General features: G+C 64.5%; 94 protein-coding genes (1 of these 94 cut by a window edge). 58 read left to right on the top strand and 36 right to left on the bottom strand.

The genetic code is table 11. The features are described 5' to 3' along the window. Both AX729_RS02360 and AX729_RS02355 read left to right on the top strand, forming a co-directional pair. Positions 1-1684: diflavin oxidoreductase (locus AX729_RS02360; RefSeq protein WP_197433516.1), on the top strand; the 1684-nt coding region annotated here is incomplete at its 5' end. A 154-nt stretch (positions 1685-1838) separates the two neighbouring features. Continuing rightward, entirely contained in the window at positions 1839-2513 is a 675-nt protein-coding gene (locus tag AX729_RS02355; RefSeq protein WP_061020278.1) for a spermine/spermidine synthase domain-containing protein, read from the top strand. A gap of 30 nt (positions 2514-2543) precedes the next feature. Here the strand turns inward: AX729_RS02355 and AX729_RS02350 are convergent, their stop codons facing one another. Both AX729_RS02350 and AX729_RS02345 read right to left on the bottom strand, forming a co-directional pair. Continuing rightward, a complete protein-coding gene (locus AX729_RS02350; RefSeq protein WP_061020277.1) occupies positions 2544-2993 on the bottom strand; it encodes an Imm63 family immunity protein in 450 nt (149 codons plus the stop codon). A gap of 17 nt (positions 2994-3010) precedes the next feature. Further along, a complete protein-coding gene (locus AX729_RS02345) occupies positions 3011-3925 on the bottom strand; it encodes an alpha/beta fold hydrolase (RefSeq protein ID WP_061020276.1) in 915 nt (304 codons plus the stop codon). Positions 3926-4080: 155 nt separating this feature from the next. Between AX729_RS02345 and AX729_RS02340 the strand changes: the two genes are divergently transcribed. The 16 genes from AX729_RS02340 to AX729_RS02265 all read left to right on the top strand — a co-directional run bounded on the left by AX729_RS02340 (position 4081) and on the right by AX729_RS02265 (position 18304). Then, on the top strand, positions 4081-4461 hold the full coding sequence (locus AX729_RS02340; RefSeq protein ID WP_061020275.1) for a hypothetical protein: 381 nt from the start codon (positions 4081-4083) through the stop codon (positions 4459-4461). Beyond that, positions 4458-5540 carry a PHA/PHB synthase family protein gene (locus AX729_RS02335; protein ID WP_061020274.1) on the top strand — a complete coding sequence of 361 codons (1083 nt, stop codon included), beginning with the start codon at positions 4458-4460 and terminating at the stop codon, positions 5538-5540. The genes AX729_RS02340 and AX729_RS02335 overlap by 4 nt, the downstream gene beginning before the upstream one ends. After that, positions 5537-6130, top strand: a complete 594-nt coding sequence (locus AX729_RS02330) for a GNAT family N-acetyltransferase (RefSeq protein WP_061020273.1) — start codon at positions 5537-5539, stop codon at positions 6128-6130. The genes AX729_RS02335 and AX729_RS02330 overlap by 4 nt, the downstream gene beginning before the upstream one ends. Positions 6131-6323: 193 nt before the next feature. Beyond that, positions 6324-6779, top strand: a complete 456-nt coding sequence (locus tag AX729_RS02325; protein ID WP_061020272.1) for a phasin — start codon at positions 6324-6326, stop codon at positions 6777-6779. Positions 6780-6946: 167 nt separating this feature from the next. Then, complete coding sequence (locus AX729_RS02320; protein WP_061020271.1) at positions 6947-8233, top strand: DUF445 domain-containing protein; 1287 nt, start codon at positions 6947-6949, stop codon at positions 8231-8233. A 198-nt stretch (positions 8234-8431) separates the two neighbouring features. Then, positions 8432-9202, top strand: coding sequence for an esterase/lipase family protein (locus tag AX729_RS02315; protein ID WP_061020270.1), 771 nt, complete (start codon positions 8432-8434; stop codon positions 9200-9202). Between the two features lie 213 nt (positions 9203-9415). After that, a complete protein-coding gene (gene paaX / locus AX729_RS02310; RefSeq protein WP_061020303.1) occupies positions 9416-10282 on the top strand; it encodes a phenylacetic acid degradation operon negative regulatory protein PaaX in 867 nt (288 codons plus the stop codon). A gap of 76 nt (positions 10283-10358) precedes the next feature. After that, on the top strand, positions 10359-11351 hold the full coding sequence (gene paaA / locus AX729_RS02305; RefSeq protein WP_061020302.1) for a 1,2-phenylacetyl-CoA epoxidase subunit PaaA: 993 nt from the start codon (positions 10359-10361) through the stop codon (positions 11349-11351). Between the two features lie 10 nt (positions 11352-11361). Continuing rightward, on the top strand, positions 11362-11649 hold the full coding sequence (gene paaB / locus AX729_RS02300; protein WP_015687593.1) for a 1,2-phenylacetyl-CoA epoxidase subunit PaaB: 288 nt from the start codon (positions 11362-11364) through the stop codon (positions 11647-11649). A gap of 136 nt (positions 11650-11785) precedes the next feature. Continuing rightward, positions 11786-12562 carry a 1,2-phenylacetyl-CoA epoxidase subunit PaaC gene (gene paaC, locus AX729_RS02295; RefSeq protein WP_061020269.1) on the top strand — a complete coding sequence of 259 codons (777 nt, stop codon included), beginning with the start codon at positions 11786-11788 and terminating at the stop codon, positions 12560-12562. Next, on the top strand, positions 12556-13059 hold the full coding sequence (paaD, locus tag AX729_RS02290; RefSeq protein ID WP_061020268.1) for a 1,2-phenylacetyl-CoA epoxidase subunit PaaD: 504 nt from the start codon (positions 12556-12558) through the stop codon (positions 13057-13059). The genes paaC and paaD overlap by 7 nt, the downstream gene beginning before the upstream one ends. Before the next feature lie 2 nt (positions 13060-13061). After that, the gene (gene paaE, locus AX729_RS02285; protein ID WP_061020267.1) at positions 13062-14144 is read left to right on the top strand and encodes a 1,2-phenylacetyl-CoA epoxidase subunit PaaE; all 1083 of its coding nucleotides are present in this window, start codon (positions 13062-13064) and stop codon (positions 14142-14144) included. A 101-nt stretch (positions 14145-14245) separates the two neighbouring features. Further along, entirely contained in the window at positions 14246-14695 is a 450-nt protein-coding gene (gene paaI, locus AX729_RS02280) for a hydroxyphenylacetyl-CoA thioesterase PaaI (protein ID WP_061020266.1), read from the top strand. Between the two features lie 44 nt (positions 14696-14739). Continuing rightward, positions 14740-16071 (top strand): phenylacetate--CoA ligase PaaK, encoded by a 1332-nt coding sequence (gene paaK / locus AX729_RS02275; protein WP_061020265.1) that lies wholly within the window; start codon positions 14740-14742, stop codon positions 16069-16071. A gap of 51 nt (positions 16072-16122) precedes the next feature. Further along, a complete protein-coding gene (locus AX729_RS02270; protein WP_061020264.1) occupies positions 16123-17127 on the top strand; it encodes a quinone oxidoreductase family protein in 1005 nt (334 codons plus the stop codon). 121 nt (positions 17128-17248) lie between these two features. Then, the gene (locus AX729_RS02265) at positions 17249-18304 is read left to right on the top strand and encodes a YeeE/YedE family protein (RefSeq protein WP_061020263.1); all 1056 of its coding nucleotides are present in this window, start codon (positions 17249-17251) and stop codon (positions 18302-18304) included. Here the strand turns inward: AX729_RS02265 and AX729_RS02260 are convergent. Next, entirely contained in the window at positions 18283-19197 is a 915-nt protein-coding gene (locus tag AX729_RS02260) for a DMT family transporter (RefSeq protein WP_061020262.1), read from the bottom strand. The two genes, AX729_RS02265 and AX729_RS02260, sit on opposite strands and share 22 nt — an antisense overlap. A gap of 80 nt (positions 19198-19277) precedes the next feature. Between AX729_RS02260 and pdxR the strand changes: the two genes are divergently transcribed. Beyond that, a complete protein-coding gene (gene pdxR / locus AX729_RS02255; RefSeq protein ID WP_061020261.1) occupies positions 19278-20726 on the top strand; it encodes a MocR-like pyridoxine biosynthesis transcription factor PdxR in 1449 nt (482 codons plus the stop codon). 9 nt (positions 20727-20735) lie between these two features. Here the strand turns inward: pdxR and AX729_RS02250 are convergent, their stop codons facing one another. The 4 genes from AX729_RS02250 to AX729_RS02235 are packed head-to-tail and all read right to left on the bottom strand — an operon-like array spanning position 20736 to position 24169. Further along, complete coding sequence (locus tag AX729_RS02250) at positions 20736-21959, bottom strand: bifunctional alpha/beta hydrolase/OsmC family protein (protein ID WP_061020260.1); 1224 nt, start codon at positions 21957-21959, stop codon at positions 20736-20738. 24 nt (positions 21960-21983) lie between these two features. Continuing rightward, positions 21984-22646 carry a sulfite oxidase-like oxidoreductase gene (locus tag AX729_RS02245; protein ID WP_061020259.1) on the bottom strand — a complete coding sequence of 221 codons (663 nt, stop codon included), beginning with the start codon at positions 22644-22646 and terminating at the stop codon, positions 21984-21986. Positions 22647-22681: 35 nt separating this feature from the next. Further along, positions 22682-23902: a cytochrome P450 gene (locus AX729_RS02240; protein ID WP_061020258.1), complete on the bottom strand. Its 1221-nt coding sequence runs from the start codon at positions 23900-23902 to the stop codon at positions 22682-22684. Between the two features lie 57 nt (positions 23903-23959). Further along, positions 23960-24169 (bottom strand): ferredoxin, encoded by a 210-nt coding sequence (locus AX729_RS02235; RefSeq protein ID WP_061020257.1) that lies wholly within the window; start codon positions 24167-24169, stop codon positions 23960-23962. 137 nt (positions 24170-24306) lie between these two features. Here AX729_RS02235 and AX729_RS02230 point away from each other — a divergent pair, with 137 nt between their 5' ends. Then, a complete protein-coding gene (locus tag AX729_RS02230) occupies positions 24307-24954 on the top strand; it encodes a TetR/AcrR family transcriptional regulator (RefSeq protein ID WP_061020256.1) in 648 nt (215 codons plus the stop codon). Here the strand turns inward: AX729_RS02230 and AX729_RS02225 are convergent. From AX729_RS02225 to AX729_RS02215, 3 genes are all read right to left on the bottom strand, one after another. Next, positions 24951-25601, bottom strand: a complete 651-nt coding sequence (locus AX729_RS02225; RefSeq protein WP_061020255.1) for an aspartate/glutamate racemase family protein — start codon at positions 25599-25601, stop codon at positions 24951-24953. The two genes, AX729_RS02230 and AX729_RS02225, sit on opposite strands and share 4 nt — an antisense overlap. 10 nt (positions 25602-25611) lie before the next feature. Beyond that, positions 25612-27030 carry an amidase gene (locus tag AX729_RS02220; RefSeq protein WP_061020254.1) on the bottom strand — a complete coding sequence of 473 codons (1419 nt, stop codon included), beginning with the start codon at positions 27028-27030 and terminating at the stop codon, positions 25612-25614. Positions 27031-27150: 120 nt separating this feature from the next. Beyond that, positions 27151-27927 carry an SDR family oxidoreductase gene (locus AX729_RS02215; RefSeq protein ID WP_061020253.1) on the bottom strand — a complete coding sequence of 259 codons (777 nt, stop codon included), beginning with the start codon at positions 27925-27927 and terminating at the stop codon, positions 27151-27153. A gap of 154 nt (positions 27928-28081) precedes the next feature. On the opposite strand from AX729_RS02215, the gene AX729_RS02210 reads away from it, so the two are divergent. Further along, positions 28082-29155: a tartrate dehydrogenase gene (locus AX729_RS02210; RefSeq protein WP_061020252.1), complete on the top strand. Its 1074-nt coding sequence runs from the start codon at positions 28082-28084 to the stop codon at positions 29153-29155. Positions 29156-29279: 124 nt separating this feature from the next. On the opposite strand, the gene AX729_RS02205 is transcribed toward AX729_RS02210, so the two are convergent. The 5 genes from AX729_RS02205 to AX729_RS02185 form a co-directional block, all read right to left on the bottom strand. Next, positions 29280-29921, bottom strand: coding sequence for a suppressor of fused domain protein (locus AX729_RS02205; RefSeq protein WP_061020251.1), 642 nt, complete (start codon positions 29919-29921; stop codon positions 29280-29282). Positions 29922-30090: 169 nt separating this feature from the next. Next, entirely contained in the window at positions 30091-31164 is a 1074-nt protein-coding gene (locus AX729_RS02200; protein ID WP_061020250.1) for a malate/lactate/ureidoglycolate dehydrogenase, read from the bottom strand. Between the two features lie 150 nt (positions 31165-31314). Then, entirely contained in the window at positions 31315-32226 is a 912-nt protein-coding gene (locus tag AX729_RS02195; RefSeq protein WP_061020249.1) for an NAD(P)-dependent oxidoreductase, read from the bottom strand. Positions 32227-32240: 14 nt separating this feature from the next. Continuing rightward, positions 32241-33491, bottom strand: coding sequence for a Zn-dependent hydrolase (locus AX729_RS02190; RefSeq protein WP_061020248.1), 1251 nt, complete (start codon positions 33489-33491; stop codon positions 32241-32243). A gap of 123 nt (positions 33492-33614) precedes the next feature. Next, complete coding sequence (locus tag AX729_RS02185; protein ID WP_061020247.1) at positions 33615-34532, bottom strand: LysR family transcriptional regulator; 918 nt, start codon at positions 34530-34532, stop codon at positions 33615-33617. Between the two features lie 119 nt (positions 34533-34651). Here AX729_RS02185 and AX729_RS02180 point away from each other — a divergent pair, with 119 nt between their 5' ends. From AX729_RS02180 to AX729_RS02155, 6 genes are all read left to right on the top strand, one after another. Next, positions 34652-35467, top strand: coding sequence for a putative hydro-lyase (locus AX729_RS02180; RefSeq protein WP_061020246.1), 816 nt, complete (start codon positions 34652-34654; stop codon positions 35465-35467). 89 nt (positions 35468-35556) lie between these two features. Then, positions 35557-36801, top strand: coding sequence for an ABC transporter substrate-binding protein (locus tag AX729_RS02175; protein WP_061020245.1), 1245 nt, complete (start codon positions 35557-35559; stop codon positions 36799-36801). A gap of 167 nt (positions 36802-36968) precedes the next feature. Beyond that, positions 36969-37847 carry a branched-chain amino acid ABC transporter permease gene (locus tag AX729_RS02170; RefSeq protein WP_061020244.1) on the top strand — a complete coding sequence of 293 codons (879 nt, stop codon included), beginning with the start codon at positions 36969-36971 and terminating at the stop codon, positions 37845-37847. Next, on the top strand, positions 37847-38830 hold the full coding sequence (locus tag AX729_RS02165; RefSeq protein WP_061020243.1) for a branched-chain amino acid ABC transporter permease: 984 nt from the start codon (positions 37847-37849) through the stop codon (positions 38828-38830). Before AX729_RS02170 ends, AX729_RS02165 begins: the two co-directional genes overlap by 1 nt. Next, positions 38827-39558 (top strand): ABC transporter ATP-binding protein, encoded by a 732-nt coding sequence (locus AX729_RS02160; protein ID WP_061020242.1) that lies wholly within the window; start codon positions 38827-38829, stop codon positions 39556-39558. Before AX729_RS02165 ends, AX729_RS02160 begins: the two co-directional genes overlap by 4 nt. Further along, positions 39542-40246, top strand: coding sequence for an ABC transporter ATP-binding protein (locus AX729_RS02155; RefSeq protein WP_061020241.1), 705 nt, complete (start codon positions 39542-39544; stop codon positions 40244-40246). Before AX729_RS02160 ends, AX729_RS02155 begins: the two co-directional genes overlap by 17 nt. 181 nt (positions 40247-40427) lie before the next feature. Here the strand turns inward: AX729_RS02155 and otnC are convergent, their stop codons facing one another. Further along, positions 40428-41102, bottom strand: a complete 675-nt coding sequence (gene otnC, locus AX729_RS02150) for a 3-oxo-tetronate 4-phosphate decarboxylase (RefSeq protein WP_061020240.1) — start codon at positions 41100-41102, stop codon at positions 40428-40430. Positions 41103-41207: 105 nt separating this feature from the next. Here otnC and ltnD point away from each other — a divergent pair, with 105 nt between their 5' ends. The 7 genes from ltnD (at position 41208) to AX729_RS02115 (ending at position 52606) form a co-directional block, all read left to right on the top strand. After that, the gene (ltnD, locus tag AX729_RS02145) at positions 41208-42125 is read left to right on the top strand and encodes an L-threonate dehydrogenase (protein ID WP_061020239.1); all 918 of its coding nucleotides are present in this window, start codon (positions 41208-41210) and stop codon (positions 42123-42125) included. A 15-nt stretch (positions 42126-42140) separates the two neighbouring features. Next, positions 42141-42923 (top strand): 2-oxo-tetronate isomerase, encoded by a 783-nt coding sequence (gene otnI, locus AX729_RS02140; protein WP_061020238.1) that lies wholly within the window; start codon positions 42141-42143, stop codon positions 42921-42923. Beyond that, on the top strand, positions 42920-44191 hold the full coding sequence (otnK, locus tag AX729_RS02135) for a 3-oxo-tetronate kinase (RefSeq protein WP_061020237.1): 1272 nt from the start codon (positions 42920-42922) through the stop codon (positions 44189-44191). Before otnI ends, otnK begins: the two co-directional genes overlap by 4 nt. A 275-nt stretch (positions 44192-44466) precedes the next feature. Further along, positions 44467-46155, top strand: coding sequence for a methyl-accepting chemotaxis protein (locus AX729_RS02130; RefSeq protein ID WP_156456655.1), 1689 nt, complete (start codon positions 44467-44469; stop codon positions 46153-46155). Between the two features lie 225 nt (positions 46156-46380). Further along, positions 46381-48075 carry a methyl-accepting chemotaxis protein gene (locus AX729_RS02125; RefSeq protein ID WP_061020236.1) on the top strand — a complete coding sequence of 565 codons (1695 nt, stop codon included), beginning with the start codon at positions 46381-46383 and terminating at the stop codon, positions 48073-48075. A gap of 168 nt (positions 48076-48243) precedes the next feature. Beyond that, positions 48244-51423, top strand: coding sequence for an efflux RND transporter permease subunit (locus AX729_RS02120; protein WP_061020235.1), 3180 nt, complete (start codon positions 48244-48246; stop codon positions 51421-51423). Continuing rightward, entirely contained in the window at positions 51410-52606 is a 1197-nt protein-coding gene (locus AX729_RS02115; RefSeq protein ID WP_061020234.1) for an efflux RND transporter periplasmic adaptor subunit, read from the top strand. The genes AX729_RS02120 and AX729_RS02115 overlap by 14 nt, the downstream gene beginning before the upstream one ends. Positions 52607-52735: 129 nt before the next feature. Here the strand turns inward: AX729_RS02115 and AX729_RS02110 are convergent, their stop codons facing one another. Then, complete coding sequence (locus tag AX729_RS02110; RefSeq protein ID WP_061020233.1) at positions 52736-54244, bottom strand: acetyl-CoA acetyltransferase; 1509 nt, start codon at positions 54242-54244, stop codon at positions 52736-52738. Positions 54245-54358: 114 nt separating this feature from the next. Further along, positions 54359-55492 (bottom strand): nitronate monooxygenase, encoded by a 1134-nt coding sequence (locus AX729_RS02105; RefSeq protein WP_061020232.1) that lies wholly within the window; start codon positions 55490-55492, stop codon positions 54359-54361. A 272-nt stretch (positions 55493-55764) separates the two neighbouring features. Here AX729_RS02105 and yghU point away from each other — a divergent pair, with 272 nt between their 5' ends. Further along, entirely contained in the window at positions 55765-56640 is an 876-nt protein-coding gene (gene yghU, locus AX729_RS02100; RefSeq protein WP_061020300.1) for a glutathione-dependent disulfide-bond oxidoreductase, read from the top strand. Between the two features lie 212 nt (positions 56641-56852). On the opposite strand, the gene AX729_RS41625 is transcribed toward yghU, so the two are convergent. The 5 genes from AX729_RS41625 to AX729_RS02070 all read right to left on the bottom strand — a co-directional run bounded on the left by AX729_RS41625 (position 56853) and on the right by AX729_RS02070 (position 61173). Further along, positions 56853-57578: an N-acetyltransferase gene (locus AX729_RS41625; RefSeq protein WP_349643746.1), complete on the bottom strand. Its 726-nt coding sequence runs from the start codon at positions 57576-57578 to the stop codon at positions 56853-56855. A gap of 20 nt (positions 57579-57598) precedes the next feature. Then, positions 57599-58216 carry a flavin reductase family protein gene (locus tag AX729_RS02085; protein ID WP_061020231.1) on the bottom strand — a complete coding sequence of 206 codons (618 nt, stop codon included), beginning with the start codon at positions 58214-58216 and terminating at the stop codon, positions 57599-57601. 112 nt (positions 58217-58328) lie between these two features. Further along, a complete protein-coding gene (locus AX729_RS02080; protein WP_061020230.1) occupies positions 58329-59606 on the bottom strand; it encodes an acyl-CoA dehydrogenase family protein in 1278 nt (425 codons plus the stop codon). Between the two features lie 296 nt (positions 59607-59902). Then, positions 59903-60283 (bottom strand): VOC family protein, encoded by a 381-nt coding sequence (locus AX729_RS02075; protein ID WP_061020229.1) that lies wholly within the window; start codon positions 60281-60283, stop codon positions 59903-59905. A gap of 110 nt (positions 60284-60393) precedes the next feature. Further along, positions 60394-61173 carry an SDR family NAD(P)-dependent oxidoreductase gene (locus AX729_RS02070; RefSeq protein ID WP_061020228.1) on the bottom strand — a complete coding sequence of 260 codons (780 nt, stop codon included), beginning with the start codon at positions 61171-61173 and terminating at the stop codon, positions 60394-60396. A 190-nt stretch (positions 61174-61363) separates the two neighbouring features. On the opposite strand from AX729_RS02070, the gene AX729_RS02065 reads away from it, so the two are divergent. From AX729_RS02065 to AX729_RS02055, 3 genes are read left to right on the top strand one after another with little or no spacing between them, the layout of a single operon-like run. Beyond that, positions 61364-62152: an enoyl-CoA hydratase/isomerase gene (locus tag AX729_RS02065; RefSeq protein WP_061020227.1), complete on the top strand. Its 789-nt coding sequence runs from the start codon at positions 61364-61366 to the stop codon at positions 62150-62152. After that, a complete protein-coding gene (locus AX729_RS02060; RefSeq protein WP_061020226.1) occupies positions 62149-63135 on the top strand; it encodes a phosphotransferase family protein in 987 nt (328 codons plus the stop codon). Before AX729_RS02065 ends, AX729_RS02060 begins: the two co-directional genes overlap by 4 nt. 3 nt (positions 63136-63138) lie before the next feature. Further along, the gene (locus AX729_RS02055) at positions 63139-63516 is read left to right on the top strand and encodes a DUF6285 domain-containing protein (protein ID WP_061020225.1); all 378 of its coding nucleotides are present in this window, start codon (positions 63139-63141) and stop codon (positions 63514-63516) included. 145 nt (positions 63517-63661) lie between these two features. On the opposite strand, the gene AX729_RS02050 is transcribed toward AX729_RS02055, so the two are convergent. Beyond that, entirely contained in the window at positions 63662-64441 is a 780-nt protein-coding gene (locus AX729_RS02050; RefSeq protein ID WP_061020299.1) for an enoyl-CoA hydratase-related protein, read from the bottom strand. Between the two features lie 213 nt (positions 64442-64654). Between AX729_RS02050 and AX729_RS02045 the strand changes: the two genes are divergently transcribed. Beyond that, positions 64655-65929, top strand: coding sequence for an acyl-CoA dehydrogenase family protein (locus AX729_RS02045; RefSeq protein WP_061020224.1), 1275 nt, complete (start codon positions 64655-64657; stop codon positions 65927-65929). Between the two features lie 141 nt (positions 65930-66070). Here AX729_RS02045 and AX729_RS02040 read toward each other — a convergent pair whose 3' ends face one another. After that, positions 66071-67648, bottom strand: a complete 1578-nt coding sequence (locus AX729_RS02040; RefSeq protein ID WP_061020223.1) for a fatty acid--CoA ligase — start codon at positions 67646-67648, stop codon at positions 66071-66073. Positions 67649-67784: 136 nt separating this feature from the next. After that, positions 67785-68657, bottom strand: coding sequence for an SDR family oxidoreductase (locus AX729_RS02035; RefSeq protein WP_061020222.1), 873 nt, complete (start codon positions 68655-68657; stop codon positions 67785-67787). Positions 68658-68762: 105 nt separating this feature from the next. Here AX729_RS02035 and AX729_RS02030 point away from each other — a divergent pair, with 105 nt between their 5' ends. The 4 genes from AX729_RS02030 to AX729_RS02015 all read left to right on the top strand — a co-directional run bounded on the left by AX729_RS02030 (position 68763) and on the right by AX729_RS02015 (position 72759). Continuing rightward, positions 68763-69572 (top strand): crotonase/enoyl-CoA hydratase family protein, encoded by an 810-nt coding sequence (locus tag AX729_RS02030; protein ID WP_061020221.1) that lies wholly within the window; start codon positions 68763-68765, stop codon positions 69570-69572. Between the two features lie 161 nt (positions 69573-69733). Then, a complete protein-coding gene (locus tag AX729_RS02025) occupies positions 69734-71278 on the top strand; it encodes an acyl-CoA synthetase (protein WP_061020220.1) in 1545 nt (514 codons plus the stop codon). Between the two features lie 107 nt (positions 71279-71385). Continuing rightward, a complete protein-coding gene (locus tag AX729_RS02020) occupies positions 71386-72189 on the top strand; it encodes an enoyl-CoA hydratase/isomerase family protein (protein WP_061020219.1) in 804 nt (267 codons plus the stop codon). Positions 72190-72354: 165 nt separating this feature from the next. Next, the gene (locus AX729_RS02015) at positions 72355-72759 is read left to right on the top strand and encodes a YccF domain-containing protein (RefSeq protein ID WP_061020218.1); all 405 of its coding nucleotides are present in this window, start codon (positions 72355-72357) and stop codon (positions 72757-72759) included. A 100-nt stretch (positions 72760-72859) separates the two neighbouring features. On the opposite strand, the gene AX729_RS02010 is transcribed toward AX729_RS02015, so the two are convergent. After that, positions 72860-73861 carry a helix-turn-helix transcriptional regulator gene (locus AX729_RS02010; RefSeq protein ID WP_061020217.1) on the bottom strand — a complete coding sequence of 334 codons (1002 nt, stop codon included), beginning with the start codon at positions 73859-73861 and terminating at the stop codon, positions 72860-72862. 130 nt (positions 73862-73991) lie between these two features. Here AX729_RS02010 and AX729_RS02005 point away from each other — a divergent pair, with 130 nt between their 5' ends. The 6 genes from AX729_RS02005 to ppc all read left to right on the top strand — a co-directional run bounded on the left by AX729_RS02005 (position 73992) and on the right by ppc (position 83606). Further along, positions 73992-74519: a helix-turn-helix domain-containing protein gene (locus tag AX729_RS02005; protein ID WP_245325012.1), complete on the top strand. Its 528-nt coding sequence runs from the start codon at positions 73992-73994 to the stop codon at positions 74517-74519. A gap of 458 nt (positions 74520-74977) precedes the next feature. Then, positions 74978-75637, top strand: a complete 660-nt coding sequence (locus AX729_RS02000; protein WP_197433514.1) for a hypothetical protein — start codon at positions 74978-74980, stop codon at positions 75635-75637. Between the two features lie 95 nt (positions 75638-75732). Next, on the top strand, positions 75733-77163 hold the full coding sequence (locus tag AX729_RS01995) for a DUF1254 domain-containing protein (protein ID WP_061020216.1): 1431 nt from the start codon (positions 75733-75735) through the stop codon (positions 77161-77163). Between the two features lie 146 nt (positions 77164-77309). Next, on the top strand, positions 77310-78749 hold the full coding sequence (locus tag AX729_RS01990) for a DUF1254 domain-containing protein (protein WP_061020215.1): 1440 nt from the start codon (positions 77310-77312) through the stop codon (positions 78747-78749). A gap of 195 nt (positions 78750-78944) precedes the next feature. After that, positions 78945-79952: a SphA family protein gene (locus AX729_RS01985; protein ID WP_245325014.1), complete on the top strand. Its 1008-nt coding sequence runs from the start codon at positions 78945-78947 to the stop codon at positions 79950-79952. A gap of 855 nt (positions 79953-80807) precedes the next feature. Further along, positions 80808-83606: a phosphoenolpyruvate carboxylase gene (gene ppc, locus AX729_RS01980; RefSeq protein WP_061020213.1), complete on the top strand. Its 2799-nt coding sequence runs from the start codon at positions 80808-80810 to the stop codon at positions 83604-83606. A gap of 70 nt (positions 83607-83676) precedes the next feature. On the opposite strand, the gene AX729_RS01975 is transcribed toward ppc, so the two are convergent. The 3 genes from AX729_RS01975 to AX729_RS01965 form a co-directional block, all read right to left on the bottom strand. Beyond that, positions 83677-84591: an SDR family NAD(P)-dependent oxidoreductase gene (locus AX729_RS01975; protein WP_061020296.1), complete on the bottom strand. Its 915-nt coding sequence runs from the start codon at positions 84589-84591 to the stop codon at positions 83677-83679. A gap of 138 nt (positions 84592-84729) precedes the next feature. Further along, positions 84730-85869: a thiolase C-terminal domain-containing protein gene (locus AX729_RS01970; protein ID WP_061020212.1), complete on the bottom strand. Its 1140-nt coding sequence runs from the start codon at positions 85867-85869 to the stop codon at positions 84730-84732. Positions 85870-85872: 3 nt separating this feature from the next. After that, the gene (locus AX729_RS01965; RefSeq protein WP_061020211.1) at positions 85873-86286 is read right to left on the bottom strand and encodes a Zn-ribbon domain-containing OB-fold protein; all 414 of its coding nucleotides are present in this window, start codon (positions 86284-86286) and stop codon (positions 85873-85875) included. Between the two features lie 178 nt (positions 86287-86464). Between AX729_RS01965 and AX729_RS01960 the strand changes: the two genes are divergently transcribed. The 5 genes from AX729_RS01960 (at position 86465) to AX729_RS01940 (ending at position 91502) form a co-directional block, all read left to right on the top strand. Next, on the top strand, positions 86465-87814 hold the full coding sequence (locus AX729_RS01960; RefSeq protein ID WP_061020210.1) for an amidase: 1350 nt from the start codon (positions 86465-86467) through the stop codon (positions 87812-87814). Further along, a complete protein-coding gene (locus tag AX729_RS01955; protein ID WP_061020209.1) occupies positions 87807-88493 on the top strand; it encodes a DUF2848 domain-containing protein in 687 nt (228 codons plus the stop codon). Before AX729_RS01960 ends, AX729_RS01955 begins: the two co-directional genes overlap by 8 nt. A gap of 280 nt (positions 88494-88773) precedes the next feature. Continuing rightward, positions 88774-89520 carry a 2OG-Fe(II) oxygenase gene (locus AX729_RS01950; RefSeq protein WP_061020208.1) on the top strand — a complete coding sequence of 249 codons (747 nt, stop codon included), beginning with the start codon at positions 88774-88776 and terminating at the stop codon, positions 89518-89520. Positions 89521-89529: 9 nt separating this feature from the next. Then, positions 89530-90183, top strand: coding sequence for a DNA oxidative demethylase AlkB (gene alkB, locus AX729_RS01945; RefSeq protein ID WP_061020207.1), 654 nt, complete (start codon positions 89530-89532; stop codon positions 90181-90183). 74 nt (positions 90184-90257) lie between these two features. Further along, the gene (locus AX729_RS01940; RefSeq protein WP_061020206.1) at positions 90258-91502 is read left to right on the top strand and encodes an MFS transporter; all 1245 of its coding nucleotides are present in this window, start codon (positions 90258-90260) and stop codon (positions 91500-91502) included. On the opposite strand, the gene AX729_RS01935 is transcribed toward AX729_RS01940, so the two are convergent. The 6 genes from AX729_RS01935 to hpaH form a co-directional block, all read right to left on the bottom strand. Further along, on the bottom strand, positions 91480-93108 hold the full coding sequence (locus AX729_RS01935) for a thiamine pyrophosphate-dependent enzyme (RefSeq protein WP_061020205.1): 1629 nt from the start codon (positions 93106-93108) through the stop codon (positions 91480-91482). The genes AX729_RS01940 and AX729_RS01935 overlap by 23 nt on opposite strands. 22 nt (positions 93109-93130) lie before the next feature. Continuing rightward, positions 93131-94000, bottom strand: coding sequence for a fumarylacetoacetate hydrolase family protein (locus AX729_RS01930; RefSeq protein WP_061020204.1), 870 nt, complete (start codon positions 93998-94000; stop codon positions 93131-93133). Then, entirely contained in the window at positions 94000-94983 is a 984-nt protein-coding gene (hpaD, locus tag AX729_RS01925) for a 3,4-dihydroxyphenylacetate 2,3-dioxygenase (RefSeq protein WP_061020203.1), read from the bottom strand. The genes AX729_RS01930 and hpaD overlap by 1 nt, the downstream gene beginning before the upstream one ends. A gap of 112 nt (positions 94984-95095) precedes the next feature. Continuing rightward, a complete protein-coding gene (gene hpaE / locus AX729_RS01920; protein WP_061020202.1) occupies positions 95096-96634 on the bottom strand; it encodes a 5-carboxymethyl-2-hydroxymuconate semialdehyde dehydrogenase in 1539 nt (512 codons plus the stop codon). After that, positions 96627-97025 carry a 5-carboxymethyl-2-hydroxymuconate Delta-isomerase gene (locus tag AX729_RS01915; RefSeq protein ID WP_061020201.1) on the bottom strand — a complete coding sequence of 133 codons (399 nt, stop codon included), beginning with the start codon at positions 97023-97025 and terminating at the stop codon, positions 96627-96629. The genes hpaE and AX729_RS01915 overlap by 8 nt, the downstream gene beginning before the upstream one ends. 29 nt (positions 97026-97054) lie before the next feature. Continuing rightward, on the bottom strand, positions 97055-97861 hold the full coding sequence (gene hpaH, locus AX729_RS01910) for a 2-oxo-hept-4-ene-1,7-dioate hydratase (protein ID WP_061020200.1): 807 nt from the start codon (positions 97859-97861) through the stop codon (positions 97055-97057). 111 nt (positions 97862-97972) lie between these two features. Here hpaH and hpaR point away from each other — a divergent pair, with 111 nt between their 5' ends. The 4 genes from hpaR to AX729_RS01890 all read left to right on the top strand — a co-directional run. Continuing rightward, positions 97973-98503 (top strand): homoprotocatechuate degradation operon regulator HpaR, encoded by a 531-nt coding sequence (hpaR, locus tag AX729_RS01905; RefSeq protein ID WP_061020199.1) that lies wholly within the window; start codon positions 97973-97975, stop codon positions 98501-98503. A gap of 117 nt (positions 98504-98620) precedes the next feature. After that, positions 98621-99706 carry a malate/lactate/ureidoglycolate dehydrogenase gene (locus AX729_RS01900; protein ID WP_061020198.1) on the top strand — a complete coding sequence of 362 codons (1086 nt, stop codon included), beginning with the start codon at positions 98621-98623 and terminating at the stop codon, positions 99704-99706. Positions 99707-99869: 163 nt separating this feature from the next. Next, positions 99870-100646, top strand: a complete 777-nt coding sequence (locus tag AX729_RS01895; protein ID WP_061020197.1) for an HpcH/HpaI aldolase family protein — start codon at positions 99870-99872, stop codon at positions 100644-100646. 95 nt (positions 100647-100741) lie between these two features. Continuing rightward, on the top strand, positions 100742-101801 hold the 5' portion of the coding sequence (locus tag AX729_RS01890; protein WP_061020196.1) for a UxaA family hydrolase. It continues 464 nt past the right edge of the window; 1060 of the gene's 1524 nt are visible here — the first part of the coding sequence; its start codon is at positions 100742-100744; the stop codon falls past the right edge of the window.

Here is a 101801-nt window from a genome sequence, read left to right as displayed (position 1 = left end):
CGACCTTGCCGAAATCAACGGCTTTGGAGTGCATCTCGGGCCGCTCGACGATTATGTCGGCAAGCTGCCGCAGGAGGGCGGCGTGCTGATCATCTGCGCCTCCTACAATGGCGCGCCGCCGGACAATGCGACGCAGTTCGTCAAATGGCTTGGCAGCGACTTGCCGAACGATGCCTTCGCTGGCGTGCGCTACGCCGTGTTCGGCTGCGGTAACAGCGATTGGGCGGCGACCTATCAATCCGTGCCGCGCTTCATCGACGAGCAATTGTCGGCGCATGGCGCACGTGCCGTCTATCCGCGCGGCGAGGGCGATGCGCGCGGCGATCTCGACGGGCAGTTCCAGAAGTGGTTCCCGGCGGCGGCCCAGGTCGCGACCAGGGAGTTCGGCATCGACTGGAATTTCACCCGCACCGCCGAAGAGGATCCGCTCTATGCGATCGAGCCGGTGGCGGTGACCGCCGTCAACACCATCGTCGCCCAGGGCGGCGCGGTCGCGATGAAGGTGCTGGTGAATGACGAACTCCAGAACAAGAATGGCCCTAATCCGTCGGAGCGTTCGACCCGTCATATCGAGGTGCAGCTGCCGTCCAACGTTGCCTATCGCGTCGGCGATCACCTCAGCGTCGTTCCGCGCAACGACCCGACGCTGGTGGACTCGGTCGCGCGCCGCTTCGGCTTCCTCCCGGCCGACCAGATCAGGTTGCAGGTCGCCGAAGGCCGGCGTGCACAATTGCCGGTCGGCGAGGCCGTGTCGGTCGGCCGTCTGCTCAGCGAGTTCGTGGAGCTTCAGCAGGTGGCGACGCGCAAGCAGATCCAGATCATGGCCGAGCACACCCGTTGCCCCGTGACCAAGCCGAAGCTGCTGGGCTTCGTCGGCGAGGAACCTGAAACGCTCGAGCGCTATCGCAACGAGATATTGGCCAGGCGCAAATCGGTGTTCGACCTGCTGCTCGAATATCCCGCCTGCGAACTGCCATTCCACGTCTATCTGGAGATGCTCTCGCTGCTGGCCCCGCGCTATTACTCGATCTCGTCATCGCCATCGGTCGATTCGGCGCGTTGCACCATCACTGTCGGCGTGGTCGAAGGTCCGGCAGCCTCCGGCCGCGGCACCTACAAGGGCATCTGCTCGAACTATCTCGCCAACCGTCGTGTGGGCGACGTGATCTACGCCACCGTGCGTGAGACCAAGGCAGGTTTCCGGCTTCCCGATGATCCCTCCGTGCCTATCATCATGATCGGCCCGGGCACGGGGCTTGCGCCGTTCCGAGGCTTCCTCCAGGAGCGCGCCGCGCGGAAGGCGAAGGGCGCCGCGCTTGGTCCTGCCATGCTGTTCTTTGGCTGCCGTCACCCGGACCAGGATTTTCTATATGCGGATGAGCTGAAGGCGATGGCGGCAAGCGGCATCACCGAGCTCTTCACCGCGTTCTCGCGCGCCGATGGACCGAAAACCTATGTGCAGCACGTTCTCGCCGCGCAGAAGGACAAGGTCTGGCCTCTGATCGAGCAGGGCGCGGTCATCTATGTCTGCGGCGACGGCGGCAAGATGGAGCCCGACGTGAAGGCCGCACTGGTCGCGATCCAGCGCGAGAAGACTGGCAGCGATGCCGCCACGGCTACGCGCTGGATCGAGGAGATGGGCGCGAAGAACCGCTATGTGCTGGACGTCTGGGCGGGTGGGTAATATTCGGATCGTAGGGTGGGTTAGTCGAGCGGGTTGCGCGAAGCGCGAGCCACTCGGCGTAACCCACCATGCTTCAGCATGTGCGGGACGAAGTTGGTGGGTTACGCCTGCGGCTAACCCACCCTACGAAATCGGATCGTGCTAAACGTCTGGCATGATTCCCTGGGAAAAAATCGACACCGCCAAAATCCCCGGCTCCGACGAGGAACTCCGCCTGATGCGGCGGGGCAAGGAGTTCTCAATCAAGCTCGGTAGCAACGAGCTGATGAACAATCGCCTGTCGGGCTCGGAAGCCGCGCTCGCGACGCTCGCGGCCAAGCAGATCGAGAAGGTTGCAAAGCCGGTCGTCCTCATCGGTGGCCTCGGCATGGGCTTCACCCTGCGCGCGGCGCTGGCCGTGCTCGGAAGCAAGGCGAAGATCGTGGTCTCCGAGCTGGTCCCGTCTGTCGTCGCCTGGGCACGAGGCCCGATGGCGGAGGTCTTCGGCAACAGTCTCGATGACGCCAGGGTGAGTATCCGGGAAACCGATGTCGGCGAAATCATCCGGGCAAAGCGGTCGGCTTTCGACGCCATCCTCCTCGACGTCGACAACGGGCCGGAAGGACTGACCCGCAAGGGCAATGATGCGCTCTACAGTGCGAGCGGGTTGACGGCAGCCAGGACAGCGCTGCGGCCGGGTGGCGTGCTCGCCGTGTGGTCGTCAGGGCCGAACCTCGCCTTCACCAAGCGCCTCGGCCGCGCCGGCTTCGATGTCAATGAAGTCGCTGTCCGGGCCACCGGCAGAGGCGGCGGCGCGCGCCATGTGATCTGGATGGCCAGGAAGAGATAGGCCCCGTGCCTCCGCCCAGTTCAGCCTGTTCTAGATGCGCTCGCCGTCTCGCCGCATCCGATTGACGGCTTTGGCCGGCTCGTCATCGTAAGGCCAACGTTCGAGGATGCCGGCAATCTCCCGTTCGAGGCGCTTTGCCATGTCGGCGTCGATGCGCCGTATTAGTTCGATCTGTCTTGGAAAGGCGATGCGGCGACAGTCCTGGTTCTCGATGCGGTGCATCATCTCGTAGGCGAATGCGAGGCCATGGGTGACGTCCCTGAATATCCAATAGAGCAGATCATTGTAATCGGCGCTGGGCCGGCGGTCGATCTCCGTTCCCCGTTCGACGATCACATAATGATAGCGATCGGCGTCGATCTCGACATGGGGATAGCCGAAGTCGCGCGAACGACCATAGGTGGGCAGCTCGTCCCGTTTGGCGCCGATCCGGGTCGCCCGCGCGGCAACGTCTGCTTCGATATCCTGCAAGGTTTTCATGTGAGGGGGGCTCGGACTCAAGCCGCCTGCGCTGCCGCGCCGTGCGCATGCGTGTCGATGGCCCCGATGATCTCGGGCCAGAATCGCATCGGCAGGGCGTGACCCATGCCTTCGATCATCAACAGCTTGGCATTCGGGATTGACACCGCCGTGTCCTTGCCGCCTTCGGGGCGGACCAGGGGATCGACCGTGCCGTGGATGACGAGCGTCGGCGTCTTCACGCTATGCAGCCGTTCCTTGCGGCTGCCGGAGGCAAGCACGGCGCGGAGCTGCCGTCCGACGCCGGCCGGATTGAGCCCGCGCGCGAACACGCGCTCGGCACGTTCGAGGTCGAGCGCTTCCTCTTCCGGAAAGGACCCGGCGCGCAACACTTTCCATGTCTGTCCGTAGCGGACGATGAACTCCTCCTTGCTGCGCGGCGGCGGCGCCATCAGCATCGCCGCGGCCTCGCGTGTCGGCGGCGGCACCCGCGGATTGCCCGTGGTCGACATGATCGATGTCAGCGAACGCACGCGGTGGGGAAACGACAACGCCACCTCCTGTGCGATCATGCCGCCCATGGAGGCGCCGACCAGATGCGCCGACTTGATGCCGAGCGCATCCATCAGGCCGACCGTGTCCTTGGCCATGTCGATCAGCTTGTAGGTTGCGGCAACGGGAATCCTGAGAAAACGCAGCTTCAGCAGTTCGAGCGGCGTCAGGCGCTTGCCGCCCGTGAGGTGGCTCGACTTGCCGATGTCGCGGTTGTCGAAGCGGATCACGCGGAAGCCGCGCGCGGCGAGCTGCTCGCAGAACGCATCGTCCCAATGGATCATCTGCGCCCCGAGCCCCATGATCAGCAGCAACGGCTCTGCATTGTCGTTGCCGAAAATCTCGTAGCAGATGTCGATGCCGTTGGCGCGGACGGTCTGGGGTGGCTGATGGGCGGTCACGGGTTCCTCCTGCTGATCGTGATGTATCGCACGGTTTCGTTCGGCGAAGAAGCCGCGTGCGCGACGCCGCTGCTTGCCGGTTGACCGGCACCTCGCAACGGTGTGGTATGGCGAGAAAAGAAGGGTGCAAAGCCCTCCACATCGGGAGGACGCTAATGACCGACAAGATCACCGATCCGGTCGCCCTGTGGCAGAAGATGGTCGGCGAGATGGAGAAGGGTTTCAACTCCTTCGCGACGAAGGCGATGGAGACGCCTGAATTCTCGCAAGCCGTGAACCGCGCCGGCGGCGTTGCTGCAGGTGCTCAGAAGCAGTTCGGCGATCTCATGGAGAAATATCTACTTTCCATGAACCTGCCGAGCCGCGAGCAGATCACCGGTATCGCGGAGAGGCTTCAGTCGATTGAAGGTCAACTCGGCGAGATCAAGGCGATGCTGAGCCAGATGTCTGCCAATTCGGGTGCGTATCAGGCCGGCGCCGCTCCGCGTCCGCCACGCACGAAACGTCCGCCGTCCGAAGGCGGAGACGAGAAATGAACGCGCCGACGGGACTTGATTTCGCCGGGATCCCGGAGCGGATCCAGTCCGAGGTGCAGCGCGCCATCATGCGCAGCATCAAGGGCGTCGAATATCTCTCGACCTCGGGCCCGTCGCTCGGCTCGACGCCCAAGGACGTGCTGCATTCGCGCGGCACCATGAACCTCTATCACTATCGGCCGATGTCGGACGAGATCTATCGCGTGCCGGTGCTGATCGTGATGGCGACCACCAACCGCGGCTACATCCTCGACCTCGTGCCCGGCCAGAGCTTCATCGAGTTCCTGCTGAGGCGCGGCTACGACGTCTACATGCTGGACTGGACCGCGCCGCGGCCGGAAGAGAAGAGCCTGAGCATGGAGGACTATGTCCTCGATTTCATCCCGGATTGCGTCCGCCGCGTGCAAGCCGATTGCGGCGAGCAGGATGTCTCCATCATCGGCTATTGCTTCGGCGGCGTGCTGTCGTTGCTCTACGGCTCGATCCACAAGGATGGGCCGATGAAGAATCTGATCTGCTTCACCACGCCGGTCGACTTCCGCGAGATGAAGCTGTTCTCGAATTTCTCCGACCGCCGCTATTTCGACGTCGATCGTCTCGTCGACAGCGTCGGCAACGTGCCGCCGGAGATGATCCTGTCCTCCTTCGAGATGCTGCGCCCGGCCTCGCGCACGGTGAGCCAGATCCAGCTCTGGGAGAACATCTGGAACGACGAATTCGTCAAGTCCTACCGCATGTTCGACCGCTGGGCGACGGATACGCTGCCGCTGGCAGGCGAATATTTCCGCACCATCACCAAGGACCTGATGTGGGACAACAAGCTGTTCAACGACACCATGTCGGTCGGCGGCCGCGCGGCGAAGCTGGAAGACATCAAGGTGCCGATCCTGCATGCGGTCGCCGAGCATGACCACATCGTGCCGTATGAGGCCGCCAAGCACCTGATCGCCAAGGTCGGCTCGGCGGACAAGGAGGAGGTGATCCTGAAAGGCGGGCACGTCTCTCTGGTCGCCGGCGCCAACGCAGTGAAACGGCTTTGGCCGAAACTGGACTCCTGGCTGGGGAAGAGGTCGACATGAGCGAGCAGCGTTCCTATCCGCGTCAGGTCAAGACCGACGCCGGCGATATCGAGATCCGGCTGATGTCGCCGGCGGACGAAGCTGCGGTGCTCACCTTCGGCAAGGGCCTGCCGACGCACGATCTCCTTTTCCTGCCACGCAACATCAGCGAACCCAAGGTGCTGTCGGCCTGGGTGAAGGAGATCGAGCGAGGCGCGATCCAGAGCCTGCTCGCGGTGAGAGAGGGCAGGGTCGTCGGCTGCGGCACGCTGGTGCGCGATCCACACTCCTGGTCGCCCCATGTCGGCGAGATCCGCATGGTGGTCTCGCCCGAAGTTCGCGGGAAGGGAGTGGGCAAGGCGCTGTCGCAGGAGACCTTTGCGCTCGCGCTTGGCGCCGGTCTGGAGAAGCTCTCGGTCCAGATGACCGTCGACCAGCAGGCGGCGATCGCCCTGTTCGAGAGCCTTGGCTTCAAGGCCGAGGCGCTCCTGCGCGACCATGTCCGGGACATCGACGGCAAGACCCACGACATCGTCGTGCTCGGGCACAACGTCGCGCAGGTCCGGGCGCAGATGGAAGCCTATGGACTGCCGGGCGCCGTCCAGCACTGAGCCGGTGATCGGGTCAATTCAGCCTATCGAGCCGGCACGGCGCCTCGCAGGGCGGAAGTTCACGATTTCGTGATATCGCATCGCAACATTTATGTTGCGGTGCACAATTAACCATGCCATATAGGCCATGCCCCGGGCCAATGCGGACGGGGTGAGCCCATAGCTCAAATCAATTGAGGATGGAGAGAACCCCATGACCACCGAAACCAATACTGCCTTCGAGGGCTTCAAGGACGCTTTCAAGAACATCCAGAACCTGGAAGTTCCCGAGGCTGCCCGCGAATTCGTCAAGAAGACTGCCAGCACTGCCAAGGACCGCGCTGCCGAGGTGTTCGCCGGCTCCGAGCGGGTGACCGCTGCCGTCGAAAACGCGGTGACCGAGACTGTCACCGAGGCCGGCAAGATCAGCCGCAACATCCAGCAGGCGATCTACGAGGATGCCGAGGCGTTCTTCTCGGGCATCGACAAGCTCGCGTCCGCGAAGTCGATCAGCGAGGCCGTCGAAATCCAGTCGAGCCTGCTCCGCGCCCGCGGCGAAGTGTTCGTCTCGCGTGCCAAGGCGACCGCCGACTATTTCGGCAAGCTCGCCGCCAACGGCGCGAAGTCCGCTCAGGACAATTTCGCCAAGGTCTACAGCAAGACCGCCTGATCCGGCGCCTGAGTAGAAACTGAATTTGAGGCCCGCTTCGGCGGGCCTTTTGTTTGTGGCTCTGTGTCGCCGTCGTTTCGAGGGAAGCGCAGTAATCCGGATTGCTTCCACGGACAGATTCTGGATTGCTTCGCTTCGCTCGCAATGACGAGTAGTGTGATGCAGCGATGACTCCACCCACTACCTTCTCCTTCGATACCCCCGGCGATGCCGAGCGCGCGGCCGAGCTGCGCCGCGTGAAAGCGCTGGCGACTCTGGTGCTGGCCGCGACGCTTCTGCTCTTCATCATCGCGAAATGGCTGCTGCCCGTCCATCCCGTGTTCGGCTTCGTCGCGGCCTTCGCCGAGGCTGCGACGATCGGCGGGCTCGCCGATTGGTATGCGGTGGTGGCGCTGTTCAAGCGGCCGCTCAGCCTGCCGATCCCGCACACGGCGATCATCCAGAGCAATCAGGCCCGCATCGCCGACAAGCTCGGCGAGTTCATCCAGGTGCATTTCCTCGAAGCCGGTCCCGTCGAGGCCAAGCTGAAGGAGATCGATTTCGGCTCCTTCGTTGCGGACTGGCTGCGTGACCGCAAGCGCAGTGACGACCTCGCACGCTTTGCGCTGCGTCTGCTGCCGGAAGCCGTCTCCTCGACCGAGACCTCCGGCCTGATGACCTTCATCGTCCGCCGCATGTCCACGCAGCTCCAGGCGATCGACCTCGCGCCGCTCGTGGCCGGTACGCTGCGCGGCTTCGTCGCGGAGGGGCGGCACCAGATCCTGTTCGACGATCTCTTGCTCGTGATGCACGAGACGCTGAACCAGAAGGAAACGATGGCGATGATCCGCGAGAAGGTGCGTGCGGAGCTGCCAACCCTGCTCAGGCTCTATCGCGCCGACAAGTTTCTGGTGAACAAGATCGTTGCCTCCGCCACCGCGTTCTTCAATGAGGTGAGCAGCGATTCCAAGCATCCGTTCCGCGGCGAGTTCGATCGCATGGTGCTGAGCTTCGTCGATCGGCTCGGTACCGACCAGGCCTATATCGACCGCATCGCCGGTCTGAAGCGCGATCTGCTCGCGCGTCCAGAGCTTGCCGATCTGGCCCGCACCCTCTGGGCCAACATGCGCTCCTTCATCGAGCGCAGTGCGAGCGGTGAGACGCAGGTGCTCCAGCATCATCTCGCCGGCATGTTCGTCGCGGCCGGCGAGGCGCTCGCCGGGGATGCCGAGCTGCGCGGCGAGATCAACAAGGGCCTTGTCGCGGTGCTGCGCAGCTTTGTCGCCGACCAGAAGAGCGGCGTCTCCACCTTCATCTCCGACCAGGTCAAGGCGTGGAATATGACGCAGCTGATCTCGCTGATCGAAATCAACATCGGCCGGGACCTGCAATACATCCGCTTCAACGGTTCGCTGATCGGCGGTCTCGCCGGTCTCGCGCTCTATTCCGTAGAATTCCTGCTTCGATTGCTGTGATATTTGCGTCACGGCCGTTAGCATTAACGTGCGGGCCTATTGTCGCCCCGCGCCTCTCCGGCTTGAATGTCGGGAACCGGCCGCCTAGCTGATTCATGTTGCGCTGCGGAACGATCGAGAAGCCGGTGCATTGAATTCGTGCCCATTTGCCGGCCTCGCAGCCGGCGGCCTTTCCAGGAATCTCCCAGGGGAACATCGATGACCGCAACTGCCCAGACGCTGCGTCCGCCGTCCCGCACCTTGATGTTTCTCGAGGGACGCGCGATCCACGAGTTCGGCGCTTTCCTCGGCGCGCTGCCGCTCCTCAGCCTCGCGCCACGCGGCGATGGGCATCCGGTGCTGGTGCTGCCCGGCCTCGTGGCCTCCGATGTATCCACCCGTGCGCTGCGCACGTTTCTGACCAGCAAGGGCTATGCGGTGAGCGGCTGGCGCCAAGGTCGCAATTATGGCCTGCGCGAGGGCGTGCAGGACGCCATGGTCGATCTGGTCCAGGAGCTCAGCGACAAGCACGCGCGCAAGATCAGCCTGGTCGGCTGGAGCCTCGGCGGTCTCTATGCCCGCCAGCTCGCCAAGATGATGCCGGAGCGCGTGCGCCAGGTGATCACGCTCGGCAGTCCCTTCGCCGGCGATCCGCGATCGACCAACGCCTGGCGCGTCTACGAATGGGCGAGCGGGCGCAAGGCCGATGAGGTCGATCCGCATTTCGGCGGAGAGCTTGCCGTGCCGCCGCCGGTGCCGACCACCTCCATCTTCAGCCGCACCGACGGTGTCTGCGCCTGGCAGGGCTGCATGGAGAAAGCGGGCGCACAGACCGAAAGCATCGAGGTGGAGAGCAGCCATTGCGGCATGGGCCATCATCCCGCCGTGGTCTATGCGGTGGCCGAGCGGCTTGCGCAGAAGGAGGGCCAGTGGAGCCCATTCGATCGCAGCGGTTGGCGCGGCGTGGTTTATCCCGACCCGCACAGGTAGCGCTTTTCTTCACCTCGCCCCGCTTGCGGGGAAAGGTCGGATCGCATCGGAGATGCGATCCGGGTGAGGGGCACTCTCCGCGAATCCAACTCTCATCGACTCTGCGGAGACTCCCCCTCATCCCAACCTTCTCCCCGCAAGCGGGAGAAGGAGTAGAGGCATTGTCGTTACCGTCCATTGTCGCGCCCGTATCAAACGCGCTATGCCTCGCGCATGGCGCATCCGCTCTCCCGCATCATCGACCAGCTCAAGCGCGAGCCGTCGCGCACCGGCTCCATCGTCATCACCGTGTTCGGCGACGCCATCGTGCCGCGCGGCGGCTCGGTGTGGCTGGGGACGCTGCTGGAATTCTTCGAAAGTCTGGATATCGATAGCGGCGTGGTCCGCACCGCGATGTCGCGGCTTGCTGCCGACGGCTGGCTGACGCGCGAAAAAGTCGGGCGAAACAGTTTCTATCGTCTGGCCGACAAGGGCAGGCAGACCTTTGAAGCTGCCACGCGCCACATCTACGATCCGCCGCCATCGGACTGGACCGGCCGCTTCGAGTTGCTCCTGATCGGCAATGGCGAGGATCGCGACGCCTCGCGTGAGGCGCTGCGCAATGCCGGCTTCGGCAGTCCTCTGCCGGGCGTCTGGGTCGCGCCGTCGGGCGTGCCGGTCCCGGACGAGGCTGCGGGCGCCATCCGTCTCGAAGTCTCGGCAGAGGATGACAGCGGGCGTCGTCTGCTGAGCGCGAGCTGGCCGCTCGATCGCACCGCGGACGCCTATCTGAAATTCATGAAGACGTTCGAGCCGCTCCGCGCCGCGATCGCGCGCGGCACGGATTTGTCCGAGGCCGATGCCTTCACCGCGCGGATCCTGCTGATCCACTACTATCGCCGTGTCGTGCTGCGCGACCCGCTGCTGCCCGAGAGCCTGCTGCCGCCCGATTGGCCGGGCCACGCCGCTCGGGAACTCTGTGGCGAGATCTATCGCGCGCTCCTCGCTCCATCGGAACAATGGCTCGACGGCCATGGAATCAACGAGAAGGGGGCGTTGCCGGCGGCCCGGAAGCTCCTGGAACGGAGGTTCGGCGCTTGATTTTTATGTTACAGAAATATCTTGCATGAGGTGATTTCTGTTATATATTCCCTCCCAATAAATCGGGAGGATGCGCATGTATACCCAGGCGCTGAATACGGCCGAGACCGACGACCGCGGTCTCGAGGACGCGGCAAAGGCTGCCCAGTTTCAGGCCCGCATCGACGCCGAAGAGCGCATCGAGCCGAACGACTGGATGCCGGCGGCCTACCGCAAGACGCTCACCCGCCAGATCTCCCAGCACGCCCATTCTGAAATCGTCGGCATGCTGCCCGAGGGCAACTGGATCACCCGCGCGCCGACATTGCGCCGCAAGGCCGCGCTGCTTGCCAAGGTGCAGGACGAGTGCGGTCATGGCCTCTATCTCTACGCTGCCGCCGAGACGCTCGGCGCCTCGCGCGAAGAGCTGGTCGACGCGATGCTTGCGGGCAAAGCCAAATATTCCTCTATCTTCAACTATCCGACGCTGACCTGGGCCGACATCGGCACGATCGGTTGGCTGGTCGACGGCGCCGCGATCATGAACCAGATCCCGCTGTGCCGCTGCTCCTATGGTCCCTATGCGCGCGCGATGATCCGCGTCTGCAAGGAGGAGTCGTTCCATCAGCGCCAGGGCTACGAAATCATGGTGACGCTGTGCCGCGGCTCGGACGAGCAGAAGGCGATGGCGCAGGACGCGCTGAACCGCTGGTGGTGGCCGGTGCTGATGATGTTCGGCCCGCCGGATGTCGCGAGCCAGCATAGCGACACCTCGACGAGGTGGAAGATCAAGCGCTTCTCCAATGACGAGCTGCGCCAGAAATTCGTCGATGCCACCGTACCGCAGGCGCAATATCTCGGTCTCACCATTCCCGATCCCGGCATGACGCAGGATGCCGACGGACACTGGCGCTACAGCGAGATCGACTGGACCGAATTCAAGCAGGTGCTCGCCGGCAACGGCCCGTGCAACCGCGACCGCATGGCCGCGCGCCGCAAGGCGCACGAGGAGGGCGCCTGGGTGCGTGAGGCGGCGGCCGCCTATGCCGCCAAGCGCGCGCAGCGTCAGACTGCCCAAGCTGCCGAATAGGGAGATCAAGATGGCCACGCCGAACACCCCGCTGTGGGAGGTCTTCATTCGCAGCCGCAACGGGCTCGCGCACAAGCATGTGGGATCGCTGCATGCCAGCGACGCGACGATGGCTCTGCAAGCCGCCCGCGACATCTACACCCGCCGCGGCGAGGGCCTGTCGATCTGGGTCGTGCCATCGAGCGCGATCACCGCGAGCGATCCTGCGGAAAAGGGCATGATGTTCGAGCCGGCGGAGTCGAAGATCTATCGGCATCCGACGTTCTACGAGGTGCCGGAAGAAGTGGGGCACATGTAGCGCTCTCCCCTCATGGTGAGGAGCGCGAAGCGCGTCTCGAACCATGAAGGCCCGTGAACCTGCGGCCATCCTGCGAGACGGCGCTTCGCGCCTCCTCAGGATGAGGTCGGAACAAGTGGCAAGATGGATAGGACAGATGGCCGTCGCCAACATCCAGGTCTCCGAAACACCGCTGGTGCTCTATACGCTGCGCCGCGCCGACGATGCGTTGATCCTCGGTCACAGGTTGTCGGAATGGTGCGGGCACGCGCCGATGCTGGAGGAGGACATGGCGCTCTCCAACGTCGCGCTCGACCTGATCGGCCAGGCGCGGGAGTTGTACGGCTACGCCGCGAAGGTCGAAGGCAAGGATAACGACGAGGACAAGTTCGCGTACTTGCGCGACGTCAGGCAGTACCGCAATCTGCTGCTGGTCGAGCAGCCGAATGGCGACTTCGCCCAGACGCTGGTGCGGCAGTTCTTCTATTCCGCCTTCGCCGACCTTTACTGGCGTGCCATGATGAGCTCGCGCGATATGACGCTTGCCGCCATTGCCGCCAAGTCGGAGAAGGAGAGCGCATATCACCTGCGCCACGCCTCGGAATGGATCATCAGGCTCGGAGACGGCACGGACGAAAGCCATCGACGGGCGCAAGCCGCGATTGATCATCTCTGGGCCTTCACCGGCGAGATGTTCTCGGTCGATGACGGCGAGCGTGACTTGATCCAGGCCGGCATCGCCATTGATCCGGCGAGCTTGCGCGATCGTTGGTTGACGACGCTGTCAGACGTCGTCGGCGAGGCGACGCTTGAGCTGCCCAAGAACGACTGGATGCAGCAGGGTGGTCGGTCCGGCCGGCACAGCGAGCATCTCGGCCACCTCCTGTCCGAACTGCAATCGATGCAACGCACCTTTCCGGGGCTGACATGGTGAGCGTGTCGGAGCGCGACAGCGAGCTGCGCCGGCGGGCCTGGGACGCTGCGGCAAGCGTGGTCGATCCCGAGATTCCGGTGCTGACCATCGCCGATCTCGGCGTGCTCCGCGAGGTTGCGCTCGACGGCGATCATGTCGAGGTCGCGATCACGCCTACTTATTCCGGCTGTCCCGCCATGAACATGATCGCGCTCGAAATCGAGATCGCGCTGGAGCGCGCCGGCTTTCATCATCCCAAGGTGCGCACCGTGCTGTCACCGGCCTGGACGACGGACTGGATGAGCGAGGAGGGGCGCCGCAAGCTCCGCGCCTACGGCATTGCGCCGCCGCAGTCATCAAACTCGCGCCGCACGTTGTTCGGCGAGCAGGCCGTCGCGTGCCCGCAATGCGGTTCTGACAAGACAGAATTGTTGTCCGAATTCGGCTCCACGTCTTGCAAGGCGCTGTGGCGCTGCAAGGCCTGCCGCGAACCCTTCGATTATTTCAAGTGTCATTGACCATGTCCGCAGCCGCACCGCGTTTCCATCGCCTTGCCGTCAACGACCTCCGCCGCGAGGCGTCCGACGCCATCTCGATGACCTTCGCCATTCCCGGCGAACTCGCCGGCGATTACGCCTTCACGCCTGGCCAGTACCTCACGCTGCGCACCACGCTTGACGGCGAGGAGGTACGCCGCTCCTATTCGATCTGCTCAGGCCCCGACGACGGCGAGATCCGCATCGCGGTGAAGAAGGTCGATGGCGGCGCGTTTTCGAGCTGGGCGGCGGATGAACTGAAGTGTGGCGACGAGCTCGACGTGATGACGCCGACCGGACGCTTCGGCGCGGTGCCGCCGGCCGATAGCGGGCGCATCCATGTCGGCTTTGCCGCCGGCTCCGGCATCACGCCGATCCTGTCGATCGTGAAGGGCGTGCTTGCCCGCGAGCCGGACAGCCGCTTCTTCCTGTTCTACGGCAACCGCACCACCGACAACATCATGTTCCTCGAGGCGCTCGAGGAGCTAAAGAATCGCTTCATCGATCGTCTCTCGCTCTTCCACGTCATCTCTGGCGAGGAGCAGGATATCCCGATCCTGCACGGCCGGCTCGATGGCGACAAGGTGAGGGTGCTGCTCCGCTCTCTGGTGCCGGCCGGGAGCGTCGATCACGTCTTCATCTGCGGCCCCCTTGGCATGAGCGAGCAGATCGAGGCGACCTGCCGCGATCTCGGCATCGCGGACGAACGCATCCACGTCGAGCGCTTCGTCTCCGAATTCGGCGGTAAGCCGCGGCCCAGGAAGACCGTTGCGCCCGACGCGCCGCCGAAGGCGATTGCGTCGCTGATCATCGACGGTAAGCGTCGCGACGTGCCGGTCGCCGAGGATGAGGCGATCCTCGATGCCGCGCTGCGTGCCGGGGTCGATCTGCCCTTCGCCTGCAAGGGCGGGATGTGCTCGACTTGCCGCGCCAAGCTGGTCGAGGGTGAGGCGCCGATGGACATCAACTATTCGCTGGAACCGTGGGAGTTGAAGGCCGGCTTCGTCCTGACCTGCCAGGCAAAGCCATCGTCGGAACGTGTCGTGGTCGATTATGACCATGTCTGATCGGCCAGATCAGACCCCATGAATGCAAATGCGTCGCATTATTTGACAGCTCGAGCCAACCAGCAGAACATCATGTGCAAGCATCTGGCCCGGAGAAGCGCGTGAACGTCAAAGCCGCCCTGTCGCCTGAGGATATTGCCCGCGCCTGCGCTGACGCGATGTGGGCGGAGGACGATGCGTCCAAGGGTCTCGGGATGGAGATCGTCGAGATCGGCCCCGGCTTCGCAACGCTTGCGATGACGGTGCGGCCGGACATGGTCAACGGCCAGCGCATCGCCCATGGCGGCTTCATCTTCACCCTCGCCGATTCCGCCTTCGCGTTCGCCTGCAACTCGCACAATGAGCGCGTGGTCGCGGCGCAGGGGCAGATCACCTTCATCAAGCCGGGCAAGCTCGGCGACCGCCTCATTGCGAAGGCGCGGGAGATCACCCGTGGCGGCCGCTCCGGCATCTACGATGTGCGTGTGACCGCGGGCGACACCGTCATCGCGGAATTCCGCGGGCACTCGCGCGTCATTCCCGGCGCGTGGCTGCCGGCGCAAGATCAATAAAAGACCAACAAAACAAAAGAACAGATCAATGTGGGGAAACGAGGATGGCTCTGACGAGGCTCAAGGAAGGTGCCAGTAGCTACAGCGCCGAGATGGACGCACATGAGCGCGCCTCGCGCGACGAGATCATGGCGCTGCAGAAGCAGCGGCTGGCCTGGTCGCTGAAGCACGCCTACGACAACGTCGCGCATTATCGCAAGGCCTTCGACAAGGCTGGCGTGCATCCGTCCGACTTTCGCGAGCTGTCCGACCTCGCAAAGTTTCCGTTCACGGTGAAGACCGATCTGCGCGACAACTATCCCTTCAACATGTTCGCCGTGCCGCGCGAAAAGCTGGTGCGCGTGCATGCCTCGTCCGGCACCACGGGCAAGCCGATCGTCGTCGGTTACACCCAGCGCGATATCGACACATGGTCGGAAGTGATGGCGCGGTCGATCCGTGCCGCTGGCGGGCGAACCGGCATGATCATCCACAATGCCTATGGCTACGGGCTCTTCACCGGCGGGCTGGGAGTGCATTACGGCGCCGAGAAGCTCGGCTGCACCGTGGTGCCGATCTCCGGCGGCATGACCGAGCGGCAGGTGCAGCTCATCAACGACTTCCGCCCCGACATCATCACGGTGACCCCGAGCTACATGCTGGCGATCCTCGACGAGTTCAAGCGCCAGAAGCTCGACCCGCGCCAGAGCTCGCTCAAGGTCGGCATCTTCGGAGCCGAGCCCTGGACCAATGCGATGCGCGGCGAGATCGAGGACGCCTTCGACATGGACGCGACCGATATCTACGGTCTCTCCGAGGTGATCGGTCCCGGCGTCGCGCAGGAATGTATCGAGACCAAGGACGGTCTGCACATCTGGGAGGATCACTTCTACCCCGAAGTGATCGACCCCCAGACCGGCGCAGTGCTGCCGGACGGTGAGAAGGGCGAACTCGTCTTCACCTCGCTCACCAAGGAAGCCTTTCCGGTGATCCGCTATCGCACCCGTGACTTGACGCGGCTTTTGCCGGGCACGGCACGGCCGGGCATGCGGCGGATGGAGAAGGTGACCGGCCGCTCTGACGACATGATCATCCTGCGCGGCGTCAACCTGTTTCCGACCCAGATCGAGGAAGTGCTGCTCGCGACCGACTGGTGCGGCGGGCACTTCATCCTGGAGCTCACCCGCGAAGGCCGCATGGACGAGCTGACCATCATCGCGGAGGCGCGCTCGGAGAGCTGGGACGGCCGGGGGCTCGTCGACCACGCCGACCGGGTTTCGACCCACATCAAGAACACGATCGGGATCAGCTCGAAGGTTCAGATCGTTCCCCCCGACACGCTGGAGCGCTCGCTCGGCAAGGCCAGGCGGCTCTACGACAAGCGGCCCAAGGATTGACTTGACCGCGCCCAGAGGCGACAAGGCCCGCGAGAAATCGCGGGTCTTTTCATGTCGACAGCCGATGCCAAAACCGTCGAAGCGCGCTGTGTGCGCCTTGCCTCAAAGGCTGAAAACGCTGCCGCGCTTGCGCCAGTCGTGGAGCGCCTGACACTCAAGCGCGGTCCGAACGATCTGCTGATCGAGGTGAAAGCCGCGGCCGTCAATCCATCCGACGTCAAGGCTGCGACCGGGCTGATGCCGTACGCCGTGTTTCCCCGGACCCCCGGCCGCGACTACGCAGGCGTGGTGATCGACGGGCCAGCTGATACGGTCGGACGCGAAGTGTTCGGCTCCTCCGGCGATCTCGGAATCCGTCGTGACGGCACCCATGCCTCCCATCTCGTGGTCGAGGCTGATGCCGTCGTGGAGAAGCCGAAGACGGTGTCCTGGGAGGAGGCCGCCGGTATCGGCGTGCCCTTCGTTACCGCGATGGAAGGCTTTCGCCGCGCAGGCCTGCCGAAGAGCGGCGAGACCGTGCTGGTGTTCGGCGTCAATGGCAAGGTCGGACAGGCCGCGGTTCAGATCGCGACCTGGCAGGGCGCGCGCGTCATCGGCGTGGTGCGCAAGACGGAAGCCTATGAGGGGCATAGCAGCGCGCCGGTCGAGGTGATCGACGCATCGGCCACTGACGTTGCCACGCGCGTGCGAGAGTTGACCGGCGGGAAGGGCGCCGACATCGTCTTCAACACCGTCGGCGATCCCTATTTCCAGGCCGCGCACAAATCGCTTGCGCTGCGTGGCCGCCAAATCCTGATCGCCGCGATCGACCGCATCGTGCAGTTCAACATCCTCGAATTCTATCGTGGCCAGCACACCTATGTCGGCATCGACACGCTCGGCCTGTCGTCAGCGGCCACAGGCGCGGTGCTGCGCGATCTTGCTCCGGGCTTTGCGAGCGGACATCTGAAGCCGTTCCCGATCCAGTCGAATGCCGTCTATCCGCTCGAGCGCGCCAAGGAAGCCTATGTCGCCGTCGCTGGATCGTCGCGCGACCGAGTCATCCTGAAGCCGTAACAAGCCGTCATTGCGAGCGCAGCGAAGCAAATCCGGAAGTGTATCGTGGAGACAGTCTGGATTGCTTCGTCGCATCGCTCCTCGCAATGAGGGAGAATGGCGAGAGTTCTGAGAACAATCGATGGAATCTGCGCAACTCGTCATCCTCGCCGGTCTCGTCATCGGGCTGGTCTACGGCGCCGTCGGCTTGCTCAGCGGTTTCTGCCTGATGAGCAGCATGCGCGGCTTTCTGGCGGAAGGAGACGGTCGGCTGGTGCGGAGCTATGCGCTGGCGATCGCCGTCGCGATCGCGGCGAGCCAGCTCCTTGCCGGCAGCGGCATGGTCGATCTCGGCAAGTCGATCTACCTGCAGCAGTCATTCTCGGTGCCTGTGCTCTTCCTCGGCGGCCTGCTGTTTGGCTACGGCATGGTGCTATCGAACGGCTGCGGCTCGCGGGCGCTGGTACTGCTCGGCCGCGGCAATCTCCGTTCCTTCGTCGTCGTGATCGTGCTCGCCATTGCCGCGCAGATGACGCTGAAGGGCCTGATCGCGCCGGCACGCATCGCGCTGGTTCAGGCGTCGCAAACGACTGTCAGCGCAAATTCGCTGCCGTCCTTGCTGGTGTTGCTCGGTCTCACGGAATCGCTTTCGCGCGCGTTTGCCGCAGCCGCGATCGTTTTGGCGCTGGTCCTGTTCGCTTTTGCTCACCCGGCGTTTCGTCGTTCGCCGGGTCAGATCGCGGCAGGTGTCATTGTGGGCGTGATCGTTGCCGCCGGCTGGTTCGTCACCGGCTATCTCGGCGCCGACGACTTCAATCCCGTCCCGGTGACCTCGCTCACTTTCGTCGCGCCGATCGCGGACGCGCTGCAATACGCCATGTTGTCGACCGGGCTGACACTCAACTTCGGCGTCGCGACGGTAGCCGGCGTCTTTGCCGGCAGCCTTGCGGCGGCGATCGCGACGGGCCGCTTCAAGCTTGAAGGCTATTCCTCACCGCGCCACATGCTGCGCTCGGGCAGCGGCGCGGCGCTGATGGGCGTTGGCGGCGTAATGGCGTTCGGCTGTTCGATCGGGCAGGGGCTGACCGGCGTATCGACGCTTGCGTTGGGCTCGTTCGTGGCGCTCGCCGGCATCCTGCTCGGCACCACGGCAGGTCTGCGCGGTGCGCTGCGGGTTCAGCCGCTCACAGTGGCCTGACCGCGCAGCAGTCGATCGCCGAGCGTCGCTAGGCCTATGCCGGTAACGATCAGTCCGGCCGCGATGACAAGGCTCGTGTCGATTGGCTCGCCCAGCAGAATCGCAGCGCTGGCGATGCCGACGAGGGGCGTCGCGGTGGTCCCGAGTGACGTGGTCAGCGCCGAGATGCTCTTGTTGACCATCGACATCGCCCAATAGGCCAGCACCGTCCCGATCAGGCCCGAATACAGGAATAGCGACACAAGCCTCCATGACCACTCGACGTGCGGCAGCCCGTCGATGATCATCGCCAGTGTCGAAAGCACGGCCGTGGCCACGAGCACCTGCCAGAGCAGAAGCTGAAGCGGAGACGCGATCCAGCGATGCGCGCGAAGATAGATGATGTTCGCGGCCCAGCAGATCGCGGCGAGGATGACCATGCCGGCGCCGAGCAAGATTCCTGCATTGGTCCAGTCGATCGAGGACGGATTCAGGATGACGGCAAGCCCGATCAGTCCGAGCAGGGCGCCGGCAAGCTTCGGCGCGGTCGGCGTGTCCTTTCCGAGGATGAGCGCGGCGAGTGCGACCCAGAGCGGCGTGGTGTAACCGAGCACGACGCCCTTGCTCGCGGGCAGGAAGCGCAGGCCCGCGGCGACGAGGATCGAGAACAGCGTCATGTGCAGCAGCGCGACGCTGAAGATGACCGGAACGTCGCGTCGTTCCGGGATCACCAAATTCTTGTTCAGTCCGAGGATCAGCGCGAGTCCGACCAGAGCGATCCAACTTCTGATCGCTGCGGTCCACAGCGGTGGAACGAATTGCACGAGTTGCTTCGTCACCGACCAGTTCACGCCCCAGGCCAGCACGACGATGAGGAACAGGCCGAAGGCCGCGCGGGGTGAAAGTGAGTTCATCGGAGTCCTTGAAGCAGTCCAGTTCGCCGGATAGCATCGCTGCTGGCACCTGAAAAAGTGCCAGATCGGAGAATAGTAAGATGCCAGTTTCGGGAGAGGTGATCTCCGCTCTGATCGACCTGAAACGGACGGCCGACGCAGGGCTGGTGACGCAGTTGACGAGCCAGCTTAGAGACCTGATCGCGATCGGCCGTCTCGGGAAAGGCCATGCGCTGCCCTCGAGCCGTCGGCTCGCGGACGATCTCGGCGTCTCCCGCAACACCGTCACTCATGCGTACGAGCAGCTTGCCGCCGAGGGATATCTCGAGGCCTCGCAGGGTCGCCGACCGGTGATCGCGGTCGATGGCCGCGCGCGTATCGAACGGACGGGCGCCGTCGTATCGAGCGTGCGCTCCGCAGGGCCGCAGCTCTCCCCCTGGGCTTCCAGCCTCAAGCAGACCGACTGGCCGATGTCCTATCAGGGAGAGCTGAAGCCGTTACGCCCGGGGCACGGCGATTTCAGGGAGTTTCCGAACGAGGTCTGGGCGCGCTGTCTGCGCCGTAACGCCGTAGGTGCGGCCAAGCGTGAGCTCGGACCAGTGAACCGAGCGCGCCTACGCGAGGCGTTGGCGTATTATCTCGCCACCAGCAGGGGCGTTCGCGCCGCGGCGGAGCAGATCATGATCCTGCCGAGCGCGCAGGCGGCGCTGACCCTGATCGCGACCGTCCTGATTTCGCCTGGCGACGACGTCTGGGTCGAAGATCCCGGTTACCCCGGCGCTGTGGCTGCCTTCCGGGCCTCCGGCGCACGCGTGACCGGTATCGGACTGGACGAGCAGGGCATGCAACGGATGCCCGGCCTTGCGGCGCCGAAGCTCATCTTCATGACGCCCTCGCATCAGCATCCGACCGGGCGGCTGATGTCGCTCGCCCGCCGCAGCGAGTTTCTCAGCCTAAGCAGACCGGGCAAGACCTTGATCGTGGAGGACGATTACGACGGCGAGTTCCACTATGACAGCCGGCCGGTGCCGGCTTTGCAGGGGCTCGATGCCCATGGCCGCGTGTTCTATGTCGGCACCTTCTCGAAGGCGATGACATCGGACATCCGGCTCGGCTATCTCGTCGCCCCGCCGACGCTGGTCAGGACTCTGGAGGTCGCGCAGCGGCATGTCGGGCTGATCGCTGCCAGCCACGTTCAGGAGGCGCTCGCCGAGTTCATTGCGGACGGCCATTTCCTCGCGCATCTGCGCCGGATGCGCCGCCTCTATCGTGCGCGGCGCGATCACCTCGTCGAGGAACTGGAGCGACGACTGGGCGGAATTCTCTCGGTCGAAGTGCCTCCGGGCGGCATCCAGCTCGTCGCCCGCCTCAACCGTGGCCGCACTGATCGGGTGGCGGCAAAGCGATTGGTTGCGGCGGGCGTCGAAACGCGCGCCTTGTCGAGCCTGGCGGTTGGCCGGCCCCGCGATCACGGCCTGCTGCTCGGCTTTGCGGCGTGGCGCGAGAGCGAGATCAGCGCGGCCGTGCGGACGATGGCATCATGCTTCTAGTGCAAGTGCCTACTCCACGGCCTTCGTCACGATGCGTATCTCCGACGTCAGCGTCCGGTGCACCGGGCACTTGTCGGCGATCTCCATCAGCTTCTTGCGTTGCTCGGCATCGAGGACGCCGTCCATCGTGATGTCGCGCTCGATCTGGTCGAGCATGCCCTCGCGCGTCTCGCATTCTTCGCAGTCTTTTGCGTAGATCTTGGAATGCTTCAACGAGACGGTCACGCGCTCGAGCGGCAGTGACTTGCGGTCGGCGTAGAGGCGCATGGTCATGGAGGTGCAGGCGCCGAGGCCGGCGAGCAGGAGATCATACGGGCCTGGCCCGGCATCTGCGCCGCCCGCCGCAACGGGTTCGTCTGCCACCAGATGGTGTGGGCCGACGGTGATGGTCTGGTTGAACTTGCTTTTGCGGGTCTCCTGTACCACGACCTTTCGCGGAGCCTCGGGTAGATCCATCGCCTTTGCGGGCTTTGCTGCGTCAATGTAACGGCTCGCCCAGGCCGCGATCACGTCGGCCGCGTAAAGCGCGTCGGTGGGCTTCGTCAGCAGGTGATCGGCATGATCGAGCGAGACGAAGCTCTTGGGATGCTTCGCCGCAACGAAAATCTTCGTCGCGTTGTCGATGCCGACGGTGTCGTCGACCGGCGAATGCATCACCAGCAGCGCCTTGTGCAGGCCGGCGACGTCCTTGATCAGCTCGTGCTCGGCGACGTCGTCGAGGAATTCACGCCTGATCCGGAACGGGCGTCCCGCGAGCGAGACTTCGACCTCGCCCTGGGTGCGGATATTGTCGATATGCTCCTTGAACAGACCGGCGACGTGGGCGGGATCGGACGGCGCCGCGATGGCCACGACCGCCCTGGCCTCGGGGATCTGCCCTGCTGCCGCCAGGATCGCGGCACCTCCGAGGCTGTGGCCGATCAGGATGGACGGCGCCTTGCGGGCGTTGCGCAGATGGTCGGCCGCGCGCACGAGATCGGCGACGTTGGAGGAGAACGTCGAATTGGCGAAGTCGCCCTCGCTGGAGCCGAGCCCGGTGAAGTCGAATCGCAGCACCGCGATGCCTCTGGCCGCCAGTGCCACGGAAATCCGCTTAGCCGCCAGCGTATCCTTGCCGCATGTGAAGCAGTGCGCGAACAGCGCATAGGCGGCGGGCTCCCCGTCCGGCAGCTCCAGCACGGCCGAGAGCTGATGGCCGCCTTCTCCGGTGAATTGAAAGCGTTCCGTCGGCATGGGATTCCCCGTCCTTGCTTGAACCTAATCGCCCGAATAGCGCTGTTCGGCCCAGGGATCGCCGCGGTTATGATAGCCGCGGACTTCCCAGAAGCCCGGCGCATCCTCCGTCAGGAATTCGATGGCCTGGAGCCATTTGGCACTCTTCCAGAAATACAGATGCGGCACGACCAGCCGCACCGGGCCGCCATGTTCCTCGCTCAGCGGCTGGCCCGACCAGCTATGGGCGAGCAGAGCGTCCTCGGCGGCAAAGTCTTGCAACGCGAGATTCGTGGTGTAGCCATCGTAGGAATGCAGCACCACGAACCGCGCATCGTCGCGCGGCCGGCAGGCCGCGAGCAGCTCACGCGTCGCAAGCCCTTCCCACTCGTTGTCATAGCGCGACCAGGTCGTCACGCAATGGATGTCGGAGGTGAACCGCTCCTGCTTCTGTGCGGTGAATTCGGCGAAGGTCCAGAACACGGGCGTCTCGACTGCACCATAGACGTCGAGCCGCCAGCGCTCCCGCGACACCGGCGGGACGACCCCGAGATCGAGCACAGGCCAATCCTTGGTGAGGTGCTGGCCGGGGGGAAGCCTTTGATCCTCCGGCCGCGTGATCTTCCCTGTGAGGAAGCGGCCCTCGCGCGCCCACTTCTCCTTGGTACGCGTCAGCTTGCTGTCGGATGGCTCGTTGTCGTCAGCCATGGCCGTCCGGCGTCTCCGTACTCGTGTCGGAAGGCCTACATCGCCTTTCCCAGCAAAAATGGCAACTGCCGGGGGCCTCTCACCGTGCCCTGCGACCAGGTCACTGTGCCCGCCGGATCGAGGCGGAAATCCGGAATCCGCTTCAGCCATTCCTCCAGCGCAACCTGCATCTCCATTCGCGCCAGGTTGGAACCGACGCAGCGATGGATACCGAGGCCGAAGGCGGCATGGCGGTTCTCGCGTCGGTCGATCACGACTTTGTCAGCGTCCGGAAACATCCTGGGGTCGCGGTTGGCGGCTGGGAAGGACAACAGCACCATGTTGCCCGGCTTGACAGGACATCCCGAAACCGTCGTCTCCTTGACCACCTCGCGTGCCATCGTCACCGGCGAATAGGCGCGCAGCAGTTCCTCCACCGCGGTCGGCATCAGCCCGGGCTCGGCGATCAGCCGCGCGCGGTCGGCCGGCGTCCTGGCAAGATGCCAGAGAGAGGAGCCGATCGCGCTCCAGGTGGTGTCGATGCCGGCGATCAGCAGCAGGCGCAGCGAACCCAGCACGTGGGAGTCCTCGAGCGGATTGCCTTGCTTGTCCCTGGCGTTCATCAGATAGGAGATCAGGTCGTCGCTGGGCTTGTTCTTGCGCGCTTCGATGTGGCCGCTGAAATAGGCGGTCATCTCCTGCACGGCCTGGAGCAGCTTGCTCTCGTCCTTGATGCCGAGCTCGAGGATCATGTGAATCCAGTTGATGAAGAGATCGCTGTCGCTCTCGGGGATGCCGAGCATGTGCGCGATCGCCCGAACCGGGATGTATTTGCTGTAGCGTGCGGCAGCATCGACCTTGCCGTCGGCGATGAACTCGTCGATCAGCTCGTTGCAGATGGCGCGGACCCGCGGCTCGAGCTTCTTCATCGCATCCGGCGTGAAGGGCGGCAGCAGCAATTGCTTGGCCGGCTTGTGCTCGGGCGGATCGGAGGTGATCGGCGGCGCCGCGTTCCTGGCGACCTCGGGGCGCACGTCGCGAACGATGATGCGGCGTGATGAGAAGTGCTCGGTGTCGTTGGCGATCTCGCGCACGGCTTCATAGGTCGTCGGCAGGTAGCAGCCGAGAAACCGTTTCGAGTGGACCACGGGACTTGCGGCGCGCAGCTCGTCCCAGATCGGGAAGGGGTCCTCCGTCCATTGCGGATCGGTGTGGTCGAAATCATGAACCCAGTCGGTCACGGGCGGATGGGCGGTGGGCTGATTGACGTCGGACATGGCAGGGAATCCCTTGGCTCGTGTTCGCTGAAAGCATGGGGGGCGGAAACGGCCGCGCTATTCCTCGATCACGTCGATCGCGATTTCCGGGCAGTTGGATTTCGCAAGCCAGGCCTTGTCCTCGAGCCCCGGCGGGACGGTGCCGTCGCCGGCTACGTGCGCGTTGCCATATTCGTCGAGCTCGAAAAGTTCCGGTGCGAGTGCCTTGCAGCGGGCATGGCCCTGGCACTTGTCCGGATCGACGTGAACCTTCAGTCGCTCTGACATTGCGGCTTCCTTGGTCGTGTGCGCGCAGGGCCCGAAAGGGCGGCGCGTTCCTCGTCTGGGATTGTTCTAAGTTATATCCTATTACATTCGTGGCGGGCTTCCCCTGTCAAGCGCAAACTTATAGGCTTCTCCCCGACATGCGTTCACAACTCGCTCGCAAGCCCGAGAAGACCTATCACCATGGCGATCTCCGCGACGCGTTGATCAAGGCCGCATTGCGCGAGGCGGAGCGGGGCGGCGCCGAGGCGATCAGCATCAAGGCGCTTGCCAGGCAGCTCGGTGTTTCGCAGCCGGCGCCATACCGGCATTTCGCCGACCGCGAGGCGCTGCTCGCGGCGGTCACGGCGGAGGCATTCCGGCAACTCACAGCGATTCTGCGCGAGGCGATGGCGAAGCCGTCGAAGCAGTCGAAGCTCTCGCGGCTCGCGCAGGCGACGCTCGATTTCGGTCTGCGCCGTAATGGCATCTACCGCTTGATGTTCGCTTCGCGCACCGTGTCCTGCGCGGCCAAGGGCAGCGAGCTGCACGAGGCGACGCGCGAAACCTTTGCGCTCGTGATCGAAGCGCTGGAGGCCCCGGCGGTCGGCTACCTGCGCGAGCGGCAGGCGCTCAAGATCTGGGCCGCGCTGCACGGGGTGGTGATGCTGGCCGAGCAGGGCCTGTTCACCGGCGAGGTGGCGCATGCCACGCGTGAGGAATTGGTCGAGGACTTCGTGAACGAGACGAAGGCTGCGCTCGCGGTCGCGATCAAGGATGCGCGGCGCCGGACAAAGGCCGGCGCTTAAGCCTTCGCCTTAAGAAGCCGCATCAGCTTGTCGACGGCGCTGTCCGGCGTGGTGACGACGGGGCGGCCGGTGGCCTCGGCGACGAGCGGCGCGGTCGCGGCAATGCTGAACTGCGCCAGCGCAATGACGTCGCAGTCGCGCAGATCGCGAGATGCTTCCGCGATCAGCCGATCATGCATGGCACGGTCGCCGCGGTCGAGCGCGGCCAGCGCGCCCTCGGCAAGCTTCGGTACGACCTCGACGGCGGTAGGAAACTCGGGCGGCATCGAGGCCAAGGTCGGCGGGAAAGTCGAGAGCAGGCCGATGCGCTGCCCCATGGTCACCGCACGTTCGATCATGGCCTCGTTCGGCTTCAGCACCGGCATCGACGCGTGCGCCTGCGCGACGGCTTCGATGCAGGGACCGAAGGCCGAACAGGTGAACAAGATCCCGTCCGCGCCCGTCGCCGCTGCGTAATCGCCCAGCGCCAGGAAGCGCTGGGTCATGGCGTCGGTGAGCGCGCCGTCGCGCGCCAAATCCGCAGACAGGCTGTCGTCGAGCAGGTTCATCAGCCGAGCCTCAGGCCACGCCGTCGCGAACGCCGCCTCGATCGGGGCGATGGAGTGCTTGAGGGCGTGGATGAGGGCGATGCGAGGCGGCGTTGTCATGACGGAGACGTCAGTTCTTCACCTTCGGCTCGATCGGCGTCGTGCCGCGCAGGCCCAGAATATCCTCCAGCACCTTCGCGCCGGCGATCACCTGCGCGTCGGCACGCGGTGCGCCGACGACCTGCACGCCGATCGGCAGGCCCGATGCCGTGAAGCCGCACGGCAGCGAAAGCGACGGGCAGCAGGCGAGCGTGATGGCGTAGACGATGCCGAGCCATTCGACGTAATTGTCGAACCTCTTGCCGGCGCATTCTGCGACATAGCGGTGTTCGATCGGGAAGGGCGGCACGATCGTCGTCGGCACCAGCAGGAGATCGTAGCTCTTGAAGAACTCGACGGCCCGCGCGGTCATGCCGACGCGCTGCGCCTCGGCGCGCGCGAGCTGCTCGACCGTGAGCTTGAGACCTTCCTCGATGTTCCAGATCACCTCGGGCTTGAGCAGGTCGCGCTTGGTACGCAACAAGTTGGCCTTGGTGATCGCGAAGTCGAACGCGCGCAGCACGTGGAAGCATTCATGCGCCTCGCGCCAGTCCGGATGCGCCTCCTCCACGATCGCTCCGGCCTCCGCGAAACGTTCGGCGGCCTTGCGCGTGATGGCCTTCACTTCGGGATCGACCGGCGTGATGCCGAGATCGGGTGAATAAGCGATGCGCTTGGGCTTCTTGCCGGCCTGTGCCGCCGAAAGGAACGAGGTTGCAGGGGCGGGCAGCGACAGCGGATCGTCCGCATAGTCGCCGCTCATGGCATCGAGCAGCAGCGCGAGATCCTCGACGTTGCGCGCCATCGGGCCGACCACGCCGAGATTGCGATCGATACCTGATTTAGGGGTATGCGCGACACGGCCGATGCTCGGGCGCATGCCGACGACGCCGCAGAATGCCGCGGGGCTGCGCAGGCTGCCGCCCATGTCCGAGCCCTGGGCGAGCCAGGCCATGCCGGTTGCGAGCGCCACGGCCGCACCGCCGGAGGAGCCCGCTGCCGATTTCGTCGTGTCCCAGGGATTGAGCGTCGCGCCGAACACCTCGTTGAAAGTGTTGGCGCCGGCGCCGAATTCCGGCGTGTTCGACTTGGCGTAGACGACCGCGCCGTTGGCCTCGAGGTTCTCGACCATGAGGTCGGACTTCGCGGGGATGTTGTCCTTGAAGATTGGCGAGCCCTGCGTGTTCAACACGCCTGCAACATCGGTCAGATCCTTGATGGGGACCGGCAAGCCGGCGAGCAGCCCGCGCGCACCGGCCGGCTTCCGCATCAGCGCCTTGGCGCTATCCCGTGCCCGGTCGAAGCACAGTGTCGGCAGCGCGTTGACCTTGCCGTCGACCTCCTTGATGCGCTTCTCCAGCACATCCAGAAGCTCGAGCGGCGAGACGTCACCGGACCGCAGCTTGTCGACCACGGCGCATGCGGTTTCGCGGATCAGGTCTTGAGACAATTGTTTTACTCCTATGCCCATTCTTGCTTTCGTCATTGCGAGCGCAGCGAAGCAATCCAGACTCCCACCGGGGATGCATTCCAGGATTGCTTTGCTGCGCTCGCAACGACGAGGATCGAGTTAACCCCATCCCGCGCTGATGCCGCCGTCCACCGTGTAGATCACGCCGGACGTATAGCCGGAGCGATCCGATGCCAGGAACGCCATGAGATCACCGATCTCGCGTGCGTGCGCAGGCCTGCCGAGCGGCAGGCTCTTCTGGAATTCCTTGTAGCGGCTCTCGTCGCCGAACTGGTGTTTTGCGCGCGTCTTGAGCAGGGTGACGTGGCGATCGGTGCCGACGGGACCGGGATTGATGCCGATCACGCGGATGTTGTCGGCGAGACTCTTGCCGCCGAGCGCACGCGTGAACGCCATCAACGCGGCATTGCCGGCGCTGCCGCAGATGTAGTTGGCGTCGAACTTTTCGCCGGCCGCGCCGATGTCGTTGACGATGACGCCACCGCCCTTCGCTTTCATCTGTGCGTAGACGTGCCGCGTCAGGTTGATGTAGCCGAACACTTTCAGTTCCCAAGCGTGGCGCCAGGTCGCCTCGTCGATCTTGTCGATCGAGCCACCGGGGATGTCGCCGGCATTGTTGACGAGCACGTCGATGTCGGCGGCTTCTTTCGCCAGCCGCGCCACGTCTTCTTCCTTGCGCAGATCGACGATGCTCGTTGCGGCGTCGATCTGGTGGGCGGAGCGCAGGCGGTCGGCCAGCGCCTTGAGCGCCTCGCCGCTGCGGGCGGCGAGCAGGAGATGCGCGCCTTCCTCGGCAAACGCCTCGGCAGCGGCTGCGCCAATGCCCTTGGACGCGCCGGTGATCAGGACGCGCTTGCCGCGCAGATGCAGATCCATGGGGTACTCGCAGGATGGGAACAGGATCAAATCAGTAGGCGCTCGGCCGCGCCATGGTCAACATTGCAGTGCAGCGTTGCACCGTCCGCGACTTTGGTCCATTGCAGTGCGGTCAAAACGCGGCGACTGCCGGACCAAACCAAGGACGTTCTCGATGAGCAAGAAACAGTACCGGATCGCGGTCATTCCCGGCGACGGCATCGGCAAGGAGGTCATGCCGGAGGGGCTGCGCGTTCTGGAGGCGGCGGCGAAGAAGCACGGCGTCTCCGTGCATTTCGACCATTTCGACTTCTCGTCCTGGGACTATTACGAGAAGCACGGCCAGATGATGCCTGACGACTGGAAGGAGAAGATCGGCAAGCACGATGCGATCTATTTCGGCGCGGTCGGCTGGCCGGCCAAGATCCCGGATCACGTCTCGCTGTGGGGCTCGTTGATCAAATTCCGTCGCGAGTTCGACCAGTATGTGAACCTGCGCCCGGTGCGGCTGATGCCCGGCGTGCCGTCGCCCTTGGTGGGCCGCAAGCCCGGCGACATCGATTTCTGGGTGGTGCGCGAAAACACGGAAGGTGAATATTCCTCCGTCGGCGGGCGCATGTTCCCGGACACGGAGCGCGAGTTCGTGACGCAGCAGACGGTGATGACCCGCACCGGCGTCGACCGCATCCTGAAATTCGCCTTCGAGCTCGCCCAGTCGCGGCCGAAGAAGCACCTGACCTCGGCGACTAAGTCCAATGGCATCTCCATCACCATGCCCTATTGGGACGAGCGCGTGGAGGCGATGGCCAGGAAGTTTCCGGGCGTGAAGTGGGACAAGTACCACATCGACATCCTGACCGCGAACTTCGTGCTGCATCCGGATTGGTTCGACGTCGTCGTCGGCTCCAATCTGTTCGGCGACATCCTCTCCGATCTCGGCCCGGCCTGTACCGGCACGATCGGCATCGCTCCATCAGGCAACATCAATCCCGAGGGCGATTTCCCCTCGGTGTTCGAGCCGGTGCACGGCTCGGCGCCCGACATCGCGGGGCAGGGCATCGCCAATCCGATCGGCATGATCTGGTCGGGCGCAATGATGTTCGAGCATCTCGGCGAGAAGGAAGCAGGCAGATCGATCGTCGAGGCAATCGAGCGCACATTGGCCGAGCGCACGCTGCGCACAAAGGATCTCGGCGGCAATGCCGACACCACGGCCTGCGGCAAGGCCGTCGCAGATATGGTGGATTGAGGCGGGGGACCTGCGTAGGGTGGGTTCGCCGAAGGTGTAACCCACCGCTATTCATATCCGCAGAAGCAGAAGAGGTGGTTACGCCGAGCCGATGCGCTTTGCGCATCCGCTCAGCTAACCCACCCTACACGTACGACTTCCTCATCGGATCGAAGATCGGCGGGTAGTTGTTCTCGTCGAGCAGGTCGAGAAACGGATCGAGCCCCCTGGACTTGATGAGCCCGAGTTCCTGATGCGAGATCAGGTTTACGGTCAGGATCTCCACGGGATCGCCCGCGATCTCCAGCGCCTCGGCGATCCGCTGATCGGGGCCGATGATCGGCGTGAGAAACAGGAACGTCTCGAAGTCCGTTCCTGCAACCGGCGGCCGCGGCAGCGCGACACGATGGCCGAAGCCGAACCAGGTCGTGTCGATGAACGGCAGGTTGGCAAGCCAGCGCAGATTGGCGCAAACCTCCTCCGTCGGTTCGCGGACATACCACATCAGCTCGGCACGCGGCTTTGCGTCCCCAAGCACCCCCGGCATCCGTTGCTGGCTCATGCCGTTGGTCAGAAGCACGTAGCCCTCGTCAGAGCCCTCCTGGCACACCGGTACGAAATCGCGGCCGAAGGCGTGGATGTCGATGCGGCGCTCCGCGCTGTCCGTGAAACTGTATTCGGGTTCGCCCAGCTCGCTCTCATAGATGGCGAGCCGTTGCCGGTAGAGGTCGGCGGCGTGTGACGGCTGACTTGTGCCGGACATGAGCTTTGCGAGACGGGAGAGCATGTGAACCTCGGAGGCGGATGAGGGCCGGGACATCCGCGTTGTCGCAAGACCACGCGGGCCGGTTCAAATCCGCTCCGCGGGCCGCGGCGACCTTTCGCCGTTGTCCAGCCTCACATGCGCGATCGTCCATGAGGTCGGAACGAAGCGGAGCGATGCGCTTCGTTCCCGATCAGCCCACGATCTGCTCGATCGCCGCCTGATCCAGCCCGAACTTCTTCCCAGCCTCAAGAATCTCCTGCCAGGTGGTCGGATCGACCGGAATGCCTTCGGCGAGGCGCTTTGTCTTGGTCTCGCGCTCAGGTTCGCCGGCGATCCTCACCTTGTCGATCCCGGGGCCAGGCGGCGACGCGGTGTGCCAGGCGACGAAACTTTCGACTTCACGTGCGAGGTTCTCGCCGGTGCCGAGCTTGCCCGGGTCGATGACGATCGAGAGCATGCCGTTGAGAACGTTATGCTTGCCGTCGGACGGGCCCTTGACCACCTGCCCGCCTGAGAGCGCACCGCCGAGGATTTCGCACACCAGCGCGAGCCCCGAGCCCTTATGCTCGCCGAACGGCAGGATCGCGCCGTGCGGCGGGATCACGGTGTAGCGCGGATTGACGGTGGGTTTGCCTTCATTGTCGATGATGGTGCCGGGCTCCAGCTCGACGCCCTTGTTGTGGGCGACACGGGTCTTGCCTTGTGCGATCCTGCTGGTGGCAAAATCGAGCACGATCGGGTCCTTGCCCCTGCGCGGGATGCCGACGCAGAACGGGTTGGTGCCGTGGCGGGCATCGCTGCCGCCCCAGGGCGCCACGATCGGCCGAGAGATCACGTTGACGAAATGGATCGAGACCAGTCCATGGTCGATGCACTGCTCGGCCCAGTGACCGATGCGGCCGATGTGGTGCGAGTTGGAAAGGCCGACGAGGCACACGCCATTGCGCTTGGCGCGCTCGGCGGCCAGCTCCATCGCTTCATAGCCGATCACCTGGCCGTAGCCCGTGAGGCCGTCGAGGGTGAGAAGCGGACCGGTGTCGAGCACGATCTTGACGTGCTGGTTCACGGCGAGGCCGCCCGTCGTGACGCTCTGGATGTAGCGCGGGATCATGCCGACGCCGTGCGAGTCGTGGCCTTTGAGATTGGCCTCGACGAGATTGGTGGACACGAGCTCGGCCTCTCGGTCCGAGGAGCCGCCGGCCTTGACGATGGCGCGGACGACGTTGGTGAGCGCTTCGGCCTTGATGGTGCGATAGTCAGCCATGTGTTGTCGCTCTTGTCCCTTCACAATATGGCGGGGAGTGTAGGGTGGGTTAGCCGAAGGCGTAACCCACCGCTTCTGCGTCCGCGGAAATATACAGTGGTGGGTTACGCCCTGCAGATGCGCTTCGCGCAACTGCAGGGCTAACCCACCCTACGAATTCACGATCCGGCGGCAGTGCTCCCACGCCGCGCCAATCAGGTTCTCGCTCGCCTCCGGCGTCCGGAAGGCCGAATGCGCCGACAGCGTCACGTTCGGCAGCTTCGTCAGCGGATGATCGCCGGGGAGCGGCTCCGTATTGAAGACGTCGAGGCCGGCATGACGGATGTGGCCGGACTTCAGCGCCTCGATCATGGCGGCCTCGTCGACGATCGCGGCGCGGGCGGTGTTGACGAGAATGACACCGCGCTTCATCGCGAAGATCCTGTCGCGCGTGATCATGCCGCGCGTTTCGTCGTTGAGCAGAAGATGCAGTGACACGACGTCGCTCTTCGCCAGCACCGTATCGAGATCGGTGAACTCGACACCGGGATAGCTCTTCGGCGAGCGATTCCAGGCGATCACCTTCATGCCCGAGCCGGTCGCGATGCGCGCGACCTCGGCGGCAATGCCGCCGAACCCGATCAGGCCGAGCGTCTTGCCGGTGAGCTGCATGCCGTCCTCGCGCAGCCAGTTCCCGGCCCGCATCTCGCGGTCCATCATCGCGATGACGCGGGCCGAGGCCCACATCAGCGCGATCGCGCACTCGGCCACTGCCGTGTCGCCATAGCCCTTGATCAGATGCACGGAAATGCCGAGCTCGGCGAGCTCCTCCGGGTTCATGTAGCTGCGCGCGCCGGTGCCGAGGAACACGACGTGCTTCAGCCCCGTGCATTTCCTCGCCACGTCGGTGGGAAGCGCGGTGTGGTCGACGATCGCGATCTCGGCGCCGTCGAGGATTTCGGGATATTGCTCCGGCTTGATGTCGGGATCCCTGTGGATCCGCACCTTTGGGTCGCCGGGTTTCTCCAGCCGCTCCATGATCACGGCGAGGGCTTCATTGGCGTCGACGAAAACTCCGCGCATGGCTTCTTCTCCAGTCAGGACGCGACGCCGGCGATCGCCAGCACGGTGTGCATGAGCACGTTGGTGCCCGCGGCGCAGTCCGCTTGCGTCGCGTCCTCCAGCTCGTTGTGGCTGATGCCGTCCTTGCAGGGCACGAAGACCATCGCCGCAGGCATGACGGTGTTGAGATTGCAGGCATCGTGGCCGGCGCCGGAGGTGATGCGGCGGGAGGCATAGCCGAGCGTCTTCGCCGCATTTTCGACCGCCGCGATCAACTTCGGATCGAAATGCGTCGGCGGCTTGCGCCAGACCAGATCGATCTTGACCTCGACCTTGCGTCGCGCGGCGATCTCGGCAATGGCCGCTCGAAGATCGCGATCGAGCGCATCCATGATGGCGCCGTCGGCGCTGCGGCAGTCCATGGTGAAGGCGATCTCGCCGGGAATGACGTTGCGCGAGGGATTTGCGATCACGGCCTCGCCGATGGTGCCGACCGCATTGGGCCCATGCTTCCTGGCAATCGCTTCCATCGCCAGCACGATCTCCGACAGTGTCGCCAGCGCATCGCGTCGCAGTGGCATCGGCGTCGAACCCGCATGGCTCTCGAAGCCGGAAATCTTGCCGTCGTACCACAATACGCCCTGACCGGAATCGACCACGCCGATGGTCTTGCCTTCCGCTTCCAGAATTGGACCCTGTTCGATGTGCAGCTCGACGAAGCAGCCGAGCTTCTGGAAGCCGACCGGCTTGTCGCCGCGATAGCCGATGCCGTCGAGCGCCTGGCCCACTGTCACGCCTTCTGCGTCCTTGCGCGACAGAATGTCGTCGGTGGTGAAGTCGCCGACATAGGCGGCGGAGGCCATCATCGCAGGCGCGAAGCGAGAGCCTTCCTCGTTGGTCCAGTTGACGACGCAGATCGGCGCCTCGGTCTCGATGCCGGCATCGTTCAGCGTCCGGATCACCTCCAGTGCGCCGAGCGTCCCCAGGATGCCGTCATACTTGCCGCCGGTCGGCTGTGTATCGAGATGCGAGCCGATGCCGACGGGCGGCTTCGACATGTCGCGGCCCTTGCGCAGGCCGAACATGGAGCCGAGCGCGTCGATGTGGACTTCCAGTCCGGCCTCCTCGCAGGCCTTGCGGAACCAGTCGCGCACCTGCTTGTCTTCCGCGCTCAGCGTCAGCCGCCGTACGCCGCCCTTGGCCGTCGCGCCGAACTTTGCGGTCTCGTGGATGGAGCCCCAGAGACGGGCGGAATCGATTTGCAGATTGGTGGCGGCTCGGCTCATGCGGTCAGTCTCTCAGTTTGTCATTCCGGAGCGGCTCAAACAGCCGGCCCCGGAATCTCGAGATTCCGGGTTCGATGCTGTCGCATCGCCCCGGAACGACGTTGAAGGTTGTCCGGCGCTTTTTCAATGACGCGCCTGCGCGGGCGCGTCAACCGCGAGGCTGCTCTGCGCTATCTGCCGTGCAAGCTCGGCGACGCGCTCCACGGCGACGACGTCGGGCGAGGCGAGCCAGCTCGCGGTGAAGGTCAGCGGCGCGATCGAAAGATCGGTGTCGAGCAGTTGCAGTCGCCCGTCGGCGAGCTCGTTCTCGACGATGGCGTCGGGAATAACGGCGATGCCGAGGCCCTCGATCGCCATGTGGATGACCGTCGCGAGCGAAGCGGAGGCGTGCAGCCGGATCGGCGGCAGCTCCGGCCGGTCGAACACCTCTCGTACGACCTCGTAGGGCTTGGTCTTGCGCGGGAAGGTGATGATCGGAAACCGCGCGAGCTGCGCCGGCGTCAACGGGCCTTTGCCGAGCCCGAGCGAGGGACTGGCGAGGAAGCCGATCGGATAATCGGCGAGCACGCGGTTGTGCACGCCGGAGGCGGATAGCGGTCCGACCACGAAAGCAAGCTCGATCTCCTGCGCGAGGAGGCGCGCGGTGAGGTTCGGCGTGATGTCGACCTCGATCTCCAGCGAGAGGTTCGGGTAGACCTCGTTCACGCTCTTCACGAGCCGCGGCAGCCAAGTGTGCACGATGGTTTCGGCGACACCGAGGCGCATCACGCCGCGCATCGCCGAGCGGTCGCCGATCTCCGCCATCATCGCGGCCCGCAGACCGATCAGCTTCTCGGCATAGACCATCATCTGCCGGCCGCTCGGTGTCGGCGAGGCGATGCGATGATCGCGATTCAGGAGCTTGACGCCCATCTCGCGCTCGAGCTGCGCGATGCGTTGGGAGATCGCGGGCTGGGTCGTGTTGAGCCGTTGCGCGGCGCCACGAAAGCTGCCGAGCTTCACGACCCACAGGAAAGTCTCGATCGACCTGAAGTCCAGCATTGGAAGGATTTCCCGATCGATAAATCAGATTTATCGATATTGATTAGAAACGACGATTAGACTTTATAGCACGCTTGGTGTTGGCTTGTCTTTGTCGAGTTTATAGGCAGGTCGATCACATGACTGTTTTGGTGGCAGCGCAGCAAACTGAAACAACCGACTCCCTTCCGAGCCGCAGGGCCCGGCTCGCCTATCGCGAGGGGCTGGTCGCCTCCACCGCCGGCGTCGCTCCGGGTTTCGTCCAGGGCAATCTGGCGATCCTGCCTGCCGAATATGCCAGCGCCTTCCACCGCTTCTGCCAGCTCAATCCGAAGCCGTGCCCGATCATCGGCATGTCCGATGTCGGCAGTCCTCACATCCCCTCGCTCGGCGCCGATCTCGACATCCGCACCGACGTGCCGCGCTACCGCGTCTGGCGCGACGGCGAGGTCGTGGACGAGCCGACCGACGTGACCAAGTATTGGCGCGACGACCTCGTGACCTTCGTGCTCGGCTGCTCCTTCTCGTTCGAAGAGGCCCTGCTCGAAGAGGGCATGCCGATCCGCCACATCGAGAAGAACGTGCGCGTGCCGATGTATCGCACCAACATTCCTTGCGGCGAGGCCGGGCCGTTCGCCGGTCCCATGGTCGTGTCGATGCGTCCCTTCAAGCCGGCTGACGCAATTCGGGCGGTGCAGATCACCTCGCGCTATCCCGCCGTGCACGGCGCGCCCGTGCATCTCGGCCATCCGCATCTGATCGGCATCAAGGACATCGCCAAGCCCGACTATGGCGATCCGGTGCCGGTCGCCGACGACGAGATTCCGGTGTTCTGGGCCTGCGGGGTGACGCCGCAATCGGTGATCAATGCCGCAAAACTCCCGTTCGCCATCACGCATTCGCCCGGCCTCATGCTGGTGACGGATCTGAAGAACAGAAACATGGCCGTGATTTAGTGGGCAGCGTCTGCTGCTTCTTCAGGCTTTACCGCATCCATCAATCGCTTCATTCGATCAACCGCAATTCAGTAACAGGGGACTTTGCCATGACGATCACTCGCCGCGACGTGTTGTTGGGAGCCACCGCCACTGCCGCTCTCGTGCCGCTGGCAGCGCGCGCACAGACCTCGGAAGTCGTGATCGGCGTGATCTATCCGTTCTCCGGCGGCAGCGCGCAGCAGGGCGTCGACGCGCAGAAGGCCTATGAGACCGCGCTCGAAGTCATCAACAAGAACACCGATTTCGACCTGCCGCTGGCGAAGGGCGAAGGCCTGCCGGGACTCGGCGGCGCGAAGATCCGTCTCGTGTTCGCCGACCACCAGGCCGACCCGCAGAAGGGCCGCGCCGAAGCCGAGCGCCTGATCACGCAGGAGAAGGTCTGCGCCGTCATCGGCACCTATCAGAGCGCGGTCGCCGTCACCGTCAGCCAGATCTGCGAACGCTACCAGGTCCCGTTCGTTTCCGCCGACAATTCCTCGCCCAGCCTGCATCGCCGCGGCCTGAAATATTACTTCCGCGCGGCGCCCCATGACGAGATGTACTCGGCCGCGATGTTCGACTTCTTCGATGCCATGAAGAAGAAGGGCACCAAGATCGAGACGCTGTCTCTGTTCCATGAAGACACCATCTTCGGTACCGACTCCGGCAACGCCCAGACCAAGATCGCCGGCGAGCGCGGCTACAAGATCGTCACCGACATCAAGTACCGCGCCAACTCGCCCTCGCTCTCGGCCGAGGTGCAGCAGCTCAAGACCGCCAATGCCGACGTGCTGATGCCGTCGAGCTACACCACCGATGGCATCCTTCTGGTCAAGACCATGGCCGAGCTCGGCTACAAGCCGAACGCGATCGTGGCGCAGGACGCCGGCTTCTCCGAGAAGGCGCTCTATGATGCCGTCGGCGACAAGCTCGAAGGCGTGATCTCGCGCGGCACGTTCTCGCTCGACCTCGCGCAGAAGCGCCCGATGGTCGGCAAGATCAACGACATGTTCAAGGCGAAGTCGGGCAAGGATTTCAACGATCTCACCTCGCGCCAGTTCATGGGCCTGATCATCCTCGCCGACGCCATCAACCGTGCCAAGTCGACCGACGGCGAGAAGATCCGAGACGCGCTGGCGGCGACCGACATCCCGGGCGATCAGACCATCATGCCCTGGAAGCGCGTCAAGTTCGACGAGATGGGTCAGAACAACGACGCCGACCCGGTGCTGTTGCAATATGTCGGCGGCAAGTTCGTCACCATCTTCCCGCCGCAGGCCGCGATCGCCGAGGCGATCTGGCCGATGAAATAGGGTGCTGCGGGAGCAGTGGAGCACATCGCGATCGTCGCGCGAGCCTCGTCGTTGCGAGGGGCGAAGCGACAAAGCAATCCAGACTGTCTCCGTGGTGGGATGCTGGATTGCTTCGCTTTGCTCGCAATGACGGAGCAGACGGTGACTTTTCGAACGGGGGACGAGAGTTGACAGCCCAAGCCATTATCCAGAGTCTCGCGAGCGGCCTTCTCATGGGCCTGCTCTACGGACTGATCGCGGTCGGCCTCGCGCTGATCTTCGGCCTGATGGACGTCACGAACTTCGCCCATGGCGAGTTCCTGATGCTCGCGATGTACCTGTCCTTCTTTCTGTTCGCCTTCTTCGCGATCGATCCCCTGCTGTCGGCGCCGTTGGTCGCTGCAGCGTTGTTTGTATTCGGAGCGGTCGTCTACCTGCTCCTTGTACGTTTCGCCATGCGGGCGAAGGCCAACGCCGGCATGGTGCAGATCTTCACCACGTTCGGCCTTGCCATCGTGATGCGCGGTCTTGCGCAGTTCTTCTTCACGCCCGACTATCGCAGCATCCCGCAGTCCTGGCTCGGCGGCAAAACCATCTCGGTTGCCGGCATCTTCCTGCCGGAGCCGCAGCTGGTCGGCGCGCTGGTCTCAATTCTCGCCTTTGCCGGTCTCTACTTCTTCATCCATCGCACTGATTTCGGCCGTGCGATCGAGGCCACTCGCGAAGATCCCGGCGCGGTCGCACTTGTGGGCATCGACAAGAATCGCGTGTTTGCGTTCGGCTGGGGGCTGGGTGCCGCGCTGGTCGGTCTCGCCGGCGCGATCATGGCGATCTTCTTCTATATCTACCCCGATGTCGGCGCGTCCTTTGCCCTGATCGCCTATGTCACTGTGGCGCTCGGCGGCTTCGGCAGCGTGTTCGGCGCGTTTGCGGGCGGCATCATCGTCGGCCTCGTCGAGGCGATCACTGCGCTGGTGCTGCCGCCCTCGCTGAAATCGGTCGGCATCTACTCCGTCTACCTCCTCGTTGTCTTCATCCGGCCGCGTGGCTTGTTCGGATCGATCTGATGGACAAGGATTTTACAGCGCGGCGCCGCCGCGACCTCATCATCGCCGCGCTGCTCGCCCTCATCGCGGCGCTGACGCCATTGTTCGTGAAGGACGTCGTCGTCCAGAACATCCTGATCCTGACGCTGATGTACGCGGGCCTGTCGCAGAGCTGGAACATCCTGTCCGGCTATTGCGGGCAGATTTCGCTCGGCCACGCCCTGTATTTCGGCCTGGGTGCCTACACCACCGAGCTGCTCTTCACCAAGTTCGGCGTGCTGCCCTGGTTCGGCATGCTGGCGGGTGGGGTGGTCTCGGCGCTGATCGCGATGGGGCTCGGCTATCCCTTCTTCCGTCTGCGCGGCCATTACTTCGTGATCGCTACAATCGTCATCGCCGAGATCGGCTTGCTTCTGTTCCACAACTGGGAGTGGGCAGGCGCCGCGATGGGGATCACGATTCCGATCCGCGGCGACAGCTGGCTGAAATTTCAGTTCCTGCGCACCAAGCTGCCGTACTTCTATTTCGCGCTGGCGCTGTGCTGCCTTGCCTGGTTCGTGACTTGGTGGCTGGAAAACTCCAAATGGGGATTCTGGTGGCGCGCGGTCAAGGACAACCCGGAGGCGGCCGAGAGCCTCGGTGTCGACGTGTTCAATTCCAAGATGGGCGCGGCCGCGGTCTCCGCCTTCCTGGTCGCCGTCGGCGGCAGCTTCTACGCCCAGTTCGTCTCCTACATCGATCCCGAAAGCGTCATGGGCTTCCAGTTTTCGCTGCTGATGGCGCTGCCCGCCGTGCTCGGCGGCATCGGCACCCTGTGGGGGCCGGTGTTGGGGGCGGCCATCCTGATCCCGCTGACCGAGCTGACGCGCTTCAAGTTCGGCGGTTCGGGGCGGGGTGTCGACCTCATCGTCTACGGCACGTTGATCGTCCTGATCTCGCTGGCCCTGCCGCGGGGGCTGCTGAGCCTGTTCTCCCGTTCGAAAGCAAAGGGAGCCACGCGATGAGCGCGCTCCTGGAAACCCGCGGCGTCTGGCAGCGCTTCGGCGGCCTCGTCGCCAACAGCGACGTGTCGATCTCCGTCGGCCGCGGCGAGATCGTCGGCCTGATCGGCCCGAACGGCGCCGGCAAGTCGACCCTGTTCAATCTGATCGCCGGCGTGCTGCCGCCGACGCAAGGCTCGATTCTATTCGACGGCGAGGACGTCACCCACATGCCGGCGGCCGAGCGCTGTCAGCGCGGGATCGGCCGGACCTTCCAGGTGGTCAAGAGCTTCGAGACCATGACGGTGATCGATAACGTGATCGTCGGAGCGCTCGTGCGCAACACCGTGATGCGCGAGGCGCGCCGCAAGGCGCATGAGGTGCTGGAGTTCACCGGCCTTGCCGCGCGCGCCGACGTGCTCGCGAGCGATCTCGTGCCGGCCGAGAAGCGCCGTCTCGAAGTTGCTCGTGCGCTGGCGACCGAACCGAAGCTGCTGTTGCTCGATGAAGTCCTCACCGGCCTGACCCCGACCGAGGCGCAGACCGGCGTGGCGCTGGTGCGCAAGGTGCGCGATGCCGGCATCACCGTCTTGATGGTCGAGCATGTCATGGAGATCGTGATGCCGCTGGTCGACCGCGCCATCGTGCTTGATCTCGGCAAGGTGCTGGTCGAGGGCAAGCCTTCCGACGTCGTCCGCGATCCCAAGGTGATCAGCGCATATCTGGGAGATCGTCATGCTGTCGGTGCGTGAAGTCACGACCTCCTATCAGGGCCTTGTCGCGATCTCCGCGGTCTCGATCGAGGTTCAGAAGGGCGAGATCGTCTGCGTCGCCGGGGCCAATGGCGCGGGCAAGTCGACGCTGCTGAAATCCATCGCGGGCGCCGAACGCCCGCGTTCGGGCACGGTGACGTTCGACGGCAAACGCCTCGACGGCATGGCGCAGCATCACATCACGGCGACCGGCATCGCCTATGTTCCGGAGAACCGCCGCCTGTTTCCGCGCCTGTCGGTGCGCGACAATCTTCGTCTCGGCAGTTATCTCTACCGCGGCGAGGCGGACCGCGAGGGGCCGCTCGATCTCGTCTTCAAGCTGTTCCCGCGTCTCCAGGAACGTTTGGAGCAGCGCGCCGAGACGCTCTCTGGCGGCGAGCAGCAGATGCTCGCGATCGGTCGCGCGCTGATGACACGTCCGCGGCTGTTGATGCTGGACGAGCCGTCGCAGGGCATCATGCCAAAGCTCGTCGACGAGATCTTCCAGGCCGTGAAGCGCATCCGCGACGCCGGCATGACCGTGCTGATCGTCGAGCAGCGCATGGCCGAATGCCTTGAGATCGCCGACCGCGCCTACATCCTGCAAACCGGCCGGGTGCTGATGCAGGGCGCAGCAAGCGAGATCAAGGGCAATCCGGACGTGCGGAAGGCGTATCTGGGGCTGTAGCTGGGAAGTGTTGGGCACACTCGCGCAACACACTCGGTGTCATCGCCCGCGAAGGCGGGCGATCCAGTACGCCGAGACATCAGAGAGATACGGAGAAGCTGCGGCGTACTGATTCCCCGCTTTCGCGGGGAATGACAGTGGTGGGCGGTGCGGCATTGGTCTGCCCATGACACCACGAGCCCTAATGCCCGTGCCCATGCTCCGGCAGCGTCACCCCGAACACCTTCACCAGATCCGTCACCTGCTCCGGCGAGAGGTACCGCGGGTTCATCCCGCGAAGCAGCAGGTACAGCTTCGCCGTCTCTTCCAGCTCTTCCGTCGCGAACACCGCGGCCTCGAGCGTGTCGCCGGCGACGACCGGGCCATGATTGGCGAGCAACACCGATGAATACTGACCCGCCAGCCCTTTGATCGCATCCGCGACTGCGGGATCGCCGGGGCGGTAATAGGGGACGAGCGCGGTAGCGCCGCATTTCATCAGGTAATAGGCCGTCATCGGCGGCAGCGCGGCACGCGGGTCGATCTCGGGCAGCATCGATAGCGCGACCGAATGGGTGGAGTGCAGATGCACGATCGCGCGTGCGCTGCCGCGCGTGTCGTAGAGCGCCGTGTGCAGCGCGACTTCCTTGGTCGGCGCATCGCCCGACACCAGCCGGCCCTGATCGTCCAGCCGCGACAGCTTTGCGGGGTCGAGAAAGCCGAGCGAGGCATTGGTCGGCGTCACCAGCCAGCCGCCGCCATCCAGCCGGACGCTGATATTGCCGGAGGAGCCCGGCGTCAGTCCGCGCTCGAACAGGGACCGTCCGAAGCGGCAGATATCCTCGCGCAGCCGTGTTTCGTTGCTCATGGCCGTCATGTCTGCTTGTCTCACGCTTTGGCAGCGCGGCCAAGCCGTGTTATTCGAGGTGACGAGCCGCCGCAAAGGCGGGCCATCCGGGAAACGTTCGCAAGGGTCAGTTGCATGTCCGCCTCCACCTCTCAAAGTCAGCGCATCGCCGTCGTCGGTCTTGGCTCGATGGGATACGGCATGGCGACCTCGCTGAAGCGCGCCGGCCATGCCGTCACCGGCTGCGATGTCTCGGCGGAAGCGGTGAACCGTTTCGTGAAGGAAGGCGGTGCGGGGGCCAGGACGCCGGCCGAAGCAGCCAGGGAGGCCGATATCGTCGTCAGCGTTGTCGTCAATGCCGCGCAGACGGAGGCGATCCTGTTCGGCAAGGATGGGGCCGCCGAGACCATGCCGAACGGTAGCGTCTTCGTGTCCTCCGCAACCATGGATCCGGATGTGGCGCGGCGCCTGGCCAAGCAGCTTGAGGCGACCGGACGGCATTATCTGGATGCGCCGATCTCCGGCGGGGCGCAGCGCGCCGCGCAAGGCGAGCTGACGATCCTCGCCTCCGGCAGTCCCGCCGCATTTGCAAAGGCACGGCCCGCGCTCGATGCCATGGCCGCAAAGCTCTACGAGCTCGGCGATGCCGCCGGGCAGGGCGCTGCGTTCAAGATGATCAACCAGCTGCTCGCCGGCGTGCACATCGCCGCCGCCAGCGAAGCGATAGCGTTTGCGGCGAAGCAGGGCCTCGACATTCGCAAGGTCTATGAGGTGATCACGGCTTCCGCCGGCAATTCCTGGATGTTCGAGAACCGCATGCCGCACGTGCTCGATGGCGATTACGCGCCGCGCAGCGCGGTCGAGATCTTCGTCAAGGACCTCGGCATCATCCAGGACATGGCACGCACTGCCCGATTCCCGGTGCCGGTCTCCGCCGCCGCGCTCCAGATGTTCCTGATGACATCGGCCGCCGGCATGGGCCGCGACGACGATGCTTCGGTGGCGCGGATGTATGCGCAGGTCACCGGCGTGAAGCTGCCCGGCGACAAATAAGCAAGAGGAACTCCAATGCCCCGTTTCGCCGCCAATCTCTCGATGATGTTCACCGAGGTGCCGTTCCTCGATCGCTTCGATGCCGCCGCGCAAGCAGGCTTCACCGCCGTCGAGTTTCTCTTTCCTTATGAGCATCCGGCGGAAGCGATCGGCGAGCGGCTCAAGCGCAATGGCCTGACCCAGGCGCTGTTCAATCTGCCGCCGGGCGACTGGAATGCTGGTGAAAAGGGCTTTGCGGCGCTGCCGGCACGATTCGACGATCTCAAGGCGAGCCTGGAGACGGCGCTGCCCTACGCCAAGGCGACCGGCGTCAAGCGCCTGCACCTGATGGCAGGCATCGCCAATCGCGGCGAGCGCGTCGCGATCGAGGCGTTCTACAAATCGGTGGCTTGGGCTGCGGAATTCTTCGCCCCCCACGGCATCGACATCGTGATCGAGCCGATCAATGCGCGCAACGTGCCCGGCTACTTCCTCAACGATTTCGGCTTCGCGCGCGACCTGGTCCAGGAGCTGCGGCTTGCGAACCTGAAGCTCCAGTTCGACATCTATCACTGCCAGATCATCCATGGCGACGTCACCATGCGGCTGCGCGAGATGATGCCGATCATCGGCCACGTCCAGATCGCCAGCATCCCCTCGCGCAACGAGCCCGACGGCGAGGAGCTGAACTATCCGTTCCTGTTCGAAGAGCTCGACCGGCTCGGCTATGCCGGCTTCGTCGGCTGCGAATACAACCCGCGCGGCAAGACCACCGATGGCCTCGCCTGGTTCAAGCCTTACGCTGGAGTGAAGCCGTGACACTTGCGTTGGGCTGCATCGCCGACGACTACACCGGCGCCTCCGATCTCGCGAACACGCTGACGCGCGCGGGCCTGCGCACCGTGCAGACCATCGGCGTGCCCGCGGACGATCTCGCGCTGCCCGAGGTCGATGCCGTCGTGGTGTCGCTGAAGAGCCGCTCGATCGAAGCCGGCCTCGCGGTGTCGCGCTCGCGTGCGGCGGAGAAATGGCTGCGCGGCCGCGGCGCGGGCCACGTGTTGTTCAAGATCTGCTCGACCTTCGATTCCACAGACGCCGGCAATATAGGCCCGGTGATGGACGCGTTGCGTGTCGATTGCGGCGAAGCTGTCGTGCTGGTGACGCCGGCGTTCCCGGAGACCGGCCGCACCGTCTACCAGGGTAACCTCTTCGTCGGCGCCGTACCGCTCAATGAGAGCCCGCTGAAGGATCATCCGCTCAACCCGATGCATGATTCCAACCTGGTGCGCGTGCTGGCGCGCCAAAGCAACACGCAGATCGGCCTCGTCGATCTCGCCACCGTCACGCGCGGCGCAGAGGCCGTGCGGGCGCGATTGGCGGAGCTCTCGGGCAAGGGCACCGGTGCCGCGATCATCGACGCCGTGTTCGACCGCGACCTCGAGACCATCGGTCTCGTCGCCGCCGAACATCGGCTGTCGGTCGGCGCCTCCGGCATCGGCCTCGGACTCGCGCGGGCTCTGGTGTCGACCGGAAAGGTCAAGGAAACGGCAACCGGTGATGCAGGCGCGCCGGTCGGCGGGCCGGCGGCATGCCTCGCCGGAAGCTGCTCGCAGGCGACGCTTCAGCAGATCACCAATGCCGAACGCATCATGCCGGTGCTTCATCTGGATCCGGACCGTATCATTACGGGGGCAGACGAAGTGCAGCGCGCGCTGGACTGGGCAGGACCGCGACTGGCTGAGGGTCCGGTGCTGATCGCATCGAGCTCGACACCGGATCAGGTCGCCGCGCTGCAGGCGCGCCACGGTCGCGACGCGGCCGGTCACGCCATCGAGCAGGCCATGGCCGATATTGCAGAGGGCCTCGTAAAGTCAGGCGTGCGGCGACTGATCGTTGCCGGCGGCGAGACGTCCGGAGCCGTCGTCGATCGGTTGAAGATTCCCGGGTTTCTCGTAGGAGTGGAGATTGCCGCAGGCGTACCGGTGCTGCGCGCGGTCGGCGCCGAACGTGACATGCTGCTCGCTCTGAAGTCCGGAAATTTCGGCGGCCCGGAGTTTTTCTCCGACGCACTTAGGCTCATGCGCTGAGCGCAGAGCTCTCTTGGCTCACTGTTCATTTCCCGGCGCGGCTGACGGCTTGGGTCGAGCCGATCTCGGCCCGAGCTCGAGTCGCTCATTTTCCAGTTTCCGATAGGCCAGTAAGAATGCGGAGCATCGCTCCGCAATTCCTCCGTAGGAGTGCGGAGTATGGCTAATGGTTTCATCATAAGTCGCGCGCATAAAGTAAAGGGCCGAACGTCGTGCGCACTCGGGGAGTGTGCCCTTGATGAGCAATTGGTGCACCGGCAAGCTTGGGGTATTTGATGTCCTGGATCAACAATCTACGCATTTCCATCAAGGTTTCGGCGGTGTTTGTCGCGATCTGCCTGGTCGTCGCCGGCAGCACCGGGGCGATCTACAATTCCCTGAGTGTGATGAACTCGACGGCAAGAATGACCGTTCACACCTACGAGGTGCTCGAGCAGCTTTCCAGCCTTGTCAGCGCCATGGTCAATCAGGAGACCGGCGTTCGCGGCTATCTCGTGTCGGGCGATGCCGGCTTTCTCGGCCCTTACGAGGCCGGGCAGAAGCAATTCCAGGCGGCGGCGGCCAAGGTCGGTAGCCTGACCTCGGACAACGCGAAGCAGCAGAAGCGGCTCGATCAAGTCAAGGCGTTCGCGAATGACTGGGCGACCAACATCGCGCAGCGCGAAATCGCACTGATGAAGGATCCGGCAACCCAGGCCAAGGCCCGCGAGCTCGAAGCATCCGGCGCCGGCAAGAAAGCCATGGATGGCTTGCGCGCCGTGGTGCAGGAGATGGACGCTGAAGAGCGATCTCTGCTGACGGTGCGGGCCGCGGCTGCCGAGGCGGCGTCCGGCAACGCAACTCTGTCCATGCTGATCGGTGGCCTCGTTACCCTGCTGCTATCGCTTGTCGGCGCCTTCGGCGTCGCGTTCGCGGTCACCCGCCCAATCCAGCGCATCACGACCGAGATGGGGATTCTTGCGAAGGGCGACACATCGGTGGTCGTATCTGGCACCGAGCGCAAGGACGAGATCGGCGCGATGGCCCAGGCGGTTCAAGTGTTCAAGACCAATGCGATCGAGGTCGAACGGCTGAAGACGGAACAGGCCGAAACCGAGCGTCGCAATGTCGAGCAGCGCAAACGTGACATGATCAGGCTTGCCGATGACTTCGAGAGCGCGGTCGGCGAGATCATCGGAACGGTGTCGTCTGCTTCGACCCAGCTGGAGGCATCGGCCACCACCCTCACGGGAACAGCCGAGCGCTCCCAGAGACTGGCGACCACCGTTGCCGGCGCTTCGGAGGAAGCCTCGACCAATGTGCAGTCGGTCGCGTCGGCGACCGAGGAAATGGCCTCGTCAGTGGGTGAGATCAGCCGTCAGGTCCAGGAGTCGGCCCGTATGGCGGGCGATGCCGTCGGTCAGGCCCGCACCACCACCGAGCGCGTCAGCGAGCTGTCCAAGGCAGCGGCCCGCATCGGCGACGTCGTCGAGCTGATCAACACCATCGCCGGCCAGACCAATCTGCTGGCGCTGAACGCGACCATCGAGGCGGCGCGCGCGGGCGAAGCCGGCCGCGGTTTCGCTGTCGTCGCCTCCGAAGTGAAGGCGCTCGCCGAGCAGACCGCGAAGGCCACCGGCGAGATCGGCCAGCAGATCTCCGGCATCCAGGCGGCGACCAACGAATCGGTCGGCGCGATCAAGGAGATTTCCTCGACCATCGAGCGCCTGTCTGAAATCTCCTCGGCCATTGCCGCTGCCGTGGAAGAGCAGGGCGCGGCGACCCAGGAGATCGCCCGCAACGTGCAGCAGGCGGCGCAGGGCACGCAGCAGGTGTCGTCGAACATCACCGACGTGCAGCGCGGCGCGACCGAGACCGGAACCGCCTCCTCGCAGGTGCTGTCGGCGGCGCAGATGCTGTCGAACGACTCGAACAGGCTGAAGACCGAGGTCGGCAAGTTCCTGACCACCGTCCGCGCGGCCTGAGATTTGCGGCATCAATCGACTTGACGACGAGCGGCGCGCAAGCGCCGCTCGTTTGCTTTGCGGGCAGCATGACGTCGGCGCAGCTCGATGTGTCGCCGCCCGTAGTCCTACGGTCGCTGGGCTTCATCGATAGTTAAATTCGACTTGAGATAGTCGGCTTGAAATGCGCCCGGAATGGCGATTTGGCGTCGATAGACGCGTCTGAAATTTTGCCAGGGGACTACTATGCGCAAGAATTTTCCCATTACCGAGATCGAATATCCGGTAAGCGACGAGACGCTGATCGTCTCCCGCACCGACCTCAAGGGCAAGCTCACTTACTTCAACGAGGACTTCCTCGCCGCCGCCGGCTTCACGTCGGCCGAGCTGATGGGCCAGCCCCACAACATCGTCCGTCACCCCGACATGCCGCCGGAGGCGTTCGACAATCTCTGGGACACGCTGAAGGCCGGCAAGCCCTGGCTCGGCGCGGTGAAGAACCGTCGCAAGAACGGCGACTTCTACTGGGTGCTTGCGACGGCCTCCCCGATCCGGGAGAACGGCCAGGTCAAAGGCTATACCTCCATTCGCACCAGGTTGCCGGCCGACCAGCGCAAGCTCGCCGAAGAGGTCTATGCTGCGATCCGTGAGAAGAAGCCGCATGGCTATCGCATCGATGCCGGCATCATCCGCCGCCGCTCACTGCTCGATCGCTTCAGCGCCTTCACCGGCACGCTGAAGGCGCGCCTCGTCACGATGATGACGCTGCAGGCGCTGTTCATACTGGGGCTCGGCATCGGCGGCGCACTCTCCACCGGCGGCTCGACCAGCCTGGTTCTGTCGCTGCTGGCGGTGGTCGGCGCCGCGATTGCCGGATTCGCCGGTCTTGCGACCATGCGTGCGATCCGGGGCCCGATGCAGCATCTCAACGACACCCTGGTCAACCTCGTGCAGGACAAGCTCGACAACCGCATCGTCATCGAGCGCGACGACGAGATCGGCGAGGCGCTGCGCAACCTCCAGACCGTGCAGACCATCATCCGCTTCAGCCGCGACGAGGTGCAGGCGGTGCAGCGCCGTGCCGAGGCGCAGCGCAAGGCCGACATGACCAAGCTCGCCGACGGCTTCGAGGCCGCGATCGGCGAGATTGTCGAGACCGTCTCATCGGCCGCGACCGAGCTCGAGGCTTCGGCTTCGACGCTGTCCACGACCGCGGGCCGGGCGCAGGAACTGGCCTCGGTCGTCGCATCGGGCTCCGAAGCAGCCTCCAGCAACGTCCACTCGGTGGCATCGGCGGCCGAGGAGATGTCGTCCTCGGTCCGCGAGATCGGCCGCCAGGTGCAGGATTCCACCCGGATCGCCGGCGAAGCCGTCAGCCAGGCCCATGCCACCACCGAACGTGTGAGCGAATTGACACGGGCTGCAGCGCGGATCGGCGACGTCGTCGAGCTCATCAACGCCATCGCCGGCCAGACCAACCTGTTGGCGCTCAATGCCACGATCGAAGCGGCGCGTGCGGGCGAGGCCGGCCGCGGCTTCGCGGTCGTGGCTTCCGAGGTCAAGGCGCTCGCCGAGCAGACCGCTAAGGCCACCGGAGAAATCGGCCAGCAGGTCGGCGGCATCCAGGCGGCGACGCAGGATTCGGTCAGCGCGATCGGCGAGATCAGCGGCACCATCGCGCGCCTGTCGGAGATCGCTTCGGCGATTGCGGCGGCCGTGCAGCAGCAGGGCGCGGCGACCCAGGAGATCGCGCGCAACGTGCAGCAGGCGGCCCAGGGCACGCAACAGGTGTCGGCCAATGTCGGCGATGTCCAGCGCGGCGCCACCGAGACCGGTGCGGCGTCGTCGCAGGTGCTGTCGGCGGCGCAAATGCTGTCGCGCGATTCCAACCGTCTCAAGCTCGAGGTCGGCAAGTTCCTGGACTCGGTCCGCGCCGCGTGAGGCGCGGTCGCATGGCTGCGGTGTCTTTTTCGCAGCGCGGTAGCAGGGAAGTGAATGCGGAAAGGCCGCCGGAAATTAGCGTTTCCGGCGGTGCTCAGGTAAAGGAGGTATGGGGATCGCCGTGGGGGCGGATTCCTTATCCTTGCTCGACCTGGAATTGCCTGGCGCATGATTGCTCTGGTCCGTATTGCCCTGAGCCGGCCCTATACCTTCGTCGTGCTCGCACTCCTGCTGCTGATCATCGGCCCGCTCGCGGCGCTGCGAACCCCGACTGACATCTTCCCGGACATCCGTATTCCCGTCATTGGCGTGGTTTGGCAGTACACCGGCCTGCCGCCGGACCAGATGTCCGGCCGCATCACTACCCCGTTCCAGCGCGCGTTGACGACCACAGTCAACGACATCGAGCATATCGTCGCCAATTCCTACAACGGCTTTGGCATCATCAAGATCTTCTTCCAGCCCAACGTCGACATCCGCACCGCGAACGCGCAGGTCACCGCGATCTCGCAGACGCTGCTCAAGCAGATGCCGCCGGGTGCGACGCCCCCCTTGATCCTGAACTACTCGGCGTCCACCGTGCCGATCATCCAGGTGGCACTGTCCGGCGACGGGCTGACCGAGCAGAACCTCGCCGATATCGGCATCAACCAGCTCCGCACGCCCCTTGTCACGGTGCCCGGCGCGGCGATCCCGTATCCGTTCGGCGGCAAGCAGCGCCAGGTCCAGATCGATCTCAATCCGACCGCCCTCCAGGCCCGCGGCCTTTCGGGCCAGGACGTCGCCAATGCGCTCGCCGCGCAGAACCTGATCACGCCGGTCGGCACCCAGAAGATCGGCCAGTTCGAATACAACATCCAACTCAACAACTCGCCGCTCAGGATCGACGAGCTCGGCAGTCTTCCGATCAAGACGGTCAACGGCGCGATGGTCTACGTGCGCGATGTCGCGACCGTCAGGGACGGCAATCCGCCGCAGACCAACATCGTCCATGTCGACGGCAACCGCTCGGTGCTGATGATGGTGCTGAAGGCGGGCGCGACCTCGACGCTCGACATCATCGCCGGCATCAAGCAGAAGGTGATCGAGGTCAAGGACCAGTTGCCCGATGCGCTGAAGATCGGCTTCATCGGCGATCAGTCGGTGTTCGTCCGCGGCGCGATCCAGGGAGTCGCCTTCGAGGGCGTGATTGCGGCGTTGCTCACCAGCGTCATGATCCTGCTGTTCCTCGGCAGCTGGCGCTCGACCATCATCATCGCGGTCTCCATCCCGCTCTCCGTGTTGGGAGCCATCATCATGCTGTCGGCGATCGGCGAGACGCTGAACATCATGACGCTCGGCGGCCTTGCGCTCGCGGTCGGCATCCTCGTCGACGACGCCACGGTCACCATCGAGAACATCAACTACCATCTTGAGCAGGGCAAGCCGGTCGAGCAGTCGATTCTCGACGGCGCCAACCAGATCGTGACGCCGGCCTTCGTCTCGTTGCTCTGCATCTGCATCGTGTTCGTGCCGATGTTCTTCCTCACCGGCGTCGCGCGCTTCCTTTTCGTGCCGATGGCCGAAGCCGTCATGTTCGCGATGATCTGGTCGTTCATCCTGTCGCGCACGCTGGTGCCGACCATGGCGAACTATCTGCTCAAGGCGCACGTCCACCACGAGGGCGGACCGCCGAAGTCACGCAATCCTTTCGTCCGGTTTCAGCGTGGCTTCGAGGCGCGGTTCGAGCGCATCCGCGGTGGCTATCGCGGCCTCCTCGACCTGGCGCTGGCGCACCGCGCGGTCTTCGTGATCGGCTTCCTCTGCGTCGTCGGCGCGTCCTTCGCACTGGTGCCGTTTCTCGGCCGCAATTTCTTTCCCGCCGTCGATGCCGGCAACATCCTGATGCATGTCCGCACCCAGGTCGGAACCCGCGTCGAGGAGACCGCGAACCAGCTCGCCGACGTCCAGAAGGCGGTGCGCAAGCTGATCCCGGGCGAGATCGAAACCATGACCGACAACATCGGCATGCCGATCTCCGGCATCAACATGACCTACAACAATACCGGCGTGATCGGTCCGCAGGACGGCGACATTCAGATAAAGCTGAAGGAAGGCCACAAGCCGACGGAAGAGCACGTGAAGGTGCTGCGCGAGCAACTGCCGCGCCTGTTTCCCGGCGTGAGCTTCGCTTTTCTGCCGGCCGACATCGTCAGTCAGATCCTGAATTTCGGCGCGCCGGCGCCGATCGACCTGCAAATCCGTGGTGCCAATGTCAGTGCGAATTTCGCTTATGCCAACAGCTTGCTGGCGAAGGTCCGCAAGATTCCCGGCGTTGCCGATGCGCGCATCCAGCAGTCGCCGAACAATCCGACCTTCAACATCGACGTCGACCGTACCCGCGCGCAATATGTCGGCCTGACGGAGCGCGACGTCACCAACAGCCTCGTGGTCAATCTCGCCGGCTCCTCGCAGGTGGCGCCGACCTACTACCTCAATCCCGACAACGGCGTGTCCTACTCGATCGTGATGCAGACGCCGCAATACCAGATGGACTCGCTCAGCGCGTTGCGGACGCTGCCGATAACCGCGGCAAGCAATTCGCAGTCGCCGATCCTCGGCGGCATCGCCGACATCAAGCGGTCGACGTCCAGTGCCGTGGTGTCGCAATACGACATCCAGTCGATGGTGCAGATCTTTGCCACGACCTCGGGCCGCGATCTCGGTGCGGTGGCCGCCGACATCCGAAAGGTGATCGCCGATACGGCGAAGGACGTGCCGAAGGGCTCTTCCGTGGTGCTGCTCGGTCAGGTGCAGACCATGAACAGCGCGTTCAGCGGCCTGCTGTTTGGCCTGCTTGGGGCCGTCGTGCTGATCTACCTCCTGATCGTCGTGAACTTCCAGTCCTGGTCCGATCCGTTCGTGATCATCACTGCATTGCCTGCAGCGCTCGCCGGCATCGTCTGGATGTTGTTCATGACCGAAACCACGCTGTCAGTACCGGCGCTCACCGGCGCCATCATGTGCATGGGCGTGGCCACCGCAAACAGCGTGCTCGTGATCTCCTTCGCCCGCGAGCGCTACGAGGAGCTCGGCGATCCCATCGCCGCCGCGCTCGAAGCCGGCTTCGTCCGGTTCCGCCCGGTCCTGATGACTGCGCTCGCCATGATCATCGGCATGGCGCCGATGGCGCTGGGGTTAGGTGAGGGCGGTGAGCAGAATGCGCCGCTTGGCCGCGCCGTGATCGGCGGCCTGATCTTTGCAACATTCGCCACGCTGATGTTTGTTCCCGTGGTCTTCAGCATGGTCCACAAGAAACAAGGCGCCAAGGCCGCCGCCTCATTGGAGACTCCGCATGGCGCCCACTGAACCCCGCTCCCCGGTGTCGCACCGGAAACTGGGCGTCTTCGGCGTGGCGGCACTGATTGCGGCAGGCCTCGTCGTGGGCACCGGCATCAGGGCCCGCGAGGAGCAGGGCTCCAGGTTGAAGGAATGGACCGATGATCAGGCCATTCCGAGCGTCGCTGTAACTCTGCCCAACGCCAAGGCTCTCGATGCAACCATCGACCTGCCGGGCCGGCTGGAAGCCTATTACCGCGCCCCGATCTTTGCGCGCGTGTCAGGTTACCTGAAGAGCTGGAGTGCCGACATGGGCGCCCGCGTCAAGGCCGGCCAGGTCATTGCCGAGATCGAGGCGCCCGATCTCGATCAGCAACTCCTGCAAGCCCGTGCCGATCTCGCCAGCCAGCAGGCCAGCGCCCGGCTGTCGGAAGCAACGCTGAATCGGCGCAAGACGCTGGTCGCCTCCAACTTCGTCTCGGCGCAGGAGATCGACGAGCGCACCGCCGATCTCTCCAACAAGAAGGCGGCCGTCAATTCGGGGCAGGCCAATGTCGAGCGGCTGGAAGCGCTCGCCGGCTACAAGAAGATCACCGCGCCGTTCGACGGCGTCGTCACCGCGCGCGACACCGACGTCGGCGCGCTGATCAATGCCGGCGGCGGCTCGGGCCCGGCGATGTTCGTGATCTCCGACATCACCAGGCTGCGCGTGTACGTCAACGTTCCCCAGAACTACGTGCCGGCGATCAAGATCGGGGCCAAGGCCGTCATCACGCTGCCGGAATATCCGAACCGGACGTTCCAGGCGACGGTAGAGGCCTCCTCACAGGCGGTCGACGTCGCCTCCGGCACGACGCGCATGCAGCTTGGGCTCGACAATTCCAACGGCGAGCTGATGCCCGGCGGCTATGCCAGCGTGAAGCTGAGCCTCCAGCGTGACGCCGCGCCGCTCAGCATTCCCGCGAGCGCCCTGATCTTCAACGGTAGCGGTTTGCGTGTTGCGACCGTCGGTGCGGACGACAAGGTGCTGTTCAAGCCTGTGACGATCGCGCGCGATCTCGGCCGCGAAATCGAGCTGGCCTCGGGGATCGCAGCGGATGACCGCGTCATCACGGCGCCGCCGGATGGTCTGTCGGATGGTGATGCGGTCCGCGTCGTCGGCGCCAAGGTCAAGCCGGCGACCGCGTCGGAGAAGCAGGCACCGAAGGGGTGAAGCAGCCTCGTAGGGTGGGTTAGCCCTGCAGATGCGCGAAAGCGCATCTGCTTGGCGTAACCCACCTCTTCTTTCTCCGCGGATGAAAACATTGGTGGGTTACGCCTTCGGCTAACCCACCCTACGACATCACGCCACCCGCCACTCCGGCACGCCATCCGCGGCCATCGCGATCTCGCCGAGCGAACCCACCGGCGTGCGATCCATGTCGAGCAGATGCGCCAGCGTCGCGCCGTCGCTCGCCGGGATCCGCGCCAGCGTGCGGCGATCGTCTTCCGTCCGCAGCATCGCAACCCCGTGCTCGACATCGCCGCTGCGGCCATAGAGCACCGTAGAGCTCTCCACCTTGCCCTTGCCTCCGGCCTCGGCGACGAATTCCGGCACCGCGCGCTTGTTGCGGTCGGCCTCGCCTTGCACGCTGGTCTCCTGCGCCAGCGCTTCACGCGGCGGCGCCTTTGAGACCACCAGCGCATGGTGCTTGGTGACGAAGCCGCCCTGGCCGTAGAGCAGGCCGAGTTTTGCGCCGCCGCGCACACGCCGCACCATCGCGCATGCCGCGTGCGTCATGTAGGTGTTGAGCGGCGCGCCGAAGAACGTGAGCCCGCCGGTCACGGTCGGCTGCACGTCGGCCGAAAGGCCCAGCGTCCGCCGCGCCATCTTGGGCACGCAGGGGAAGCAGCTATAGAGTTCGATTGCGTCGAACTGCTTGCCGTCGCCGCCGGCGAGGTCCATCACGGCTTTCAGCACCGCGTTCTGCGGATGGCTCTCGTAGAACTGGTCGCGCAGGAGATAATCGCGCGGCTCTTCGGCCGAGGCGCCGCCGAGCGGGTAGACCAGCCTGTCCTCGGCAATCCCGGCCGCTCGCGCCTTGGCAAGGCTGGTGAGCAGCAGCGCGCCTCCCATGTTGACGCTCGGGTTGGCAACCATGAGCTTGTTGTAGGGCCAGGCGATCAGGCGGTTGTCGGCGGTCGGCGTCGTGATCTCTTCAGGCGCATAGCGCCGCTTCAGCCAGGCATTCGGATTCTGCGCGGCGGCTTCCGAATAACGCGACCACAGCACACCGGACTCGGCCATCGCCTCGCGCGGCGTCTGGCCCCAATGCGCGGAGGAGGCGGCTTCGTAGAACGGATAGACGGTGACGGGACGAAACACGCCGAGCTTCACCGCCAGCGGCTTCTGGAACGCCGCGCCGCGCTTGGGCTCCTCGACGTCATGGGCGAATGGCGTCCACGGCAGCTTCGCGCCGGCGCGCTCCGCCTTGGTCGCGGTCGACTGCGCCTCCGCGCCGCACACGGCCGCCACGGTGCATTCGCCGCGCGCGATGCGCTTTGCGGCCTCGTGGATGTAGCGGATCGGGCTCTCGCCGCCGACCGGGCCGTAATAGCAATGCGCGGGCGTGATCCCGAGCCGCTGCGCCAAAAGCTTCTCCGGATCGCGATAACGCCAGCTCAGGAAGTTGACGACGTCGAGCGACTGCACCTCGCCGAGCAGCTTTGCGCCGGCGTCCGTTTCCGCGCGTCGCAACGCCTGCTCCAGCAGATCGAGCGGTTCGAGGCCTTCCGTGATCTCCTTGGGGCGGTCGACGATCTCGCCGATGCCGACGATGACGGGGATGCGGTCTTCGGGGATTTTGGTCATTTCTTCTTGCTTCAGGTTTCAGGTCCTGGGTACGCCGTCGCCTCGAAGGATGGGCCGCGGGCTCTCATGGTTCGAGACGGCGCTTGCGCGCCTCCTCACCATGAGGGTCTACACTTATTCCGCCACCAGCGCATTCATGTGCTCGACGGCTTCGGCAAAATCTTCCTTGAACTCCTGCACCACGGCGCCCGCTGATTTCACGCTGTCGATCAGCCCGACGCCCTGGCCGACGAAATAACTGACGAGATCGCGCGCTTTGGCGTTGCCGCCTGCCGCCGCGCGGTCGATCGAATTGAAGGCGTCGCGGCTGATGATGCTTTGCAGCGGCATCGGCAGCGCGCCGGGGCTCTCCGGTGCACGGTCCCAGGCATCCGTCCAGACCGAGCGGAGCTGGCGGGCCGGCTTGCCGGTGCGGCCCCTGGAGCGAACGGCGTCGCGGGAGGAGGCTGCGATCATCTTCTCGCGGAAGATCTCCGTGGTCTCCGCCTCGACGGTCGCAAGCCACACCGATCCGGTCCACGCGCCGGCAGCGCCCATCGCCATGCAGGCGGCCATTTGCCGTCCCGTCATGATGCCGCCGGCCGCCAGCACCGGTACGTCGCGGATGTTCTTGATTGCCTTGATCACCTCCGGCACCAGCACCATGGTCGAGACCTCGCCGCAATGACCGCCGGCCTCGGTGCCCTGCACCACGAGGATGTCGACACCGGCCGCGACCTGGCGCAGCGCGTGCTCCTTCGCCCCGACCAGCGCCGCCACCGGCACACCGTGTTTCTTCCCCATCTCGATCATCGCCTTCGGCGGCACGCCGAGCGCATTGGCGATCAGGCGGATCGGGTGGTTGAAGGAAACCTCGAGCAGTTCGAGCGCGGTCTTGGAGTCGAACGGCTGCGGCTGGTCAGCCGCAACCTCCGTGGTGATCAGTTCTATGTCGTACTTCTTCAGCAAGTCGCGCGTGTAATTGCGGTGCTCTTGCGGCACGCGCGCTTCCAGACTTTTCCAGGTGACGTCCTTCTCGCCGGCGGTGGAGATGTTTTCCGGGATGAGCACGTCGATGCCGTAGGGCTTGCCGTCGACGTGATCGTCGATCCACTTCAGCTCGCGCTCGAGCGTATCCGGCGTGTGCACGGTCGCACCCAGCACGCCGAAGCCGCCGGCGCGGCTGACGGCGGCAACGACATCGCGGCAATGGCTGAAAGCGAGCAGCGGGAAGTCGATTCCCAGCATGTCGCAGATCGGCGATTTCATGGCTCTCTCCCGGCGGCAGCGTCGCGCGCTCGTTGTTTTCGCTGGCGAAGCAAAGTGACGCGAGCCGATCGATGACATGCCGGATTCGGCGAGGCATCTTGTGTATAGGCGTCGCGCTCCTCGCACAGGTCGCGGCGTCCCAGCTGACGGGGAGGGGGCTTGTCATGACGAAACGGTGAGATGCCCCGCCCGGCAATGCATTTCATAGGGCTTGTCATCGGCCAATCGCGGTCTAATTAATGCAGGCGCATCTTTCTGCCGGAGCCTTTCGCATGACCGACACCCCCGCCTACGTGCCGCCCAAAGTCTGGACCTGGAACAAGGAGAATGGCGGGCAGTTCGCCAGCATCAACCGCCCGATCGCCGGCCCCACCCACGACAAGGAGCTGCCGGTCGGCAAGCATCCGCTCCAGCTCTATTCGCTGGCGACGCCGAACGGCGTGAAGGTCACGCTCATGCTGGAGGAGCTCCTGGCGCTCGGCCACAAGGGGGCCGAATACGACGCCTGGCTGATCAAGATCGGCAACGGCGATCAGTTCGGCAGCGGCTTCGTGGAGATCAACCCGAACTCGAAGATCCCGGCGTTGATGGACCGCTCAGGCCCGGAGCCGATCCGGGTGTTCGAGTCCGGCTCGATCCTGTTTTACCTGGCCGAGAAGTTCGGTGCCTTCCTGCCGAAGGACGTCAAGGCCCGCACCGAGGCGATGTCCTGGCTGTTCTGGCAGATGGGCAGCGCCCCCTACCTCGGCGGCGGCTTTGGCCATTTCTATGCCTACGCGCCGTTCAAGATCGAATACGCCATCGATCGTTTCGCGATGGAAGTCAAACGTCAGCTCGACGTGCTCGACCGCCGCCTCGCCGACAACGAATATCTCGCGGGCAAGGAATACACCATCGCCGACATGGCGGTGTGGCCCTGGTATGGCGCGCTCGCCAAGGGGCTGGTCTATGGCGCCGGCGAATTCCTCTCCGTGCAAGACTACAAGAACGTGCAGCGCTGGACCGACGAGATCGCCAAGCGCCCCGCCGTGAAGCGCGGCCGCATGGTCAACCGCGTCTCCGGCGATCCTGCCAGCCAGCTCCACGAGCGGCACGACGCCAGCGATTTCGAAACAAAGACCCAGGACAAGGTGGCGCCCGCGACCTGATTTTCTCTGCGGCCATCCTTCGAGACGCCCGCCTTCGGCGGGCTCCTCAGGATGAGGTGCGGAGTGCGCGGATACAGTTTGAACGGGCACGAACGCTGATTAGCCTCATCCTGAGGAGGCGCGTTAGCGCCGTCTCGAAGGATGAGGCGTGCGCGCCGGCTGAGCCGCAGCGCTGCACATGCGACCGCCTGCGGCTTGATAGGCGCCTCGCCTCAATCCGGCAACATCTCTCCGGACCCGCCGAGCTCCGCCGGCAGGTCGGCGTATTTCGGCAGGCCATCCCTGACCGACACCATCTTGCTAGCGTAGTTCGCATGCAGGGTCGGCTGGTGCTGGTACCCCTTCAGCAGATTGGCGTAGACGTCGATCAGCCGCATCCGCGGATGCTCGGTCATGACGTGGCCGCCGCAGCGTTTGCAGAACTTTCGATAGGAATGCTCGGTCTTGTTGAACGTCCCGAGCTCTGCCTCGCCCTTGGTGATGCGCACGTTGTCCGATTTCCAAAGGCTGAAAGCGTTGATCGGAGCGGCCGACCATGCCTGGCAATCGGCGCAGTGGCAGTAGCCTGAAAACATCGGCTTGCCGTTGACCTCGACCTCGACGGCTCCGCAAAAACAGCTGGCGGAATGGCTTGCCTGCGGCTCGGCATGGGCGTCATCGCCCTCGGCGAGGAGGTCATTGTAATCAGGATTCTTCCGCATGAAGTTGCGGATGAAGTCGCACTCGACGGAGAGCTTACGCCCCTGCGCACGCACCGCCTCCAGCGTGGCGCGGCCGAGCTTCGAGCCGATGCCGCGGCCACCAAGCTCTGGCGGCACCTCGGTGTGCACCAGCGTGATCGCGCCGTCGGTCTTGCGGTAGGTGACGAAGGCGATCGGCCCGTCGACGTCGAGCTCGAACCGCTCACGTTCTTCGTTGTCGCGAAAGGCTTCCGGCATCATCTCGCTCCTGGGTTCAGCTATTTCGTCTTGATGCCCTCCGCCGCTGGAAACACCAGGCGGTCGTCCGTGCGGCAGTAGCGGTCGGCGAACATGCGGCCGATCGGGTGGTAGCGATCCATGTGCACCCGCATCGCCTTGTCGTCCCAAAGCTCGTCGCGGATGTGGAAGTGGATGCCTTCGCCCATGATCAAGCGACGATCATTGTTGACGTCGATCAGCTTCCACAGCTTGCACTCCATCGCCCACGGCGCGTCGGCGAGACGCGGCACGGCGACCTTGGCCGAGGGGGCGAGCTTCAGTCCGAGATAGTCGGGCTCGCCGATCTCGGGCGGAAAATCGCCGCTGCTCTCGTGCATCGCTTTCGCCAGCGGCTCGTCGGCGATGTTGACCACGAACTCGCCGGTGCGCTGGATGTTGAGGAACGTGTCCTTGTCCTGTCCGTTCGGCTTGCGGTTCGCCGCGAACATGCACAGCGGCGGATCCTCGCAGAACGCGTTGAAGAAGCTGAACGGTGCGGCGTTGACCACGCCGGTCGGCCCGAGCGAGGTCACCCACGCGATCGGCCGCGGCAAGATGAACGAGGTCAGCACCTTGTAGCGCTCGCGTGGCGTCAGGTCGCTGGCGGCATAGTCCATGGTCGCTCCTCGGCAAGTCGTCATTGCCGGGCTTGACCCGGCAATCCATCATCCTGAAGAGATGTCCCCTCCGATGGATGCGCGGGTCAAGCCCGCGCATGACGAGTTGAGATCACGCCATGCTCAGCTCGTGGCGGCCGACCACCATCCAGTGCACCTCGTCCGGACCGTCGGCGAAGCGCAGATGGCGTACGTCCTGGTACATCTCGGCGAGCGGGGTCCAGTGCGAGATGCCGGTGGCGCCGTGCATCTGGATCGCCTGGTCGATGATCTTGCAGGCGCGCTCCGGCACCATGGCCTTGACCATGGAGACCCAGACGCGGGCCTCCTTGTTGCCGAGCACGTCCATCGCCTTGGCCGCCTTCAGCACCATCAGCCGCATCGCCTCGATCTCGCAGCGCGCCTGCGCGATGATCTGCATGTTGCCGCCGAGATGGGCGATCTTCTTGCCGAAGGCCTCGCGGGTGAGGCCGCGCTGCACCATGAGATCGAGCGCCTTCTCGGCCTTGCCGATGGTGCGCATGCAGTGATGGATGCGGCCCGGTCCGAGGCGGAGCTGCGAGATCTCGAAGCCGCGGCCTTCGCCGAGCAGGATGTTCTCCTTCGGCACGCGAACGTTGTTGAAGCGCATGTGCATGTGGCCGCGCGGGGCGTGGTCCTGGCCGAACACGTACATGGGCCCGAGCACCTCGACGCCGGGCGTGTCGCGGGGCACCAGGATCTGTGACTGCTGCTTGCTCGGCGCCGCATCCGGATTGGTCTTCACCATGACGATGAGGATCTTGCAGCGGGGGTCGCCGACGCCCGAGATGTAGTACTTCTCGCCGTTGATGACCCATTCGTCGCCGACGAGCTTGGCGGTGGTCGAGATGTTCTTGGCATCGGAGGAGGCGACGTTCGGCTCGGTCATCACATAGGCCGAACGGATCTCGCCGTTGAGCAGCGGTTTCAGCCACTTCTCCTTCTGCTCCTTGGTCCCGACGCGCTCCAGCACTTCCATGTTGCCGGTGTCGGGCGCCGAGCAGTTCATGGTCTCGGAGGCCAGCGGGCTCTTGCCGAGCTCGGCCGCGATATAGGCGTAGTCGAGATTCTTCAGGCCCTGGCCGGTCTCGTCATCGGGCAGGAAGAAGTTCCAGAGGCCTTCCTGCTTGGCCTTGTTCTTGGCCTTCTCCAGCACCTCGAGCTGCTTTGGCGTGAAGCTCCAGCGATCCTCCTTGCCTTCGCCCGCCTTGGCGAATTCGATCGACATCGGCTCGACCGTGTCGCGAATGAACTTCTTGACGTGATCATAGAGCGGGCGGACCTGGTCCGACATGCGGAGGTCGTTGAGCTCGTCGCCGGGACTGAGGGTGTAGTTGGTGGTGCGGGGAATGTAGGCGTGTTTTGTCATTGTTCCTCCCGGATCGCTAGCATGTGCTGAGCGCGAGAATAGTCGCAGCGCCGCCAAAGTGCGAGCGCGCTTTTGTCACGCGAGCCATGCCACGCGATGCAATATCGCGAGCTCGTTTGAAATGTTGTTTGAATGGTTCCGCAGGTTGGATGTACCCGCGCCGCAACCCCAACTGTCATCGCCCGACTTGAATCGGGCGATCCAGTATTCCAGAGAGACGGTCGTGATTGAACCGGGAGGCCGCGGCGTACTGGATGCCCCGGCCAAGCCGGGGCATGACAGCGGTGGTGGCTTGGTCAGCTCGGCATCCGGTGCATCGCGCAGATCTTGTTGCCGTCGAGATCGCGCAGGTAGGCCAGATAGAGCTTGCCGCCCGGGCCCTGGCGAACGCCGGGCGGATCCTCGATCGATTTTGCACCGGCAGCGACTCCGGCCTCGTGCCATTTGTCGACCTGCTCCGGGGAGCCGCAGGCAAAGCCGATCGTGCCGCCGTTCGCGCAGGTCGCCGGTTCGCCGTTGATCGGCTTCGACACCGAGAACACGCCGGTCTTGGTGATGTAGAAGATCCGGTGACCGTCGACTTTGGCCGGCCGCACATCGAGCGTGCCGAGCAGCTTGTCGTAGAACGCCTTGGCCTTGTCGAGGTCGTTGGTGCCGATCATGACGTGTGAGAACATTTGCCCATTCCCTCAGAGTTTGTGGCCCGGATGGAGCGTAGCGAAATCCGGGTCTGTTTTGCTTTGGCCGTCCCGGATCGCGCCTCGCTCCATCCGGGGTAGTCGGAAGATCAGAACGCCGTATAGCCGCCGTCGATCACGAACGTATCGGCGGTGTGATACGACGACGCCTTGCTCATCAGATACACCGCGATGCCGCCGAAATCGGACGCTTCGCCGAAGCGTCGCATCGGAATCCGCGGCATGACGTTGGCGACGAACTTGTCGTTGGCCATCAGCCCTGCGGTCATGTCGCTCTTGATCCAGCCGGGCAGGATCGCGTTGGCGGTGACGCCGTAACGCGCCAGCTCGACGCCGAGCGCGCGCACCAGCGCGTTGATGGCGGCTTTGGTCGCGGCGTAATGTTCGTTGCGCGCCGTGCCGAAGATCGAGGCGAGGCTCGAGGTCGCGACGAGGCGGCCGAAGGGATCGCCGGCATTGGCGCGATCCGTCATGTGCCTCGCGGCGGCCTGGAAGGCGTGGAACACGCCGTCCAGATTGGTCGCGAACATCGTGCGCCATTCCTCCTCTGTGCGCTCGATGAAGGAGCGCCGGCCGCCGCCGCCGATGCCGGCATTGGCGAAGCAGCCGTCGACCCGGCCGAAAATGTCGAGCGTCGCCTTCATCGCGGAATTGACCGAGGCCGGATCGGTGACGTCGCAGACGCGGGTGTCGACCTTGCCGGAGAGGCCTGCCATGCTCGCGGCAGCGGCCTTGTTCTTGTCCGCATTGCGGCCCCAGATCGAGACGTTGCAGCCCTGGGCGGCGAGCGCCTGGGCGATGCCGAGCCCGATGCCGCCATTGCCGCCGGTGATCACGGCCACGCGGCCGGTGAGGTCGAAAAGGTTCATGCGCGTTTCCTGTTCTTGGCAAATTCTTGGCAAGTCTTCCCGGCATGAGGCGCATCAGCCGCTGCGCACAAGATTGCTTGCTATGCTCCGATCACCATGGACAAGGTCGCGACAAAAATCAAATATGCGCCCCGGCAAAAAGTAATTCCGGTCTGCGAAACTGTCGCATGCCGCAACCGACGAGGAAACCATGCAGTTCAAACACGTCACGCTCGATTTCGATGGTTCGGTCGCGATCCTCAAGCTCGACCATCAGGAGGTGATGAACGCGGTCTCCGTGGACATGCTGGGCGGTCTCGCCGAGGCGCTCGATGCGATCGAGGAGAAGAAGGACGAGGTGCGCTGCGTGGTGCTGACCGGCGCGGGCCGCGCGTTCTGCACCGGTGCGAATCTCCAGGGCCGCAACGACCAGTCGAAGAAGACCAAGGCCGGTCTGACGCTGGAAACCGGCTTCCACCCGTTCTTGCGCCGCATCCGCAATCTGCACTGCCCGATCGTCACCGCGGTCAACGGTCCCGCCGCCGGCGCCGGCATGAGCTTCGCGCTGCTCGGCGACATGATCCTATGCGCGCGCTCGTCCTATTTCCTGCAGGCGTTCCGCCGCATCGGGCTCGTGCCGGATTGCGGCTCGACCTGGCTGTTGCCGCGCCTCATCGGCCGGGCGCGCTCGATCGAATTGTCGCTGATGGGCGAGCGGCTGCCGGCCGAGAAGGCGCTGGAATGGGGCCTTGTCAACCGCGTCTATGACGACGGCGTGCTGATGGAGGAAGCGATGAATCTGGCGCGCGAGCTCGCCAGCGGCCCGACGGTGGCACTGTCCCTGATCCGCAAGCTCTATTGGGACAGCCCGGAAAATTCCTTCGAGGATCAGCTCAATCTCGAGTTCCAGTGCCAGCTCCGCGCCGGCGATACCCAGGATTTTCGCGAGGGTGTCGGCGCGTTTCTCGAGAAGCGTCCCGCGCAGTTCAAGGGCAAATGATCGAGGCGGAGCTTTCGCGCAGCGTCCCGCGCTGGTACCCGGGCGCGACCGGCGTCACCGGAGCGGCAAAGCTGTCTGGCGGCGCCAGCCAGGAAACCTGGCGCTTCGACATCGTACATCCCGATAGGCCGATCGGCGCGATCCTGCGCCGCTCGCCGAAGGGCTATGGCGCAGCGCCGACGCGCGCGGCGGGTCTTGCCGCGGAAGCGCAGCTGATGCAGCTCGCCTACGAGGCCGGCGTGCCGTCACCGCGCGTGATGCATGTGCTGGTGCCGGAAGACGACCTCGGTACCGGCTTCATCATGCAGCGGGTCGAGGGCGAGACCATCGCGCGCAAGATCCTGCGCGATGACGAATACGCTGCGGCGCGGCCGCTTCTGGCGCGGCAGATCGGCGGCATTCTCGCGGGGCTGCACAGGCTGCCGCAGAACAGGCTGCCCGAACTGAGACATATGACGTCGGCCAAGGAAATCGGCGAGTTCGAGCGCGACTATCGCAGCCTGAACTGGCCCAAGCCCGTGTTCGAGCTGGCGCTGCGCTGGCTGCGCGACCACGATCCCGGTCCCGCGGCCGAGACCACGCTGGTGCATGGCGATTTCCGCAACGGCAATCTCATCATCGGCGCGGACGGCGTCCGCGCCGTGCTGGACTGGGAGCTCGCTCATCTCGGCGATCCCATGGAGGATCTCGGCTGGGTCTGCGTTAACTCCTGGCGTTTCGGCGAGATCGACAAGCCCGTCGGCGGCTTTGGTTCGCGTGAGGACCTGTTCGCGGGCTACGAGGCGGCAGGTCGCAAGGTTGATCCGGCGCGCGTGAAATTCTGGGAAGTGATGGGCACGCTGCGCTGGGGCATCATGTGCGGCGGCATGATGCAGCGCTTCCGCGAGGGGCCGGACCATTCCATGGAGCGTGCCATGATCGGCCGACGCGCCTCCGAGACCGAGATCGATCTGTTGCGGCTGCTCGTGCCGCGCGGGAGTTGAGCCATGCAGGATGAACCGACACCGATCGAGCTGACGAAAGCGGTCGCCGATTTCCTCCGCAACGACATCACGCCGCTGATCTCAGGCCACCAGGCCTTCAAGCTGCGCGTTGCCATCAACATTCTCGATCTCGTGACGCGGCAGCTGACGCGGGAGGCGGGGAGCGATGCCGCGGAAGTGGAGCGCCTGCGCGCGCTGCTCGGCATGGACGGCTCGGTCGCCGAGCTCAATCGCGCGCTCGCCGATCGTATCGCGAAAGGTGAGCTCGATCTGGCAACGCCGGGGTTAGCCGAGCATCTGTGGGCGACCACGATGGACAAGCTCGCGGTAGATCAGCCGAACTACGCGTCCTACAAGCGCGAGCTGGGGCGCGGCGGGTAGGGAGGCGTGCCTCCATAGTCGGTGTCATCGCCCGCGAAGGCGGGCGATCCAGTACTCCGTGACGGGCATGACACCGGTGAAGTTGGGGACGCCGAGAGGAGCGGCGTGGATGGCCGGGACAAGCCCGGCCATGACGGAAACAATCCTACTTCCCCACCCATTTCGGGGGCCGCTTCTCCGAGAACGCCTTCGGCCCCTCGATGTAGTCCTGCGAGGCGACCATCGCCTTGACCGCGGGATACTCGCGCTGCTCCTCGATCGCCTGCTCCAGCGACACGCCAAGCCCCTTCTGGATCGCCTGCTTCGAGGCCCGGATCGACATCGGCGAATTCTTGGCGATCATCTCCGCCCAGCGTAGCGCGGCCGTCAGGGCTTCGCCCTGCGGTACCACCTCGTTGACGAAGCCGAGCTCGAGCCCTTCCTTGGCGCTGACATGGCGTGCGGTGAGGATCATGCCCATGGCGCGCTTCAGCCCGATCTGGCGCGGCAGGCGATGCAGGCCGCCGGCGAGGGCGGCGAGGCCGACGCGCGGCTCGGGCAGGGCGAAGGTCGCGTTCTCCGATGCGATGATCAGGTCGCAGGCCAGCGCGATCTCGAAGCCGCCGCCCATCGCGACGCCGTTCACGGCGGCGATGATCGGCTTGTCGCAGTCGAACCGCGAGGTGAGGCCGGCAAAGCCGCCCTTGTCCCAGCCGCGCTTGCCGCCCGCCGCTTGCCACTTCAGGTCGTTGCCGGCGCAGAACGCCTTGTCGCCGGCTCCGGTGACGATCGCGATCCATTGCTCGGGATCCCCGGAGAAATCGTCAAACACCTTCTGGAGCTCGAAATGCGCGTCCGTATGCAGCGCGTTGTAGACCTCGGGCCGCGACAGCGTGACGATCGTGATCGGTCCCTTGCGTTCCACCTTGGAAAATTTCAGCTCCATCGCGCGCTCCTGCATTTTCTCGTGAAGGAATATTGGCGACATACTACCGCGCGCTGACGGCAGAGCACCATCGAATTGCGCTGGTGCGCCTTGCGCGCGCCACACGCCTCGGCTTGCTTGACTTGCGCGCGCTCTTCTCACCTTAATCGTGCGAAGCAAAGACGCGGCTAGCGCCTTAACGCAAAACGACAAAATCAATCCGGGAGAGAACCTTTGGATTTCTCATTGCCTGCCGATCTCGTCGCCTATCTCGGAGAGCTCGATCGTTTCATCGAACGCGAGATCAAGCCGCTGGAGGAGGCCGACGACAACATCCGCTTCTTCGATCATCGCCGCGAATGGGCGCGCACCGATTTCGAGAATGGCGGCCTGCCGCGTCACGAATGGGAAGCGCTGCTGCGCAAGGCCAAGGATCTCGCCGACGCCGCCGGACATCTGCGCTTTCCGGTGCCGAGGCAGTATGGCGGCAAGGACGGCTCCAACCTCTGGATGGCCGTGATCCGAGAGCACTTCGCTGCCAAGGGCCTCGGCCTGCACAACGATCTCCAGAACGAGCACTCGATCGTCGGTAATTTCCCCGTCGTCACGATGCTCGACCGCTACGGCCGCGACGACCAGAAGGCGATGATCGACGGTTCGATCAAGGGCAAGTACCGCATCACCTTCGGCCTGACCGAGCCGCATCACGGCTCGGACGCCACCCACATGGAAACGCGCGCGGTGCCGGCCACCCGCGACAACGTCAAGGGCTGGATCATCAACGGCGAGAAGATGTGGACGACGGGCATGCACGTCGCCACGCATTGCGCGCTGTTCGCGCGTACCAGCGGCAATGACGGCGACGCCCGGGGCATCACCTGCTTCCTGGTTCCCGCGAAGAGCCCCGGCGTCAAGGTCGAAGAGTACATGTGGACCTTCAACATGCCGACCGATCATCCGCGCGTCAGCTTCACCGACGTCTTCGTGCCGGAGGATGCGCTGTTCGGCGAAGTCGGTCGCGGTCTCTCGCTGGCGCAATGCTTCGTGCACCAGAACCGCATCCGCCAGGCCGCGAGCTCGCTGGGTGCTGCGGTCTACTGCATCAACGAGAGCGTCAAATACGCACGCGAGCGAAAACCGTTCGGCAGGGCGCTGGCGGAAAACCAGGCGATCCAGTTCCCGCTGGTCGAGCTTGCGACGCAAGCCGAGATGCTGCGCCTTCTGATCCGCAAGACCGCCTGGGAGATGGATAAGCTTACCGAGGAGCAGATCGAGCGCACGCTCTCGGATCGCGTCTCCATGTGCAACTACTGGGCAAACCGCCTCTGCTGCGAATCCGCCGACCGTGCCATGCAGGTCCACGGCGGCATGGGCTACTCACGCCACAAGCCGTTCGAGCACATCTACCGCCATCACCGCCGCTACCGCATCACCGAAGGCAGCGAGGAGATCCAGATGCGCAAGGTGGCCGGCTTCCTGTTCGGCTATATGGGGCCGGGGAAGCACTAAGGTGCACCGCTCTCGTAGGGTGGGTTAGCTCTGCAGATGTGCGAAGCGAATCTGCAGGGCGTGACCCACCACTCTCCATCCCCCGGGGGAGAGCAAAGAGGTGGGTTACGCCTGCGGCTAACCCACCCTACTGCACCGCGGCTAATTCACCCTTCGATCCTTCCCCGCCCAATACGGCTCGCGCAACTGCCGCCGCAGGATCTTGCCTGAGGGATTCCTCGGCAATGCCGGCAAAAACTCCACGCTCTTCGGCGTCTTGTAGCCGGCGATGCGCTCGCGCGTGAAGTTGATGATGTCGGTGGCGGTCGCCTGCTTGCCCGGCTTCATAACGACCACCGCCTTCACAGCCTCGCCCCATTTGTCGTCGGGCACGCCGATCACGGCGGCCTCGGCGACATCGGGGTGATCGCACAGCGCGCTCTCGACCTCGGCCGGGTAGATGTTCTCGCCGCCGGAGATGATCATGTCCTTGATGCGGTCGTGAATGTAGAGATAGCCGTCCTCGTCCATGTAGCCGGCATCGCCGGTGCGCAGCCAGCCGTCACTGCGCAGCGTCGCGGCGGTCGCCTCCGGCAGGTTCCAGTAGCCCGCCATGTTCGAGCCCGAGCGCGTCGCGATCTCGCCGACCTGGCGCGGCGGCAGCGGCTTGCCGTCCACGTCCAGGATCGCGATCTCGACGCCGGGCAGGGCCTTGCCGGCCGAACGCATCCGCTCGAGCCCCTCGACGTGATCCTCCGGCGGCAGCGCCACGATCGTGCCGGTCGTCTCGGTCATTCCGTACATCTGCACGAAGCCGCATTTGAAGACTTCGATGCATTCCTTCAGCAGCGCCGCCGGAATCGGCGAGGCGCCGTAGAGCATGTATTTCAGCCGCGAGAAATCCACCGTCTTTGCACGCGGCTGCCGCACCACGAACTGCATCGCCGCCGGCACCATGAACAGCTTGGTGATGCCCGACTGCTCGAAGAAATCCAGAACCTTGGTCGGATCGAATTCGCGTGCGATGACGCCGCGGGCGCCGTGATAGAGCCCCATCACGCCCCAGCCGGAGCCGCCGATGTGGAAGATCGGCATCGCGACCAGCGACACGTCGTCGGTGGACCACCGGTTCCACTCCGGCTTGTCCTCGGCATTGCCGGTTTGCACCAGGTTGAGGAAGTTCGCGTGGCTTAGCATCGCGCCCTTCGGCTTGCCTGTGGTGCCGGAGGTGTAGAGCTGGATCGCGATGTCCCTGGTGTCGATCGGCACCCTCGGGTCGTCGCCGCTCTGCGCATCGCGCCAGGCCGCAAAGTCCTGCCATTCCGGCGCGCCGCCCTCTGTGGTGATGATGGTGCGCACGCCCGGCAGCCGGTCCTTGATCTGGCGGACGAGCGTGATGAACTCCGGTCCGACGAACAGCACCGGCGCCTTGCAGTCTTCGACGATGAAGGCGACTTCGGGCCCCGCGAGACGCCAGTTCACCGGCGCCATCACCGCGCCGGCCTTCATCGCGCCCATCAGGAGCTCGAAATAGAAGTCGCTGTTCTTGCCGAGATAGGCGATGCGGTCGCCCTTCTTCACGCCCATCGCGATCAGGGCGTTGGCGACCTTGTTGGTCTTGATGTCGAACTCTGCAAAGCTGGTGGTGCGCCCTTCGAATTCATAGGCGATGGCGTTGCCGCGGCTCTTCGCGCGCTCGCGCACCATGTCGGCGAGATTCGCCAATGGCTGTGTGGACATGTTTCTCCCGTGACGTCATGTTCTTATGCCTGGGAGTGTGGCGTCATCCGCAGGTAAAGACAATACGGGAGGAGGGGAACGCAACTGCTCCAGCATCGTCGTCCCGGCTTTCGCCAGGACGACTACGGAGAGAGCATCACCCCCGCTTCGCCCGGTCCTTCTCGTTCTGGGCCATGATGCTCTCGCGCGCGGTCTTCCAGTCGTCGTCGCTCCAGTCGCGGAGCTGGTAGAAATTGCCGCCCATGGCGAGCGCCTGCGCGCCGTCCATGGCGATGGTCTCGCCGGAGATCCAGTCGCAACCGCCGGAGATCAGGAACACGGCGACGTTCTGCAACTCCTCCATGGTGCCGACACGGCCCATCGGGTTCATCGCCTTGGTGCGGGCGCCGGCCTCGTCGCCCGGCTTAATGCGCTTGCTCATGCCTTCGGTCGGGATTTCGCCCGGCGCGATGGTGTTGAGGCGGATGCCGTAGCGGCCCCATTCGGTGGCGAGCGACATCGTCATCGCATGGATCGCCGACTTGCTCATCGCCGACGGCACCACATAGGGCGAGCCGTTGCGCACCCAGGTCGTGGTGATCGAGACGACGTTGCCCGGCTGCTTCAAGGCGATCCAGCGCTTGCCGACCGCATGCGTCACGTAGAACGTGCCGTGCATGACGATATTGGCGACCGCGTCGAAGCCGCGCGGCGACAGCTCCTCGGTGCGCGAGATGAAATTGCCGGCGGCGTTGTTGATGAGGTCGGTCAGCGGAGCATCGCGGAAGATGTTCTCCACCATCTCCTCGACCGCGAGCGCGTTGCGGATGTCGACGCCGTGGCTGGTGACGCGGCCGCCATAGCGATCCATCAGCTCGGTCGCGGTCTCGTCGCAGACGATCTTGCGTCGGCCGCAAATGTGCACGTCGGCGCCGAGCTGGAGGAAGCGCGCCGCCATCGACTTGCCGAGACCCGTGCCGCCGCCGGTCACGAGGATGCTCCGGCCGGCGAGAAGATTTTCCTTGAACATGGCTGTTTCCCCCGTAGGGATTGTAAGTTAATTGGTCGATTGACTAAATCCGGCCGCCAGCGTCCTGTAAAGCGGCACTGAACAAGAACAGGGGAGAATTCGTCCATGGAAGAGCGCGTCTCGATCTCGATCTCGGAAGGCGTCGCCGACGTGCGGCTGGTGCGCGCGGACAAGATGAATGCGCTCGATCAGGCCATGTTCGAGGCCCTTGTCGCCGCAACCGAGCGGCTTTCGAAGGACAAGAGCGTGCGTGCGGTCGTGCTGTCCGGCGAGGGCCGCGCCTTCTGTGCCGGCCTCGACATGGGGCGTTTTGCCGCCATGAAGGAGAAGGGCGGCAACGGAATTCCGGGTGGCGAAAATCGAGACCTCACCAAACGCACTCATGGCCAGGCGAACTTTCCGCAACAGGCAGTATGGGGGTGGCGCCAGCTTCCGGTGCCCGTGATCGCGGCCGTGCACGGCGTCGCCTTCGGCGGCGGCTTCCAGCTCTCGCTCGGCGCCGACATGCGGTTTCTTTCGGCAGACGCGCGGATGTCGATCATGGAAATCAAATGGGGTCTCGTCCCCGACATGGCGGGCACGCCGATCCTGGCCTCGCTCGTGCGCGACGACATCCTGCGCGATCTCACCTATACCGGCCGCATCTTCTCCGCCCAGGAGGCGATGACCTACGGTCTCGCCACGCGCATCTGTGACGATCCGCGCGCGAGCGCCCTCGAAGCCGCGCGCGAGATCGCCGGCAAGAGCCCCGACGCGATCCGCGCCGCGAAACGCCTGCTCAACAATCTCTCGGTCGATCCGGGCCCGGCGCTGCTCGCCGAGTCCGTCGAGCAACAGAAGCTGATCGGCAGCGCCAACCAGACCGAGGCGGTCCGCGCCAATCTGGAGAAGCGCGCGCCGAAATTTGCGGATTAGCTTTCTGTCATTCCGGGATGCGCCGCAGGCGCAGGCCCGGAATCCATCGAGCCGCATGCTCTGCCGTAAAATGGATTCCGGGTTCGATGCCTCGCATCGCCCCGGAATGACGGCCTGAGTGGTAGCCACGTTCCAACCCGACGAAAGATCGGAAGACAAAAATGAGCGAAACGTCAGAGTTCCTCGGCATCGTCTCCGGCGACCGCCGCCGTGCCCACGCCGATGTCGCTGACCGTAGCGACCGCATCGCCTCCGGCCTCGCCAGGCTCGGCGTCAAGCCGGGCGATTGCGTCTGCATGCTGATGCGCAACGAAGTCGCCTTCCTCGAAGCCGCGTACGCCGCGATGCGCCTCGGCGCCTATGGCGTGCCGATCAACTGGCACTTCAAGCCGGAGGAGATCAACTACATCCTCGGTGACACCGGCAGCTCCGTGCTGATCGGACATGCCGACATGCTGCATGCCTTGCGCGATGCGATCCCAAAAGGCGTCACGGTGCTCAGCGTGCCGACGCCGCCGGAAATCCTCTCCAACTACAAGATCGATCCCGATCGTCTGACGACTCCCGATTTCGCGATCGATTTCGAGACATGGCTCGCGCAACACCAGCCCTATGACGGCCCGGTCGTGCCGCAGCCCATGAACATGATCTACACCTCGGGCACGACAGGCCATCCCAAGGGCGTGCGCCGCAACGCGCCGACGCCGGAGCAGGCGGCGGCCGGCGAGCGCATGCGCGCGATGATCTACGGGCTCAAGCTAGGTGCCCGCGCGCTGCTGCCGGGTCCGCTTTATCACTCCGCGCCGAATTCGTTCGGCATCCGCGCCGGCAAGCTCGGCGGGGTGCTGGTGCTGATGCCGCGCTTCGAGGCGGAGGAATTCCTGGGGCTGATCGAACGTTACAAAGTCGACACCATCTTCATGGTGCCGACCATGTTCATCCGCCTGATGAAGCTGCCGGAGGCGGTGCGCAAAAGCTACAACGTCTCGTCGCTGCGCCACGTCATCCACGCCGCCGCGCCCTGTCCCGCCGACGTCAAGCGCGCCATGATCGAATGGTGGGGGCCTGTCATCTACGAGTTCTACGGCTCGACCGAATCCAGCGCCGTCACCTTCGCGACGTCGGAGGATGCGCTGAAGAAGCCCGGCACTGTCGGCAAGATCTCGCCGGGCGCCGAGCTGCGATTCATCGGCGAGGACGGCCGCGTGCTTGGCGTGGGCGAGATCGGCGAGATCTATTCCCGCATGGCCGAGATGGCCGATTTCACCTACCACAACAAGCCGGAGAAGCGCGCCGAGATCGATCGCGACGGCTTCATCACCTCCGGCGATGTCGGCTACATCGACGAGGACGGCTACGTCTTCATCTGCGACCGCAAGCGCGACATGGTGATCTCGGGCGGCGTCAACATCTATCCGGCGGAGATCGAGTCGGTGCTGCACGCCGTGCCCGGCGTGCATGATTGCGCCGTGTTCGGTATCCCCGATGCCGAGTTCGGCGAAGCGCTGATGGCAGTGGTCGAGCCGCAGCCCGGTGTTACGCTCGGCGAAGCCGACGTCCGCGCCGCGCTGAAGGCGCATCTGGCCGATTACAAGGTGCCCAAGCACATCGAGATCCGCACCGGGCTGCCGCGCGAAGATTCCGGCAAGATCTTCAAGCGCCGCCTGCGCGATCCCTATTGGGAGCAGGCGGGACGGAAGATCTGACAGCGCGTAGCCCGGGTGAGCGCAGCGATACCCGGGACGACAAGCAACCACTGTCCCGGGTGTCGCTGCGCTCGTCGGGGCTACGAGAACCGAAGGGGAGGGACCTCATGAGCGACGGGGCAGGCACGACGAACGAAGTCCTCTACACAGTCGCCGATCACATCGCGACCATCACGCTGAATGCGCCTGAGCGGATGAACACGATCTCCGGTCCGATGCTGAACGACCTCGCCCGCCTGCTGACCGAGGCCAACGAGGACAAGAACGTCCGCGTCGTCATCCTCACCGGCAAGGGCAGGGCGTTCTGCGCCGGCCTCGACTTGCGCAAGGAGCGCGACGGCAACGGCCTCAGCGCCGCGTCCTCGCCGACCACGATCAACCTCCGCAACACCCCGCCGACGGTCCTGCACGCGATGGACAAGCCGACCATCTGCGCCGTCAACGGCGGCGCGGCCGGCTACGGCATGGACACCGCGCTCGGCTGCGACATCCGCATCATGGCGGAGTCCGCAAAGCTCGCCGCCGCCTTCGTCAAGCGCGGCGTGGTGCCGGAATCCGGCGGAACCTGGCTGTTGCCGCGCATGCTCGGCTGGGCCAAGGCCTCCGAGTTGATCTTCACGGGCCGCACGCTGAGCGCGCGCGAGTGCCTGGAATGGGGCCTCGCCAACGAGGTCGTGCCGGACGCCGAGCTGATGAGCCGCGCCACGGCCATAGCCCGCGAAATCGCCGCCAACGCGCCACTGGCGGTGCAGGCCTCCAAGCGCATGATGCGGATGGGCCTCAACGAAAACTTCTCCGACCACGTCCACCATGTCTATCTCCAGCTCCTGCCCCTGTTCAGGACTGAGGACATGGCTGAGGGAATGAAGTCCTTCATGGAGAAGCGGGAGCCGAAGTTCGAGGGACGGTAGAAGGCCGTAGCCCGGGTGAGCGCAGCGATACCCGGGACCACTGCGACGGAGAGTCCAGGATGTCGCTTCGCTCATCCGGGCTACGTCGCAACGACATGAAGCGGTCTTACCACCAGAACAATTCGATCCTATATAGGCGGGACCTTCACCTCGCGGATTGTTCCCATGGCCCCCGTCTCCATCCTCCTCAACATCCTCTGGATACTGATCGGTGGCGCCTGGATGGCGTTCGGCTGGGTGATCGCCGCGGTCATCATGGCCATCACCATCATCGGCCTGCCCTGGGCGCGGGCGGCGTTCAACATCGCCGTCTACACTCTGCTGCCGTTCGGCTCGCGGGCGGTCAATCGCTATGACGTCACCGGTGTCGAGGATATCGGCACCGGTCCGCTCGGGGTGATCGGCAACATCATCTGGTTCGTGCTCGCCGGCTGGTGGCTGGCGCTCGGCCACGTCCTGACGGCGGTGGTGCTCGCCATCACCATCATCGGCATCCCCTTCGCCTGGGCGCATCTGAAGCTCGCGGGCATCGCGCTTTGGCCGATCGGCAAGGTGATCGTGCCGGCGTAGGGCGCGCGGCGCGTCAACGTCGGTCACGGGGTCCGGTGCGCTCCAATGAAGTCTTTGGAGCTTTGCGGCGATCGACGCTGCTGTGGGGACTCTCCCATCGCTAGGCTCGCGGCGAGCTCTCTCGAAACTCGCGCGGCGTTATGCCCGCCATGCGGCGGAAGGCACGGGCAAAGTGAGCCGGGTCGGTGTAACCCGTGGCGAAGGCAACATCGATGATCCTGGCGTCCGTCTTGCGCAGCAAGTCGGCGCCTTTCTCGAACCGGACCTGATCGAGCAAACGAGAGTATGTTAATCCTGCGCTTGCGAGGCCGCGCTGAAGGCTTCTCACGCTGGTCCCGGCGATCTCGGCGACCTCGGCGATGCCGAGAGAGCCCTTATCCAGGTATGACGGAAGCATCATCTTGAGCGCTGTTATGGCGTCGGTGCCGATACGCCGAAATTCGCGCTCCGATGGGACTGATGCCGCGGGCTTCACCGGATTGGGCAAACTCAGCAGGGAAATGGGCACATCAATCCACGAGACCTTCTGCCCCGAGAGGAAACGGGTGTGGGGCCACCGGGATTGGGTCTCGGGACCAGGCGTGTATCGAGCTTCAAAGGCGATGGTGGCCGGCGCCCAATTCGGCCCTGCAAACTGGCGGATGACGTACACCATCATCACGTTCTGCAGCCATTGCGTATGCTCGAGATGCAGCGTTCCAGCAGTTCCGGAAATGCTGTTGCAAACCCTCAAGAGATTATCATGACGCTCGAGCCAATAGCTGACGAAGTTGTCCTCGATCTGGATAAGCTGACACCATTGCTCCAATACGGCAAACAAGGTCGGCGCGTGGCGAACCGCGGCTTGAAGCTGGTCACTCATATGACCAAAGTGCATTCGTTGGACGGCTCGAAATCCAAAATCCGCAATCCCCTGCGATGACTGTGCAATCGTTGCGAAATGAAGCGCGGGAATGAGGGGGAAATAGTCGTTGGGCTTCTTTTCGGGATGTGCGGGCAGGCCGAACCTGCTCAGCATCCGTTCCGCGGGGGCGCCGATATCGTTCAAAACCTCAACGAAAGGTGCAAGCAGGGCGCAGCGCGCCACGACGATGGCCTTCATGGTCGTGTCCCCGGGACGTCACGGCTTTCCGCTGTCCCGGCCTCCCAAGGTGATGCAACCGCGCGCTTTGCTCATGATGCTACTTTAGACTGAGTTCAAGTTCAACCTCTCCGCGCTGCGCCCCAGCATCATGCCGGTGCAACCTTTCGCAACGGCGGGCGAAGTCGCATTTTGGCGCAAGATGGCCATACGGAATGGCGTCTTCTGCGTAAACATTGGTGAATATGTCGGAAGAGCCGAGGTTTCGCGCCGCATCATGAAGCGAGTCTCTACGCCGTCCCGATACGCCGTCCGAGCGGCCATCGCCGCGTCGCTACGCCAGGACCGTGCGGTGCTTCCCCAAACGGCACACCGGCTCGGCATCAGTGCCCGGTCGCTTCAGCGCCGCCTTGCCGACATGGGCACTACCTACGCTGAGCTCGTGGCGGAGGTTCGGCTCGACACCGCGTGCCATCTGCTCGCGGAATCGGACGAAAACATTGCCGACATCGCTGCGCGTTTGGGTTTCGCAGGTGCCAGCAGCTTCAGCCGCAGCTTCGCGCGCTTGATGAAGGTCCAACCCATTGTCTATCGCCGACAACAGTCAAACCGGACGAGTGGCGCGAAATACGGTCCTTTTGCCCGAAAGCCGGCAGGTAAGCGCCTTTCGGGGCCCTGAAATGATTGACTCGACCCCGGAATGATTGGCGCGAAATGGCAAGACGCCGGGACATCGAGAGATCATTCTGCACGCGCTGGTGCGAGCGTGCCTTGACTGATCATCGAGCTGGGAAACGCGTCATGCAGGCATTTGGGCTACCCGCCGTTATCGATTGGGTTTCGGCAGGCAACGGCCAACGAAAAAGACGAGCGGCAAGGGGCGCCTGGAAATCGCTCGGAAAAAGCCTGTTCAGGGGGCGGCTCGCCATTCTCTGGGTGGAGCTTGCGGTCTTATTTGGTCGGCGGCTTCCGTGCGAGTTTGCAACGAAGTTTCCAGCCCAGCGGTCTTGATTTCTACGAACTCTACACGGCGTTTCACGCAAGCGATGGGTACGTCTTTTTCGCGAGATCTCGCGGCCGACGCGAGAGTGCTACCAAGTGATTCATCAAGCTATTTGTAACAGGAGTGAACGTCACATGCGGATCGCAAAACTGGATCAGATTTTCGCAATGCTCGCCTTGGCCGTGATGTTTTGCAGCGCCAACGCGTCGCTCGCCCAGAACGCGCCGGCACCGTCTTCCATGAAGACAATCGGCACGCCGGCAGCCTCAGCCAAACCCGAGATCGTGCCGTCGCTGTTCGTGCTCAACTCCCGTGGCGCCACGTTGCAAGGGGACACACTCACTTTGACCGGCGTGTCGCTCAGCTCGATCATATTTGCCGACCGTCCAGTGCGATCCGCAGGCCACCAGGCGACGGCTGATGTCATTGCGGAGTGGGGCTCGGGCGATGACAGTTTCGCCAAGAATCCTCCGAACGCGACCGTTTCAGTGCTGGGCAAGGATGGTTCGGTCAAGGACGCTGTCGTGGTCCTCAAGAACCCGAAGCTCGAGGGCGACAAGCTCACCTTCCAAGTCCAGACTCTGGAAGGCGATCTCGCCGGCGCCGACGGTGGCGCTGCCCTCTTCATCGACATCATCGGGCGGCCGTTCACGCCGATGTCGTTCGCCGGCGTTGCCCGGCGTAGCGCGTTCCGCGGCGCGATGTATGCAGGGGCCGCATATGGCGCGGCTGCGTACTATCACCCCTACGCGCGGCCGGCATGCGGTTATTACCCGTATCCGCCCTGTTATTGAGACCTGAGAGGAACGGGTGCCCCGCAGCTCGGTGAATTGAGCGACCGAGCGCATCGAAAGATTTCCAGTTCTTCAAATTCAACGGAGTTCGTATCATGAATGTCACCCGTCGCAACGTAACGATCGGCGGCATGAGCCTGCTCGCCAGCTCCTCGATAAGCACGACGAGCCGTGCCGAGCTCGGCGAGTTTCTCGGCATCGGCGAGGGACTTGAGGATTTCGCACTCGCTACCGACGCCTACATCTTCGGCTATCCGCTCGTGACGATGGAGATGACGCGCCGTGTCATCACCAACGTTGCAGCGCCGGTCGGCACGCGCGCGCCGATGGGCCAGATCATCAAGCTGCGCAAGTACCCTGATGCGACTTTCCGCGACGTGACGGCACCAAATGCGGACACGCTCTACACCAGTGCGTTCTTCGACGTCGGCAAGGAACCGTGGGTGCTCAGCATCCCGGACATGAAGGGCCGTTACGCACTCTTTCCGATGCTGGACGGCTGGACGACGGTATTCCAGGTGCCGGGCAAGCGGACGACCGGCACCGGCGCGCAGACCTACGCCATCACGGGCCCCGGATGGAAGGGCACGCTGCCGTCCGGCGTCAAGGAATACAAGTCGCCGACCAGCATCGTGTGGCTGCTCGGCCGCATCTATTGCACCGGCACGCCCGAAGACTACGCCGAGGTGCACAAGCTGCAGGACGAATGCAAGCTGGTCCCGCTGAGTTCCTATGGCAAGCCCTATACACCGCCCGAAGGCAAGGTCGATGCTTCTATCGACATGAAGACTGCCGTTCGTGATCAGGTCAATCGCATGGATGCGACGGCCTATTTCACGTTGCTCTGCAAGCTCATGAAAGACAATCCGCCGGCGGCCGCCGACGCGCCGCAACTCGCCAAGTTCGCGAGGATCGGAATCCTGCCCGGGCAGGATTTTGATGCAAGCAAGCTCAAGGCAGATTTCGTCAAGCGAGTTCCGGAGATCGGATTTGATCGCATCATGCTTCAGTTCAAGATCAACAAGGACATGAAGGACGAGAACGGCTGGGGCTTTACCACCAAGACCGGCATCTACGGTACCGATTATTTGATGCGGGCGTTGGTTACCGCCATCGGGCTCGGCGCCAACCGGCCGCAGGACGCCGTATATCCGACATCGCTGAAAGACGCCGAGGGCCGCAAATACAACGGCGCCAACAAATACGTGCTGCGATTTACCAAGGGGCAACTGCCGCCGGCGCTCGGGTTCTGGTCGTTGACGATGTACGACGCGAACTATTTTTTCGTGGCCAATCCGCTCGACCGCTACTCGATCAGCGCGCGACAGAATTTGAAATTGAATCCTGATGGCTCCACCGATCTCTACATCCAGAAGGACTCGCCGGGGAAGGACAAGGAATCCAACTGGCTTCCCGCGCCGTCAGGCGATTTTGTCCTGATGATGCGGCTGTATTGGCCGAACGAGAAGAACCCCTCGATCATCAATGGTTCCTGGAAGATTCCGCCGGTCAAGCGGGTCACCTGAGCCGAAGGCGGCAGGCAGCACAAACTCTCGAATGCCTCGGCTGGTCCGGCCTGCGGCTATGACTTATCCGCTCCACCATCGAAGCCCGGCGCTTTGGCGCTGGCGTCCGCCGAACAAAAGAACAACGGTGAAAAGGAGAGCATCCCATGTTGACGAAACGCGATCTGCTTCGCTCCGCTGCGGCAACTGCGATCGCCGTCACAACGGCGAAGTCCACCCCGGCAATCGCGCAGAACAAAGCCGATTGGCCCAGGCTGTTAGAGGCCAAGGACTTCGCCGAGGCAGGTTTCATCTATGGCCTGCCAATCGTGATGAACTATGCAATCATGTACGAGTACGCCGTCGACCGCAATTCGGGGCAATTCAAGGCGCCGTTCAACCAGCTCAAGAACGAGCCGAATGTCTACACCTACAAGGATACGGCGATCGTCACGCCCAATAGCGACACGCCCTATTCCTTCGTGTGGCTGGATTTGCGGACGGAGCCGGTGGTGCTCTCGGTGCCCGCGATGGACCCGAAGCGCTACTACTCGGTCATGCTCTGCGACGGCAATACCTACAATTACGGCTACATCGGCAGCCGAGCAACTGGGAGCGAAGCCGGCGACTACATGGTGGTCGGGCCCGGCTGGAAAGGGGACACCCCGGCGGGCATCAAGCGGGTGTTTCGTTCGAGCACACAGTTTTCCCTCGCCGGCTATCGCACCCAGCTTTTCGGCCCGGATGATCTCGACAACGTCAAGAAGGTGCAATCCGGCTACAAGGCGCAGATGCTCTCGGCTTATCTGAAACAGACGCCGCCGCCAGCCGCGCCGACCATCGACTTCCCCAAGATCGACAAGGAACTCGTGAAGACCAACTTCTTCGATTACCTCGACTTCGCGCTTCAATTCGCGCCGGAACAGGATAACGAGAAGGAGATACGCTCCAAGCTGGCACGCATCGGGGTCGGGCCGGGCAAGACCCTCAACTTCAAGGACCTGCCATTGGAGCATAAGCTGGAGCTTGGCCTCGGCATGAAGGAAGGCCAGCGGAAGGTGGACGAGGCCGTCGCAAATGCCGGCAAGGCGATCAATGGCTGGCGGATTAGCGGTCTTCCAGGCGATAGCGCCCACTACAATGGCGACTGGTTGAAGCGAGCCGTCGCCGCTCAGGCCGGCATTTACGGCAATGACGCGGCGGAAGCGACCTATCCATTCACGCGCGTCGACAGTGACGGCCAGACGCTCGACGGCAGCAAGCACAATTACACACTGACCTTCCCGGCGGGACAACTGCCACCGGTGAACTCCTTCTGGTCGGTGACGATGTACGACGGCAAGAGCCAGCTCCTGGTCAAGAACCCGATCAATCGCTACCTCATCAACTCGCCGATGTTGTCCGGCATGAAGAAGAATGAGGATGGCTCGCTCACCCTCTACATCCAGAAGGACAGCCCCGGCGCGGACAAGGAAGCAAATTGGCTGCCTGCGCCCAATGACACGATCTATCTTGTTATGCGCTTGTACTGGCCGAGAAGCGAAGCACCTTCGATCCTGCCGGCCGGCGAAGGGAGCTGGCAGCCGCCTGGCATCAAGCGGGTTTGATAGACGTCCGAATGCAGATCGATTCGGCAACTGGTCTGGATCAGATCGTATGCGGCACCTTACACCGACGGCGACTATCCGATGCAGTTCAGCGACGGCCATTTTGGGTTCAGACGATTACTGCTGGGGCAGAAAATGACACCATCCAAACAAGCATCTCGGGTTTGGTTCATTCGCTCAAGTCTTAGCGCAGCCATGGTGCTGCTCGGCTGCGTGGCCGAGCCGGCATGCGCTGACGAGGGCGGTGTTTCGTACTGGCTTCCCGGCCGGTTTAGCAGCCTCGCGGCGGTCCCGGGGGTGCCGGGCTGGTCGATGGCGGCGGTGTACTATCACACGACCGTATCCGCATCCGGGGCCACAGCCGCGGCGAAGGAAATCCAGATCGGCAGGTTTCCCGCGACGGTGAACAGCAGCCTCAATCTGCATCTCAATGCCCAGGGCGATCTCGTTCTGCTCAACCCCACCTACACCTTCGCAACGCCGGTGCTGGGCGGACAATTGGCCATTGGCGTAACCGGCCTGTTCGGGCGGTCGAGCGCCGACCTGAGCGGGACGCTGACCACGGCACTCGGACCGCTTGTGATGACGCGCAACGGCACCATCGCCGACGCCATCACATCGGTCGGCGACCTCTATCCGCAGGCGACATTGAAGTGGAATGCCGGCGTCCATAATTTCATGACCTATGTGACCGGGGACATTCCGGTCGGCGCCTATTCGCCAACCCGGCTCGCCAACCTAGGTATCGGCCATGCTGCCATCGATGGCGGCGGCGGCTACACCTACTTCAATCCGCAGACCGGTCACGAATTTTCGGCTGTTGCGGGATTCACCTACAATTTCAAGAACCAAGACACGCAGTATCAGAATGGCGTCGACTTCCATGTCGACTGGGGTGCCTCCCAGTTTCTCTCTAAACAGCTTTTTGTCGGCCTGGTGGGGTACGGCTATCAGCAGATCACCGACGACTTTGGACAACATCCGATCCTCGGTGGTTTCCGGTCACGCGTCGTCGGCGTAGGTCCGCAGGTCGGATACTTGTTTCCGGTTGAAGGCATGCAAGGTTATCTCAATCTGAAAGCATATGGCGAATTCGCGGCGGAGAACCGGCCGGCAGGATGGAATGCGTGGTTGACGTTCTCGATCTCGCCGACGGCTCCTGCCGGCACTGTGGCGCCGACCCGACGGATGGTGACGAAATAGGCCCTGGTCGCACACAATTCCTCGCGTTGCCTGACAGGCAAAACACGCCACATGCAGGTCAAGAGACGGGGCACGCAATATTCTGATTGACCGAATTTTTATCTTCGGTTAAACCGCATCCATCCCGGCCCGCCGAAAGGGGCGTTTCGCGATCGTCACGATACGCAGGCCGGGATGCGATGGACGCGGTAGCGCCGGCGCGTGAGGTGAGGGCAGGGCGGGCGATCCCGTGAGTCCTTGCGATCCGCGGGATCGACACGGCGCGGTCACAGCGTCTCGTTTCGGCTTCGGGGGCGAGCACGCGCGAGCCTCCGGATGTTTGGGACGGGACGTCCGCGGACGGCAAAAGCGTGTGGTCCTGACGCCCGGGGTCTGTGCGTCAAGGCTTGCGGTGGTGAAGCGGCCCGACCGGGCGCGCGCATCGATCAGCCGCAAGGCGACGGGGGCAATAGTGCATCGCTCCCCGGGGAGAGCGCGCCATAAGCCGTAACACCGTTGCGCAGGGAAGGCCGGGCGACCGGCATCACCTGTGGTCACCCCGCGTGCGTATTCCGCGTGCGGACCCTGGGTGCCAGCCGGCGCCCCGGCCTTCCCTGCGCCCTTTCTTCCTGATGAGGGCGAAAACGGACAGCAAAGCTCGGGCGAAACCGGCCGCGAGACTGCGAAGGCGTGTTTACTGATAAGGCTGACTGTTCTCGCGCCCTGGACGCAGCGCGCTGCGTCTTCGCGGCACGTCCGGGACGCGAACGGCGGCGACAGTGTGCGCCGCCACCAAGTTCACCTTGCACTGCGGTAGAAAAATATCGCACACTCGTCCAGACCGCGCCGCCAAGGGCGCGAGCAGGGGAGCGAGCCATGTCCCTCCAGACCGTACCATCCGACAGCACAGAGCATCGCCCCAACCGCCCGGAGGATGTCCAGGCGCTGGAGGCCGACACGCGGCTGCGGGACGATATCCGCCTGCTCGGGCGCATCCTCGGCGACACTGTGCGCGACCAGGAGGGTGCCGACGTGTTCGACCTGGTCGAGCGCATCCGCCAGACCTCGATCCGGTTCCACCGCGACGAGGACCGGCTCGCCCGGCGCGAGCTCGAGGAAATCCTCGACGGCATGTCGACCTCCGAGACGGTGCGGATCGTCCGCGCCTTCAGCTATTTTTCGCACCTCGCCAACATCGCCGAGGACCAGAACAACATCCGCCAGATGCGCGCGCGCGGCGCTGCCAAGAACGGCGGCTCCGGCGTGCTGGCGGAGACGCTGGCGCACGCCAAGGCGGCGGGCATCGGTGCCGACCAGCTCCGCAACTTCTTCAAGACCGCGCTGGTCAGTCCGGTGCTGACCGCGCACCCGACCGAGGTCCGCCGCAAGAGCACCATGGACCGCGAGATGGAGATCGCAGCCCTGCTCGACCGCCGCGAGCGCGTCGCGCTGACCGCTGAGGAGTCGGCGGCGAGCGACGAGCAGCTTCGCCGCGAGGTGCTGACGCTGTGGCAGACCAACCTCTTGCGCCGGACCAAGCTCACCGTGCTCGACGAGGTCGCCAACGGCCTGTCGTTCTACGACTACACCTTCCTGCACGAGGTGCCGCGGCTGATCAACGCGCTGGAGGACCGGCTGGAGGAGGGCAGCGAAGGGGCCGCCGGTGAGCTCGCCTCGTTCCTGCGCATGGGCAGCTGGATCGGCGGCGACCGCGACGGCAATCCCTTCGTCACCGCCGACGTGATGCGCGGCACGCTGCGGCTGCAGTCGAGCCGGGTGATGCAATTCTACCTGAACGAGCTGCACGTGCTCGGCTCGGAATTGTCGATCGCGGCCCATCTCGCCGACGTCTCCGAGGAGCTGCGCAACCTGGCGGAGCGCTCGCCGGATACCTCGCCGCACCGGAGCGGCGAGCCTTATCGCCTCGCGGTGTCCGGCATCTATGCCCGGCTCACCGCAACGGCCGAAATGCTCGAGGTCGAGATCACACGCCGGCCGGTCGGCAAAGCGGCGCCCTACGCCAGCGTCAAGGAGCTGCAGGCCGATCTCGACGTGCTGCACCGCTCGCTGATCTCCAACAACGCCCGCGTCATCGCCCGCGGCCGGTTGCGGCTGCTGAGGCGCGCGGTGGACTGCTTCGGCTTCCACCTGGCGCGGCTCGACATTCGCCAGAACTCGGCCGTGCACGAGCGCACGATCGCCGAGCTGATGGACGCGGCGAACCCCGGCATGTCGTATCTCGCGCTCGGCGAGGATGCGCGCATCTCGCTGCTCACCAACGAATTGCGCTCGACGCGCGCGCTGGTGTCGCCCTTCGTCAAATACAGCGACGAGACCATGGGCGAGCTCAACGTCTTCCATGCCGCCGCGGAAGCGCATGCCAAGTTCGGCTCGGACGCCATTCCCCAATGCATCATCTCGATGTGCAAGGGCATGTCCGACATGCTCGAGGTCGCGGTGCTCTTGAAGGAGGTGGGCCTCGTCCATCCTTCCGGACGCAGCGCCGTCAACATCGTCCCGCTGTTCGAGACCATCGAGGATCTGCAGGCGTCCAGCGGCATCATGGACCGCATGCTGTCGCTGCACGATTACCGCCGTCTCGTCGACAGCCGCGGCAGCGTGCAGGAGGTCATGCTCGGCTATTCCGACTCGAACAAGGACGGCGGCTTCGTCACCTCGGGCTGGGAGCTCTACAAGGCCGAGATCGGCCTCGTCGAGGTGTTCGAGCGCCATCACGTGCGGCTGCGCCTGTTCCACGGCCGCGGCGGCTCGGTCGGCCGCGGCGGCGGTCCGAGCTACGACGCCATCATCGCCCAGCCCGGCGGCGCGGTGAACGGGCAGATCCGCATCACCGAGCAGGGCGAGATCATCTCGTCGAAATATTCCAACGCCGAGGTCGGCCGCTCCAATCTGGAGATTCTCGCCGCCGCGACGCTCGAAGCCAGCCTGCTGCATCCGCGCCAGAGCGCGCCGCGCCGCGAATATCTCACCACGATGGACGAGCTCTCGAACCTCGCCTTCAAGGCTTACCGCGGCCTCGTCTACGAGACCGACGGCTTCGTCGATTATTTCTGGTCATCGACGGTCATCAACGAGATCGCGACGCTCAACATCGGCAGCCGTCCGGCCTCGCGCAAGAAGACGCGGGCGATCGAGGATCTGCGCGCGATTCCCTGGGTGTTCTCCTGGGCACAGTGCCGCCTGATGCTGCCGGGCTGGTACGGCTTCGGCAGCGCGGTCGAGCAATGGATCGCCGAGCATCCCGACAAGGGCATGCCGTTCCTCAAAGAGCTCTACAGGGAATGGCCGTTCTTCCGCATGCTGCTGTCGAACATGGACATGGTGCTGGCGAAAAGCTCGATCGCGATCGCCTCGCGATATGCCGAGCTCGTGCCCGACGAAGCCCTGCGCGAGAAGATCTTCGGCCGCATCCGCCGCGAATGGCATTCCTGCATCGAGACGTTGCTCGACATCATGGGCCAGGACCGGCTGCTTCAGAGCAACCCGCTGCTGGAGCGCTCCGTGCGCCACCGCTTTCCCTATCTCGACCCGCTCAACCACGTGCAGGTCGAACTGCTCAAGGAGCACCGCGCGCAGAACCCGGACGAGCAGGTGCTGCGCGGGATTCAGCTCACCATCAACGGCATCTCGGCGGGCTTGCGGAATACGGGGTAGGTTCGAATAGCGAGTAGCGAATAGAACCCTATTCGCCATTCGCTACTCGCCATTCGCTATTCGCGCAATCTCACACCGGATCCCAGGTGAAAATGTCGGCCGAACGATCCAGATTGTAGAACGACCCCTTCAGCGCCGGCATGCCATGTTCGGCGATCGATTGCGGCGTCCAGCCTTCGCTGCGCTGCACCGAGCGGATCGGGCGGTTCTGGCTGAACAGGAAGATCTCGTTCATGCGCACGCCGAAGATCTGGCCGGTGACGTCCTTGGCGGAATCGCCGAGCAGATAGCCGCAGAGCGGCGCGATCTTCTCCGGGCCCATCTGCTTGATCTTCTCGACGCGCGCCTTCTCGGCGTCGGTCTCGGTTGGGATGGTGCCGATCATGCGGGTCCAGGCGAACGGCGAGACGCAGTTGGAACGGACGTTGAAGCGGCCCATGTCGAGCGCGATGGATTTGGAGAGCCCGACGATGCCGAGCTTCGCGGCGGCGTAGTTGGCCTGGCCGAAATTGCCGATCAGGCCCGAGGTCGAGGTGAAATGCACGAAGGAGCCCGACTCCTGCTCGCGGAAGATGCGGGCCGCGGCGTGGCTGACGTAGAACGAGCCCATCAGATGCACCTTGATGACGGCCTCGAACGCCTCCACGCTCATCTTGTGGAAGATCATGTCGCGCAGGATGCCGGCATTGTTGACGACGCCGTCGAGCCGGCCGAAATGATCGGTCGCGGTCTTCACGATCTTGCTGGCGGGGATCGCTTCGGCCACCGACTCGAAATTGGCGACCGCCGTGCCGCCGCGCTTCTTGATCTCCTCGACCACCTCCTCGGCGGGCGCAGCGTTCGAGCCGGCGCCGTCGGCTGCCGCGCCGGGGTCGTTGACGACGACCTTGGCGCCTTCGGCTGCGCAAAGCAGCGCGATCTCCCGCCCGATGCCGCGGCCTGCGCCGGTGACGATGATGACCTTGTCTTGCAGTGATTTGCTCATGTGGGTTCTCCGATGTTGTCTCTGCAGCCGCGCCTCACCCAGCTCGTCATGCGCGGGCTTGACCCGCGCATCCATCTTCAGAAGAGGATGGATGGCCGGGTCAAGCCCGGCCATGACGACATGTGGTGTGCGCGCCGCTTACCTCTCGTTCGTAAACACGATCGTGCCACTCGCCGCGAACATGCCGCCGACGCCGTGGCACACCGAAATCTTCGCGTTCGGCACCTGCGCCGGTGCTATCCCCCGCATCTGTCGCACGCTCTCCTGGAGCGCGTACATGCCGTACATGCCCGAATGCATGTAGCTCAATCCGCCGCCATTGGTGTTGAGCGGGAGCTTGCCGCCCGGCCGCGTATTGCCGTCCGCGATGAACTTGCCGGTCTCCTCATAGGGCATGAAGCCGAGATCGCCGAGCCCGAACAGCGGCAGATGCGCGAAGGCATCGTAGATCATGAGATGATCGACGTCCTTGTGCGCGATGCCGGCTTCCCTGAAAGCCAGCGGCCCGGCCGTCTTGAACGCGCGCGAAGAGTTGAAAGTCTCCATCTGGCTGACCATCGGCGTCTCCACGCTCTCGCCGGTGCCCATGATGTAGACGGGCTTGCGCGGAAAGTCCCTGGCGCGGTCGGCCGAGGTCAGGATCAGCGCGCCGCCGCCGTCGGTGACCAGGCAGCACTGCAGCAGGCGGAACGGATAGGCGATCATGCGCGAGTTGAGCACGTCGGCGACCGTGATCGGGTCCTTCATCATCGCGCGCGGATTCTTCGCCGCCCATTCCCGCTGAACCACGGCCACCGAAGCAAGCTGCTCGTGGGTGATGCCCCAGGTCTTCATGAAACGCAGCACGGGGATCGGAAACATGCTGGGTGGACCGTAGACGCCATAGGGCGCCTCGAACTGGCCGTTGAGGCTGTCGGGCGGCGTCGAGCGCGGCAATTTGCCGATCATCGACTTGCCGCTCTCGGCATGGGTAATCAGCACGGTCTTGCACAGGCCGGCCTCGATCGCCGCGGCGGCGTGGCGGACGTGCAGCATGAAGGAGCAGCCGCCGACCGAGGTGCCGTCCACCCAGGTCGGCTTGATGCCGAGATAGTGGCAGACCTGCTGCGGCGTCTCGACCGCCGTGGCGAATCCGTCGATGTCGGACAGCTTCAGTCCGGCATCGGCGATGGCATTGAGCGCAGCATCCGCGTGCAGCTGGAGCTGCGACATGTTGGGGATGACGCCGAGCTCGGTGGTCTCGGCCGCGCCGACGACGGCAACCTGGTTCTTGCGCATGGCTTACCCCTTCGCCGGACGGAAGACGGGGAGGGTGATCTTGTCGTCGAGCTCCTGGAAGGCGACCTCGAGCTTCATGTCGAGCTCGAGCGCCTCCGGCGTCTGCGGGCAGTCGATGATGTTGCTCATCATCCGCGGGCCCTCGTCGAGCTCGACCACGGCGATGGCGTAAGGCGGCGTGAAGCCCGGCGCGGCGGGTCGGTGGTTGATCACGTAGCTGTAGAGGAAACCCTTGCCGCTCGCCTTGAAGACCGAGACCTTGCGCGAGGCGCAGGAGGGGCAGAACGGGCGCGGCGGGAAATAGACATGCGCGCAGGCGTCGCAGCGTTGCAGGCGTAATTCGCCCGCTTTCGTGCCGTCCCAGAAATGCTGGGTCTCCGGGGTTGGTTTCGGTCGCGCGCGCTGCGGTTCGGCCATCTCGGAAAGCCCTCCCAAACGGCAGGCTTCGCGCCCACCTGCTTCAATCTTGATGCGACAATCGACCATGGTGCGTCAACGGTCCAGCAATACGCATGCATGCCATCATGCGTACAATGCTTGTGTCGAACTGAGCCAGCGCTATAGATTGCGCGCGCAAATATTCCGTGAGACAGACATGCCCGATTTTCCGACGCTGGCGAAGCTCGCCGAAGACCTCGAAAGCGGCCGCACGACCGCCCGCAAGCTGGTCGAGGCGTGCATCGCCAGGATCGCCGATCCCGCCGGCGAAGGCCAGCGCGCCTTCATCCATGTTGACAAGGACGCTGCGCTGGCGGCGGCCGATGCGATGGACGGCTTGCGCAAGGCCAAGGCGGCGCCGTCGCGCTTTGCCGGCATCCCGATCTCGATCAAGGACCTCTTCGACATCAAGGGCCAGGTGACGCGCGCCGGCTCGCGCGCGCTCGACGATTCGCCGCCGGCCGAGCAGGATGCCGCAACGGTGGCGCGGCTGCGCAGGGCCGGCTTCGTCGTGATCGGCCGCACCAACATGACCGAGTTCGCCTATTCCGGCATCGGCATCAATCCGCATTACGGCACGCCGAAGGGCGTCTGGAACCGGGCCGAGGGTCATGTGCCCGGCGGCTCGTCCTCGGGCGCGGCGGTTTCGGTGCTGGACGGCATGGCGCACGGCGCGCTAGGCACCGACACCGGCGGTTCCTGCCGGATTCCGGCTGCCTTCAACGGCATCGTCGGCTACAAGCCGACGCAGAGCCGTGTGCCGCTCGACGGCTCCGTGCCGCTCTCGTTCTCGCTCGACAGCATCGGCCCGCTGGCGCGATCGGTCAGCTGCTGTGCCATACTCGACGCCGTGCTCGCGAACGAGCCGATCGTCGCATTGAAGCCGCGGCCGATCCAGGGCATGCGGCTGGCGGTGCCGACCACGATCGCGCTGGACGATCTCGACGCAGCCGTCTCTGAGACCTTCGAGCGTGCGTTGAAGACACTCGCCGGTCACGGCGCCATCATCGAGCGGATCGAGATGGCGGATTTTCACGATATCGGCCCGATGAATGCCAAGGGCGGCTTTGCCGCCTCGGAAAGCTATGCCTGGCATCGCCATCTCATCGTCGCAAAGGGCGACGTCTACGACCCCCGAGTGTCCGTGCGCATCATGCGCGGTGAAGCACAGAGCGCGGCCGATTACATCGACCTTCTCAACGAGCGCCGCTCGCTGATCGCCCGCGTCAACGCGCGGATTGCGCCCTATGATGCGCTGGTGCTGCCGACCACGCCGAATACGCCGCCGAAGATCGCCGATCTCGCCGATGACCAGGCCTTCACCCGCGAGAACATCCGCGCCCTGCGCAATTGCAGCCTGATCAACCTGATCGACGGCTGCGCCATCTCGTTGCCTGCGCACCGCGAGGGCGACATTCCCGTTGGCCTGATGCTGGCAGGCGCCGGCGGATCAGACCGACGCATCTTTGAACTTGCTGCCGGCATGGAGGCCGTCATTCGTGTTTGATCTCACTTTCACCGTCGATGCCCAGGACACCACCACGCCGCTGACGCTGGCGATCGACCAGATGGTCATCGCCGGCTGGACCGGCCGCGATCCCGTCGCCCGCGACAAGCACATCGCTGAGCTCGAGGCGGTCGGCATCGCCCGTCCGGCCTCGACGCCGATCTATTACCGCGCTTCGGCGCGGCGCCTCACCCAGGAAGACCGCATCGAATGCACCGGCGGCGATTCCAGTGGCGAGGTCGAGTTCGTGCTGATCGGCTGGCAGGGCCGCATCTTTGTCGGCTGCGGCTCCGACCACACCGACCGCAAGGTCGAGGCTTACAGCGTCACGGTGTCCAAGCAGATGTGCGACAAGCCCATCGCCTCGACGCTGTGGGAGCTCGAAGACGTGATCGGGCATTGGGACAAGATGATCCTGCGCTCCTATGCCACCATCAAGGGCGAGCGCGTGCTCTACCAGGAAGGCACGTTGGATGCGATGCTGCCGGTCACCGAGCTCATCGCGCGCGGCTTTCCGGGCGGAAAGTTCCCCGACGGCTGCGCCATGTTCGGCGGCACCTTCGCCGCCAAGGGCGGCATCCGCCCCGCCGACCGCTTCGATTTCGAGCTGGAGGATCCCGTGCTGAAGCGCAAGATCAAGCACGGCTACGACGTGGTGACGCTGCCGGTACTGGGCTGAGGCCTCTCCTCCGTCATTGCGAGCGCAGCGAAGCAATCCAGAATCTGTCCGCGGAACCAGTCTGGATTGCTTCGTCGCAAGAGCTCCTCGCAATGACGGGGAGAGAGTCGGAAATCGGGTGGTTATGGCCATCAGGACTTGCCACACCCTCTCCGTCATGCCGGGGCGCGCCTCTTGGCGCGAGCCCGGAATCCATCGTGCCGCATCGTCGGTGGATGAATGGATTCCGGGTTCGCGACTTTGTCGCGCCCCGGAATGACGGAGAGATAGGATGATCGCTATGGCTATCGCCAAACGTGTTGCCGCACCTGACTCTGGAACTGACCTCGCCACGCGCGTCGACGCCCTCGATTGGCCTAAAATCACAAGCGAGCTCAACTCCCAGGGTTGCGCCGTCCTGAAGAACCTCCTCACGCCCGATCAATGCCGCGCCATCGCCGCGCTCTATCCCGCTGACACGCACTTTCGCAGCCGCATCGTCATGGGCCGCCACGGTTTTGGCCGCGGCGAGTACAAATACTTCTCCTATCCGCTGCCCGAGCTGATCGCGCAGCTCCGCCCCGCCCTCTATGTGCATCTGCAGGCCGTCGCCAATCGCTGGAACGAGGCGATGGGGATCGACATCCGCTATCCGACAATGCATGCGGCGTTCCTCGAACGCTGCCATGATGCCGGACAGGCGCGGCCGACACCGCTGCTCCTGCAATACGAGGCCGGCGACTACAATTGCCTGCACCAGGACCTCTACGGCGAGCACGTGTTCCCGCTCCAGGTCGCCATCCTGCTGTCAGAGCCCGGGCGCGATTTCACCGGAGGCGAGTTCGTACTGACCGAGCAGCGCCCGCGGATGCAGTCCCGCGCCGAGGTCGTGCCGCTTGCGCAGGGCGATGCGGTCGCCTTCGCTGTGCATCACCGCCCGGTGCAGGGGACACGCGGCACCTACCGCGTTAATCTGCGCCATGGTGTCAGCCGGATCAGGTCCGGCCAGCGCCACACGCTGGGCGTGATCTTTCACGATGCCAAATGAGCGCTGCGATTGACGGGTGATCTGTTCGACAGCGTCGCCGAGGCGCAGCCGTCGCGCGAGCAGATCGCCGACGGCGCCGTGCTGCTGCGTGGCTTCGCCAAGCCGATCGAGACCGAGCTGATCGAAGCGGTGCGCGCCGTCGTGGCGCAATCTCCGTTCCGGCGCATGACCACGCCCGGCGGCTACCAGATGTCGGTGGCGATGACCAATTGCGGCGAGCGCGGCTGGATCACCGATCACACCGGCTATCGCTACGATCCCGTCGATCCGCGCACCGGCGCGCCATGGCCGGCGATGCCGCCTGTCTTCCGGGATCTCGCGCGCCGCGCTGCGGAGCAGGGCGGTTTCGCCGGCTTCGCGCCTGACGCCTGCCTCGTCAACCGATACGAGCCCGGCACCCGATTGTCGCTGCACCAGGACAAGGACGAGCTGGACTATTCGGCGCCGATCGTCTCGGTCTCGCTGGGCCTGCCCGCGACCTTCCTGTTCGGCGGCCTGGCGCGCAGCGACAAGCCGCGCCGCTTCCGGCTCGTCCATGGCGACGTCGTGGTCTGGGGCGGGGCTAGCAGGCTCGCCTATCACGGCGTGGCGCCGCTCGCCGATGGCGAGCATCCGCTGCTCGGACGGCGGCGCATCAACCTGACCTTCCGCAAGGTGATCTGAGTCACTCCCAATTGGCATCGCCGTCGTCTAAGCTGCTGCGAGGGGGCGGCGACGCCTCTGCGAGGGGCGGCGACATGACTACTGCACAGGTCTCGACTGGCGCGAGCACGAGCGCATCGCGCACGGGGCTCTATCTGGCCGTGCTGCAACTCATGTTCACGCTGGGCTGGACGACCTATGTCGTCTATCTGCCGAAGCTCGCAGCGGATGTCGGCCTTGCGCCGGCGGCCGTGATCCTCATCCTGATGCTGGATCAGGCGATCTTCACCATCGCCGATACCGCGATGGGGATCGCGGCCGACAAGCTCGGACCCGTCGTCGGGCGGCTCGGCCTGTTCGTCGGCGTGCTGGCGGCGATCTCCTGCGCGGCCTTCGTCGCGCTGCCTTTCGTGGCCGGCATCGGCGCGGGCGCACAGGTCTGGTTCATCGTGCTGATCGTGGTCTGGTCAATCGCGTCGTCGGCCCTGCGTGCGCCGCCGCTGACCCTGCTCGGCAAATACCGCGCCAAGCCGCAGGTGCCGTTCCTCGCGGCATTGGCCATGCTGGGCTATGGCGTCGCCGGCGCCGTCTCGCCTTACCTCGGCGTGGTGCTGCGTGAGCACGATGCGCGGCTGCCATTCGTGATATCGAGCGCGGTGCTGCTGCTGACGGCGCTGGGGCTGTCACGGATCGAGTACGATGTGGCGCGCGACACCGCGCGGCCGGCGCCGGCCGAGGCGGCCAAGCCGCTTGGCCTCGTCCCGATCGCCTTCATCGTTGCGATGGTGGCGCTGGCGCTCGGCTATCAGCTGCACTTCGCCATGAACAGCGCGCCGTTCTATCTGCGCTTTGTCAAGCCGGATGAGCTGCAATGGCTGATGCCGGTGTTCTGGATCGGATTCAACATCGCGATGTTTCCGGCAAGCCTCGTCGTCAAGCATCGCGGCGGCCTGATCGTGATGGGCGCGGCCGGCCTGTTCGGATCGGTGGCGATTGCCGCCGCCGAATTTGCCGGCGGCCTCAATACGCTGATCGTGGCCCAGTTCCTCGCCGGCGCCGCGTGGGGCTGCATGCTGATGAGCGCGGTCTCCGCCGCGCTCGCGATCGGCTCGACTGGGGCGGAGGGGAAGGTCACTGGCCTCGTCTTCTCCGCGCTGGCTCTCGGCACCTTCGCGCGGATGGCGGCGGTCGCCGGCGGCCTGCAAAGAATCCCGGACTACGCGCCGCTGCTGCACTGGGCGCCGATCGCCTGCTGGTCGGTCGCAGGCGCCGGCTTGCTGGTGATCGCGGCCGCCCGGCTCCAGGGTGGCGCTCAGCTCAAGGCTTCGGCGGGTGGATGAAGGCCCAGGGGCTCACTTCCGAATCCCTGGTCACCTCGACCGAGATCAGATACGGCCCGCCATGGGCCAGCGCCTTCTCCAGCACGGCCTTGAACTGATCCGGCGCGGTGACGCGCGCGGCCGCAACGCCGAAGGATTCCGCCAGCTTGACGAAATCCGGATTGACGAGATCGGACGCCACCACGCGGCCATCGAAGCGCTCGCGCTGGTCGCGGCGGACATTGCCGTAGGCGTTGTTGTTGAACACCAGCGTCACCACGCCGATGTTGAACTGCACGGCGGTGGAAAGCTCCTGCACCCCGAACATGAAGCCGCCGTCGCCGGTGATCGCCACCACCGGCTTGTCGGGATTGGCGACTTTCGCGCCGAGCGCGGTCGGAAAGCCCGAGCCGAGCGTGCCCTGGTAGCCCGACGTGATGAAGGTGCGCGGCTGGTACACCGGGAAGCCGTACCAGGACGCGAAGCCGACCTGGGACAGTTCATCGGTGACGATCGCGTTCGCCGGCAGCACCTCGCGCAGGATGTTGAGATAGGCCATCTGCGGCTGGATGCGCTGGATCTCGGTTTGCGCGGTTGCGGTCGCCTCGCGGATCGCCTCCCGCCGGCCACGGGTGCGCGCATAGCCGGCTTTCTTCACGGCCGCGACGAGATCGGCCGTGCCGGCCTTGGCATCGGTGACGATAGCGGTATCGGAGATGATCCTGCGCATCTCGACCGGGTCGATGTCGATCCGAATGGATTTCAGTCCACTCGGTTGATAAGGCCAGCGAAATCCCGAGGCCGGCAGCTCCGCCCGAGTGCCGATTGCGATCATCAAATCGGTTGTCGGCCACAGTTTGTAGGCCGCCGCCATGGTGAGACCGAGCTCATGCGCGTTCGAGACGATGCCGCGGCCGCTGCGGAACGCGACCACGGGCGCATCGATCATCTCGGCGAGTTCGAGGATCTCCTCGCCCGCCTCGATCGCGCCGCTACCGACGAAGATCATCGGTGCCTTGCTGGTCTTGATGAGAGCGGCTGCCTGCGTGACCAGGTCGGGATCGGGCCGCGGCGCGGGCAGCGGCTCCAGCACTTGAGCAGCCGCCGTGTCCGCGCGCTGGGTGAAGACGTCCCAGGGCATCTCGACGGAGGCAGGGCCGCGCCGTCCCGACATCATCTCCTGGAACGCACGCGCCACGACCGTGGGCGCGTTGCCGGGATATTCGATGCGGTCCGCCCATTTCACGTAGGTGCGCAAGGTGGCGAGCTGATCCGGCATCTCGTGCAGATGGCCGCGGCCCTTGCCGAGGAACTGCGTCGGCACTTGGCCAGTGACGCACAGCACCGGCTCGTTGCAGCCGAACGCAGTGAGAAGTGCCGCGCTGGCATTGAGCACGCCCGGGCCGGGCACGACGCTGAACACGCCGGGCCTGCCGCTGGAGCGCGCATAGCCGAACGCCATGTAGCCGCAGGCCTGCTCGTGCCGTGCGCCGATCACCTTGAGCTGCGCCTGGTGGAAGGCGTCGAACAGGCCGTAGACCTGCGCGCCGGGCAGGCCGAACACGGTGTCGACGCCATGGGCGACCAGGCCGCTTACGATCGCTTCGCCGCCGGTGAGGGTGGTCATCGCATGATTCCATTCATTCGTTTCACGCTTCGTCGACGACGCCGTTTCGCAAAGTGCCGATGCCCTCGGCCGCGACCTCGACGACATCGCCCGGCTTCAGATAGCGGGGCGGGTCAAACCGCGCACCGGCGCCGGTCGGCGTGCCCGTGACGATGATGTCGCCGGGGACGAGCGTTGCGAAGGTCGAGATATAGCTGATGAGGTAGCGGAACGGAAACATCAGGCGGCTGGTACGATCGTCCTGCCTGAGTTCGCCGTTGACATGCGTGGTGAGGCGAATGTCCGCGATCTGCGATTCCGATGTGTAGGGCACGAGCCACGGCCCAAGGCTGCCGCTTGAATCGAAATTCTTGCCCTGGGTGACGTTGAACTTGGCGTGCCGCAGCCAGTCGCGCACCGAGCCCTCGTTACAGAGCGTCAGCGCGGCGATGTGATCGAGCGCGGCGCTTTCCGGAATGTGCCGGCCTTGCTTGCCGATCACCAGCACGATCTCGCCTTCATAGTCGAGCTGCGCGGACGCACGCGGGCGCACCAGCGGCGTGTCGTGCCCGACGAAGGAGCGCGGCGAGCGCATGAACATGCTCGGGTACTTCGGCGCGTCCTGGCCGTCCTTGTACTCGGCGTTGCGGTCGGGATAGTTGACGCCGATGCAGATGATTTTCTCCGGCGCGGGCACCGGCGGCAGCCAGGTGATCTCGCTGAGCGCGTGATCGGGTGCGCGGCCGGCAGCCTCTTCGGCGAGGTTCGTCAGCCTGCCTGCTGCGATCACCTCGCGCAGCGTCGGATAGTCCTTGCCGTAACGTACGGATAGATCGACGAGGCCGCCGTCCACGACGGCGCCGTAGCGGGTTGCCCCCTTGACGGAATAGGTCGCGAGACGAGGGCGGGTCATCAATCCGCCACCAGCACGTCGGCCACGAATTTCGGCTCGCGCACGGCCTGGTCCGCGAACGGCGAGCCCTGCTCGAACCAGGAGCGCGGCGCGGGTGCGCCCCACAGCGTCTGGCGGCGGGGATCGCGCAACGACCAGCGCAGCGGCTCGTGGTCGTGATCCCCGGTGAAGTAGTCGCTGGTGTAGAGCTCGAGGCGGTGTCCGTCGGGGTCGCGCACGTAGAGGAAGAACGCGTTCGAGATGCCGTGGCGTCCCGGTCCACGCTCGATGTTCTTCACGAAACCTTGGGAAGCCATGACGTCGCAGAGATGGATGATGTTCATCGCCGTCGGCGTCCAGTAGGCGAAGTGATGCAGGCGAGGGCCCTTGCCGTTGGTGATGGCGAAATCGTGGACGTTGCCCTTGCGATGCATCCAGGCGGCGGCGATGCGGCCGTTCGGCCCGTCCTCCTCGGCGTATTCGGTGAGGCGGAAGCCGAGCCGGGCGTAGAATTCCATCGTGTCCTGCACCTCGGCGGCGAAGACGTTGAAATGATCGAGCCGCTGCGGATGGCAGCCTCGGTAGAGGTCGTAGCGGCGCAGCAGATGCGGCCGCCGGTCCATCGACGCGTAGAGCTCGATCTGGAAGCCGAAGGGATCGGTGAATTGCAATGTGCGGCCCTGGAAGGGCTGGTGGACGAAGGCGTAGGCCAAGCCGTTCTCGGAGAGAAAGGCGGCTGCCTTGTCGAGATCCTTGTCGTTGCCGACCTTGAAGCCCAGCCGCGCGCAGGCCGGCGCTGCCGCCTTGCGCAGGACGAGCGAGTGATGCTGGTGCTCCTCGGCCGCGCGCAGGTAAACGACATTGTCGTCGGCATCCTCGACATGCAGACCGACCATGGTCTCGTAGAACTCGCGGCTCAGCTTCAGGTCGGTGACGTCGAGCACGACGTGGCTGGAGCGGATGATGTTGAACGGCGGCTCGAAGACGTGTTGCGGTACGGGCATTGGCGTTTCCCCTCGATCTGTCATTCCGGGGCGCGAAGCGAACCCGGAATCCATCGCGCAGCAGAGTTGGTGGATGAATGGATTCCGGGTTCGCTTCGCGCCCCGGAACGACTCAAATTCCCAGTTTCTGAATCTTGTGCGTGCCCCGCGCCAGCGAGACGTGCTTGGTTTCCATGTAGAAGTCGAACGAGTAGTCCCCGCCGTCGCGGCCGATGCCTGAGGCCTTCATGCCGCCGAACGGCGTCGGCAGATGGCGGACGTTCTCCGAGTTCAGCCAGATCATGCCGGCTTCCAGCGCATCGGCGACCCGCAGCGCGCGGCCCATGTCGTTGGTCCAGACATAGCCGGTGAGGCCGTAGCGAATGTCGTTGGCGATCTCGATCGCGTCTGCCTCGTCCCTGAAGGGCAGCACGGTGAGGAAGGGGCCGAACACCTCCTCCTGCGCCACGCGCATCTTGCTATGCGCGCCGGTCACCAAAGTCGGCTCGACATAATGTCCGCCGCCGGGGCCGTCATAGGCCTTGCCGCCGACCGCGATCGTTGCGCCGTCCTGACGCGCCACGTCGAAATAGGAGCAGACTTTTGCGAGGTGCCGCTCGTGGATCAGCGGTCCGATCTCGGTGGCGGGATCGAGTGGGTGGCCGACCTTCAACGCCTTCACGCGCGCGGTCAGCTTCTCCACGAATGTCTCAGCGATGCCCTGCTGGATCAGCAGGCGGCTGGAGGAAGTGCAGCGCTCGCCGTTGAGCGAGTAGATCATGAACACGACGGCATCGAGCGCGCGATCGAGATCGGCATCGTCGAACACGATGACGGGGTTCTTGCCGCCAAGCTCGAAATGCACGCGCTTGAGGGTGGGTGCTCCCTGCACCATGATCGCCGAGCCTGTCGCGCTCTCGCCGACGAAGCCGATCGCCTTGATGGCGGGATGCTCGGTCAGCGCCTTGCCGGCCTCTTCGCCGAAGCCGTGGACGGTGTTGAGCACGCCATCGGGCACGCCGGCTTCCTTCACGAGCTTCGACAGAATGGACGCCGTCACCGGCGACCATTCGGCGGGCTTGTGCACGACGGTGCAGCCGGCGGCGAGGGCCGGGGCGATCTTCCAGGTCGAGAGCATGAACGGCGTGTTCCACGGCGTGATCACGCCGACGGGGCCGATCGGCACGCGGGTGGAGACGTTCCAGTGCTCGTCGCTCGGCGTGTTGAGGCCGTCGCGCGCCTCCGCGCATTTGTCGGCAAAGAAGCGGAAATTCTCGGCGGCGCGGATCGCGGCCTTGGCCATGAAACGATAGGCCTGCCCGGTGTCGATGCATTCGAGCACGGCGATGTCTTCAGCATTGTCCTCGATCGCATCGGCGACCCGATGCAGCAGCTTGCGCCGCATCGCCGGTCCCATGTCGCGCCAGGACTTGAAGGCGAGCGCGGCCGCGGTTGCCGCCGCGTCGATGTCCTCGGCATTGCCGCGGGCGACGCTTGCCAGCGTCGCGCCATCGACAGGCGATTTCGTCTCGAACCTCTCGCCTGATATCGACGGCACGATCTTGCCGTCGATCATGTGATTGATGCCGTCCGCGCGCAGCGTCTTCAAGAGCGGCGCGACGCGGTCGCGATTGGCCTGGAACACATCGGCTTTCGGCGTGGGCTTATCCATGGGCGGCCTCCGCCTTCAGGGCGTCGTGGATGTTGTTGCGCTTCCAGCTGGTGTCCTTGTCGTTGATCTGCATGTCGAACGACAGGGCAAACTTGCTGGCGGCGAAGACGGGATCGAGATGTTTCGAGAGCACCTGGAAGACATGCTCGCCGGCCTTCTGGCGCGTTTCGAGATCGCGGCCCTCGCCGATGCGCAGCACCATGTCGAGAAAGCCGTAGTCCTGCCGCGCGTCCGCGATCGCATAGTGCTCGCACCTGACGGCGCGAACGCGGATGCCGCCGAGCGGGAAGATGCCGGTCTCGCTGGCTGCCTTGCGCACGACTTCGCACACCGCGCCGATGTCGAGACGGCCGTCGAGATTGGCCGAGTATTCGATCGTGAAATGCGGCATCGCCGTTTCACTCCCTGTTTCTTGCTGGCCTAAGCGAAGTAGCAACTCACCGAGCCGTAGGCGCCATAATCGGCCTGAATTGTGTCGCCCTTGCGGGTCTCGATCGGACGGATGAATGAGCCGGCGAGCACGACCTGGCCGGGCTCCAGCGCAAGGCCGAGCGGCGCGATCTTGTTGGCGAGCCAGGCCACGGCCGTGGCGGGATGATTGAGCACGCCGGCGGCAAGGCCCGTCTCTTCCAACTGGCCGTTCTTGAAGCAGAGCGCGCCGATCCAGCGCAGGTCCGCCTCCAGCGGACGGATCGGCCGTCCCCCGAGCACGATGCCGGCATTCGCCGCATTGTCGGCGATGGTGTCGAATATCTTTCGCGTCGCCTTGGTCTTGGGATCGACACGTTCGATGCGCGTGTCCAGGATTTCCAGGGCCGGCACCACGAAATCCGTGGCGTTCAGCACGTCGAACATCGTGCAGTCGGGGCCTTCAAGGCGCTTGCTCATGACGAAGGCGAGCTCGGCCTCGACGCGCGTCGCGATGAAGCGCTCGGTCGGAACGATCCCGCCATCGGCGAAGAACATGTCGTCGAGCAGCACGCCGGAATCGGGCTCGTCGATATTGAGCGCGCTCTGCATTGCCTTCGAGGTCAGGCCGATCTTGTGGCCCTTGACGATGCGCCCTTCGGCAATCTTGACCTCGACCCAGGCCTTCTGAATCGCGTACGCATCGGCGATGGTGATGTCAGGGAAATCCTGCGACAGCTGCCGGATCTGCGTGCGGGTCTTTTCCGCCTGGTGCAGACGCCTCGCGCAAGCTCGGATATCGTCGTTGGAAAGCGCCATTTTTGGTCTGACAGATCGCGGTGTCCGGAGATACTTAACATGTTAAGTGAATGCGTCAAACAGAATTCGGGCTTGCTGCACTGCAAACATTTTGCGGCTTGAAGGGGCGTCATGACGAAGAAACCCGCTGATCCCGCCAACGCAGGCGCGCCGGCCGCAGGACCTGCCGCGAGGCAGGTGCCGATGCGCGATTTCTCGCGCTCGCTGCCGATGTCGCTGCTGCGGGCGCGCGAAGCGGTGATGCGGCAGTTTCGTCCCTCGCTGCGCGAGCACGGCTTGACCGAGCAGCAATGGCGCATCCTGCGCGCGCTCGCTTCCATCGACGCGGTCGAGGTCACGGAACTCGCACGCACGGCGTTCCTGCTGGGCCCAAGCCTGTCGCGCATTCTGCGCGATCTGGAGGCGCGCAACCTGATCGAGCGCAAGACCGCCAAGGCGGATCAACGCCGTAGCATGGTCTCGATCTCGAAAGAGGGCGTGAAGCTGATGGCCTCCGTCGCGCCGACGTCCGAAGCGATCTACGCGGAGATCACGCGACAGTTTGGTGCACGCAAGCTTGCCGAACTACAGGAGATGCTCGGCGAGCTCGAGCGGAGTCTTGCGGGGCTCGGCGGCGGCGAGGAGGCAAGTGCCGAGGAGTGACGGCAGATATGCGCTCCCATGCGGCGACGGCCATGGACATCGTCGCGTTTTTTCGCTCAAGTGCCGCCCAAGCCGATCGCTGCAAAATCGGCGTCGTGGAGAGGCAAACAGGCCGTCATGGTCACCATTCAGGTCCAGAAGCTGATCGACTTCGTCACCGATGTGTTTGCGCATGCGCAGTCCTCGCCGGAGGAAGCCAGGCGCATCGCCACCTATCTGACCACGGCGAACCTGACCGGTCATGACAGCCACGGCGTGATCCGCGTTCCCGTCTATATCCGATGGCAGAAGACCGGATCGGTGGTCCCAAATCAGAACGCCGAAGTCGTGCTCGACACGCCCTCGCTCGCGGTGGTCGACGGCAAGTTCGGCTACGGCCAGACCGTGACGCCGCAGGCAGTCCGGATCGGCATCGAGAAATGCAGGAAGGCTGGGCTTGCCGCGGTCGCGCTGCGCAACGCCGGCCATATCGGCCGCGTCGGCGACTGGGCCGAGATGGCCGCGGCTGAAGGTCTCATCTCCATGCATTTCGTCAACGCTGCAGGCTCGCTGCTGGTCGCCCCGTTCGGCGGCGTCGAGAAGCGGCTGTCGACCGCGCCCTATTGCGTCGGCATCCCGCGTGAGGGGCAGGATCCGATCGTGCTGGATTTTGCGACCTCGGTCGTCGCCGAGGGCAAGGTGCTGGTCGCAAGCCGCGGCGGCAAGAAGCTGCCGAAGGGCGCGCTGGTGGATTCCGACGGGACCTTGAGCGAGGATCCGGCCGTGCTCTACGGTCCCTATACGCCGGACGGGCCGCGTGACCATACGAAGGGAACGGGTGCGATCCGCGCCTTCGGCGAGCACAAGGGATCTGGCCTGGCCTTCATGTGCGAGCTGCTGGGCGGGGCGCTGACCGGAACCGGCGCCACCTCGGGCGGGCGACGCTTTGCCAATGGCATGCTGGCGTTCTATGTCGATCCGAAGGTGGTCGACACCTCGAACATTTTCGACGCCGAAGTCTCGCGCTATGTCGATTTCATCCGCGCCACCAAGCCGATGGCCGGGGTCGATCAGGTGCTGATTCCGGGCGATCCGGAGCGAAAAACCCGCGCTGATCGGACCCAGAACGGCATCCCCTTGCCGGATGACACCTGGGCGGCAATAGTGAACACCGCGCGCGAAGTCGGCGTCAGCGAAGTCAGCATCCAGAGGGCGACGGCTTAGAGGAATTTCGTCATTGCGAGGTACGCCGGTGATGGAGCAATCCAGAGTGTCATCGCGAAGAGATTCTGGATTGTTTCGCGGAGCCTGTCATGGGGCCGCGCTTTGCGCGGACCCGGTGGGCTCGCAATGACAGTGAGTGAGATCAACAAAGAAGGAAGGCAACGTGGCGAACAAAGTCAAAGAGATCTGGAAGTCGGGCAAGGCCGTGGTCAACGCGTGGCTGGCGATACCCTCCGGCTTCTCGGCCGAGATGATCGCGCAATGCGGCTTTGACAGCGTCACGGTCGACATGCAGCACGGCGTGCAGGACTACCTGTCGATGGTGCAGTGCTTCCAGGCCATGGACAAGCACCCGATCACGCCGATGGTCCGCGTGCCCTGGAACGAGCCCGGCATCATCGGCAAGGTGCTCGACGGCGGCGCCTATGGCGTGATCTGCCCGATGGTCAACACGCCCCAGGAAGCCCGGAACCTGGTCTCGTATTCGAAGTACCCGCCCAAGGGCGTGCGCTCCAACGGCCCGATCCGCGCCGGCATGTACGGCACCGCCGGCTCCTACCAGAAGACGGCCAACGACGAGATCGTGCTGCTGCCGATGATGGAGACCCGGACCGCGGTCGAGAACATGGAAGCGATCCTCGACGTCGAAGGCATCGACGGCGTCTATATCGGCCCGTCCGATCTCGGCTTCTCCTACGGCCTCGAGCCCAAGCTTGACCGTAGCGAGCCGGAGATCCTCGCGATCTACGAGAAGATCATCAAGGAGTGCGGCAAGCGCGGCCTCAATCCCGGCATCCATTGCAGCGGCGCGGAGGGCGCGGCGCGTGCCATCAACATGGGCTTCAAGCTGGTGACTTTGTCGAACGAGGTCGGCCTGATGACGACCTACGCCAAGATGCAGGTGAACGCGACCCGCAAGGATTCAGGCGGCAAGGCCTGAGCTCTGGCGAATGGCGAATAGGGAGTGGCGAATGGCGCTGCTCCCTTTTCCATTCGCTACTCACCATTCGCTATTCGCCTCCGAAGGAGACTCCCATGACCATCAGCCCCGTCATCCGCCTGCATCCCGATGATGGCGTGGTGATCGCGCGCGCGAGCCTGCCGCCTGGAACAAGCGTGGCTGACGGCGTGACCACGGTCGATCGCATCCCCTCCGGCCACAAGGTCGCGATCAAGCCGATCGCGGTGGGCGAGCCGATCAAGCGCTACGGTCAGATCATCGGCTTTGCCACGGCGCCGATCGCGCCGGGCCAGCACGTGCACGTGCAGAACTGCGGCATGGGCGATTTCGCCAAGGACTATGCCTATTGCGCCGACGTGAAGCCGACGCCGAACTTCGACCTGCCGGCGACCTTCGAGGGCATCCGCCGTCCGGACGGCCGCGTGGCCACGCGCAACTATATCGGCATCCTCACCTCGGTGAATTGCAGCGCGCATGTCGCCAGCCTCGTCGCCGATGTCTTCAAGAAGAATCCCTTCACCGGCGACAACCCGCTGGCCGATTTCCCCAATGTCGACGGCGCGGTCGCGCTGACCCACAAGACCGGCTGCGGCATGACGCAGAACGAGCCCCTGGCGCTGCTCCGCCGCACGCTCGGCGGCTATGCGCGGCACGTCAATTTCTCCCACGTCATCGTGCTCGGCCTCGGCTGCGAGGTGAACCAGATCGGCGGCCTGATGGAAGAGCAGAAGCTCGCCGGCCGCCTCCGCGCGATGGACATCCAGGAGGTCGGCGGCACCCGCAAGACCGTGGAGGCAGGCATTGCCTTCGTGCGCGAGGCGCTGGCTGACGCCAACAAGGTCAGGCGCGAAACCGTGCCGGCAAGCGAATTGACCGTGGCCCTGCAATGCGGCGGCTCGGACGGCTATTCCGGCGTATCCGCCAATCCGGCGCTGGGTGCGGCCAGCGATCTCATCGTGCGCCACGGCGGCACCGTGATCCTGTCGGAGACCCCGGAAACCTACGGCGCCGAGCACCTGCTCACGCGCCGCGCCGTCAGCCGCGAGGTCGGCGAGAAGCTGGTGGATCTCATGCGCTGGTGGGACGAATACACGACGCGCGAAGGCGCCGAGATGAACGCCAATCCCAGCCCCG

This window comes from Bradyrhizobium sp. CCH5-F6, from assembly GCF_001556045.1.
In the GTDB taxonomy this organism is placed as follows: Bacteria; Pseudomonadota; Alphaproteobacteria; order Rhizobiales; family Xanthobacteraceae; genus Bradyrhizobium.
Note: the sequence above shows the minus strand (reverse complement) of the source record. Positions and strands in the feature narration are given on the sequence as shown.

What these genes read in the sequence shown, in the direction of transcription:
- AX729_RS02355 (WP_061020278.1), top strand. Translation starts at nt 1,839, where the DNA reads ATGATTCCCTGGGAAAAAATCGACACCGCCAAAATCCCCGGCTCCGAC.
- AX729_RS02350 (WP_061020277.1), bottom strand. Translation starts at nt 2,993, where the DNA reads ATGAAAACCTTGCAGGATATCGAAGCAGACGTTGCCGCGCGGGCGACC.
- AX729_RS02340 (WP_061020275.1), top strand. Translation starts at nt 4,081, where the DNA reads ATGACCGACAAGATCACCGATCCGGTCGCCCTGTGGCAGAAGATGGTC.
- AX729_RS02335 (WP_061020274.1), top strand. Translation starts at nt 4,458, where the DNA reads ATGAACGCGCCGACGGGACTTGATTTCGCCGGGATCCCGGAGCGGATC.
- AX729_RS02330 (WP_061020273.1), top strand. Translation starts at nt 5,537, where the DNA reads ATGAGCGAGCAGCGTTCCTATCCGCGTCAGGTCAAGACCGACGCCGGC.
- AX729_RS02325 (WP_061020272.1), top strand. Translation starts at nt 6,324, where the DNA reads ATGACCACCGAAACCAATACTGCCTTCGAGGGCTTCAAGGACGCTTTC.
- AX729_RS02320 (WP_061020271.1), top strand. Translation starts at nt 6,947, where the DNA reads ATGACTCCACCCACTACCTTCTCCTTCGATACCCCCGGCGATGCCGAG.
- AX729_RS02315 (WP_061020270.1), top strand. Translation starts at nt 8,432, where the DNA reads ATGACCGCAACTGCCCAGACGCTGCGTCCGCCGTCCCGCACCTTGATG.
- paaX (WP_061020303.1), top strand. Translation starts at nt 9,416, where the DNA reads ATGGCGCATCCGCTCTCCCGCATCATCGACCAGCTCAAGCGCGAGCCG.
- paaA (WP_061020302.1), top strand. Translation starts at nt 10,359, where the DNA reads ATGTATACCCAGGCGCTGAATACGGCCGAGACCGACGACCGCGGTCTC.
- paaB (WP_015687593.1), top strand. Translation starts at nt 11,362, where the DNA reads ATGGCCACGCCGAACACCCCGCTGTGGGAGGTCTTCATTCGCAGCCGC.
- paaC (WP_061020269.1), top strand. Translation starts at nt 11,786, where the DNA reads ATGGCCGTCGCCAACATCCAGGTCTCCGAAACACCGCTGGTGCTCTAT.
- paaD (WP_061020268.1), top strand. Translation starts at nt 12,556, where the DNA reads ATGGTGAGCGTGTCGGAGCGCGACAGCGAGCTGCGCCGGCGGGCCTGG.
- paaE (WP_061020267.1), top strand. Translation starts at nt 13,062, where the DNA reads ATGTCCGCAGCCGCACCGCGTTTCCATCGCCTTGCCGTCAACGACCTC.
- paaK (WP_061020265.1), top strand. Translation starts at nt 14,740, where the DNA reads ATGGCTCTGACGAGGCTCAAGGAAGGTGCCAGTAGCTACAGCGCCGAG.
- AX729_RS02270 (WP_061020264.1), top strand. Translation starts at nt 16,123, where the DNA reads ATGTCGACAGCCGATGCCAAAACCGTCGAAGCGCGCTGTGTGCGCCTT.
- AX729_RS02265 (WP_061020263.1), top strand. Translation starts at nt 17,249, where the DNA reads ATGGAATCTGCGCAACTCGTCATCCTCGCCGGTCTCGTCATCGGGCTG.
- AX729_RS02260 (WP_061020262.1), bottom strand. Translation starts at nt 19,197, where the DNA reads ATGAACTCACTTTCACCCCGCGCGGCCTTCGGCCTGTTCCTCATCGTC.
- pdxR (WP_061020261.1), top strand. Translation starts at nt 19,278, where the DNA reads ATGCCAGTTTCGGGAGAGGTGATCTCCGCTCTGATCGACCTGAAACGG.
- AX729_RS02250 (WP_061020260.1), bottom strand. Translation starts at nt 21,959, where the DNA reads ATGCCGACGGAACGCTTTCAATTCACCGGAGAAGGCGGCCATCAGCTC.
- AX729_RS02245 (WP_061020259.1), bottom strand. Translation starts at nt 22,646, where the DNA reads ATGGCTGACGACAACGAGCCATCCGACAGCAAGCTGACGCGTACCAAG.
- AX729_RS02240 (WP_061020258.1), bottom strand. Translation starts at nt 23,902, where the DNA reads ATGTCCGACGTCAATCAGCCCACCGCCCATCCGCCCGTGACCGACTGG.
- AX729_RS02235 (WP_061020257.1), bottom strand. Translation starts at nt 24,169, where the DNA reads ATGTCAGAGCGACTGAAGGTTCACGTCGATCCGGACAAGTGCCAGGGC.
- AX729_RS02230 (WP_061020256.1), top strand. Translation starts at nt 24,307, where the DNA reads ATGCGTTCACAACTCGCTCGCAAGCCCGAGAAGACCTATCACCATGGC.
- AX729_RS02225 (WP_061020255.1), bottom strand. Translation starts at nt 25,601, where the DNA reads ATGACAACGCCGCCTCGCATCGCCCTCATCCACGCCCTCAAGCACTCC.
- AX729_RS02215 (WP_061020253.1), bottom strand. Translation starts at nt 27,927, where the DNA reads ATGGATCTGCATCTGCGCGGCAAGCGCGTCCTGATCACCGGCGCGTCC.
- AX729_RS02210 (WP_061020252.1), top strand. Translation starts at nt 28,082, where the DNA reads ATGAGCAAGAAACAGTACCGGATCGCGGTCATTCCCGGCGACGGCATC.
- AX729_RS02205 (WP_061020251.1), bottom strand. Translation starts at nt 29,921, where the DNA reads ATGCTCTCCCGTCTCGCAAAGCTCATGTCCGGCACAAGTCAGCCGTCA.
- AX729_RS02200 (WP_061020250.1), bottom strand. Translation starts at nt 31,164, where the DNA reads ATGGCTGACTATCGCACCATCAAGGCCGAAGCGCTCACCAACGTCGTC.
- AX729_RS02195 (WP_061020249.1), bottom strand. Translation starts at nt 32,226, where the DNA reads ATGCGCGGAGTTTTCGTCGACGCCAATGAAGCCCTCGCCGTGATCATG.
- AX729_RS02190 (WP_061020248.1), bottom strand. Translation starts at nt 33,491, where the DNA reads ATGAGCCGAGCCGCCACCAATCTGCAAATCGATTCCGCCCGTCTCTGG.
- AX729_RS02185 (WP_061020247.1), bottom strand. Translation starts at nt 34,532, where the DNA reads ATGCTGGACTTCAGGTCGATCGAGACTTTCCTGTGGGTCGTGAAGCTC.
- AX729_RS02180 (WP_061020246.1), top strand. Translation starts at nt 34,652, where the DNA reads ATGACTGTTTTGGTGGCAGCGCAGCAAACTGAAACAACCGACTCCCTT.
- AX729_RS02175 (WP_061020245.1), top strand. Translation starts at nt 35,557, where the DNA reads ATGACGATCACTCGCCGCGACGTGTTGTTGGGAGCCACCGCCACTGCC.
- AX729_RS02165 (WP_061020243.1), top strand. Translation starts at nt 37,847, where the DNA reads ATGGACAAGGATTTTACAGCGCGGCGCCGCCGCGACCTCATCATCGCC.
- AX729_RS02160 (WP_061020242.1), top strand. Translation starts at nt 38,827, where the DNA reads ATGAGCGCGCTCCTGGAAACCCGCGGCGTCTGGCAGCGCTTCGGCGGC.
- AX729_RS02155 (WP_061020241.1), top strand. Translation starts at nt 39,542, where the DNA reads ATGCTGTCGGTGCGTGAAGTCACGACCTCCTATCAGGGCCTTGTCGCG.
- otnC (WP_061020240.1), bottom strand. Translation starts at nt 41,102, where the DNA reads ATGACGGCCATGAGCAACGAAACACGGCTGCGCGAGGATATCTGCCGC.
- ltnD (WP_061020239.1), top strand. Translation starts at nt 41,208, where the DNA reads ATGTCCGCCTCCACCTCTCAAAGTCAGCGCATCGCCGTCGTCGGTCTT.
- otnI (WP_061020238.1), top strand. Translation starts at nt 42,141, where the DNA reads ATGCCCCGTTTCGCCGCCAATCTCTCGATGATGTTCACCGAGGTGCCG.
- AX729_RS02130 (WP_156456655.1), top strand. Translation starts at nt 44,467, where the DNA reads ATGTCCTGGATCAACAATCTACGCATTTCCATCAAGGTTTCGGCGGTG.
- AX729_RS02125 (WP_061020236.1), top strand. Translation starts at nt 46,381, where the DNA reads ATGCGCAAGAATTTTCCCATTACCGAGATCGAATATCCGGTAAGCGAC.
- AX729_RS02120 (WP_061020235.1), top strand. Translation starts at nt 48,244, where the DNA reads ATGATTGCTCTGGTCCGTATTGCCCTGAGCCGGCCCTATACCTTCGTC.
- AX729_RS02115 (WP_061020234.1), top strand. Translation starts at nt 51,410, where the DNA reads ATGGCGCCCACTGAACCCCGCTCCCCGGTGTCGCACCGGAAACTGGGC.
- AX729_RS02110 (WP_061020233.1), bottom strand. Translation starts at nt 54,244, where the DNA reads ATGACCAAAATCCCCGAAGACCGCATCCCCGTCATCGTCGGCATCGGC.
- AX729_RS02105 (WP_061020232.1), bottom strand. Translation starts at nt 55,492, where the DNA reads ATGAAATCGCCGATCTGCGACATGCTGGGAATCGACTTCCCGCTGCTC.
- yghU (WP_061020300.1), top strand. Translation starts at nt 55,765, where the DNA reads ATGACCGACACCCCCGCCTACGTGCCGCCCAAAGTCTGGACCTGGAAC.
- AX729_RS41625 (WP_349643746.1), bottom strand. Translation starts at nt 57,578, where the DNA reads ATGCCGGAAGCCTTTCGCGACAACGAAGAACGTGAGCGGTTCGAGCTC.
- AX729_RS02085 (WP_061020231.1), bottom strand. Translation starts at nt 58,216, where the DNA reads ATGGACTATGCCGCCAGCGACCTGACGCCACGCGAGCGCTACAAGGTG.
- AX729_RS02080 (WP_061020230.1), bottom strand. Translation starts at nt 59,606, where the DNA reads ATGACAAAACACGCCTACATTCCCCGCACCACCAACTACACCCTCAGT.
- AX729_RS02075 (WP_061020229.1), bottom strand. Translation starts at nt 60,283, where the DNA reads ATGTTCTCACACGTCATGATCGGCACCAACGACCTCGACAAGGCCAAG.
- AX729_RS02070 (WP_061020228.1), bottom strand. Translation starts at nt 61,173, where the DNA reads ATGAACCTTTTCGACCTCACCGGCCGCGTGGCCGTGATCACCGGCGGC.
- AX729_RS02065 (WP_061020227.1), top strand. Translation starts at nt 61,364, where the DNA reads ATGCAGTTCAAACACGTCACGCTCGATTTCGATGGTTCGGTCGCGATC.
- AX729_RS02060 (WP_061020226.1), top strand. Translation starts at nt 62,149, where the DNA reads ATGATCGAGGCGGAGCTTTCGCGCAGCGTCCCGCGCTGGTACCCGGGC.
- AX729_RS02055 (WP_061020225.1), top strand. Translation starts at nt 63,139, where the DNA reads ATGCAGGATGAACCGACACCGATCGAGCTGACGAAAGCGGTCGCCGAT.
- AX729_RS02050 (WP_061020299.1), bottom strand. Translation starts at nt 64,441, where the DNA reads ATGGAGCTGAAATTTTCCAAGGTGGAACGCAAGGGACCGATCACGATC.
- AX729_RS02040 (WP_061020223.1), bottom strand. Translation starts at nt 67,648, where the DNA reads ATGTCCACACAGCCATTGGCGAATCTCGCCGACATGGTGCGCGAGCGC.
- AX729_RS02035 (WP_061020222.1), bottom strand. Translation starts at nt 68,657, where the DNA reads ATGTTCAAGGAAAATCTTCTCGCCGGCCGGAGCATCCTCGTGACCGGC.
- AX729_RS02030 (WP_061020221.1), top strand. Translation starts at nt 68,763, where the DNA reads ATGGAAGAGCGCGTCTCGATCTCGATCTCGGAAGGCGTCGCCGACGTG.
- AX729_RS02025 (WP_061020220.1), top strand. Translation starts at nt 69,734, where the DNA reads ATGAGCGAAACGTCAGAGTTCCTCGGCATCGTCTCCGGCGACCGCCGC.
- AX729_RS02020 (WP_061020219.1), top strand. Translation starts at nt 71,386, where the DNA reads ATGAGCGACGGGGCAGGCACGACGAACGAAGTCCTCTACACAGTCGCC.
- AX729_RS02015 (WP_061020218.1), top strand. Translation starts at nt 72,355, where the DNA reads ATGGCCCCCGTCTCCATCCTCCTCAACATCCTCTGGATACTGATCGGT.
- AX729_RS02010 (WP_061020217.1), bottom strand. Translation starts at nt 73,861, where the DNA reads ATGAAGGCCATCGTCGTGGCGCGCTGCGCCCTGCTTGCACCTTTCGTT.
- AX729_RS02005 (WP_245325012.1), top strand. Translation starts at nt 73,992, where the DNA reads ATGCCGGTGCAACCTTTCGCAACGGCGGGCGAAGTCGCATTTTGGCGC.
- AX729_RS02000 (WP_197433514.1), top strand. Translation starts at nt 74,978, where the DNA reads ATGCGGATCGCAAAACTGGATCAGATTTTCGCAATGCTCGCCTTGGCC.
- AX729_RS01995 (WP_061020216.1), top strand. Translation starts at nt 75,733, where the DNA reads ATGAATGTCACCCGTCGCAACGTAACGATCGGCGGCATGAGCCTGCTC.
- AX729_RS01990 (WP_061020215.1), top strand. Translation starts at nt 77,310, where the DNA reads ATGTTGACGAAACGCGATCTGCTTCGCTCCGCTGCGGCAACTGCGATC.
- AX729_RS01985 (WP_245325014.1), top strand. Translation starts at nt 78,945, where the DNA reads ATGGTGCTGCTCGGCTGCGTGGCCGAGCCGGCATGCGCTGACGAGGGC.
- ppc (WP_061020213.1), top strand. Translation starts at nt 80,808, where the DNA reads ATGTCCCTCCAGACCGTACCATCCGACAGCACAGAGCATCGCCCCAAC.
- AX729_RS01975 (WP_061020296.1), bottom strand. Translation starts at nt 84,591, where the DNA reads ATGAGCAAATCACTGCAAGACAAGGTCATCATCGTCACCGGCGCAGGC.
- AX729_RS01970 (WP_061020212.1), bottom strand. Translation starts at nt 85,869, where the DNA reads ATGCGCAAGAACCAGGTTGCCGTCGTCGGCGCGGCCGAGACCACCGAG.
- AX729_RS01965 (WP_061020211.1), bottom strand. Translation starts at nt 86,286, where the DNA reads ATGGCCGAACCGCAGCGCGCGCGACCGAAACCAACCCCGGAGACCCAG.
- AX729_RS01960 (WP_061020210.1), top strand. Translation starts at nt 86,465, where the DNA reads ATGCCCGATTTTCCGACGCTGGCGAAGCTCGCCGAAGACCTCGAAAGC.
- AX729_RS01950 (WP_061020208.1), top strand. Translation starts at nt 88,774, where the DNA reads ATGGCTATCGCCAAACGTGTTGCCGCACCTGACTCTGGAACTGACCTC.
- AX729_RS01940 (WP_061020206.1), top strand. Translation starts at nt 90,258, where the DNA reads ATGACTACTGCACAGGTCTCGACTGGCGCGAGCACGAGCGCATCGCGC.
- AX729_RS01935 (WP_061020205.1), bottom strand. Translation starts at nt 93,108, where the DNA reads ATGACCACCCTCACCGGCGGCGAAGCGATCGTAAGCGGCCTGGTCGCC.
- AX729_RS01930 (WP_061020204.1), bottom strand. Translation starts at nt 94,000, where the DNA reads ATGACCCGCCCTCGTCTCGCGACCTATTCCGTCAAGGGGGCAACCCGC.
- hpaD (WP_061020203.1), bottom strand. Translation starts at nt 94,983, where the DNA reads ATGCCCGTACCGCAACACGTCTTCGAGCCGCCGTTCAACATCATCCGC.
- hpaE (WP_061020202.1), bottom strand. Translation starts at nt 96,634, where the DNA reads ATGGATAAGCCCACGCCGAAAGCCGATGTGTTCCAGGCCAATCGCGAC.
- AX729_RS01915 (WP_061020201.1), bottom strand. Translation starts at nt 97,025, where the DNA reads ATGCCGCATTTCACGATCGAATACTCGGCCAATCTCGACGGCCGTCTC.
- hpaH (WP_061020200.1), bottom strand. Translation starts at nt 97,861, where the DNA reads ATGGCGCTTTCCAACGACGATATCCGAGCTTGCGCGAGGCGTCTGCAC.
- hpaR (WP_061020199.1), top strand. Translation starts at nt 97,973, where the DNA reads ATGACGAAGAAACCCGCTGATCCCGCCAACGCAGGCGCGCCGGCCGCA.
- AX729_RS01900 (WP_061020198.1), top strand. Translation starts at nt 98,621, where the DNA reads ATGGTCACCATTCAGGTCCAGAAGCTGATCGACTTCGTCACCGATGTG.